The 115,343-nt window shown below is 54.8% G+C and carries 91 protein-coding genes, 5 tRNA genes, 3 rRNA genes and 2 pseudogenes (2 of these 101 only partly in view); 58 read left to right on the forward strand and 43 right to left on the reverse strand.

Going from position 1 to position 115,343, the window contains the following annotated elements:
- From ACP4QI_RS03955 to tilS, 3 genes are all read left to right on the forward strand, one after another.
- Positions 1-1,893, forward strand: partial view of a lysine decarboxylase LdcC gene (locus tag ACP4QI_RS03955; protein WP_156262950.1) — the 3' portion only. It extends 246 nt beyond the left edge of the window; the window shows 1,893 of its 2,139 coding nt (coding positions 247-2,139); its start codon lies off the left edge, out of view; the stop codon is at positions 1,891-1,893.
- A gap of 59 nt (positions 1,894-1,952) precedes the next feature.
- On the forward strand, positions 1,953-2,342 hold the full coding sequence (locus ACP4QI_RS03960) for a VOC family protein (RefSeq protein ID WP_426495579.1): 390 nt from the start codon (positions 1,953-1,955) through the stop codon (positions 2,340-2,342).
- Between the two features lie 62 nt (positions 2,343-2,404).
- Positions 2,405-3,691 (forward strand): tRNA lysidine(34) synthetase TilS, encoded by a 1,287-nt coding sequence (tilS, locus tag ACP4QI_RS03965; protein ID WP_426495580.1) that lies wholly within the window; start codon positions 2,405-2,407, stop codon positions 3,689-3,691.
- A 28-nt stretch (positions 3,692-3,719) separates the two neighbouring features.
- Here the strand turns inward: tilS and rof are convergent, their stop codons facing one another.
- Both rof and ACP4QI_RS03975 read right to left on the reverse strand, forming a co-directional pair.
- Positions 3,720-3,980 carry a Rho-binding antiterminator gene (gene rof, locus ACP4QI_RS03970; protein WP_059308693.1) on the reverse strand — a complete coding sequence of 87 codons (261 nt, stop codon included), beginning with the start codon at positions 3,978-3,980 and terminating at the stop codon, positions 3,720-3,722.
- Positions 3,967-4,167: a YaeP family protein gene (locus tag ACP4QI_RS03975; protein WP_142488310.1), complete on the reverse strand. Its 201-nt coding sequence runs from the start codon at positions 4,165-4,167 to the stop codon at positions 3,967-3,969. The genes rof and ACP4QI_RS03975 overlap by 14 nt, the downstream gene beginning before the upstream one ends.
- Before the next feature lie 198 nt (positions 4,168-4,365).
- On the opposite strand from ACP4QI_RS03975, the gene ACP4QI_RS03980 reads away from it, so the two are divergent.
- From ACP4QI_RS03980 to nlpE, 3 genes are all read left to right on the forward strand, one after another.
- Positions 4,366-4,911, forward strand: a complete 546-nt coding sequence (locus ACP4QI_RS03980) for a YaeQ family protein (RefSeq protein WP_142488311.1) — start codon at positions 4,366-4,368, stop codon at positions 4,909-4,911.
- A complete protein-coding gene (arfB, locus tag ACP4QI_RS03985; protein ID WP_426495581.1) occupies positions 4,908-5,330 on the forward strand; it encodes an alternative ribosome rescue aminoacyl-tRNA hydrolase ArfB in 423 nt (140 codons plus the stop codon). The genes ACP4QI_RS03980 and arfB overlap by 4 nt, the downstream gene beginning before the upstream one ends.
- 85 nt (positions 5,331-5,415) lie before the next feature.
- Positions 5,416-6,063, forward strand: coding sequence for an envelope stress response activation lipoprotein NlpE (gene nlpE, locus ACP4QI_RS03990; RefSeq protein WP_409518835.1), 648 nt, complete (start codon positions 5,416-5,418; stop codon positions 6,061-6,063).
- Positions 6,064-6,103: 40 nt separating this feature from the next.
- Here nlpE and proS read toward each other — a convergent pair whose 3' ends face one another.
- From proS to metN, 6 genes are all read right to left on the reverse strand, one after another.
- Positions 6,104-7,822, reverse strand: a complete 1,719-nt coding sequence (gene proS, locus ACP4QI_RS03995) for a proline--tRNA ligase (RefSeq protein ID WP_142488313.1) — start codon at positions 7,820-7,822, stop codon at positions 6,104-6,106.
- Between the two features lie 111 nt (positions 7,823-7,933).
- Positions 7,934-8,641 carry a tRNA (N6-threonylcarbamoyladenosine(37)-N6)-methyltransferase TrmO gene (tsaA, locus tag ACP4QI_RS04000; protein WP_142488314.1) on the reverse strand — a complete coding sequence of 236 codons (708 nt, stop codon included), beginning with the start codon at positions 8,639-8,641 and terminating at the stop codon, positions 7,934-7,936.
- Positions 8,638-9,042, reverse strand: coding sequence for an Rcs stress response system protein RcsF (rcsF, locus tag ACP4QI_RS04005; RefSeq protein WP_142488315.1), 405 nt, complete (start codon positions 9,040-9,042; stop codon positions 8,638-8,640). The genes tsaA and rcsF overlap by 4 nt, the downstream gene beginning before the upstream one ends.
- Positions 9,043-9,149: 107 nt before the next feature.
- On the reverse strand, positions 9,150-9,965 hold the full coding sequence (gene metQ, locus ACP4QI_RS04010; protein WP_142488316.1) for a methionine ABC transporter substrate-binding lipoprotein MetQ: 816 nt from the start codon (positions 9,963-9,965) through the stop codon (positions 9,150-9,152).
- A gap of 39 nt (positions 9,966-10,004) precedes the next feature.
- Positions 10,005-10,658: a methionine ABC transporter permease MetI gene (locus tag ACP4QI_RS04015; protein WP_142488317.1), complete on the reverse strand. Its 654-nt coding sequence runs from the start codon at positions 10,656-10,658 to the stop codon at positions 10,005-10,007.
- The gene (gene metN, locus ACP4QI_RS04020; protein WP_426495582.1) at positions 10,651-11,682 is read right to left on the reverse strand and encodes a methionine ABC transporter ATP-binding protein MetN; all 1,032 of its coding nucleotides are present in this window, start codon (positions 11,680-11,682) and stop codon (positions 10,651-10,653) included. The genes ACP4QI_RS04015 and metN overlap by 8 nt, the downstream gene beginning before the upstream one ends.
- A gap of 187 nt (positions 11,683-11,869) precedes the next feature.
- Between metN and gmhB the strand changes: the two genes are divergently transcribed.
- From gmhB to dkgB, 8 genes are all read left to right on the forward strand, one after another.
- Positions 11,870-12,436 carry a D-glycero-beta-D-manno-heptose 1,7-bisphosphate 7-phosphatase gene (gmhB, locus tag ACP4QI_RS04025; protein WP_142488319.1) on the forward strand — a complete coding sequence of 189 codons (567 nt, stop codon included), beginning with the start codon at positions 11,870-11,872 and terminating at the stop codon, positions 12,434-12,436.
- Between the two features lie 369 nt (positions 12,437-12,805).
- Positions 12,806-14,347, forward strand: a 16S ribosomal RNA gene (locus ACP4QI_RS04030).
- A gap of 70 nt (positions 14,348-14,417) precedes the next feature.
- Positions 14,418-14,494, forward strand: a tRNA-Ile gene (locus tag ACP4QI_RS04035).
- Between the two features lie 110 nt (positions 14,495-14,604).
- Positions 14,605-14,680 (forward strand) — tRNA-Ala (locus tag ACP4QI_RS04040).
- A 198-nt stretch (positions 14,681-14,878) separates the two neighbouring features.
- A 23S ribosomal RNA gene (locus ACP4QI_RS04045) occupies positions 14,879-17,785 on the forward strand.
- A gap of 73 nt (positions 17,786-17,858) precedes the next feature.
- A 5S ribosomal RNA gene (gene rrf, locus ACP4QI_RS04050) occupies positions 17,859-17,974 on the forward strand.
- Together the 16S, 23S and 5S rRNA genes with 3 tRNA genes alongside form the textbook arrangement of a ribosomal RNA operon.
- Positions 17,975-18,029: 55 nt before the next feature.
- Positions 18,030-18,106 (forward strand) — tRNA-Asp (locus tag ACP4QI_RS04055).
- 163 nt (positions 18,107-18,269) lie between these two features.
- Entirely contained in the window at positions 18,270-19,073 is an 804-nt protein-coding gene (gene dkgB / locus ACP4QI_RS04060) for a 2,5-didehydrogluconate reductase DkgB (RefSeq protein WP_334140973.1), read from the forward strand.
- 32 nt (positions 19,074-19,105) lie between these two features.
- Here dkgB and yafC read toward each other — a convergent pair.
- Positions 19,106-20,010 (reverse strand): annotated as a pseudogene (gene yafC, locus ACP4QI_RS04065) (DNA-binding transcriptional regulator YafC); the annotation flags it as partial.
- Positions 20,011-20,114: 104 nt separating this feature from the next.
- Here yafC and ACP4QI_RS04070 point away from each other — a divergent pair.
- The 3 genes from ACP4QI_RS04070 (at position 20,115) to ACP4QI_RS04080 (ending at position 23,079) form a co-directional block, all read left to right on the forward strand.
- Positions 20,115-21,290, forward strand: a complete 1,176-nt coding sequence (locus ACP4QI_RS04070; protein WP_142488322.1) for an MFS transporter — start codon at positions 20,115-20,117, stop codon at positions 21,288-21,290.
- A gap of 139 nt (positions 21,291-21,429) precedes the next feature.
- Positions 21,430-22,230: an endonuclease/exonuclease/phosphatase family protein gene (locus ACP4QI_RS04075; RefSeq protein WP_032616661.1), complete on the forward strand. Its 801-nt coding sequence runs from the start codon at positions 21,430-21,432 to the stop codon at positions 22,228-22,230.
- Between the two features lie 78 nt (positions 22,231-22,308).
- A complete protein-coding gene (locus ACP4QI_RS04080) occupies positions 22,309-23,079 on the forward strand; it encodes a class I SAM-dependent methyltransferase (protein ID WP_285128529.1) in 771 nt (256 codons plus the stop codon).
- Positions 23,080-23,132: 53 nt separating this feature from the next.
- Here the strand turns inward: ACP4QI_RS04080 and mltD are convergent, their stop codons facing one another.
- Positions 23,133-24,500: a murein transglycosylase D gene (gene mltD, locus ACP4QI_RS04085; protein WP_142488324.1), complete on the reverse strand. Its 1,368-nt coding sequence runs from the start codon at positions 24,498-24,500 to the stop codon at positions 23,133-23,135.
- Positions 24,501-24,571: 71 nt separating this feature from the next.
- On the reverse strand, positions 24,572-25,327 hold the full coding sequence (gloB, locus tag ACP4QI_RS04090) for a hydroxyacylglutathione hydrolase (protein WP_142488325.1): 756 nt from the start codon (positions 25,325-25,327) through the stop codon (positions 24,572-24,574).
- A gap of 32 nt (positions 25,328-25,359) precedes the next feature.
- Between gloB and ACP4QI_RS04095 the strand changes: the two genes are divergently transcribed.
- Positions 25,360-26,076: a class I SAM-dependent methyltransferase gene (locus tag ACP4QI_RS04095; protein WP_142488326.1), complete on the forward strand. Its 717-nt coding sequence runs from the start codon at positions 25,360-25,362 to the stop codon at positions 26,074-26,076.
- Here ACP4QI_RS04095 and rnhA read toward each other — a convergent pair whose 3' ends face one another.
- Entirely contained in the window at positions 26,077-26,544 is a 468-nt protein-coding gene (gene rnhA / locus ACP4QI_RS04100; RefSeq protein ID WP_103793497.1) for a ribonuclease HI, read from the reverse strand. It lies immediately after the preceding gene.
- Positions 26,545-26,689: 145 nt separating this feature from the next.
- Between rnhA and dnaQ the strand changes: the two genes are divergently transcribed.
- The gene (gene dnaQ, locus ACP4QI_RS04105) at positions 26,690-27,433 is read left to right on the forward strand and encodes a DNA polymerase III subunit epsilon (protein ID WP_156262958.1); all 744 of its coding nucleotides are present in this window, start codon (positions 26,690-26,692) and stop codon (positions 27,431-27,433) included.
- 130 nt (positions 27,434-27,563) lie between these two features.
- Positions 27,564-27,640: transfer RNA gene (locus ACP4QI_RS04110), tRNA-Asp, on the forward strand.
- A 101-nt stretch (positions 27,641-27,741) separates the two neighbouring features.
- On the opposite strand, the gene ACP4QI_RS04115 is transcribed toward ACP4QI_RS04110, so the two are convergent.
- Together ACP4QI_RS04115 and fadE are read right to left on the reverse strand one after the other, a co-directional pair.
- On the reverse strand, positions 27,742-28,512 hold the full coding sequence (locus ACP4QI_RS04115; RefSeq protein WP_142488328.1) for an amidohydrolase: 771 nt from the start codon (positions 28,510-28,512) through the stop codon (positions 27,742-27,744).
- A 109-nt stretch (positions 28,513-28,621) separates the two neighbouring features.
- A complete protein-coding gene (gene fadE, locus ACP4QI_RS04120) occupies positions 28,622-31,066 on the reverse strand; it encodes an acyl-CoA dehydrogenase FadE (protein ID WP_426495192.1) in 2,445 nt (814 codons plus the stop codon).
- A gap of 238 nt (positions 31,067-31,304) precedes the next feature.
- Here fadE and lpcA point away from each other — a divergent pair, with 238 nt between their 5' ends.
- Both lpcA and ACP4QI_RS04130 read left to right on the forward strand, forming a co-directional pair.
- Positions 31,305-31,883, forward strand: coding sequence for a D-sedoheptulose 7-phosphate isomerase (gene lpcA, locus ACP4QI_RS04125; RefSeq protein ID WP_059308682.1), 579 nt, complete (start codon positions 31,305-31,307; stop codon positions 31,881-31,883).
- Positions 31,884-31,929: 46 nt separating this feature from the next.
- Positions 31,930-32,697: a class II glutamine amidotransferase gene (locus ACP4QI_RS04130; protein ID WP_285128531.1), complete on the forward strand. Its 768-nt coding sequence runs from the start codon at positions 31,930-31,932 to the stop codon at positions 32,695-32,697.
- On the opposite strand, the gene dpaA is transcribed toward ACP4QI_RS04130, so the two are convergent.
- Entirely contained in the window at positions 32,668-33,408 is a 741-nt protein-coding gene (gene dpaA, locus ACP4QI_RS04135; protein WP_285112715.1) for a peptidoglycan meso-diaminopimelic acid protein amidase, read from the reverse strand. The genes ACP4QI_RS04130 and dpaA overlap by 30 nt on opposite strands.
- A gap of 425 nt (positions 33,409-33,833) precedes the next feature.
- Between dpaA and ACP4QI_RS04140 the strand changes: the two genes are divergently transcribed.
- Genes ACP4QI_RS04140 through nqrM form a run of 7 tightly spaced genes read left to right on the forward strand, consistent with a single transcriptional unit; the run spans position 33,834 to position 39,890 of the window.
- Positions 33,834-35,177, forward strand: coding sequence for a Na(+)-translocating NADH-quinone reductase subunit A (locus ACP4QI_RS04140; RefSeq protein ID WP_426495191.1), 1,344 nt, complete (start codon positions 33,834-33,836; stop codon positions 35,175-35,177).
- A 3-nt stretch (positions 35,178-35,180) separates the two neighbouring features.
- Positions 35,181-36,419: an NADH:ubiquinone reductase (Na(+)-transporting) subunit B gene (locus tag ACP4QI_RS04145; RefSeq protein ID WP_426495190.1), complete on the forward strand. Its 1,239-nt coding sequence runs from the start codon at positions 35,181-35,183 to the stop codon at positions 36,417-36,419.
- Complete coding sequence (locus ACP4QI_RS04150; RefSeq protein ID WP_142488334.1) at positions 36,412-37,206, forward strand: Na(+)-translocating NADH-quinone reductase subunit C; 795 nt, start codon at positions 36,412-36,414, stop codon at positions 37,204-37,206. The genes ACP4QI_RS04145 and ACP4QI_RS04150 overlap by 8 nt, the downstream gene beginning before the upstream one ends.
- Positions 37,199-37,837, forward strand: coding sequence for an NADH:ubiquinone reductase (Na(+)-transporting) subunit D (locus ACP4QI_RS04155; protein ID WP_032616678.1), 639 nt, complete (start codon positions 37,199-37,201; stop codon positions 37,835-37,837). Before ACP4QI_RS04150 ends, ACP4QI_RS04155 begins: the two co-directional genes overlap by 8 nt.
- Positions 37,838-37,843: 6 nt before the next feature.
- Positions 37,844-38,440 (forward strand): NADH:ubiquinone reductase (Na(+)-transporting) subunit E, encoded by a 597-nt coding sequence (nqrE, locus tag ACP4QI_RS04160; RefSeq protein WP_142488335.1) that lies wholly within the window; start codon positions 37,844-37,846, stop codon positions 38,438-38,440.
- A gap of 11 nt (positions 38,441-38,451) precedes the next feature.
- Positions 38,452-39,675, forward strand: a complete 1,224-nt coding sequence (nqrF, locus tag ACP4QI_RS04165) for an NADH:ubiquinone reductase (Na(+)-transporting) subunit F (RefSeq protein ID WP_285112718.1) — start codon at positions 38,452-38,454, stop codon at positions 39,673-39,675.
- Positions 39,675-39,890, forward strand: a complete 216-nt coding sequence (gene nqrM, locus ACP4QI_RS04170) for a (Na+)-NQR maturation NqrM (protein ID WP_185902334.1) — start codon at positions 39,675-39,677, stop codon at positions 39,888-39,890. Before nqrF ends, nqrM begins: the two co-directional genes overlap by 1 nt.
- 31 nt (positions 39,891-39,921) lie before the next feature.
- On the opposite strand, the gene ACP4QI_RS04175 is transcribed toward nqrM, so the two are convergent.
- Positions 39,922-40,767 (reverse strand): glycerophosphodiester phosphodiesterase family protein, encoded by an 846-nt coding sequence (locus ACP4QI_RS04175; protein ID WP_426495189.1) that lies wholly within the window; start codon positions 40,765-40,767, stop codon positions 39,922-39,924.
- A gap of 159 nt (positions 40,768-40,926) precedes the next feature.
- On the opposite strand from ACP4QI_RS04175, the gene dinB reads away from it, so the two are divergent.
- Positions 40,927-41,985 carry a DNA polymerase IV gene (dinB, locus tag ACP4QI_RS04180; protein WP_156265039.1) on the forward strand — a complete coding sequence of 353 codons (1,059 nt, stop codon included), beginning with the start codon at positions 40,927-40,929 and terminating at the stop codon, positions 41,983-41,985.
- A 131-nt stretch (positions 41,986-42,116) separates the two neighbouring features.
- On the opposite strand, the gene pepD is transcribed toward dinB, so the two are convergent.
- Complete coding sequence (gene pepD, locus ACP4QI_RS04185; protein WP_285128538.1) at positions 42,117-43,574, reverse strand: cytosol nonspecific dipeptidase; 1,458 nt, start codon at positions 43,572-43,574, stop codon at positions 42,117-42,119.
- Between the two features lie 260 nt (positions 43,575-43,834).
- Here pepD and gpt point away from each other — a divergent pair, with 260 nt between their 5' ends.
- The 3 genes from gpt to crl all read left to right on the forward strand — a co-directional run bounded on the left by gpt (position 43,835) and on the right by crl (position 46,095).
- Positions 43,835-44,293: a xanthine phosphoribosyltransferase gene (gene gpt / locus ACP4QI_RS04190; RefSeq protein ID WP_106995995.1), complete on the forward strand. Its 459-nt coding sequence runs from the start codon at positions 43,835-43,837 to the stop codon at positions 44,291-44,293.
- A gap of 98 nt (positions 44,294-44,391) precedes the next feature.
- Entirely contained in the window at positions 44,392-45,636 is a 1,245-nt protein-coding gene (frsA, locus tag ACP4QI_RS04195; RefSeq protein ID WP_142488340.1) for an esterase FrsA, read from the forward strand.
- 57 nt (positions 45,637-45,693) lie between these two features.
- Positions 45,694-46,095 carry a sigma factor-binding protein Crl gene (crl, locus tag ACP4QI_RS04200; RefSeq protein ID WP_142488341.1) on the forward strand — a complete coding sequence of 134 codons (402 nt, stop codon included), beginning with the start codon at positions 45,694-45,696 and terminating at the stop codon, positions 46,093-46,095.
- A gap of 68 nt (positions 46,096-46,163) precedes the next feature.
- On the opposite strand, the gene phoE is transcribed toward crl, so the two are convergent.
- On the reverse strand, positions 46,164-47,216 hold the full coding sequence (phoE, locus tag ACP4QI_RS04205) for a phosphoporin PhoE (protein ID WP_156262962.1): 1,053 nt from the start codon (positions 47,214-47,216) through the stop codon (positions 46,164-46,166).
- Between the two features lie 304 nt (positions 47,217-47,520).
- Between phoE and proB the strand changes: the two genes are divergently transcribed.
- Both proB and proA read left to right on the forward strand, forming a co-directional pair.
- Positions 47,521-48,624 carry a glutamate 5-kinase gene (proB, locus tag ACP4QI_RS04210; RefSeq protein WP_032616689.1) on the forward strand — a complete coding sequence of 368 codons (1,104 nt, stop codon included), beginning with the start codon at positions 47,521-47,523 and terminating at the stop codon, positions 48,622-48,624.
- A gap of 10 nt (positions 48,625-48,634) precedes the next feature.
- Positions 48,635-49,888, forward strand: coding sequence for a glutamate-5-semialdehyde dehydrogenase (gene proA, locus ACP4QI_RS04215; protein WP_426495188.1), 1,254 nt, complete (start codon positions 48,635-48,637; stop codon positions 49,886-49,888).
- 30 nt (positions 49,889-49,918) lie between these two features.
- On the opposite strand, the gene ACP4QI_RS04220 is transcribed toward proA, so the two are convergent.
- On the reverse strand, positions 49,919-52,552 hold the full coding sequence (locus ACP4QI_RS04220; RefSeq protein WP_285128542.1) for a bifunctional diguanylate cyclase/phosphodiesterase: 2,634 nt from the start codon (positions 52,550-52,552) through the stop codon (positions 49,919-49,921).
- 317 nt (positions 52,553-52,869) lie between these two features.
- On the opposite strand from ACP4QI_RS04220, the gene ACP4QI_RS04225 reads away from it, so the two are divergent.
- The 11 genes and pseudogenes from ACP4QI_RS04225 (at position 52,870) to avs5 (ending at position 69,945) form a co-directional block, all read left to right on the forward strand.
- Positions 52,870-52,945 (forward strand) — tRNA-Thr (locus tag ACP4QI_RS04225).
- 165 nt (positions 52,946-53,110) lie between these two features.
- The gene (locus ACP4QI_RS04230) at positions 53,111-54,325 is read left to right on the forward strand and encodes a tyrosine-type recombinase/integrase (RefSeq protein ID WP_426495187.1); all 1,215 of its coding nucleotides are present in this window, start codon (positions 53,111-53,113) and stop codon (positions 54,323-54,325) included.
- Positions 54,326-54,455: 130 nt separating this feature from the next.
- A complete protein-coding gene (locus tag ACP4QI_RS04235) occupies positions 54,456-55,382 on the forward strand; it encodes a hypothetical protein (RefSeq protein ID WP_426495186.1) in 927 nt (308 codons plus the stop codon).
- 120 nt (positions 55,383-55,502) lie between these two features.
- Positions 55,503-55,694 (forward strand): annotated as a pseudogene (locus ACP4QI_RS04240) (helix-turn-helix transcriptional regulator); the annotation flags it as partial.
- Between the two features lie 67 nt (positions 55,695-55,761).
- Positions 55,762-58,452 carry a DUF927 domain-containing protein gene (locus ACP4QI_RS04245; RefSeq protein WP_426495185.1) on the forward strand — a complete coding sequence of 897 codons (2,691 nt, stop codon included), beginning with the start codon at positions 55,762-55,764 and terminating at the stop codon, positions 58,450-58,452.
- A 484-nt stretch (positions 58,453-58,936) separates the two neighbouring features.
- Complete coding sequence (locus tag ACP4QI_RS04250; protein WP_426495184.1) at positions 58,937-59,494, forward strand: hypothetical protein; 558 nt, start codon at positions 58,937-58,939, stop codon at positions 59,492-59,494.
- Positions 59,495-60,101: 607 nt separating this feature from the next.
- Entirely contained in the window at positions 60,102-61,022 is a 921-nt protein-coding gene (locus ACP4QI_RS04255; protein WP_426495183.1) for a hypothetical protein, read from the forward strand.
- A 369-nt stretch (positions 61,023-61,391) separates the two neighbouring features.
- The gene (locus ACP4QI_RS04260) at positions 61,392-63,701 is read left to right on the forward strand and encodes a TerB N-terminal domain-containing protein (RefSeq protein WP_426495182.1); all 2,310 of its coding nucleotides are present in this window, start codon (positions 61,392-61,394) and stop codon (positions 63,699-63,701) included.
- A gap of 3 nt (positions 63,702-63,704) precedes the next feature.
- A complete protein-coding gene (locus tag ACP4QI_RS04265; protein WP_426495181.1) occupies positions 63,705-65,021 on the forward strand; it encodes an ATP-binding protein in 1,317 nt (438 codons plus the stop codon).
- Complete coding sequence (locus tag ACP4QI_RS04270; RefSeq protein ID WP_426495180.1) at positions 65,018-67,216, forward strand: DEAD/DEAH box helicase; 2,199 nt, start codon at positions 65,018-65,020, stop codon at positions 67,214-67,216. Before ACP4QI_RS04265 ends, ACP4QI_RS04270 begins: the two co-directional genes overlap by 4 nt.
- A 419-nt stretch (positions 67,217-67,635) precedes the next feature.
- On the forward strand, positions 67,636-69,945 hold the full coding sequence (gene avs5 / locus ACP4QI_RS04275; RefSeq protein ID WP_426495179.1) for an AVAST type 5 anti-phage protein Avs5: 2,310 nt from the start codon (positions 67,636-67,638) through the stop codon (positions 69,943-69,945).
- Positions 69,946-70,626: 681 nt separating this feature from the next.
- On the opposite strand, the gene ACP4QI_RS04280 is transcribed toward avs5, so the two are convergent.
- The gene (locus ACP4QI_RS04280; RefSeq protein WP_426495178.1) at positions 70,627-74,250 is read right to left on the reverse strand and encodes a DEAD/DEAH box helicase; all 3,624 of its coding nucleotides are present in this window, start codon (positions 74,248-74,250) and stop codon (positions 70,627-70,629) included.
- A gap of 431 nt (positions 74,251-74,681) precedes the next feature.
- On the opposite strand from ACP4QI_RS04280, the gene ACP4QI_RS04285 reads away from it, so the two are divergent.
- On the forward strand, positions 74,682-75,311 hold the full coding sequence (locus ACP4QI_RS04285; RefSeq protein ID WP_334752433.1) for a hypothetical protein: 630 nt from the start codon (positions 74,682-74,684) through the stop codon (positions 75,309-75,311).
- A 562-nt stretch (positions 75,312-75,873) separates the two neighbouring features.
- On the opposite strand, the gene ACP4QI_RS04290 is transcribed toward ACP4QI_RS04285, so the two are convergent.
- From ACP4QI_RS04290 to ACP4QI_RS04305, 4 genes are all read right to left on the reverse strand, one after another.
- Positions 75,874-76,848, reverse strand: coding sequence for an alpha/beta hydrolase (locus tag ACP4QI_RS04290; RefSeq protein WP_426495200.1), 975 nt, complete (start codon positions 76,846-76,848; stop codon positions 75,874-75,876).
- Positions 76,849-77,038: 190 nt separating this feature from the next.
- The gene (locus tag ACP4QI_RS04295; protein WP_106992061.1) at positions 77,039-77,515 is read right to left on the reverse strand and encodes a nuclear transport factor 2 family protein; all 477 of its coding nucleotides are present in this window, start codon (positions 77,513-77,515) and stop codon (positions 77,039-77,041) included.
- 480 nt (positions 77,516-77,995) lie between these two features.
- The gene (locus ACP4QI_RS04300; RefSeq protein WP_426495177.1) at positions 77,996-78,562 is read right to left on the reverse strand and encodes a TetR/AcrR family transcriptional regulator; all 567 of its coding nucleotides are present in this window, start codon (positions 78,560-78,562) and stop codon (positions 77,996-77,998) included.
- A 130-nt stretch (positions 78,563-78,692) separates the two neighbouring features.
- Positions 78,693-79,268 carry a CGNR zinc finger domain-containing protein gene (locus tag ACP4QI_RS04305; RefSeq protein ID WP_426495176.1) on the reverse strand — a complete coding sequence of 192 codons (576 nt, stop codon included), beginning with the start codon at positions 79,266-79,268 and terminating at the stop codon, positions 78,693-78,695.
- 92 nt (positions 79,269-79,360) lie between these two features.
- Between ACP4QI_RS04305 and ACP4QI_RS04310 the strand changes: the two genes are divergently transcribed.
- Both ACP4QI_RS04310 and ACP4QI_RS04315 read left to right on the forward strand, forming a co-directional pair.
- Positions 79,361-80,272: an alpha/beta fold hydrolase gene (locus ACP4QI_RS04310; RefSeq protein WP_426495175.1), complete on the forward strand. Its 912-nt coding sequence runs from the start codon at positions 79,361-79,363 to the stop codon at positions 80,270-80,272.
- Between the two features lie 33 nt (positions 80,273-80,305).
- The gene (locus ACP4QI_RS04315; RefSeq protein ID WP_285128570.1) at positions 80,306-80,698 is read left to right on the forward strand and encodes a VOC family protein; all 393 of its coding nucleotides are present in this window, start codon (positions 80,306-80,308) and stop codon (positions 80,696-80,698) included.
- Positions 80,699-80,715: 17 nt separating this feature from the next.
- On the opposite strand, the gene ACP4QI_RS04320 is transcribed toward ACP4QI_RS04315, so the two are convergent.
- The 9 genes from ACP4QI_RS04320 to ACP4QI_RS04360 all read right to left on the reverse strand — a co-directional run bounded on the left by ACP4QI_RS04320 (position 80,716) and on the right by ACP4QI_RS04360 (position 90,624).
- A complete protein-coding gene (locus ACP4QI_RS04320) occupies positions 80,716-81,279 on the reverse strand; it encodes a nucleotidyltransferase family protein (RefSeq protein ID WP_426495174.1) in 564 nt (187 codons plus the stop codon).
- Positions 81,279-82,214: an XdhC family protein gene (locus ACP4QI_RS04325; protein WP_426495173.1), complete on the reverse strand. Its 936-nt coding sequence runs from the start codon at positions 82,212-82,214 to the stop codon at positions 81,279-81,281. The genes ACP4QI_RS04320 and ACP4QI_RS04325 overlap by 1 nt, the downstream gene beginning before the upstream one ends.
- A gap of 9 nt (positions 82,215-82,223) precedes the next feature.
- The gene (gene paoC, locus ACP4QI_RS04330; protein WP_426495172.1) at positions 82,224-84,422 is read right to left on the reverse strand and encodes an aldehyde oxidoreductase molybdenum-binding subunit PaoC; all 2,199 of its coding nucleotides are present in this window, start codon (positions 84,420-84,422) and stop codon (positions 82,224-82,226) included.
- Positions 84,419-85,375, reverse strand: coding sequence for an FAD binding domain-containing protein (locus ACP4QI_RS04335; RefSeq protein ID WP_426495171.1), 957 nt, complete (start codon positions 85,373-85,375; stop codon positions 84,419-84,421). The genes paoC and ACP4QI_RS04335 overlap by 4 nt, the downstream gene beginning before the upstream one ends.
- The gene (gene paoA / locus ACP4QI_RS04340) at positions 85,372-86,046 is read right to left on the reverse strand and encodes an aldehyde dehydrogenase iron-sulfur subunit PaoA (protein WP_426495170.1); all 675 of its coding nucleotides are present in this window, start codon (positions 86,044-86,046) and stop codon (positions 85,372-85,374) included. The genes ACP4QI_RS04335 and paoA overlap by 4 nt, the downstream gene beginning before the upstream one ends.
- Positions 86,047-86,299: 253 nt before the next feature.
- The gene (locus tag ACP4QI_RS04345) at positions 86,300-87,244 is read right to left on the reverse strand and encodes a bifunctional helix-turn-helix transcriptional regulator/GNAT family N-acetyltransferase (RefSeq protein WP_426495169.1); all 945 of its coding nucleotides are present in this window, start codon (positions 87,242-87,244) and stop codon (positions 86,300-86,302) included.
- Positions 87,245-87,304: 60 nt separating this feature from the next.
- Positions 87,305-87,637, reverse strand: coding sequence for a DUF1294 domain-containing protein (locus ACP4QI_RS04350; protein WP_142488365.1), 333 nt, complete (start codon positions 87,635-87,637; stop codon positions 87,305-87,307).
- A gap of 78 nt (positions 87,638-87,715) precedes the next feature.
- Positions 87,716-89,500 (reverse strand): diguanylate cyclase, encoded by a 1,785-nt coding sequence (locus ACP4QI_RS04355; protein ID WP_426495168.1) that lies wholly within the window; start codon positions 89,498-89,500, stop codon positions 87,716-87,718.
- Positions 89,501-89,514: 14 nt separating this feature from the next.
- Positions 89,515-90,624, reverse strand: coding sequence for an AI-2E family transporter (locus ACP4QI_RS04360; RefSeq protein WP_285112788.1), 1,110 nt, complete (start codon positions 90,622-90,624; stop codon positions 89,515-89,517).
- 429 nt (positions 90,625-91,053) lie between these two features.
- Between ACP4QI_RS04360 and mmuP the strand changes: the two genes are divergently transcribed.
- Both mmuP and mmuM read left to right on the forward strand, forming a co-directional pair.
- Positions 91,054-92,451 (forward strand): S-methylmethionine permease, encoded by a 1,398-nt coding sequence (gene mmuP, locus ACP4QI_RS04365; protein WP_285129820.1) that lies wholly within the window; start codon positions 91,054-91,056, stop codon positions 92,449-92,451.
- The gene (gene mmuM / locus ACP4QI_RS04370; protein WP_426495167.1) at positions 92,438-93,370 is read left to right on the forward strand and encodes a homocysteine S-methyltransferase; all 933 of its coding nucleotides are present in this window, start codon (positions 92,438-92,440) and stop codon (positions 93,368-93,370) included. Before mmuP ends, mmuM begins: the two co-directional genes overlap by 14 nt.
- Before the next feature lie 100 nt (positions 93,371-93,470).
- On the opposite strand, the gene ACP4QI_RS04375 is transcribed toward mmuM, so the two are convergent.
- The 7 genes from ACP4QI_RS04375 to ACP4QI_RS04405 all read right to left on the reverse strand — a co-directional run bounded on the left by ACP4QI_RS04375 (position 93,471) and on the right by ACP4QI_RS04405 (position 102,122).
- Positions 93,471-93,923 (reverse strand): hypothetical protein, encoded by a 453-nt coding sequence (locus ACP4QI_RS04375; protein ID WP_445730304.1) that lies wholly within the window; start codon positions 93,921-93,923, stop codon positions 93,471-93,473.
- Between the two features lie 396 nt (positions 93,924-94,319).
- Entirely contained in the window at positions 94,320-95,366 is a 1,047-nt protein-coding gene (gene fbpC / locus ACP4QI_RS04380; protein ID WP_142488373.1) for a ferric ABC transporter ATP-binding protein, read from the reverse strand.
- A gap of 4 nt (positions 95,367-95,370) precedes the next feature.
- Positions 95,371-97,449 carry an ABC transporter permease gene (locus tag ACP4QI_RS04385; protein ID WP_285112795.1) on the reverse strand — a complete coding sequence of 693 codons (2,079 nt, stop codon included), beginning with the start codon at positions 97,447-97,449 and terminating at the stop codon, positions 95,371-95,373.
- Positions 97,450-97,519: 70 nt separating this feature from the next.
- On the reverse strand, positions 97,520-98,551 hold the full coding sequence (locus tag ACP4QI_RS04390) for an ABC transporter substrate-binding protein (protein WP_106992080.1): 1,032 nt from the start codon (positions 98,549-98,551) through the stop codon (positions 97,520-97,522).
- Positions 98,552-98,564: 13 nt separating this feature from the next.
- A complete protein-coding gene (gene uhpC / locus ACP4QI_RS04395) occupies positions 98,565-99,866 on the reverse strand; it encodes an MFS transporter family glucose-6-phosphate receptor UhpC (protein WP_426495166.1) in 1,302 nt (433 codons plus the stop codon).
- An 85-nt stretch (positions 99,867-99,951) separates the two neighbouring features.
- On the reverse strand, positions 99,952-101,493 hold the full coding sequence (locus ACP4QI_RS04400) for an MASE1 domain-containing sensor histidine kinase (protein WP_426495165.1): 1,542 nt from the start codon (positions 101,491-101,493) through the stop codon (positions 99,952-99,954).
- Positions 101,493-102,122 (reverse strand): response regulator transcription factor, encoded by a 630-nt coding sequence (locus ACP4QI_RS04405; protein ID WP_142488377.1) that lies wholly within the window; start codon positions 102,120-102,122, stop codon positions 101,493-101,495. The genes ACP4QI_RS04400 and ACP4QI_RS04405 overlap by 1 nt, the downstream gene beginning before the upstream one ends.
- A 290-nt stretch (positions 102,123-102,412) precedes the next feature.
- Here ACP4QI_RS04405 and tauA point away from each other — a divergent pair, with 290 nt between their 5' ends.
- From tauA to tauD, 4 genes are read left to right on the forward strand one after another with little or no spacing between them, the layout of a single operon-like run.
- Entirely contained in the window at positions 102,413-103,375 is a 963-nt protein-coding gene (gene tauA, locus ACP4QI_RS04410; protein WP_426495164.1) for a taurine ABC transporter substrate-binding protein, read from the forward strand.
- Positions 103,376-103,384: 9 nt separating this feature from the next.
- On the forward strand, positions 103,385-104,152 hold the full coding sequence (gene tauB / locus ACP4QI_RS04415) for a taurine ABC transporter ATP-binding subunit (protein WP_142488379.1): 768 nt from the start codon (positions 103,385-103,387) through the stop codon (positions 104,150-104,152).
- On the forward strand, positions 104,149-104,976 hold the full coding sequence (tauC, locus tag ACP4QI_RS04420; protein WP_426495163.1) for a taurine ABC transporter permease TauC: 828 nt from the start codon (positions 104,149-104,151) through the stop codon (positions 104,974-104,976). Before tauB ends, tauC begins: the two co-directional genes overlap by 4 nt.
- Positions 104,973-105,824, forward strand: a complete 852-nt coding sequence (gene tauD, locus ACP4QI_RS04425) for a taurine dioxygenase (protein WP_142488381.1) — start codon at positions 104,973-104,975, stop codon at positions 105,822-105,824. Before tauC ends, tauD begins: the two co-directional genes overlap by 4 nt.
- A gap of 411 nt (positions 105,825-106,235) precedes the next feature.
- Here the strand turns inward: tauD and ACP4QI_RS04430 are convergent, their stop codons facing one another.
- Positions 106,236-107,924 (reverse strand): lysophospholipid acyltransferase family protein, encoded by a 1,689-nt coding sequence (locus ACP4QI_RS04430; RefSeq protein ID WP_426495162.1) that lies wholly within the window; start codon positions 107,922-107,924, stop codon positions 106,236-106,238.
- Positions 107,925-108,042: 118 nt separating this feature from the next.
- Entirely contained in the window at positions 108,043-109,017 is a 975-nt protein-coding gene (gene hemB / locus ACP4QI_RS04435; RefSeq protein WP_106992090.1) for a porphobilinogen synthase, read from the reverse strand.
- 529 nt (positions 109,018-109,546) lie between these two features.
- Here hemB and ACP4QI_RS04440 point away from each other — a divergent pair.
- Together ACP4QI_RS04440 and ACP4QI_RS04445 are read left to right on the forward strand one after the other, a co-directional pair.
- Positions 109,547-112,321 carry an autotransporter outer membrane beta-barrel domain-containing protein gene (locus ACP4QI_RS04440; RefSeq protein ID WP_426495161.1) on the forward strand — a complete coding sequence of 925 codons (2,775 nt, stop codon included), beginning with the start codon at positions 109,547-109,549 and terminating at the stop codon, positions 112,319-112,321.
- A 67-nt stretch (positions 112,322-112,388) separates the two neighbouring features.
- Positions 112,389-113,015, forward strand: a complete 627-nt coding sequence (locus tag ACP4QI_RS04445; RefSeq protein ID WP_142488384.1) for a helix-turn-helix domain-containing protein — start codon at positions 112,389-112,391, stop codon at positions 113,013-113,015.
- Here the strand turns inward: ACP4QI_RS04445 and ampH are convergent.
- Positions 113,012-114,181, reverse strand: coding sequence for a D-alanyl-D-alanine-carboxypeptidase/endopeptidase AmpH (ampH, locus tag ACP4QI_RS04450; protein WP_156263059.1), 1,170 nt, complete (start codon positions 114,179-114,181; stop codon positions 113,012-113,014). The two genes, ACP4QI_RS04445 and ampH, sit on opposite strands and share 4 nt — an antisense overlap.
- Positions 114,182-114,467: 286 nt before the next feature.
- Between ampH and sbmA the strand changes: the two genes are divergently transcribed.
- Positions 114,468-115,343, forward strand: partial view of a peptide antibiotic transporter SbmA gene (sbmA, locus tag ACP4QI_RS04455; RefSeq protein WP_142488386.1) — the 5' portion only. 345 nt of this gene lie beyond the right edge of the window; 876 of the gene's 1,221 nt are visible here — the first part of the coding sequence; the start codon lies at positions 114,468-114,470; its stop codon lies off the right edge, out of view.

Below are 115,343 nucleotides of genomic sequence, written 5' to 3' on the forward strand. Positions count from 1 at the left end.
ATCAACACTCACTCCACGATGGACGTCAGCGCCCACGATCTGCGGATGGCGTTGTGGTTCTTTGAGTATTCGCTGGGTGTGGCTGAGGATATTGCCACCCGCATTCAGCAATATACCGGTGAGTACCTCGATACCATTACCCCGCCGTTTACCCGGGCGCTCTTCACCTATGTGAAAGAGGGAAAATATACCTTCTGTACCCCAGGCCATATGGCGGGTACGGCGTACCAGAAAAGCCCGGTGGGCTGTCTGTTCTATGATTTCTTTGGCGGGAATACGTTGAAGGCGGATGTGTCGATCTCGGTGACGGAGCTGGGTTCTCTGCTGGATCATACCGGCCCGCATCTTGAAGCCGAAGAGTACATCGCCCGCACCTTTGGCGCCGAGCAGAGCTATATGGTGACCAACGGTACCTCGACCTCGAACAAGATTGTCGGCATGTACGCCGCGCCGGACGGCAGTACTCTGCTGATTGACCGTAACTGCCACAAATCTCTGGCGCATCTGCTGATGATGAGCGACGTGGTGCCGATCTGGCTGTCGCCCACCCGTAACGCGCTGGGCATTCTGGGCGGGATCCCGCGCCGGGAATTTACCCACGCGGCGATTGAGAACAAAGTGGCAACCGTGCCGGGGGCAAGCTGGCCGGTGCACGCGGTGATCACCAACTCCACCTACGACGGTCTGCTGTACAATACTAACTGGGTGAAACAGACCCTGGATGTGCCTTCGATCCATTTTGATTCGGCGTGGGTCCCCTATACCAACTTCCACCCGATCTATGCCGGGAAAAGCGGGATGAGCGGCGAGCGGGTGCCGGGAAAAGTGTTCTTCGAAACCCAGTCGACGCACAAAATGCTGGCAGCATTCTCCCAGGCCTCGCTGATTCACATTAAAGGCGAATACGACGAAGATACCTTCAACGAAGCCTTTATGATGCACACCACCACCTCGCCGAGTTATCCGCTGGTAGCCTCGATTGAAACCGCGGCGGCGATGCTGCGCGGCAATCCCGGCAAGCGTCTGATCAACCGTTCCGTTGAGCGTGCTCTGCATTTTCGCAAAGAGGTCCAGCGCCTTAAAGACGAAGCCGACAGCTGGTTCTTCGATATCTGGCAGCCGGACGATATCGACGAAGCCGAATGCTGGCCGGTGGCGCCAGGAGAGAGCTGGCACGGCTTTCGCGATGCCGATGCGGATCATATGTTCCTCGATCCGGTCAAAGTCACCATACTCACACCGGGCATGGACGAGCAGGGGGTAATGAGCGAGGAGGGGATCCCGGCCGCGCTGGTGGCGAAGTTCCTTGATGAGCGCGGCGTGGTGGTCGAAAAAACCGGACCCTATAACCTGCTGTTTCTCTTCAGTATCGGGATCGATAAAACCCGGGCGATGGGATTGCTGCGCGGCCTGATGGAGTTCAAGCGCGCCTACGATCTGAATCTGCGGGTCAAGAACATGCTGCCGGATCTCTACGCCGAGGATCCTGACTTTTACCGCAACATGCGCATTCAGGATCTGGCCCAGGGGATCCATAAGCTGATCCGCCAGCACGATCTGCCGCGTCTGATGCTGCAGGCCTTTGACGTTCTGCCAGAAATGAAGCTTACTCCGCATCACGCCTGGCAGCGCCAGGTGAAAGGGGAGGTGGAAACCGTCGATCTGGAGGATCTGGTCGGGCGGATCTCGGCCAACATGATCCTGCCTTATCCGCCGGGGGTGCCGCTGCTGATGCCAGGGGAGATGATCACCGAGAAGAGCAGGGCGGTGCTCGATTTCCTGCTCATGCTCTGCTCAATTGGTCGTCATTATCCCGGGTTCGAAACGGACATCCACGGTGCCAAACGAGATGAAAACGGCATCTACAGGGTACGGGTCTTAAAAGCGCAGTGACCCCTTGCACGGCACGGGGGTTCGGTTATAACGTTCAGGCACATTAAAAAGGAGAGACTATGCTGGGCTTAAAGCAGGTTCACCATATTGCAATTATTGCCACCGACTACGCTATCAGTAAGGCGTTTTACTGCGATACGCTGGGATTTACCCTGCAGAGTGAGTTTTACCGCGAAGAGCGCGACTCCTGGAAGGGAGATCTGGCACTGAACGGCCAGTACGTCATTGAGCTGTTTTCATTCCCTTTCCCGCCGGCGCGTCCGTCCCGACCAGAAGCCTGCGGTTTACGCCACCTCGCCTTTAGCGTGGATGATATTGACCTGGCCGTGCAGCACCTCGAATCGCATGACGTAAAGTGTGAAGCCATTCGTATCGACCCTTTCACCGGGAAACGCTTCACATTCTTCAACGATCCTGATGGCCTGCCGCTGGAACTGTACCAGCAGTAACACTTGCCTCCATAAGAATTGCCCGGTAACGTGCCGGGCATCCTCCTGCATAAATAACGACGATGACCACAGCCGATCTTCAGCAAGCCCTCCACCCGTACCGCCGTCTGCTGGTGGGATTTAGCGGTGGCCTGGATTCCACGGTTTTGCTGCATCAGTTGATGCGCTGGCGTGAAAAGGATCCCGGTCTCGAACTGCGCGCTATCCATATTCATCATGGCCTGAGTCCGCACGCAGACAGCTGGGTCGCGCACTGCGAAAGCCTCTGTCGCGCGTGGGGTATCCCGCTTGTCGTGGTGCGGGTGACGCTGGCGGATGAGGGACTGGGGCTGGAAGCGCAGGCGCGTAAAGCGCGTTATACCGCCTTTCGCGAGGCGCTTCTGCCGGGTGAAGCGCTGGTCACGGCGCAACACCTTGACGATCAGTGTGAAACCTTTCTGCTGGCGCTTAAGCGCGGCAGCGGCCCGGCAGGGCTGTCGGCCATGCCCGCGCGGGCGCGTTTTGCCGATACCGAACAGATTCGTCCCTTGCTCGGCGAGACGCGCGAATCGCTGCTTGGCGAGGCGCAGCGTTGGGGTCTTCGCTGGATAGAGGATGAAAGCAACCAGGACGACAGCTATGACCGCAATTTTTTGCGCCTGCGCGTAGTTCCCCTGCTGGCACAACGCTGGCCGCATTTTGCGCAAGCCACCGCGCGCAGCGCCACGCTGTGCGCGGAGCAGGAGCAGCTGCTTGATGAGCTGCTGGCTGACGAGCTGTCGTCCCTGGTTTCCGACGAGGGGGCATTGGCTATCGCACCGCTGGAGGCGATGAGCGCGGTACGTCGGGCGGCGCTGCTGCGAAGATGGCTGGCGGCGCACGGAGCGTTAATGCCGTCCCGCGCCATGCTCACCCGGCTCTGGGACGAAGTGGCGCTGGCCCGGGAGGATGCGGCACCGCAACTGCGTTCCGGGGAGGGAGAGATCAGACGCTTTAAGGGGCAGCTGTGGTGGGTGAAAAGCCACGCGCCGCTGGCCGATCGGGTGATCGACTGGCCCTCGCTGGATCAACCCCTACAGCTGCCGGAAGGCCTGGGTGCTCTGCACATTGAGGCGGGCGGTAATCTACGTCTGCCGCAGCCCGGCGAGCCGGTGACGGTACGCTTCCGCGCCAGCGGAACGCTGCACATCGTCGGGCGAAACGGTGGACGTAAGATTAAAAAAATCTGGCAGGAACTTAATGTTGCCCCCTGGCGGCGGGATGCCACTCCGCTGCTGTTCTACGGCGAAACGCTGGTAGCGGCTGCGGGCGTGTTTGTGACGCGGGAAGGGGCGGCGGAGACGGGCGTACAGCTGGAGTGGAAAGCGTAACGGACAGCGGGCTGCCCGTTACAGAGGATCAGGACTCGCTCACCACGACGGTGCCGATTTCGGGATGACTGAAGCTGGCAATTTTATCGAGACGGAGTTCACGCGTTGCGCCGCCGTCCTCGACCACCAGGTACTCCACGTTTTTACGGGATACCAGATCGTTCGCTTTAGCCTTCAGGACTTCGCCATCTTTTAACGCCAGCGTCAGGACCAGATGATGCTGGCAGGCGAGTTCGAGGTTGTCATAGTCATCGCAATTGATGGGTTGATAAGTTTCATTCATTGACATAATCGCTCACCAGTAAATTCGCAGCAGCATATGCTGCTTTTTCTCTGACCGATTCTGAAAGCGTGTCATCCGACGCCATTTCATTCAGAACTTTCAATACACAGCCCAACGCATCAGGGATGTACCCCAGATCGCCGCTGGCAATTTCCGCATACCGTTTGCGAATTAACTCACAATAATTATTCACATCCCCTCCTGCCAGCGCACTGACTTTACTGTGAGATACAATTAAGCCTACGAGCATAAACCCGGTTTAGCAAGGTGACTATACCATACTCATTTAAGCAATATCAGCAGGTTGATGTCGTAGACATTCGCGAGCCTGTAACAGCCTTTTGGCGGAGATTTCGCTACAATGCGCACCTGATTCGAAAGGAGTTCTCTCATGGCGCTTAAAGCGACAATTTACAAAGCCGCGGTCAATGTGGCGGATTTAGACCGCAATCAGTTTCTGGATGCGACCCTGACGCTGGCGCGTCATCCATCAGAAACGCAGGAGCGCATGATGCTGCGCCTGCTGGCATGGATTAAGTATGCCAACGAGCGACTGCAGTTTACCCGCGGATTAAGCGCGGAAGACGAGCCGGAAGCCTGGCTGCTCAACGATCATCTGGGCATCGATCTGTGGATTGAGCTTGGCCTGCCGGATGAGCGCCGCATTAAGAAAGCCTGTACCCAGTCTGCGGAGGTGGCGCTCTTTACCTATAACAGCCGTGCCGCGGAGATTTGGTGGCAGCAGAATAAGAACAAGTGCTCGCAATTCAATAACCTGTCCGTCTGGTACCTGAATGATGAACAGCTTGCTGCGCTGAGCGCATTTGCCGGACGAACCATGATCCTGCAGGCAACGATTCAGGATGGCGCCATCTGGTTATCGGATGCTGAGAATAATCTGGAAATTCATCCTGAAGCCTGGCAGTCCCGCTCATGATTGTCCTGTCCCGAACTGTCACCCTTCCTGATAATGAAGTTGAGATCACCGCGATCCGCGCACAGGGTGCGGGCGGCCAGCATGTGAATAAAACCTCAACGGCCATTCATCTGCGCTTTGACATTCGGGCATCCAGCCTGCCAGAGTACTATAAAGAACGCCTGCTCGCCGCCAGCCATCATCTGATCACCAGCGAAGGGGTGATTATCATCAAGGCCCAGGAGTACCGCAGTCAGGAGATGAACCGGGAGGCGGCGCTGGCCCGGCTGGTGGCGCTGATCCAGGAGTTAACCGTAGTACAAAAAAGCCGTCGGGCCACCCGCCCGACCCGCGCCTCGAAAGAGCGTCGTCTGGCTTCGAAAGCACAGAAATCATCCGTTAAAGCGCTGCGCGGCAAAGTGCGACGCCCTCAGGATTAACGGGCGACAGTCGGAATACGATAAGGAATAGAGAGTGAAAACAGCGATATTTTCAGTGGTGGCAGCAAGCACGCTGTTCGTCCTGATGGGGTGCCATAACCGCGCAGAGATGCAGGCGCTGGAACCGACCCAGGCAGAGGCGTTAAAACCGATGCAGCAGAGCTGGCGTGGCGTCTTGCCCTGTGCCGATTGCGAAGGTATCGAAACCTCGCTGTTTCTGGAAAAAGATGGCTCCTGGGTGATGAACCAACACTACCAGGGGGCGAAGGCACCTTCCTCCTTTGCCAGCTACGGCACCTGGGCTCGCACCGCCGATAAGCTGGTGCTAACGGATACGGCGGGCGAAAAGCGCTATTTCCGTGCCAAAGGCGAAGGGCTGGAGATGCTCGACATGCAGGGCAATCCCATAGAATCACAGTTTAATTACACCCTGGCGCCGGTAACCGCCGCGCTGCCGGCGACGCCAATGGCGATGCGCGGCATGTATTTCTATATGGCTGATGCAGCGATCTTCACCGACTGTGCCACCGGCAAAAAGGTGAGCGTGGCGAATAACGCCCAACTGGAGCGGGATTACGCGGCGGCGCGCGGGAGTGATACCAAACCGGTACTGCTCACGGTCGACGGGCACTTTACGCTGGAAGCCAATCCGGACAGCGGCGAGAGAGTCAAAACGCTGGTGCCGGACCGGGATGCCAGGTTTGAAGCCGGTAAGAATTGCGACAGCAAATAGCTGAAATAAAAAACCCCGCCGGAGCGGGGTTTTTTGTGGCTTATGCCTTGATGGCTTTCACCAGGTAATCAAGCACGTCACCGGTTTTTATCATCTGCTTCTCGCCGTTACGACGATACTTGTACTCGATCTCGTCGTTATCAAGGTTACGATCGCCAATGACCACGGTATGAGGAATACCGATCAGTTCCATATCGGCAAACATCACGCCCGGACGCTCTTTACGATCGTCCATCAGCACTTCGATACCCTGGGCACGCAGTTCGCTGTACAGTTTCTCGGCCAGTTCCTGCACGCGGTAGGATTTGTGCATGTTCATTGGCAGGATCGCCACCTGGAACGGCGCAATGTTGTCCGGCCAGACAATACCGCGTTCGTCGTAGTTTTGCTCGATAGCAGCAGCAACCACACGAGTGACCCCAATACCGTAGCAGCCCATGGTCAGAACCTGGTTACGACCATCTTCGCCCTGAACGGCAGCATTCATTGCGCGGGAGTATTTATCACCCAGCTGGAAGATGTGACCCACTTCGATACCCCGTTTGATCATCAGGGTGCCCTTGCCGTCCGGGCTCGGATCGCCTGCGACCACGTTACGAATGTCAGCCACTTCAGGGGTCGCCACATCGCGATCCCAGTTGATGCCAAAGAAGTGTTTACCGTCAACGTTAGCACCGGCAGAGAAATCGCTCATCGCTGCGACCGTGCGGTCAACAACAACAGGGATTGGCATATTGACCGGGCCCAGAGAACCCGGACCAGCATTCACGACGGCACGGATTTCTGCTTCCGTTGCGAACGTTAATGGGCTTGCAACCTGCGGCAGCTTCTCTGCTTTCACTTCATTCAGCTCGTGATCGCCACGCACCAGCAGGGCAACCAGCGGGTATGCGCTGCCTTCGGTAGATTTTACCAGCAGGGTTTTTACCGTTTTTTCAATTGGCAGATTGAACTGCTCAACCAGTTCGGCGATAGTTTTCGCGTTTGGTGTATCAACCAGTTTCATCTCTTCGGTTGCAGCAGCACGCGGCGTTTTTGGCGCCAGGGCTTCTGCAAACTCAATGTTAGCAGCGTAATCAGAGGAGTCAGAGAAGATCACATCGTCTTCACCGCTCTGCGCCAGTACCTGGAACTCGTGGGATGCGCTACCGCCGATGGAGCCGGTATCAGCCTGAACAGCACGGAAATCCAGCCCCATGCGGGAAAAGATTTTGCTGTACGCTTCATACATCTTGTCATAGGTCTCTTGCAAAGACTCCTGAGAAGTATGGAAAGAGTAAGCATCTTTCATCAGGAATTCACGGGAACGCATGACGCCAAAGCGTGGGCGCACTTCGTCACGGAACTTGGTCTGGATCTGGAAGAAGTTCAGCGGCAGCTGCTTGTAAGAGCTCAGCTCATTACGGATCAGATCGGTAATGACTTCTTCATGCGTTGGACCCAGAACAAACGGACGATCGCCACGATCGGCAATACGCAGCAGTTCCGGACCATACTGCTCCCAGCGTCCACTCTCCTGCCACAGCTCAGAGGGCTGAACTACCGGCATTAACACCTCGATAGCACCGGCGTTATTCATCTCTTCACGCACGATATTTTCGACTTTTTTCAGGACGCGCACGCCGGTCGGCAACCAGGTATACAACCCGGAGGCCAGCTTGCGGATCATCCCGGCGCGCAGCATCAGCTGGTGGCTGATAACTTCGGCGTCGGCAGGTGTCTCCTTCAGGGTGGAGAGCAGATATTGGCTAGTACGCATGTTGTTACGGTTCCATTTCGACGATTGGAACAGGCTGACCGGCAGCCTGACACAAAAAAAGTGGTTTAGTTTACCAGTGTGGCAATGATGCCAAAAGAGAAGAGAATAAAATTACTGCGGCTCGAGGGCAAACACTTCAAAGCCCGCCGCCGTGACGCGCCAGCGAACGTTAAAATCCAGCAGCAGAACGGCATACGTTTTCCCGGCTTCTTCCTCTTTTCGGTAGGCCGGACGGGGATCCTGGGCCAGCACCTCGACGATAAAATCCCGCAGGCGAGGGTAGCGTTTTTCCAGCTGGACTAACCGGGGGGCCAACTCATCGGTAAAGTAAACGGGCATACCCGCCATAGGGGCCTGCTGGGCATAGCTGGCGCGTGCATCCGGCACCGCTTCGGCAAAGGGCAGGTAGGGTTTGATATCCACCACCGGCGTGCCGTCGACCAGATCCAGACTGCCAAGCTCGAGGATCACCTGATCTTTCTGACAGCGAATGCCTTTCAGCTCGACGAGCGACATCCCGACAGGATTCGGGCGGAAGGTAGAGCGCGTGGCAAATACCCCCATTCTTGCATTACCGCCGAGACGAGGCGGGCGAACGGTCGGCCGCCAGCCGCCTGCCATGGTCTGATGGAAGATAAACAGTACCCACAGGTGGCTAAAGGCTTCCAGTCCGCGCACGGCATCTGCCTGATTATACGGAGCGATCAAGTGAAGCTCACCGCCACCGCTTTTTACCAGCCCTGGCTGGCGGGGTACGGCAAACTTCTCTTTATAAGGAGAGCGGATAACGCCTATCTGCTCGAACTGGAATGCACTCATTTTGCCGAGACGTTAAGGGCAGAACCTACGCAGACGGCCTGGCGGTAGCAGCCTGGCGTGCCGCTGGTCACTTCACAGCTGTGTAGCAGAACCGCATTGGCTTTCATTTTAGAGGCATTCACCTGCATGCGTTTACGCGCAGTCGGGATATTCGGAGGAGAGTCCTGATTGCTGGCCTGGCAAGATTCGCCGGAGACCTCACCCAGATCGCGGAACGGTTTACCCACTAAGGCTTCAGCGCTGGTATAGATTTTGACTGGCGCAGGGCGTGGCGCTTTTGGCTTTTCAGGCTCCACTTTAGGCGGGGTTGCTGTGCTTTTAACAGGTTCAACAGGAGATCTGCTTAGCATAGAACAGCCGCTCAGCATCAGTGCTAAAAGACAGATCGGTAAAGCACGCATAATATTTCCTCTATGAATAATCAAATCGTCAGATATTGAATCAGTTGCCTGCATAAATGACAAGACGGGCTTACGCCCGTCATGAATGATATTACACAGAGGTCAGATTACCAGCCTTTAACTGCTCCGCCGTTAAAGACTTTGTTAGCTTCCTGGTAAACTTCGTCAGACTGGTAAGCCTGTACGAATTTCTTCACGTTCTCCGCGTCTTTGTTATCTTCGCGGGTCACGATCAGGTTAACGTATGGGGAATCTTTGTCTTCAACGAAGATGCCGTCTTTGGCCGGAGTCAGGTTGATCTGGCTGGCGTAAGTGGTGTTGATAACCGCCAGAGCGATCTGCGCATCATCCAGAGAACGCGGCAGCTGCGGTGCTTCCAGCTCAACAATTTTCAGGTTTTTTGGGTTCTCAGTAACGTCCAGAACGGTTGGCAGCAGGCCTACACCGTCTTTCAGTTTAATCAGGCCCACTTTCTGCAACAGCAGCAGGGAACGGCCAAGGTTCGTTGGGTCGTTCGGTACCGCAACCTGAGAACCGTCCTGCAGCTCTTCTAAAGATTTGATCTTTTTAGAGTAGCCCGCGATTGGGTATACGAAGGTATTGCCTGCCGCAACCAGCTTGTAGCCGCGATCCTTGATCTGCTGATCCAGATATGGTTTGTGCTGGAAGGCGTTAGCATCGATATCGCCTTTGCTCAGCGCTTCGTTCGGCAGAACGTAATCGTTGAAGGTCACCAGCTCGACGTCGAGGCCATACTTCTCTTTCGCCACTTTGGCTGCCGTCTCGGCAACCTGCTGTTCCGCACCGACGATAACGCCCACTTTGATGTGGTTTGGATCTTTTTCATCCTGGCCGCAGCCTACCAGTGCCAGAGAGCCGATCAGCGCGCCTACCGCAGCAAAGGTCTTCAATTTAAACGCCATGTTCTTATCCTTAACTCGTCGAGTTTGTGTTGTGTAACGTTATTTGTGCGTAACAGCCCGGACGATGCGATCGCCAGAGAATTGAATGAGATAAACCAGCACAACCAGCAGAACCAGCACGGTATTCATGACGGTGGCATTGTAGCCAATGTAGCCGTACTGATAACCGATCTGACCCAGACCGCCTGCACCGACAGCACCGCCCATCGCAGAGTAACCCACCAGGGTGATCAGCGTGATGGTTGCCGCATTGACCAGGCCCGGAAGGGCTTCTGGCAGCAAGATCTTACGTACGATCTGCATTGGCGTCGCACCCATGGCGCGTGAGGCTTCAATCAGACCCGACGGGATCTCCAGCAGCGCGTTCTCAACCATACGGGCAATAAAGGGCGCGGCCCCTACGGTAAGAGGAACAATCGCCGCCTGCAGGCCGATGGACGTTCCCACAATAACGCGGGTAAATGGAATCATCCACACCAGCAGAATAATGAAGGGAATCGAACGGAAGATGTTCACCAGCGCAGAGAGCGTGCGATACAGCTTTGCGTTCTCAATAATTTGACCCGGGCGGGTGACATACAGCAGTACGCCTACCGGCAGACCAATAACAAAACCGAAAAAGCCGGATACGAAAGTCATCGCCAGCGTTTCCCATACGCCGCGCGCCAGCAACCACATCATTGGCTCAGACATAACCCAGTACCTCTACTTTTACATGATGCTCTTGCAGCCAGGCGATAGCCGCCTGGGTATCCTGTTGCGTGCCGTGCATTTCGGTCAGCATGATGCCGAACTTCACACCACCTGCGTAATCCATCTGCGCACTAATAATGTTGTTGTTGACGTTGAAACGACGGGCGGTTTCGGACAGCAGCGGGGCATCCACTGACTTGCCCGTAAACTCCATTCGCAGCATCGGAACGCTGTTGGCTTCAGGCTGAGCTTTTAAACGTGCCAGATAGTCTTCCGGAATGTCCAGATGCAGGGTGGCCTGAATAAACTGCTGCGCCAGAGGGGTTTTCGGATGGGAGAACACTTCGCTGACGGTGTCTTGCTCAATCAGCTCACCCTGGCTGATCACCGCCACGCAATCGCAGATGCGTTTAACCACGTCCATCTCGTGCGTAATAAGGAGGATGGTCAGTCCCAGGCGACGATTGATGTCTTTTAACAGTTCCAGAATCGAGCGAGTGGTTGCAGGATCCAGGGCGCTGGTGGCTTCGTCACAGAGCAACACTTTTGGGTTGCTGGCCAGCGCTCGTGCAATGGCGACACGCTGTTTTTGTCCACCGGATAAGTTTGCAGGGTAGATATCATGCTTATCGCTCAGGCCGACCAGATCCAGCAGCTCGGTGACGCGACGTTTGATTTCTTCTTTAGGCGTATTGTCCAGTTCCAGCGGCAGGGCGACGTTGCCAAACACGGTGCGCGAGGAGAGCAGGTTGAAGTGCTGGAAGATCATGCCAATCTGGCGGCGAGCTTTGGTTAAATCCGCTTCGGAAAGGATCGTCAGCTCCTGACCATCAACCTGAACCTGACCTTCGGTCGGACGCTCGAGCAAGTTAACGCAACGGATGAGCGTACTTTTACCTGCACCTGAGGCGCCAATGACGCCATAAATCTGTCCAGCCGGAACATGCAGGCTAACGTTGTTCAAGGCCTGAATGGTACGGTTCCCTTGCTGGAACACTTTGGTGATATTCGAAAGTTTAATCATTAGATTATTTTTATCGTATGTAAGTTAGCCGTGGCATTTTCTGCTGCCTTGTACGGGCGATGACCGTCAACAAAACGGATGTTAAGGCATCCAGACGTCTAAATCAATCCAACTCTGCGCGATGAGCACTTTATTGCGCGGTGATTCATGAGATACTAGCCGGACATCCCTTTTCAGGAGCAAACCGGTGGCAAAATCAGTACCCGCAATTTTTCTCGATCGTGATGGCACGATTAATGTCGATCATGGCTACGTGCATGAGATAGACGAATTCGAATTCATCGATGGCGTAATAGAAGCCATGCGTGAATTAAAAGAGATGGGTTTTGCGCTGGTGGTGGTGACTAACCAGTCAGGTATCGCGCGCGGTAAATTCACCGAAGCTCAGTTTGAGACATTAACCGAATGGATGGACTGGTCGCTGGCCGATCGTGGCGTTGACCTGGACGGTATCTATTATTGTCCTCACCATCCGCAGGGAACCGTAGAAGAGTATCGTCAGACCTGTGATTGCCGTAAACCGCATCCGGGCATGTTCATCTCGGCACAAGAGTTTCTTCATATAGATATGAGCGCTTCATATATGGTGGGCGACAAACTTGAAGATATGCAGGCAGCTGCCGCGGCAGGTGTGGGACATAAAATTCTGGTGCGTACCGGTAAACCCGTCACCCCAGAAGCAGAAAATGCAGCGGATTGGGTGATTAATAGCCTGGCTGCGCTGCCGGAAACCATCAAAAAGCAGCAAAAATAGGCATTCTGGCGAAAAGGTGAGCGGTTGAAATAAAATTGTCGTTTTCCGCTTGTCACTGCCAGAGAACTCCCTATAATGCGCCTCCATCGACACGGCGGATGTGAATCACTTCACACAAACAGCCGGGTCGGTTGAAGAGAAAGGCGAAAAATAAACGCTTGACTCTGAAAGAGGAAAGCGTAATATACGCCACCTCGCAACGGTGAGCGAAAGCCGCGTTGCACTGCTCTTTAACAATTTATCAGACAATCTGTGTGGGCACTCAAAGTGACATGGATTCTTAACGTCGCAAGACGATAAATGAATACCAAAGTCTCTGAGTGAACATACGTAATTCATTACGAAGTTTAATTCACGAGCATCAAACTTAAATTGAAGAGTTTGATCATGGCTCAGATTGAACGCTGGCGGCAGGCCTAACACATGCAAGTCGAGCGGTAGCACGGGGGAGCTTGCTCCCTGGGTGACGAGCGGCGGACGGGTGAGTAATGTCTGGGAAACTGCCTGATGGAGGGGGATAACTACTGGAAACGGTAGCTAATACCGCATAACGTCGCAAGACCAAAGAGGGGGACCTTCGGGCCTCTTGCCATCAGATGTGCCCAGATGGGATTAGCTAGTAGGTGGGGTAACGGCTCACCTAGGCGACGATCCCTAGCTGGTCTGAGAGGATGACCAGCCACACTGGAACTGAGACACGGTCCAGACTCCTACGGGAGGCAGCAGTGGGGAATATTGCACAATGGGCGCAAGCCTGATGCAGCCATGCCGCGTGTATGAAGAAGGCCTTCGGGTTGTAAAGTACTTTCAGCGAGGAGGAAGGCATTGTGGTTAATAACCACAGTGATTGACGTTACTCGCAGAAGAAGCACCGGCTAACTCCGTGCCAGCAGCCGCGGTAATACGGAGGGTGCAAGCGTTAATCGGAATTACTGGGCGTAAAGCGCACGCAGGCGGTCTGTCAAGTCGGATGTGAAATCCCCGGGCTCAACCTGGGAACTGCATTCGAAACTGGCAGGCTAGAGTCTTGTAGAGGGGGGTAGAATTCCAGGTGTAGCGGTGAAATGCGTAGAGATCTGGAGGAATACCGGTGGCGAAGGCGGCCCCCTGGACAAAGACTGACGCTCAGGTGCGAAAGCGTGGGGAGCAAACAGGATTAGATACCCTGGTAGTCCACGCCGTAAACGATGTCGACTTGGAGGTTGTTCCCTTGAGGAGTGGCTTCCGGAGCTAACGCGTTAAGTCGACCGCCTGGGGAGTACGGCCGCAAGGTTAAAACTCAAATGAATTGACGGGGGCCCGCACAAGCGGTGGAGCATGTGGTTTAATTCGATGCAACGCGAAGAACCTTACCTACTCTTGACATCCAGAGAACTTAGCAGAGATGCTTTGGTGCCTTCGGGAACTCTGAGACAGGTGCTGCATGGCTGTCGTCAGCTCGTGTTGTGAAATGTTGGGTTAAGTCCCGCAACGAGCGCAACCCTTATCCTTTGTTGCCAGCGGTCCGGCCGGGAACTCAAAGGAGACTGCCAGTGATAAACTGGAGGAAGGTGGGGATGACGTCAAGTCATCATGGCCCTTACGAGTAGGGCTACACACGTGCTACAATGGCGCATACAAAGAGAAGCGACCTCGCGAGAGCAAGCGGACCTCATAAAGTGCGTCGTAGTCCGGATTGGAGTCTGCAACTCGACTCCATGAAGTCGGAATCGCTAGTAATCGTAGATCAGAATGCTACGGTGAATACGTTCCCGGGCCTTGTACACACCGCCCGTCACACCATGGGAGTGGGTTGCAAAAGAAGTAGGTAGCTTAACCTTCGGGAGGGCGCTTACCACTTTGTGATTCATGACTGGGGTGAAGTCGTAACAAGGTAACCGTAGGGGAACCTGCGGTTGGATCACCTCCTTACCTTAAAGAACCTGCCTTTGCAGTGCTCACACAGATTGTCTGATGAAAAAACAGCAGTAAAAATCTCTGCAGGCTTGTAGCTCAGGTGGTTAGAGCGCACCCCTGATAAGGGTGAGGTCGGTGGTTCAAGTCCACTCAGGCCTACCAAATTCTTCCTGATACTGCGTTGCAGAATAACTCACATACTTAAGTATGCTTCGTTATTCCACGTCTTGTCTCAGAAAGAATTAGCGGTACAGAGATTAGCATTTTGCGATGGGGTTATAGCTCAGCTGGGAGAGCGCCTGCCTTGCACGCAGGAGGTCTGCGGTTCGATCCCGCATAGCTCCACCATCCTTTACTGCGACAACAAGAAAACTTCAGAGTGTACCTGAGAAGGTGCGCTGCGAAGTTTTGCTCTTTAAAAATCTGGATCAAGCTGAAAATTGAAACGACATGCCCTGTCTGTTCTCCGTAATAAGAGCAGATAAGCGGTGTGTCAGAGTCTCTCAAATTTTCGCAATCATGAAGTGAAACATCTTCGGGTTGTGAGGTTAAGCGACCAAGCGTACACGGTGGATGCCTAGGCAGTCAGAGGCGATGAAGGACGTGCTAATCTGCGATAAGCGTCGGTAAGGTGATATGAACCGTTATAACCGACGATTTCCGAATGGGGAAACCCAGTGTGACTCGTCACACTATCGTTAAGTGAATACATAGCTTAACGAAGCGAACCAGGGGAACTGAAACATCTAAGTACCCTGAGGAAAAGAAATCAACCGAGATTCCCCCAGTAGCGGCGAGCGAACGGGGAGCAGCCCGGAGTCCGAATCAGCATGTGTGTCAGTGGAAGCGTCTGGAAAGTCGCAGGGTACAGGGTGATACTCCCGTACACGAAGATACACTTGCTGTGAACTCGAAGAGTAGGGCGGGACACGTGGTATCCTGTCTGAATATGGGGGGACCATCCTCCAAGGCTAAATACTCCTGACTGACCGATAGTGAACCAGTACCGTGAGGGAAAGGCGAAAAGAACCCCGGCGAGGGGAGTGAAAAAGAACCTGAAACCGTGTACGTACAAGCAGTGGGAGCACCCTTTGGGGTGTGACTGCGTACCTTTTGTATAATGGGTCAGCGACTTATATTCTGTAGCAAGGTTAACCGTATAGGGGAGCCGAAGGGAAACCGAGTCTTAACTGGGCGTTAAGTTGCAGGGTATAGACCCGAAACCCGGTGATCTAGCCATGGGCAGGTTGAAGGTTGGGTAACACTAACTGGAGGACCGAACCGACTAATGTTGAAAAATTAGCGGATGACCTGTGGCTGGGGGTGAAAGGCCAATCAAACCGGGAGATAGCTGGTTCTCCCCGAAAGCTATTTAGGTAGCGCCTCGTGAACTCATCTCCGGGGGTAGAGCACTGTTTCGGCTAGGGGGCCATCCCGGCTTACCAACCCGATGCAAACTGCGAATACCGGAGAATGTTATCACGGGAGACACACGGCGGGTGCTAACGTCCGTCGTGAAGAGGGAAACAACCCAGACCGCCAGCTAAGGTCCCAAAGTCATGGTTAAGTGGGAAACGATGTGGGAAGGCACAGACAGCCAGGATGTTGGCTTAGAAGCAGCCATCATTTAAAGAAAGCGTAATAGCTCACTGGTCGAGTCGGCCTGCGCGGAAGATGTAACGGGGCTAAACCATGCACCGAAGCTGCGGCAGCGACACTATGTGTTGTTGGGTAGGGGAGCGTTCTGTAAGCCGTCGAAGGTGTGCTGTGAGGCATGCTGGAGGTATCAGAAGTGCGAATGCTGACATAAGTAACGATAAAGCGGGTGAAAAACCCGCTCGCCGGAAGACCAAGGGTTCCTGTCCAACGTTAATCGGGGCAGGGTGAGTCGACCCCTAAGGCGAGGCCGAAAGGCGTAGTCGATGGGAAACAGGTTAATATTCCTGTACTCGGTGTTACTGCGAAGGGGGGACGGAGAAGGCTATGTTGGCCGGGCGACGGTTGTCCCGGTTTAAGCATGTAGGCGGAGGTTCCAGGTAAATCCGGAGCCTTGTTAACGCTGAGGTGTGATGACGAGGCACTACGGTGCTGAAGCAACAAATGCCCTGCTTCCAGGAAAAGCCTCTAAGCATCAGGTAACATCAAATCGTACCCCAAACCGACACAGGTGGTCAGGTAGAGAATACCAAGGCGCTTGAGAGAACTCGGGTGAAGGAACTAGGCAAAATGGTGCCGTAACTTCGGGAGAAGGCACGCTGATGTGTAGGTGAAGCCCCTGCGGGTGGAGCTGAAATCAGTCGAAGATACCAGCTGGCTGCAACTGTTTATTAAAAACACAGCACTGTGCAAACACGAAAGTGGACGTATACGGTGTGACGCCTGCCCGGTGCCGGAAGGTTAATTGATGGGGTTAGCGGCAACGCGAAGCTCTTGATCGAAGCCCCGGTAAACGGCGGCCGTAACTATAACGGTCCTAAGGTAGCGAAATTCCTTGTCGGGTAAGTTCCGACCTGCACGAATGGCGTAATGATGGCCAGGCTGTCTCCACCCGAGACTCAGTGAAATTGAAATCGCTGTGAAGATGCAGTGTACCCGCGGCAAGACGGAAAGACCCCGTGAACCTTTACTATAGCTTGACACTGAACACTGGTCCTTGATGTGTAGGATAGGTGGGAGGCTTTGAAGCGTGGACGCCAGTCTGCGTGGAGCCATCCTTGAAATACCACCCTTTAATGGCTGGTGTTCTAACGTAGACCCGTAATCCGGGTTGCGGACAGTGTCTGGTGGGTAGTTTGACTGGGGCGGTCTCCTCCTAAAGAGTAACGGAGGAGCACGAAGGTTAGCTAATCCTGGTCGGACATCAGGAGGTTAGTGCAATGGCATAAGCTAGCTTGACTGCGAGAGTGACGGCTCGAGCAGGTGCGAAAGCAGGTCATAGTGATCCGGTGGTTCTGTATGGAAGGGCCATCGCTCAACGGATAAAAGGTACTCCGGGGATAACAGGCTGATACCGCCCAAGAGTTCATATCGACGGCGGTGTTTGGCACCTCGATGTCGGCTCATCACATCCTGGGGCTGAAGTAGGTCCCAAGGGTACGGCTGTTCGCCGTTTAAAGTGGTACGCGAGCTGGGTTTAGAACGTCGTGAGACAGTTCGGTCCCTATCTGCCGTGGGCGCTGGAGAATTGAGGGGGGCTGCTCCTAGTACGAGAGGACCGGAGTGGACGCATCACTGGTGTTCGGGTTGTCATGCCAATGGCACTGCCCGGTAGCTAAATGCGGAAGAGATAAGTGCTGAAAGCATCTAAGCACGAAACTTGCCCCGAGATGAGTTCTCCCTGAGCCTTTAAGGCTCCTGAAGGAACGTTGAAGACGACGACGTTGATAGGTCGGGTGTGTAAGCGCAGCGATGCGTTGAGCTAACCGATACTAATGAACCGTGAGGCTTAACCTTACAACGCCGAAGCTGTTTCGGCGAAGAGACAGACACTCAACTTTCAGCTTTGATACAGATTTAACAGAATTTGCCTGGCGGCTGTAGCGCGGTGGTCCCACCTGACCCCATGCCGAACTCAGAAGTGAAACGCCGTAGCGCCGATGGTAGTGTGGGGCCTCCCCATGCGAGAGTAGGGAACTGCCAGGCATCAAATTACGTAGTGAACCGGGGCATTAAACCGGTGGTTACAGAAGTATTCGGTGGAGCGGTAGTTCAGTCGGTTAGAATACCTGCCTGTCACGCAGGGGGTCGCGGGTTCGAGTCCCGTCCGTTCCGCCACCTATTGAAAGCCCTGAGCTAACGCTCAGGGCTTTTTTCTTATCTGTCGTCTGATTATTGCTTTAAACGCAAAAATCCTCTGCTTAATACACTCTTTTTTCACACATCTCCGGCAGAGATAATCCTCTTTATTAACAAACATGATGAAGAAAAGAGGAATTCAATGACTATCCCTGCATTTGGTCTGGGCACTTTCCGCCTGAAAGACGACGTTGTTATCGCATCCGTTAAAACTGCTCTTGAACTCGGCTATCGCACGGTTGATACCGCGCAGATCTACGATAACGAAGCTGCGGTCGGCCAGGCTATCGAAGAGAGCGGCGTACCGCGCGACGAACTTTTTCTCACCACCAAGATCTGGATTGAAAATCTCAGCAAAGAGAAGTTGATCCCAAGCCTGAAAGAGAGCCTGAAAAAACTGCGCACCGATTATGTCGATCTGACCCTCATCCACTGGCCATCACCGAACGATGCCGTGTCAGTTGAAGAGTTTATGCAGGCACTGTTGGAAGCCAAAGCCCAGGGACTGACGCGTGAAATTGGTATTTCTAACTTCACTATCCCGTTGATGGAAAAGGCGATTGCGGCTGTGGGCGCAGAAAATATCGCGACCAACCAGATCGAACTTTCTCCTTATCTGCAGAACCGTCAGGTAGTGGAATGGGCGCAGCAGCACGGCATCCATATCACCTCTTATATGACGCTGGCTTATGGTAAAGCGCTGAAAGACGAAACCATTCTGCGCATTGCTGCCAAACATAATGCCACCGCTGCGCAGGTTATCCTGGCGTGGGCAATGGGGGAGGGTTATGCGGTGATCCCTTCTTCAACCAAACGTGAGAATCTGGCAAGCAACCTGCGGGCCAAGGATCTGACGCTGGATCAGGACGATAAAAAAGCGATCGCCGCACTGGATTGCAACGATCGCCTGGTGAGCCCGGAAGGCCTGGCGCCGAAGTGGGATTGATTTAACCCTCCCTCTGTATCCTCACGAAACCCTCTTACAGCTCCTTCGGGAGCTGTTTTACATGCTCGCTCAGAAAGTCGATAAATGCCCGTATCCGGGTGCTCACTGCTCTGTCGCTGTAGTAGACCGCACTGAAGGGCATCTCTACCGGCAGACGTTTATCGGCCATCAGCTCGACTAACTCCCCCCGTGCAATCTCTTTATCAATCATATAATCCGAAAGACAAGCAATCCCGTTCCCTTCAAGGCATAACTGCTTGAGCGTCTCGCCGCTATTGGATGATAAACCGCTGACCACTTCATGAAGCTGGCCATCGTGGCAGGCGAGGGGCCAGGTGTTAAGGGATACCGGCTCCGTAAAGCCCAGGCACAGATGCTGCTTTAGCTCATCAATCGTCTCAGGCTTGCCGAAACGGGCAATATAGGCCGGAGAGGCAATGATTTTACGATAGCTGGTGAACAACGGGCGTGCCCGTAGGCTTGAATCGGTCAGCGTCCCGGCGCGGATCGCCACATCCACCTTGCGCTCAATCAGATTGATAAAGGTTTCTGACGAGACCAGAGACAACGTCATTTCCGGATAACGTTCGCGGAAAGGTTTAATTAAAGGCATCAGGAAGTGCAGCACCACGGGCGTGGCGGCGTCAATGCGCAGCAGGCCGCGTGGGGTGCTGCGCGTCTCCATAATCTCTGTTTCTGCCGCCGCCATCTCCTGCAGGATAGACTGCACGCGGCGGAAATAGCGTTCGCCTTCCTCAGTCAGGCTGAGCTGCCGGGTAGTCCGGTTCAGCAGGCTGACGCCCAGCTTCATCTCCAGCTTTTTGACCGAACGGCTGACGGCAGAATTGGCCTGACCCAGCTGTTCGGCGGCGCGGCTAAAGCTGCCGCTCTCTACGACGGCGACAAAGATCGCCAGTTCCTCAGAGGTTGCTTTCATTGTTGCTTAATCCGCAAAATTATATTGATACTTTGAGCATTTTTGTTATTTAAACACTGGCGCATACTTCGTGTCATCTTAATCCTGATGAGACGGAGTTTTTTATGCCTCTGGCGCTACTTGCCCTGACGATCAGTGCCTTCGCAATCGGCACAACCGAGTTTGTAATTGTAGGACTGGTTCCTACGATTGCTGACCAACTTACCATCTCCCTGCCTTCTGCAGGTTTGCTGGTCTCTATCTATGCCCTCGGCGTGGCGATCGGCGCGCCTGTGCTGACAGCCCTTACAGGCCGCCTGCCGCGTAAACAGCTGCTGATGGCGTTGATGGTGCTGTTCACCGCCGGCAATATTCTTGCCTGGCAGGCGCCTGATTACACAACCCTGGTGATTGCCCGTCTACTGACCGGCCTTGCCCATGGGGTCTTCTTCTCTATCGGCTCGACCATCGCGACAAGTCTGGTGCCAAAAGAGAAAGCCGCCTCAGCCATTGCCATCATGTTCGGTGGTTTAACCGTGGCGCTGGTTACCGGGGTCCCGCTGGGCACCTTTATCGGCCAGCATTTTGGCTGGCGTGAAACTTTCCTCGCGGTCTCTCTGCTTGGGGTGATCGCCTTGATCAGTAGTCTGGTGCTGATCCCGTCGAACATTCCTGGGCGTGCGGCAGCGACGCTGCGCGATCAGCTGAAGGTGCTGACCCACCCCCGTCTGCTGATGATCTATGCCATTACCGCGCTGGGATATGGCGGCGTGTTTACCGCGTTTACCTTCCTCGCGCCAATGATGCAGGATCTGGCCGGGTTCTCACCGAGTGCGGTCAGCTGGATCCTGCTGGGCTATGGCGTGTCGGTGGCGATCGGCAACATTTGGGGCGGCAAGCTGGCCGATAAGCACGGCGCCGTTCCGGCACTGAAAATTATCTTTGCCGCACTGGTTGTTCTGCTACTGATCTTCCAGTTCACCGCCTCGATGCAGTATGCCGCGCTGGCGACAGTACTGGTGATGGGGATCTTCGCCTTCGGTAACGTACCGGGCCTGCAGGTCTACGTGGTACAGAAAGCCGAGCTGTATACCCCGAACGCCGTGGATGTGGCGTCTGGGTTGAATATTGCTGCTTTCAACGTGGGCATCGCGCTGGGGTCTATTATTGGCGGACAGACTGTGGAGCACTTCGGTCTGGCACAAACGCCGTGGATTGGGGCGGTTATCGTTCTCGCGGCATTTCTGTTGATTGGCCTCAGCGGTCGCCTGGATAAGCCCGCTCGTGTGGTGCTGGGATAAGCCTGGTGTAAGCACTTGCTAACAAAACGAAACAGCGGTTTCTCGGTAATTGCGTTGAAAGTGTGAGCTGAAAACCCTATAACATTAGAACCCGCTCCTGTTTCTGGACGGGTTCTGTCTATAGAGGTCGTTTCACATCGTGCGAAAAAATACCTATGCCATGCGTTATGTTGCCGGACAACCCGCGGAGAGGATCTTACCTCCGGGGTCGTTTGCGAGCATTGGCCAGGCGTTGCCCGCCGGCGCACCTTTAAGCAGCGATGAAAAAATCCGGGTGCTGGTGTGGAATATCTTCAAACAGCAGCGCGCCGAATGGTTATCCGTTCTGCAGAATTTTGGTAAGGATGCCCACCTGGTGCTGTTGCAGGAGGCGCAAACCACCCCTGAGCTGGTCAGGTTTGCGACCACTAACTACCTCGCGGCTGACCAGGTTCCGGCCTTTGTCCTCCCTCAGCATCCGTCGGGAGTGATGACACTCTCTGCCGCGCATCCTGTTTATTGCTGCCCGCTGCGCGAACGTGAACCGCTCCTGCGCCTGGCAAAATCTGCCCTGGTCACCGTCTACCCATTGCCGGACACCCGTCTGCTGATGGTGGTGAATATTCATGCGGTCAATTTCAGCCTCGGCGTTGACGTCTACAGCAAACAGTTACTGCCCATCGGCGATCAGATCGCGCATCACAGCGGTCCGGTCGTCATGGCAGGTGATTTCAATGCCTGGAGCCGCCCGCGGATGAATGCGCTTTATCGCTTTGCGCGTGAGATGTCGCTGCGCGAAGTTCGTTTTACCGATGACCAGCGTCGCAAGGCGTTTGGCCGTCCCCTCGATTTTGTCTTCTATCGTGGTCTGAACGTGCACGAAGCCTCAGTGCTGGTGACGCGTGCCTCCGATCACAATCCGCTACTAGTCGAATTCAGTCCCGGCAAGCCTGAGCGATAGAGGTGTGTCAGGTCTGCCGTGGGGCAGGCCTGCGCGGGTGCTGCCCTTTATTTTTCATCAACCGAAGGACAGCAAAAAATGACAACACAGTCCCATCATGACAACGTAGAAAAACAGTTTGGCTCCCAGGCGAAAGCCTATCTCACCAGCGCGGTTCACGCATCCGGCCGCGATCTGCAGCGTCTGGCTGAACGTCTGGCCGACTTTCCTGATGCCAGCGTGCTGGATTTAGGCTGCGGGGCGGGCCATGCTAGCTTTGTGGCGGCACAGCAGGTTGCGCATGTGACGGCTTACGACTTATCCAGCCAGATGCTGGAGGTGGTCTCTGCGGCCGCCAGTGAGAAGGGACTGGGGAATATCGCCACCCGCCAGGGCTATGCCGAATCATTACCCTTTGCCGATAGCTCCTTTGATATCGTCATCAGCCGCTACTCGGCGCATCACTGGCACGATGTTGGCCAGGCGTTGCGCGAGGTTAAACGGGTGCTGAAGCCGGGCGGTCTGGTGATCATCATGGATATTATGTCGCCGGGCCATCCGGTGCGGGATATCTGGTTGCAGACGGTTGAAGCCCTGCGTGATACCTCGCATGTGCGCAATTATTCCAGCGGCGAGTGGTTATCAATGTTTACGGAAGCCGGGCTGATTACGCGCACGTTGCAGACTGACAGGCTGACGCTGGAGTTCTCCTCGTGGATTGCCCGTATGCGCACGCCTGAGGCGTTAAGCCAGGCGATCAGGCTGTATCAGCAGAGTGCCTCCGCGGAGGTGAAAGCCTACTTTGAGCTGCAGGAAGAGGGCTCATTCACCAGCGATACGCTCTTCGCTGAAGCCCGGAAGGCGGGATAAAACAAAAAAGGCACCGGGGGAATCGGTGCCTTTTTTACTTCTGGTCTCTGAAATCAGGAATCCGGGGTGGCGTTGTTTTTCACAAACAACGTTATCCGATCGCCAGGCTGCAGATTGTCGGTATCGCTATTCCAGCGCATCACATCTTTGATGTTCACGCCGTGACGCTTAGCAATACTCGAGAGCGAATCGCCTTTTTGCACGCGATAGGTAATGCTATCGCTGTTATTGGCGAGACGCTGCGCGCTGTTACCCGCACCAATCGTCAGGTTCTGACCCACTTTCAGAGTAGAGCCGCGCAGCTTGTTCCACTGCTGCAGATCTTTCGTGCTCACGCCAAGACGTGATGCAATACCTGAAAGCGTATCGCCTGTACGTACCTGATAGCTACGGCTGTTAACCGGTGAATTATCCGCGATCAGCGTAGACTGAACCGCAGCAATTTCACCCGCTGCCAAAGATACCCGTAACTGTTCAGCGTGTTTCTGCGGCACCAGAACGTACTTCGGCCCGCTGTTACCAAGCGTGGAGCCCTTCACACCTGCGTTGAAGGCTTTCAGTTTGGTGACCGAGATACCTGCCATATCTGCAACCTGTCGCAATTCAACAGGGTTGTTGATACGCACTCTCGCCAGGGCACGACTCTCGTCCGAGGTTGGAAGCTTCACGCCGTACTGTTGGCTGTTTTTGAATATTTCACTCAAAGCCAGCATTTTTGGTACGTATAATTTGGTTTCCCGTGGCAGTGGAAGCGACCAAAAGTCGGTAGGTTTACCCCGTGCTTTATTCGCTTTCATTGCCTTCAGTACACGACCCTCACCGCTGTTATACGCAGCGACAGTCAGCAGCCAGTCACCGTCGAACATCTTGTTCAGACGTTGCATCATGTCGAGTGCTGCAGTCGTCGAAGCGACCACATCACGACGCGCATCGTAGTTGCGGGTCTGTTTTAAACCATAATTTCGCCCTGTGCTCGGTATGATCTGCCAAAGGCCTGCGGCCTTGGCGCCAGACGTTGCATGTGGGTCAAAAGCGCTCTCCACTATGGGTAGTAGTACCAGTTCCATGGGCATGTTGCGTTTCTTAACTTGCCCTGCTATCCAGTACATATACGGCTCTGCCCGTAAAGTTACATCGTGGAGATAGCTCTTATTGCTTAAATACTTCTGTTTCTGTTCGCGAATCCGGCTGTTTTCCGGAATTCCCATCTTTAGCTCGTCGCCAATAGAGACCCACAAGTCTTGATCCTGTGCGAAAGACGTCCCATCGTCTGCCCATCGCGATTGACTTGTAAACTTCCCTGCTTCCCCTTGACCAGCTGCAGAAAGGCTCTGTGCGTGCTGTTGTACGTTGCCAGTGTTCTGAGACGCCTGGCAACCCACAAGCAGGACAGAGGCGAGTAATATCGCTTTTGCCTTCATGTGTGTGTCAATAGTTGCTTAAAAGACGAGCGATGATAACGACGAATATTTGAAAAGGCAACACGCAATTATCAGAAGTTATCTTTCTTCGCCCTTAACCATGCGAAAAACTCTTCTGGTTGTTGCATATTTGTTTCTTCATTAATTTTGTTAGTTAAATCAATATCATCTGTTCTGAGAAATAAATTAATTTTACGTTCATTTTTCAGAATTCCGGGGAGTGTTTTTTGGTTTTTTGCTCGTAACTCATTCACTTTGCGGTAATAATCCTGAATCGCCACATCCTCTGGCAGAACGTGCATTGCAAACTTCATATTCGCTAAAGTGTATTCGTGCGCGCAGCAAATGAGGGTATCTTCGGGAAGTGCGTTAATTTTCTGGAAGGACTGGTACATCTGGGCTGGCGTGCCTTCGAACAGCCTTCCGCAGCCGCCAGAGAACATTGTATCGCCACAGAAAAGATAAGGAAAACTGAAGAACGAGATATGTCCTAAAGTGTGACCGGGTGTGGCAATTACGGAAAACTCCGACGCGAGAATGAGGATCTTTTCTCCATCTTCGACTACGCGGGTCGCTCCCTTATCTTGTGTCTCAGCGGGGCCATAGACCACAAGATGCGGAAATTTTGCACAGATTGCCGCTACGCCGCCCACATGGTCGTGGTGATGATGCGTCAGCAGGATCGCTTCTGGTTGCCAGTGGTTTTGCTCAATGGCTTTCAGTACCGGCTCTGCCTCGCCAGGATCGACAATAATGCAACGTCCCTCATCATCGGTTAAAACCCAGATGTAATTGTCCTGAAAAGCAGGAATACTGATAAGATTCATATATTACCTCTCATAGCGTGGCGGGTGTTTTGATGAAACCGGCAAGGATACCTCAGATTGTCTCAGCACCTGCACATTGGGCGGAATTGCCCTGGGGTGAATACTATCGCGAAGCGCTTGAGCAGCAGCTTAAGCCCTGGTTTGCGAAAATGTATGGTTTTCACCTGCTTAAGATTGGCAATCTGAGCGCGGAAATCAACTCTGAAAGCTGCGCGATTTCACATCAGGTCAACGTTTCGCTGGGGGGCGAGCCGGTTCAGGTGAAGGCCAATCCGCTGCATCTGCCGTTTGCGGAAAAATCTGTCGATGCCTGCCTGCTGGCGCATGCGCTGCCCTGGTGCGACGATCCGCACCGGTTACTGCGCGAAGCAGACCGGGTGCTGATTGACGATGGCTGGCTGGTGATCAGCGGATTTAACCCGATGAGTCTGATGGGCTTACGCAAGCTGGTGCCGGTGCTGCGCCGTACCCCGCCGTACAACAGCCGGATGTTCACCCTGATGCGCCAGCTGGACTGGCTATCGCTGCTCAACTTTGAGGTGATGCACCATAGCGGTTTTCAGGTCTTACCCTGGACGCGGCAGGGCGGGAAGATGCTCACCACCCATTTCCCGGCGCTGGGCTGTATGCAGCTGATTGTGGCGCGCAAGCGAACCATCCCCCTGACGCTCAATCCCATGAAGCAAAGCAAGGCGAAAACGCGTTTGCGTGCCGCCGTCGGCGCCACGCGACAATACCGTAAGCCCTGATCAAGCTTCTGGTTTATAACCTACGTCTTCATGCTGCGGATTCATGGCGGCAGCACGGGCCAGCTCGTCGCAACGTTCGTTCTCGGGATGTCCGGCGTGGCCTTTCACCCACTCCCACTGGATTTTGTGCTGGCTGAGCGCCGCATCCAGGCGCTGCCAGAGATCGACATTCTTCACCGGTTTTTTGTCTGCTGTTTTCCAGCCCCGTTTTTTCCAGTTATGGATCCACTGGGTGATCCCCTGGCGCACATACTGGCTGTCGGTGCTCAGCACAATATCGCAATGCTCTTTCAGCGCCTCGAGAGCCACAATCGCGGCCATCAACTCCATACGGTTGTTGGTGGTGAGGCGATAGCCTTCATTAAAGGTTTTTTCATGTTCGCGATAACGCAAAATCGCACCGTAGCCCCCCGGGCCCGGGTTGCCGAGGCACGATCCGTCGGTGTAAATCTCTACCTGTTTACGCATCCTGGCAGACATCCTGTAATCAAAACGGTAAGTCTGACATAAATGTTTGCCGTCAGCACTGCAAAATCAAGTCAGTGCGAATTAGCCTTTGAACGCCTGGTCAGGTTGTTTACAATGTCGCCGTTGAACAGAGCAGGTTTTCAGAATGAGTATTGCAGACACACATAACGCCGACAGGATCATCGTCCTCGATACCGAAACCACTGGTATGAACCAGATCGGTGCTCACTATGAAGGGCACAAGATCATCGAGATCGGTGCGGTAGAGGTGATCAACCGCCGTCTTACCGGCAATAACTTCCACGTCTACCTCAAGCCAGACCGGCTGGTGGACCCGGAAGCTTTTGGCGTTCACGGTATCGCAGATGAATTCTTGCTGGATAAACCCACCTTTGCCGATGTCGCCGATGAATTCATCGACTACATCAAAGGCGGCGAGCTGGTCATTCATAACGCCTCGTTTGATATTGGCTTTATGGACTATGAATTCAGCAAGCTCAACCGCGGCCTGCCGAAAACCGACACCTTCTGTAAAGTCACCGACAGTCTGGCGATGGCGAGGAGGATGTTCCCCGGCAAGCGTAACAGCCTCGATGCGTTGTGCTCGCGCTATGAAATAGATAACAGCAAACGAACGCTGCACGGGGCGTTGCTCGATGCCCAGATCCTGGCCGATGTCTATCTGATCATGACGGGTGGCCAGACAGCCCTGGCCTTCAACGCCGATAACGACTCGCAGCAGCAGTCCGGGGAGAGCGAAATCCAGCGCGTTATTCGTCAGTCCAGCGCGTTGCGCGTCATTCTCGCCAGCGATGAAGAGTTACTGGCACATGAATCGCGCCTGGATCTGGTGCAGAAGAAGGGCGGGAGCTGCCTCTGGCGCGGTTAAACGCGGCGGAAATGCTGGTAAAATGACCGTTTGGATCGTTTTTGCAGCAAACGATTCAAAAGCAGAGAAAAAGCATTGACGGGATCGGAGGCAAAACGTAATATCTGCCTCGTTCCCAAGGGAACACAGCGGAGCGGTAGTTCAGTCGGTTAGAATACCTGCCTGTCACGCAGGGGGTCGCGGGTTCGAGTCCCGTCCGTTCCGCCACTATTCAGAAGGCCTGAATCAGCAATGATTCAGGCCTTTCTCATTTTGTCGCGCTGCTGATTTGTTCGGGCAGGCAAGCTCTGCTGCCGCCCGGCAGATGTTTAGTTAATGCTAAACGGATCCGCATCCTGCCACGCAGGAAACTTCTCCCGATACTCTCTCAGTGCCGTCAGCGACAGCTCGGCGTCAATACGCGTCGCATGGTGCGGCTCTGCGGTGGCGATGATTTCGCCCTGCGGGTTAATCACCCGGCTGTCGCCACGATAGTGATGACCATTGCCGTCGGTACCGACCCGGTTGCAGCCTGCCACATAGGCCTGGTTCTCAATCGCCCGTGCCGTCAGCAGCGCCTGCCAGTGGAGCGAGCGTGGGGCAGGCCAGTTAGCGACATACAGCGCCAGGTCATAATCGTTACGGTTACGCGACCACACCGGGAAGCGCAGGTCGTAACAGACTAACGGCAGAATGCGCCAGCCGCGCCACTCAAACACCAGCCGCTCGTTACCCGCTTCATAGTGCTGATGCTCATCCGCCATGCGGAACAGGTGGCGCTTATCATAGAAATGCACCTTGCCCTCGGGCTCAACCAGCAGAAAACGGTTAACCGGCCCGCGTTCGGTCTGTAGCGCGGCGCTGCCGGCGATTAACGCCTGGGTTTGCTGGGCTCTGGCCTGCATCCAGGCGACCACATCCTCCTGCGGCAGGGACTGCTTTGCCGCTTCCATGGCAAACCCGGTGGTAAACATTTCCGGCAGGATAATGATATCGCGCCCGGCGATCCCCTCAAGCTGACGATCAAAATGGCGCAGGTTGGCGGGGCCATCCATCCACACCAGCGGTTGTTGCAAAAGCGTAATCTTCAAACCAGGCACAGTAAGACTCCTCGAAGAACCACATTTTGACACTGTAGCACGACAATCAGAGAAACGGGTGGCAATAAAAAACCCCGCACCAGGCGGGGTTTTTTAGCCCTGAAACGGGTTATGCGGCTTCAGGTTTACGTACGATCTCTGTCAGCTTTACCGGCTGCGTCGCCAGCTCTTGCGGGTCGAAATCATCGACGTTGATACTGCGCAGACGGCTCTCTTCGGCTTTGATCAGCAGAGCGGCTTCATCCTTGCCGATGATACCGCCAGCCAGGGCCTGTTTCGCCAGCTCATCCAGGCGGGTGAACGGCAGGTTTTTGTCCAGCTGTTTGCAGATCTTCTGATGAATCGGATCGGCCGCCATCACATCCAGCAGCGCCTCTTCCAGCAGACCGACCGGGTTATGCTCGGTTGGGGCCAGATACTGACCGCGACCGATACGGGAGCGGGTTGCACTCGGTACCTGCAGGATCTTCGCCACTTTATGATCCAGCTTATCGGACGGCGCCAGATAGTGACGACCGGTCGGGAAGATGACCACGCGCAGGGCGCCTGCGACAAAGCGGTTCGGGAAGTTCACCAGCAGATCGTCGATGGCCTGTTCAGCCTGATACAGCGCATCCTGCACGCCCCAGTGCACCAGCGGCAGATCCGCTTCATGACGGCCTTCATCGTCGTAGCGTTTCAGTACCGCCGAGGCGAGGAAGATCTGGCTCAGCACATCACCCAGACGCGCAGAGATACGTTCCCGGCGCTTCAGGCTACCGCCCAGCACCGCCATCGATACGTCGGAGAGCAGCGCAAGGTTAGCACTCAGACGGTTCAAGTGCTGGTAGTAACGACGGGTCGCGTCGCCGGTTGGCGTGGCGCTGGTCAGCCCGCGGGTCAGGCCCAGCCAGAAGCTGCGCACTTTGTTGCTGCCGACGTGCCCGATGTGTTTAAACAGCAGCTTATCGAAGGCATCCACGTCGTTGTTCTGCGCGGCCGCCATCTCCTCCAGTACGTATGGATGACAGCGGATCGCGCCCTGACCGAAGATCATCATGCTGCGGGTCAGAATGTTGGCCCCTTCCACGGTGATGGCAATAGGTGCGCCCTGATAGCCGCGCGCCAGGAAGTTGCCTTCGCCGAGCATAATGCCTTTCCCGCCGGCGATATCCATCGCGTCGATGATTGACTGCTGCGCGCGGTGGGTACAGTGGTACTTCACGATAGCGGACAGCACGGCCGGTTTTTCACCCAGCATAATGCCGTAGGTAATTAAGGAAGCGGCGGCATCCATCACGTAGGCGTTGCCTGCGATACGCGCCAGCGGCTCTTCAATCCCTTCCATCTTGCCGATAGAGATTTTGAACTGACGGCGGATATGGGCGTAAGCACCAATCCCCATCGCCACGGATTTCAGACCACCGGTAGAGTTTGACGGCAGGGTGATGCCGCGGCCAACGGACAGACATTCCACCAGCATACGCCAGCCCTGACCGGCCATTTTCGGGCCGCCGATGATGTAATCAATCGGGACAAAGATATCCTGACCGCGGGTCGGGCCGTTCTGGAACGGTACGTTCAGCGGGAAGTGACGACGACCAATTTCCACACCTGGGGTAGAGGTAGGGATCAGCGCACAGGTAATACCCAGATCCTCTTCACCGCCTAACAGCTTGTTCGGATCGGAGAGTTTAAAGGCCAGGCCCAGTACGGTAGCGATTGGCGCCAGCGTAATGTAGCGTTTGTTCCAGGTCAGGCGCATGCCCAGCACCTGCTCACCCTGCCACTCGCCCATGCAGACCACGCCGGTATCCGGAATGGCACCCGCATCAGAACCCGCTTCCGGGCTGGTCAGTGCGAAGCACGGAATTTCCAGACCGCGTGCCAGACGCGGCAGGTAGTGATCTTTTTGCTCTTCAGTACCGTAATGTTGCAGCAGTTCACCCGGGCCTAAGGAGTTAGGCACGCCGACGGTGATCGCCAGGATCCCGGAGACACCGGACAGTTTTTGCAGTACGCGAGCCTGAGCATATGCAGAGAACTCGAGGCCGCCGTACTCTTTCTTGATGATCATCGCGAAGAAGCGATGCTCTTTTAAAAATGCCCACAGTTCAGGGGGCAGATCGGCCATCTCATGGGTGATCTGGAAATCATTCGCCATCCGGCAGGCTTCTTCCACCGGACCATCGATAAACGCCTGCTCTTCCGCAGTGAGGCGCGGCTGCGGATAGTTATGCAGCTTTTTCCAGTCTGGTCTGCCCTGGAACAGGTCGCCTTCCCACCAGGTGGTACCGGCATCAATCGCCTCTTTTTCGGTGCGCGACATCGGTGGCATGACCTTACGGAAGCCACGGAATACCGGAGCCGAAATCAGCGATTTACGCATGGAGCGGACGTTGAATGGCACCAGAATAATCGCCAGCGGGACCAGCACCCAGGTGGTCCAGATGCCGGTGACGCCAAGCGCCGCGGTCCAGGCCAGTAAGATAAAGCTGCTCAGTAGTAAGCTGACCCGGTGATAGAACAACACCCCGAGCAGAACAACGGATAAGAGAATACTTAAAATCATCATAAAGAAATGCTCCCTGTCTTGTAGGAGGTCTGACCACTTGTGATGATATGGTTGTAGTGGATGTTATTTCTTTTAGCAATGCATTCACAAAATAATTACAACCTGGTTCACATTGTTCATGTTTTACGCGGCACAAAAAAGCAAAACGCCCGTCGATTCATGCGGCTTTAGCTTCTCGCTTTTACCGCTATCCGGTAAACTTGCTCTGTTATTTCATCAATACTGAAGGATTATCCTCATGTACCAGGATCTTATTCGTAACGAACTGAACGAAGCGGCGGAAACGCTGGCTAACTTTCTGAAAGATGAAGCCAATATCCACGCTATTCAGCGCGCGGCGGTCCTGCTGGCCGACAGCTTCAAAGAGGGCGGTAAAGTGCTCTCCTGCGGCAATGGCGGTTCACATTGTGATGCCATGCACTTTGCCGAAGAGCTGACCGGTCGTTATCGTGAAAACCGTCCGGGCTATCCGGCGATCGCTATCTCTGACGTCAGCCACATCTCCTGCGTGGGTAATGACTTTGGTTACGATCACATCTTCTCCCGCTATGTCGAAGCGGTGGGTCGTGAAGGAGATGTTCTGCTGGGGATTTCCACCTCCGGCAACTCCGGCAACGTGATCAAAGCGATTGAAGCGGCACGTGAGAAGGGGATGAAAGTGATCACCCTGACCGGCAAAGACGGCGGCAAAATGGCGGGTACGGCGGATATCGAAATTCGCGTGCCTCACTTCGGTTACGCTGACCGTATTCAGGAAATTCATATCAAAGTCATTCACATCCTGATCCAGCTGATCGAAAAAGAGATGGTTAAATAAGACTTCGCTGGGGGGTTAGCGCCCCCCGCTGTTGTGGAGGTGATGTATGTGCGAACTGCTCGGGATGAGCGCCAATGTGCCGACCGATATCTGCTTTAGTTTCACCGGGCTGGTGCAGCGCGGTGGAGGAACCGGGCCGCATAAAGACGGCTGGGGCATCACCTTCTATGAAGGGAAAGGCTGTCGCACGTTCAAGGATCCACAACCCAGCTTCAACTCCCCGATTGCCAGACTGGTGCAGGATTATCCGATTAAATCCTGCTCGGTAGTGGCCCATATTCGCCAGGCCAACCGTGGTGAAGTGGCGCTGGAAAATACCCATCCGTTTACCCGCGAGCTGTGGGGACGCAACTGGACCTATGCCCATAACGGCCAGCTGAGCGGCTATAAATCGCTGGAGACCGGCAACTTCCGGCCGGTGGGGGAAACCGACAGTGAAAAAGCCTTCTGCTGGCTGCTGCATAAGCTGACCGAGCGCTACCCACGCACCCCCAGCAATATGACCGCGGTGTTTAAATACATTGCCTCGCTGGCGTCTGAGTTACGTGAGAAGGGGGTGTTTAACATGCTGTTGTCTGACGGGCGCTACGTGATGGCGTTCTGCTCTACCAATCTGTTCTGGATCACCCGGCGGGCACCGTTTGGCGTGGCAAAGCTTCTGGATCAGGATGTGGAAATTGACTTTCAGACAGAGACCACACCGAACGATGTGGTCACTGTGATTGCGACGCAGCCGCTGACGGGCAACGAAACCTGGCAAAAGATTATGCCAGGCGAGTGGATCTTATTTTGTCTCGGGGAGCGTGTAGTTTGACGCCAGCTGTGGCTGGACAACTTCGTGGCTCAGCGGCTTGCTGACCACGTAACGTCCATCCACCACCGAAACGGTCGGCGGCTTACGCGTCTGCTGGAAGTAGTCGTAACCCGGTTTCAGCTGCTTCCAGAAATCCGCATAATAGGACGTTCTGTGACGCTGCATATTGGCGTCGGTCATGCGGAACGGATAGATGCTTACCTGCACGGCAGACTGGCCAAACACCAGCGCACCGGTCACAAACTGGAAGATCTCGTCAATGCCGCTGTCGGTCATGGCATAGCAGCCTACAGAAACACAGGCTCCGTGGATCATCAGATACTTACCATCATAACCATGCGCACGGTCATAGGCATTCGGGAAGCCGATGTTGATCGCTTTATAGAAGCGGCTGTCGGGTTTTAGCTGGTTACGCTGAACGCTGTAGAACCCCTCCGGGCTTTTAAAGTCGCCCTGACGCTGTTTCGGGCCGAGGCCGCCGGAGTAGTTACAGATTTTATAGCTGTCGAGCAGCTGATACGTCTCACCCATCTTCACGAACAGGTCTAACGTGCGCTCTTCCTTAAAGATCTGGATATAGACCGGAGAGCCCATCAACTGCTGCTTGTATTCTTTGCTCACTGGCGTCGTGGAGCTGTTGCTGCTGAGCAGCCCGGCAAACGAAACGCACGGAATAAGAAGCATCGCAATGAACAATGCGATTTTACGCATACTACATGTTCCTTGATAAAACATAACCAACTTGCCAGGACGGCAAAAGAGACCCGAAATCAGATTTATCTGTACCAGGGGTGCTCACATTAGCACCACTGCATTTTTTCGCAAGCATCCGCACGTCGGTTTACAAAATAGTTTTCCCTTATAACCTGGATTGGTCACGCTGGCATTGAGAACTTTGCGTAATCGGTCGCATTTTAACACCTGCCGCTGCGTTATCGCTGCCGCCCAATCGGTGAAAATGGTACACTGCGCCCGTCTTATGACCGAAGGGTAAGAAAGGACGCTTTTTCAGGATCATCCGCGATCCTGCTGGTCACGCAGGCGAGCTCTCGCCACCTTTCTTTATCCTGTGCAACGACTTCTGACTCGTCCGGCTCCCTGGCCGGAACGGTTATTCATGGATAACAACTAACACTATGATTAGAATCAGAAAAGGACTTGATTTGCCGATTTCCGGCATCCCCGTACAGCAGATTTTGCCCTGTGCGACACCCCGCCATGTGGCGATCCTTGGGGACGACTACATCGGTATGCGTCCCACCATGCTGGTGCAGGAAGGCGACAGCGTCATTAAGGGCCAGGCGCTATTCGAGGATAAAAAAAATCCCGGCGTTCTGTTTACCGCACCCGCCAGCGGGACGATCGCGGCTATCCATCGCGGCGAGCGTCGGGTGCTGCAATCGGTGGTGATCCGGCTGGAAGGCGATAGGCAGCGCGAGTTTGCCCGCCACGATATCGCCGATCTGCCCACACTCTCCCGCCAGGCTGTGCAGGCGCAACTGCTTGAATCTGGCCTGTGGACGGCGCTGCGTACCCGTCCTTTCAGCAAAACCCCGGTGCCCGATACCGTGCCGGCCGCCATTTTCGTCACCGCCATGGACACCAACCCGCTCAGCGCCGACCCGCAGCCGATTATTCTGGCGCAGCGTCAGGCGTTTGATGCCGGGCTGACGATCCTCACGCGCCTGACGGAGGGCAAAGTGCATGTCTGCCAGGCGGGTGGCGGCAAGCTGGGCGGGCACCCGCAGGGGAAAGTGACGTTCAATGCCTTCACCGGGCCGCACCCGGCTGGGTTGCCAGGGACGCACATCCATTTCCTGGAGGCCGTCAGCCTGACCAAACAGGTCTGGCATCTGAACTACCAGGACGCGATCGCCATCGGCAAATTGTTCACCACCGGCGAGCTGTGCACCGAGCGGGTTATTGCCCTCGGGGGGCCGCAGATGCGTAACCCGCGTCTGGTACGCACCTGCCTGGGCGCAGACATTAATGACCTGCTGGTGGACGAAACCCTGGACGGCGAAAACCGTCACATTTCGGGTTCTGTGCTGAGCGGCAGGCATGCCACAGGCGCGCAGGCCTGGCTCGGACGTTTTCATTTACAGGTGAGCGTAGTGAAGGAGGGGCGTGAGAAAGAGCTCTTCGGCTGGGTAATGCCCGGCAGAGAGAAGTTCTCCGTCACCCGCACCACGCTGGGCCACTTCCTGCGCAACAAGCTGTTTAACTTCTCCACCGATACCAACGGCGGCGAGCGGGCGATGGTGCCCATCGGCAACTACGAGCGCGTAATGCCGCTCGACATCCTGCCGACCCTGCTGCTGCGCGATCTGCTGGCGGGCGATACCGACGGCGCTCAGGCGCTGGGCTGCCTTGAGCTGGATGAAGAAGATCTGGCGCTGTGCACCTATGTTTGCCCCGGTAAATATGAATACGGACCCGTATTGCGCGAGGTGTTAACCCGCATTGAGCAGGAAGGATAACTGATGGGCCTGAAACATCTCATTGAAAAGCTGGAGCCGCACTTTACCCACGGCGGCAAGCTGGAAAAGTACTACCCGCTGTTTGAAGCGACCGCGACGCTCCTCTATACGCCAGGCCAGGTCACTAAAGGGGCCGCGCACGTGCGCGACGCCATCGACCTCAAGCGCATGATGATCCTGGTCTGGTTCGCGGTGTTCCCGGCGATGTTCTGGGGCATGTACAACGTCGGTCTGCAAACCATCCCGGCTCTGACGCATCTTTATGATGCCCAGCAGCTACCGCAGATTATCGCGGGCGACTGGCACTACCGGGTGGCGCAGATGCTGGGCGTCAGCTTTACGCCGGATGCCGGGTGGATCAGCATGATGACGCTGGGAGCGGTCTACTTCCTGCCCATCTATCTGACGGTCTTTCTGGTCGGCGGCTTCTGGGAAGTGCTGTTCGCGATTATCCGCAAGCACGAGATCAACGAAGGCTTCTTTGTCACCTCTATTCTGTTTGCCCTGATTGTGCCGCCAACCTTGCCGCTGTGGCAGGCGGCGATGGGCATCAGCTTTGGCGTGGTGATGGCGAAGGAGATCTTCGGCGGTACCGGCCGCAACTTCCTTAACCCGGCCCTCGCCGGACGCGCGTTCCTGTTCTTTGCCTACCCGGCGCAAATCTCCGGCGATCTGGTCTGGACGGCGGCGGACGGTTTTTCCGGTGCGACGCCACTGTCACAGTGGGCCGCCCACGGCGGTGAGGCGCTGGTCAACAACGCCACCGGCCAGCCGGTGAGCTGGTTCGATGCCTTTATCGGCACCATTCCGGGCTCGATAGGGGAAGTCTCCACGCTGATGATCCTGATTGGCGGCGCCATCATTCTGTTTGGCCGCGTCGCCTCCTGGCGCATCGTGGCTGGCGTCATGCTCGGCATGATCCTCACCGCGACGCTGTTTAACCTGATCGGCTCAGCGACCAACTCGATGTTCGCCATGCCGTGGTACTGGCATCTGGTACTGGGCGGTTTCGCCTTCGGCATGATGTTTATGGCCACCGACCCGGTGTCGGCCTCCTTTACCGACAAAGGCAAATGGTGGTACGGGGCGCTGATCGGCGTGATGTGCGTGCTGATCCGCGTCGTGAACCCGGCCTACCCGGAAGGGATGATGCTGGCGATCCTGTTCGCCAACCTGTTTGCGCCGCTGTTCGATTACCTGGTGGTGCGTGCCAACATCAAACGGAGGAAGGCGCGTGGCTGAGATGAAAAATAATGACAGCATCGGCAAGACGCTGATGGTGGTCATCGTGCTGTGTCTGGTCTGCTCCATCGTGGTGGCGGGCTCTGCGGTAGGGCTTAAGTCCCGCCAGCAGGAGCAACGCGCCCTCGACAAGCAGCGTAACATTCTGGCGGTGGCGGGGCTGATGCAGGGCGAAATGAGTGCCGATGATGTGGCGCAGATCTTCGCTGAACGTATTACGCCGCGTCTGGTGGATCTCAATACCGGCGAGCTGCTGGAGAGCGATCCGTCGGGCTATAACCAGGCGCAGGCGCTGAAAGATCCGCAGCGCAGCACCGAACTGGAAGCCAGCCAGGATCCGGCGGGCATTAAACGCCGCAGCAATACAGCAGAGATCTACCTGGTGCGCGATGAGCAACAACGCGTCCAGGAGCTGGTGCTGCCGGTGTACGGCAACGGATTGTGGTCGATGATGTATGCCTTCGTCGCCCTCAACACCGATGGCCGCACGGTCAAAGGCATCACCTATTACGACCAGGGCGAAACCCCGGGGCTGGGTGGCGAAGTAGAGAATCCGGCCTGGCGGGCGCAGTTTGTCGGCAAAAAAGTGCTGGACGATAACGGCCAGCCGGCGCTGAAGGTGATGAAAGGAGCCGCGCGTCCGGGTGACGAGTACGCCGTCGATGGCCTTTCCGGGGCCACACTGACCTCAAACGGCGTTCAGCACAGCTTTGATTTCTGGATGGGTGAGCTGGGTTTTGGACCCTTTCTTAAAAAGGTACGTGAAGGAGAGCTGAACAATGGCTGATGCGGGCGAACTGAAAGAAGTTAAACGGGTTCTTATCGGGCCGCTCATCGCCAATAACCCGATTACCCTGCAGGTGCTGGGCGTCTGTTCGGCGCTGGCGGTCACCACCAAGCTGGAAACCGCCGTGGTGATGACTCTGGCTGTCACCCTGGTGACGGCGTTTTCCAGCATGTTCATCTCGATGATCCGCCACCACATCCCCAACAGCGTGCGTATCATCGTGCAGATGGCGATCATCGCCTCGCTGGTGATCGTGGTGGATCAGCTGCTGCGGGCCTTTGCCTACGAAACCTCAAAACAGCTGTCGGTGTTTGTCGGCCTGATCATCACCAACTGCATCGTGATGGGGCGCGCAGAAGCCTATGCCATGAAGATGCCGCCGCTGGCGAGCTTTATGGACGGTATTGGCAACGGTCTCGGCTACGGCGTGATCCTGCTGACGGTCGGTTTTCTGCGTGAGCTTATCGGCAGCGGCAAGCTGTTTGGCATCACCGTGCTCGATACCGTGCAAAACGGCGGCTGGTATCTGCCGAACGGCCTGTTCCTGCTGGCCCCCAGCGCGTTCTTCATTATCGGTTTGCTGATCTGGGCGGTGAGAACCTGGCGCCCCGAGCAACAGGAAAAGGAGTAACCGACAATGGCTCATTACCTGAGTTTGTTTGTGCGGGCGGTGTTTGTCGAAAACATGGCGCTCGCGTTTTTCCTCGGCATGTGCACCTTCCTTGCGGTTTCCAAAAAGGTGTCGACCGCCTTCGGTCTGGGTGTTGCCGTTACGGTGGTGCTGGGGCTGTCGGTGCCCATCAACAACCTGGTCTTTAACCTGGTGCTGCGCGACGGCGCGCTGGTGGATGGCGTTGATCTGAGTTTCCTCAACTTCATCACCTTTATCGGCGTGATTGCGGCGCTGGTGCAGATCCTCGAGATGATCCTCGATAAATACTTCCCGTCACTCTACACGGCGCTGGGCATCTTCCTGCCGCTGATCGCCGTCAACTGCGCCATCTTCGGCGGCGTGTCGTTCATGGTCCAGCGTGATTACAACTTTAGCGAGTCGGTAGTGTACGGCTTCGGCTCCGGTATTGGCTGGATGCTGGCTATCGTGACGATGGCGGGCCTGCGCGAAAAAATGAAGTATGCCAACGTGCCGGCCGGGTTGCGCGGCTTAGGGATCACCTTTATCACCACCGGTCTGATGGCGCTGGGCTTTATGTCCTTCTCCGGTGTGCAGCTGTAAGGGCTAAATGTATGGAAATTATACTTGGCGTAGTGATGTTCACGCTGATCGTGCTGGTGCTCTCGGGGCTGATCCTGGTGGCGCGCTCAAAGCTGGTGAACTCCGGCGATGTGATCATTGAGATTAACGACGAGGCGGATAAGCAGATCCGTACCCCTGCGGGTGACAAGCTGCTGAACACCCTCTCGGGCAATGGCATTTTTATCTCTTCTGCCTGCGGCGGCGGTGGCTCGTGCGGGCAATGCCGGGTCACGGTCAAAGAGGGCGGGGGCGATATCCTGCCGACCGAACTGTCGCACATCAGCAAGCGTGAGGCGAAAGAGGGTTGTCGTCTGGCCTGCCAGGTGGCGGTGCGTCAGAACATGAAGATTGAGCTGCCGGAGGAGATCTTCGGCGTGAAAAAGTGGCAGTGCGAAGTTATCTCCAACGATAACAAAGCCACCTTCATTAAAGAGCTGAAGCTGCGGGTTCCCGATGGCGAAGACGTGCCGTTCCGCGCGGGCGGCTACATTCAGATCGAATGCCCGGAGCACACTGTCGCCTACAAAGACTTTGACGTGCCGGAGGAGTACCGCGGCGACTGGGACAAATTCAACCTGTTCCGCTTTGTCTCTGAAGTCAAAGAGCCAACGCTGCGCGCCTACTCTATGGCCAACTACCCGGACGAGAAAGGCATTATCATGCTCAACGTGCGTATCGCCACGCCGCCGCCAGGCGTACCGGATGCACCGCCGGGGATCATGTCGTCGTATATCTGGTCGCTGAAGGCGGGTGATAAGGTGACGATCTCCGGTCCGTTTGGGGAGTTCTTTGCCAAAGAGACCGACGCCGAAATGGTCTTTATCGGTGGGGGAGCCGGGATGGCGCCGATGCGTTCGCACATTTTCGATCAGCTTAAGCGTCTGGGTAGTAAACGTAAGATCAGCTTCTGGTACGGCGCCCGTTCAATGCGGGAGATGTTCTATCAGGAGGAGTTTGAACAGCTGGCGCGGGACAACCCGAACTTCAGCTTCCACATTGCGCTCTCCGATCCGCAGCCGGAAGACAACTGGACCGGCTATACCGGGTTCATCCATAACGTGCTGTATGAAAACTATCTCAAACACCACGCCGCGCCGGAAGACTGCGAGTTCTACATGTGCGGGCCGCCAATGATGAACGCCGCCGTCATCAAAATGCTGCAGGATCTCGGCGTGGAAGATGAGAATATCATGCTGGATGATTTTGGAGGCTGATGATGGTGACCTTTGTGCTGACCTTTGCGATCTTTGTGCTGGTGATATTTGGCATGTCGCTCGGCTGGCTGATTAAGCGCAAAAGCATTCAGGGCAGCTGCGGCGGCATCTCCTCGCTGGGGATGGAGAAGGTCTGCGACTGCCCCGAGCCGTGCGACGCGCGTAAAAAGCGCATGCAACGCGAAGCACAGCGCCAGCAAAACAGGATCCTCTGAACGAAACAGGCCGCAGCAGCGGCCTGTTTTTTTACTTCATCCACGCTCTGGCCTGGGTGGGTGAATCCACCATCACGCCGTCAGCCCCCAAATCTTGTGCTTTCTGGTAATCCTCCGCGGAGTTAACGCCAAGCAGGATCACATGGGCATTCCCCTGGGAGCGGAAGCAGTCCATCGCCTCCTTATCCCACGTCAGGGTCGCCGGGGAGATGCCCTCGCCCAGCGTAAATTTCTCCACCACTTCCACTTTGCGATTCAGCTCCAGCCCGTACCAGTAAGCATCCATTTTCTTTGCCGGCGGCAGGCAAACGTGGTTCAGGGAGATATTCGCCAGCCGGGTGCGCGTTTCACTCCGGGTGACAAAGCGCGGCACCTCTGCAGGCAGGGCATCAAGATAGCGATCCTCCGTTGAATAGACGCGAACACGCGTCAGGCTGTTGGTCTCTTTCAACACGCCAAGCAGCTGTTTGCCCATCTCAGCCGGATAGGCGTCGGGGGACTTAATATCGATATAGAACTGAACGTCAGGCCAGCGTTCCAGCACCGCTTTCAGGGTCGGAATTGTAGTTCCGGCGACCTTTTCTTTCCATTTTGCACCGGCATCAAATGTCGCCAGTTCGGCCTGGGTGTACTGAGAGATTTTTCCCTTTGCCGCGGTTAACGCGCTGAGATCGCTGGGACGATACAGAACGGGAACGCCGTCACGGCTGAGCTGCACGGTGACCCAGATTGCCTGAGCGCGGTTTTCCAGCGCCAGCTTGATGGCCGGAAGGGTATTCTCCGGCGCGTCGGCGGTTCCTCCGCGGTGAGCAATCATTTGTGGGCTAGCCCATGCGGAGGACGACAGCAGAAGTGAGGCGATAATCATCTTTTTCATCAATAATTTTCCATTTTAAATCATTTAATTCAACGGCTTGTGATGGTTTGGTGGCTTATTCTTGTACCACGCTTTAATGACAGCCATGAGACGGTAAATCTGCTGACGCATTTTTTGCACTTTGTTATACTGTGCATAATTACAGGTGTGGTGACGATGATGCGCAAGATAATCCATGTTGATATGGACTGTTTTTTTGCTGCGGTAGAGATGCGCGACAACCCGGCGCTGCGGGATATCCCCATTGCCATTGGCGGCAGTCGTGTACAACGCGGGGTGATCAGCACCGCGAACTACCCGGCACGCAAGTTTGGCGTGCGCAGCGCCATGCCGACCGCGATGGCGTTAAAACTCTGCCCGCACCTGACCTTATTACCCGGACGTTTCGAGGCCTATAAAGAAGCGTCCCACCATATTCGCGAAATCTTCTCCCGCTATACCTCCCTGATTGAGCCTCTGTCGCTGGACGAAGCCTATCTGGACGTCACCGACAGCCTGCACTGCCACGGCTCCGCCACGCTGATGGCCCAGGAGATCCGCCAGACGATTTTCGATGAACTGCAGCTCACCGCCTCGGCGGGCGTTGCGCCGGTTAAATTTCTCGCCAAAATCGCCTCGGATCTCAATAAGCCCAACGGTCAGTATGTGATTACCCCTGATGAGGTGCCGGCATTTATCAAAACGCTGCCGCTGGGTAAGATCCCTGGCGTAGGGAAAGTCTCTGCGGCAAAGCTGGAGAGCATGGGGCTGCGCACCTGCGGGGATGTACAGAACAGCGATCTGGGGATGCTGCTAAAGCGCTTTGGTAAGTTTGGCCGGGTGTTGTGGGAGCGGAGTCAGGGCATTGATGAGCGCAACGTTAACAGCGAGCGGCTGCGTAAATCGGTGGGAGTGGAACGTACCCTGGCGGAGGATATCCATGACTGGGCAGATTGCGAAGCCATTATCGTCGGGCAGCTTTATCCCGAGCTGGAGCGGCGGCTGGCTAAGGTCAAACCGGATCTGCTGATTGCCCGCCAGGGGGTAAAACTCAAGTTCAACGACTTTCAGCAAACCACCCAGGAGCACGTCTGGCCGCGGCTGAACAAAGACGATTTGATTGCGACAGCAAAGAAAGCCTGGGAAGAGCGTCGGGCAGGGCGGGGGGTACGGCTGGTGGGATTACACGTCACGCTGCTGGATCCGCAGCTGGAGCGGCAGCTGGTGTTGGGGCTGTAAAAAAGCCCGGTGGCGCTTACGCTTACCGGGCCTACACTCTACTGCCCGGTGGCGCTTACGCTTACCGGGCCTACAACGGGCGCGTAACCCGTAGGCCCGGCAAACGCAGTGCCGCCGGGCAACATGGCTGATTACTTCGCCGGAATCGCTTTCAGCAGTTCCGTCAGCAGGGTCCAGTAATGGCCCACGCTTTCGATATGCACCTGCTCATCCGGAGAGTGAGGACCGGTAATGGTTGGCCCGATGGAAACCATGTCCATATCCGGGTACGGTTTCTTGAACAGACCGCACTCCAGACCCGCGTGGATCACCTGAATGTTCGGCGTGCTGTTGAACAGACGCTGATAGGTTTCACGCACCAGCGCCATCACCGGTGAACTCGCATCTGGCTGCCAGCCCGGATAGCTGCCCTTGGCAACGGTCTTCGCGCCAGACAGGGTGCCCAGAGATTCCAGCATGCTCACCACGTAATCTTTACCGCTGTCGATCAGGGAGCGGATCAGGCAGATGATCTCTGCGCTGTCGTCAGCCATGGTCACCACGCCGACGTTCAGGGAGGTTTCCACCACGCCTTTCGCTACGTCTGAGTTGCGGATAACGCCGTTCGGGGTCGCATTCAGCAGCTGAACAAAGCGGTCGCGGGACTGTTCAGTCAGCGCAGCTTTATCAGTGGTAACCGCTTCCAGCACCACGGTCAGGTTCTTCTCTTTCGCTTCCAGTTCGTTTTTCAGGATATCCAGGTAAACGGTGGAGAGCTTTTTCAGCACATCGGCTTTGTCTGCGGCCACGGCCACGGTAGCGAAGGCTTCACGCGGGATCGCGTTACGCAGCGTACCGCCATTGAAATCCACCAGACGCAGATCCAGCTCGGCAGCGTGACCGGCGAGGAAACGGGCCAGCAGCTTGTTGGCATTGCCTAACCCTAAATGAATGTCACCGCCGGAGTGGCCGCCTTTCAGCCCTTTCAGCGTCAGCTTGAAGGTCTGGAAGCCTGCCGGGATCGCTTCACGGGTCAGCGGCAGCGTGGAGATAAAGTCGATACCGCCCGCGCAACCCATATAGATTTCGCCTTCCTCTTCGGAATCGGTATTGATCAGGATATCCGCCTGCAGCCAGTTCGGTTGCAGACCAAAGGCGCCATCCATACCGGCTTCTTCGGTCATGGTCAGCAGCACTTCCAGCGGACCATGCTCAACGCGATCGTCTGCCAGCACCGCCAGCGCAGAGGCCATACCGATGCCGTTATCTGCACCCAGCGTGGTGCCACGGGCTTTGATCCACTCGCCGTCGATGTACGGCTGAATCGGATCTTTGGTGAAGTCGTGAACGGTATCGTTGTTCTTCTGTGGAACCATGTCCAGGTGCGCCTGCAGCACAACCGGTTTACGGTTTTCCATCCCGGCGGTGGCAGGTTTACGGATCAGAATGTTGCCAACCTGGTCGCGCTCGGCGTGCAGCCCTTTTTCCTTCGCCCAGCCCATGATGTGTTCGGCAAGCTGTTCTTCGTGATAAGACGGGTGAGGAATGGAGCAGATTTTGGCAAAAATATCCCACAGCGGTTGTGGCGATAACTGAGACAGTTCAGACACAGTAAGTCTCCTTGTCGATGGCCGGCAGACAATGTTGCAGGTCACGGGGTTAGCAGGTTTAGAGTTACCACAAGTCAGACTTGCGAGGTGGGTTTGAGAATACCACTTTCTCTGGCGGCTGGTAGGGGTAAGCAAGTAAAAACTCCGGGCGGAACCGCTTAGCACTGGTTTTTAGTGCTTCAGATCTCTATAATCTCGCGCAACCATTTTCCCCCTCGAACACTTTTTAAGCCGTATATAAACAGGCTGGGACAATTCACATGAGCGAAAAATACATCGTCACCTGGGACATGTTGCAGATTCATGCACGTAAACTGGCTGCGCGCCTGATGCCATCTGAACAGTGGAAAGGCATCATCGCTGTTAGCCGCGGTGGCCTGGTACCGGGGGCATTGCTGGCACGTGAGCTGGGTATTCGCCATGTCGATACCGTGTGCATCTCCAGCTACGACCACGACAACCAGCGTGAGCTGAAAGTGCTGAAACGTGCCGAAGGCGATGGTGAAGGCTTCATCGTGATTGACGATCTGGTTGATACCGGCGGTACGGCGGTTGCCATCCGTGAAATGTATCCAAAAGCGCATTTCGTGACTATCTTCGCTAAGCCGGCTGGTCAGCCGCTGGTTGACGATTATGTAATTGATATCCCGCAGGATACCTGGATCGAACAGCCATGGGATATGGGCGTAGTATTCGTCCCACCTATTTCAGGCCGCTAATCCATACATTTTTAACGCCCGGTGATGCCGGGCGTTATTTTTTCGCCTTTGTCGCGTTACAATGATGCCCTCTGACGTATCTTAAGAGGCAGCGCGCAATGTCCCAGGCGAATCTCAGCGAAATTCTCTTCAAGCCCAAATTCAAACATCCGGAAACTTCGACGCTGGTTCGTCGCTTTAACAGTGGCGTACAACCGTCAGTGCAATCGGCGCTGGATGGCAAAAACATCCCGCACTGGTACCGCATGGTTAACCGTCTGATGTGGATCTGGCGCGGCATCGATCCCCGTGAAATTCTGGATGTGCAGGCGCGTATCGTGATGAGCCAGGCCGAACGTACCGACGAGGATCTGTACGACACGGTGGTGGGCTATCGCGGCGGCAACTGGATCTACGAATGGGCAAAACAGGCGATGATCTGGCAGCAAAAGGCGAGCCAGGAAGACGATCCCCTGTTGAGCGGCAAGCACTGGTTGCATGCCTGTAATCTCTACAGCATCGCGGCTTACCCGCACCTGAAAGGCGACGAACTGGCGGAACAGGCGCAGGCCCTGGCAAACCGTGCCTACCAGGAAGCAGCCCAGCATCTGCCGGGCCAGATGCGCGAACTCACCTTTACCGTTCCCGGCGGCCCTGCGGTGACCGGCTTCCTGCATCTGCCGGCGGGCGATGGCCCCTTCCCGACGGTGATGATGTGCGGTGGCCTCGACTCGCTGCAAACTGATTACTACAGCCTGTATGAGCGTTACTTAGCCCCGAAAGGGCTGGCGATGCTTACCCTCGACATGCCGTCGATTGGCTTCTCGTCCAAATGGAAGCTGACCCAGGATTCCAGCCTGCTCCACCAGCACGCCCTGAAAGCGCTGGAACAGAATCCGTGGGTGGATCACACCCGGGTGGCGGCGTTTGGCTTCCGCTTTGGCGCTAACGTCGCCGTGCGTCTGGCCTATCTGGAATCTTCACGCCTGAAAGCGGTGGCCTGTCTCGGACCGGTGGTGCATGCGCTGTTAAGCGAGCCTGCGCGCCAGGGCAGCGTGCCGGAAATGTACCTCGACGTGCTGGCCAGTAGCCTCGGCATGCATGATGCGTCCGACGAGGCGCTGCGCGTGGAACTCAATCGCTACTCGCTGAAAACCCAGGGATTGCTGGGCCGCCGGTGTCCGACGCCGATGCTCTCTGGTTTCTGGAAAAACGATCCCTTCAGCCCGGAGGAGGAGTCCCGCTTAATCACCTCGTCATCTGTTGATGGCAAGCTGCTGGAGGTGCCATTCACCCCGGTGTATCAGAATTTTGACAAGGCATTGCAGCAGATTACGCGTTGGATCCATCAGAGATTGTGTTAAGAGATTGCTAATTTCTTAAGGTTTGGTACAACAGTGGCTTCATAAAAGGAGATCGCAATGACGTTACCGAGTGGACATCCGAAAAGTAGAATGATCAAGAAGTTTATGGCTCTTGGCCCCTACATCCGCGAAGAGCAGTGCGAAGAGAATCGCTTTTTTTTCGACTGCCTGGCCGTGTGCGTTAACGTAAAGCCAGCGCCGGAAAAGCGCGAATTCTGGGGATGGTGGATGGAAATGGAAGCCGAAGCGTCACGCTTCACCTATAACTACCAGTTTGGCCTGTTCAATAAAGAGGGCCACTGGCAGGCGATGGCGATTAAAGATCCTGAAGTGGTTCAGCGCCTGGAGCATACCCTGCGTGAATTCCACGAGAAAGCCCGCACGCTGCTGGCGACGTTCGATCTGAAACTCGAGCCTGCTGATGATTTCACCAACGAGCCGGTGAAGCTGACTGCTTAACGTCCGACGCGAAAACAGACAATAAAAAAACCCGGCCATACAGCGCCGGGTTTTTTTATTTCGCTAAATCAGAACTGGTAGGTCATACCCAGGGCAACGATATCATCGCTGCTCACGCCCAGTTTATTATCGTCATCAATCTGGTTGATTTTATAATCAACAAACGCGGACATATTTTTGTTGAAATAATAGGTCGCGCCGACGTCAATATATTTCACCAGATCTTCATCGCCGATGCCTTCAATATCCTTGCCTTTAGACTGGACATAACCCAGGGACGGGCGCAGACCAAAATCAAACTGATATTGCGCAACCGCTTCGAAGTTCTGTGCTTTATTGGCGAAGCCACCGGAGATTGGCGTCATATTACGCGTTTCGGTATACATGGTCGCCAGGTAAATGTTGTTTGCGTCATATTTCAGACCGGTGCCCCAGGCTTCAGCTTTTTCACCTTCGCCACGTGCCAGCAGGTTCTGGGCATTGGTGCGGTCAGAGTTGGTGTAAGCGCCGCTGATGGCGAAATCGCTGCCGCCGAAATCATAGGTCAGAGCGGTACCGAAACCGTCGCCGTTTTGTTTCTTCGCTTCGCGTCCTTCGTTTTTACCCTGATATTGCAGGGTCAGGTCCAGACCGTCGATGGCGCCGAAGAAGTCGGTATTACGGTAGGTTGCCAGGCCGCTGGCGCGTTTGGTCATGAAGTTGTCGGTCTGCGCGGAAGAGTCACCGCCGAATTCCGGGAACATGTCGGTCCAGGCTTCAACGTCGTACAGGGCACCGAGGTTACGACCGTAGTCGAATGAACCGAAGTCCTTCAGCTTAATACCGGCAAAGGCCAGACGGGTTTTCTGAGAAGAGTCGCTTTCGGTTTTATTGCCGGAAAATTCAGCTTCCCAGCGGCCATAGCCGGTCAGCTGTTCATTGATTTGAGTTTCGCCTTTAAAGCCGAAACGCACGTAAGTCTGGTCACCATCTTTGGCATCATCATCGCTGAGATAATGCATGGCTTTCACTTTACCGTACACGTCCAGTTTATTGCCGTTTTTATTAAATACTTCGGCTGCCTGTACAGATGAAGTTGCTACAACGCCCATGACCACTAATGCCAGAGTACTCTTTTTCATTTTCAATCCTGGTTTCTTATAAACGCGCTAATATTCGCTGAACAGTAAGCTCATGCTTTTGTTCCGTGAAAAAACAGGAAGGGTTTTAACTTTCTGAAATGAACGTTTTATGACAATTCCGGAATAAGTTTAAAAAAGGGTATTTTTTTATTTCAGTAATAAAAGTGTCAAAGTTTGCCGCTACGCTTCCTGATCCCGCGCAACAAAGTCGTAGCCTGTGTGTTAAGGCGGTTGGCAACGGGCCCCAGTCCTGATAAAAAGTCTGATTGATATCATTTCCCTTATTGTTAAACGGCAGAGAATCATGAGTGACAGCCAGACGCTGGTGGTAAAACTCGGTACCAGTGTGTTAACAGGCGGATCGCGCCGCCTTAATCGCGCCCACATTGTCGAACTGGTGCGCCAGTGCGCACAGCTGCATGCCGCAGGGCACCGTATTGTGATTGTGACCTCCGGGGCGATTGCCGCCGGACGTGAGCACCTGGGTTACCCCGAACTCCCCGCCACTATTGCCTCCAAGCAGCTGCTGGCGGCCGTGGGTCAGAGCCGCCTGATTCAGCTCTGGGAACAACTGTTCTCTATCTATGGCATACACGTCGGGCAGATGCTGCTGACCCGTGCCGATATGGAAGACCGCGAGCGTTTCCTGAACGCCCGCGATACCCTGCGCGCGTTGCTGGATAACAACATCGTTCCGGTCATTAACGAAAACGATGCGGTCGCTACCGCAGAAATCAAAGTAGGTGACAACGATAACCTCTCGGCGCTGGCGGCGATCCTGGCGGGCGCAGATAAGCTGCTGCTGCTTACCGATCAACAGGGGCTGTTCACCGCTGACCCGCGCACCAACCCGCAGGCTGAGCTGATCACCGACGTGAAAGGCATCGACGATGCGCTGCGCGCCATTGCCGGCGACAGCGTGTCGGGCCTCGGCACTGGCGGCATGGGCACCAAACTGCAGGCCGCCGACGTGGCGTGCCGGGCGGGTATCGACACCATCATCGCCGCCGGCAGCCGTCCGGGCGTAATTGGCGATGTGATGGAAGGCATTTCTGTTGGAACCCGTTTCCACGCCGAAGCCACGCCGCTGGAAAACCGCAAACGCTGGATTTTCGGCGCGCCGCCTGCAGGGGAGATCACCGTGGATGAAGGTGCCACTGCCGCGATTCTGGAACGAGGCAGCTCATTGCTTCCAAAAGGAATTAAAAACGTGACAGGCAACTTCTCCCGTGGTGAAGTGATCCGTATCTGTAATCTGGAAGGGCGCGACATTGCCCACGGCGTCTGCCGCTACAACAGCGACGCGCTGCGCCGTATTGCAGGCCACCATTCACAGCAGATCGATGCCATTCTTGGCTATGAGTATGGCCCGGTTGCTGTCCATCGCGACGATATGATCACCCGTTAAGGAGCAGGACATGCTGGAACAAATGGGCGCCGCTGCCAAAGCCGCCTCGTACAAACTGGCGCTCCTTTCCAGCCGCGAGAAAAACCGCGTGCTGGAAAAAATCGCAGAGTTTCTGGAAGCCCAGTCACACGAGATCCTGCTCGCCAATGAGCAGGATTTATTAGAAGCCCGCCGCAACGGTCTGAGCGAGGCGATGCTCGATCGCCTGGCTTTAAACCCCGCGCGCCTGAAAAGCATTGCCGACGACGTGCGTCAGGTATGCAGCCTGGCCGATCCGGTCGGGCAGGTGATTGACGGCGGACTGCTGGACAGCGGCCTGCGGATTGAACGTCGCCGCGTGCCGCTAGGCGTGATCGGTGTGATCTACGAAGCGCGCCCGAACGTGACCCTTGATGTCGCCTCCCTGTGCCTGAAAACCGGCAACGCCGCTATCCTGCGCGGCGGGAAAGAGACCTGGCGCACCAACGCCGCAACGGTAAAAGTGATCCAGCAGGCGCTGGAAGAGTGCGGCCTGCCCGCCGGTGCGGTGCAGGCGATTGAAAGCCCGGATCGTGCCCTGGTCAACGAGATGCTGCGGATGGACAAATACATCGACATGCTGATCCCGCGCGGCGGGGCAGGGCTGCACAAGCTGTGTCGCGAGCAGTCGACGATCCCGGTGATCACCGGCGGTATTGGGGTGTGCCATATCTTTGTCGATGACACGGCCGAGTTTGAACCGGCCCTGAAGATCATCGTCAACGCCAAAACCCAGCGCCCGAGCACCTGTAACACGGTGGAGACGCTGCTGGTGCATCAGAATATCGCCGATCGCTTCCTGCCAGCCTTAAGCCAGCAGATGGCGCAAAGCGGCGTCACCCTGCACGCCGATATCAATGCGCTGACCCCGCTGCAAGCGGGCCCGGCGAAGGTTGAGGAAGTGAAAGCAGAGCAGTACGACGACGAGTTCCTGTCGCTGGATCTGAACGTGAAGTTGGTTGCCGATCTGGACGATGCCATCGCCCATATTCGCGCCCACGGCACCCAGCACTCGGATGCGATCCTCACCCGCACCATGAGCAACGCCAACCGTTTTGTGAACGAAGTGGACTCTTCTGCCGTTTACGTAAACGCCTCCACCCGCTTTACCGACGGCGGCCAGTTTGGCCTCGGGGCTGAAGTCGCGGTCAGCACCCAGAAGCTGCACGCGCGCGGCCCGATGGGGCTGGAAGCGCTGACCACCTACAAGTGGGTCGGCTTCGGTGACGATACCATTCGGGCGTAATCTCCAGGCGGGCGGCCTCTGCTGCCCGCGCTATCCTTGTGAATTCTGCTCAATCCTTTCCTGTGCCGCCGAGTCCAGCACGGCGATCTGTTCCTGCAATGCCGCCAGGCTGAGCGGCCTGCTGATTAAATAGCCCTGGGTTTCATCGCACTTCATCATCATCAGCTTCTGCAGCTGCCCTTCGGTTTCCACCCCTTCTGCCGTAATACTCAGCGAGAAGGCCTTGCCCAGGCCGATAATATTTTCGACGATGGTGTTGGCGCTGTCGCTTTCCGGCATACCGTCGATAAAGGATTTATCCAGCTTGATGCCATCGAACGGGAAATTGCGCAGATAGCTCAGGGAGGAGTAGCCGGTCCCGAAATCGTCCATCAGCAGCTTCACGCCAAGTTTCTTCAGCGCCAGCATGATTTCGAGGCTGTTTTCCGGGTTCCACAGGGTAGCGTTTTCGGTAATTTCAATCTCCAGCCGGGCCGGATCTAACTGCGACTGCTGCAGCGCATCCCGGATGCGGTCCACCACCTGCCAGGACTGGAACTCGACGGCAGAGATATTTACCGAAACAGAGAGGCCGTGCAGAGACTGCTGCGCGTCCCGACAGGCGGTCTTCAGCACCCAGTCGCTGAGAGGAATAATCAGCCCGGTCTCTTCGGCGAGAGAAATAAACTGATCCGGCATGATCAGGCCAAGTTCAGGGTGATCCCAGCGGATTAACGCCTCTACGGCGATGATCCGTGAGGAGTCATGGCCGTAGCGCGGCTGGTAGACCAGACGGAACTGCTCTTTCTTAATGCCGTCGCGCAGGCTCTGTTCCATCTCCCGGCGCTGCACCATCTGCTCGGCCATTTCAGGCGTATAGAACACCCATCTGTTGCGGCCAGTGCTTTTGGCTTTGTACAACGCGATGTCCGAGAAGCGCAGGAGTTCACCCGCGTCGACGGCGTCATGCGGCGCGATAGCGATCCCGATGCTGGCACCGATCACGATCTCATTCCCGTTGATCAGGAAGGGGCGCGTCAGTTCGGCAATAATGCGTTCGCACAGGGTATCAATGTACCGCCGGTCATGAATGTCCGAGATAATCAGAATAAATTCGTCCCCGCCCTGGCGCGCCACCAGATCGTAATCGCGGATGCAGTGCCGTAGCCTGGCTGAGACCTCATGCAGGACGGTATCCCCGGCGCTATGGCCGAACAGATCGTTGACCGGTTTAAACTTATCGAGATCGAGGCTGAGCATCGCCAGCGGATGCGCCTGCGTGGGCTGCGCCCGCAGCTTGCCCTCGAGAAATTCGCGCATTCGCACCCGGTTGGGCAGCCCGGTGAGCTCGTCGTGGCGGGAGAGATACTCCACGCGCGCCTGCGCCTCGACCTCCAGGGTGACATCCGTGGCGGTGCCACGGTAGCCGGTTATCCCCTCCGGCGTGACGACGGGTTTGATCGCAATATGGCAGTAGCGCTGGTGGCCCATCACGGAGAGATAGCGACAGTGCAGCAGACGACGATGGCCCGTCTGGCCGGGCTGGGTGATCCACTCCGCCAGCGACTGGTTGTCTGCGGCCATGAACTCGCTGAGCGGGCGACCGATCCAGGCCGATATGCTGTGCCCGGTAATGCCGGGAAAACGCTCGGAAAGCCAGGTAAAACGTAGCTCTGCGTCAGTCTCCCAGATCCAGTCCGTGGTGGCCTCAGCTACGTCACGAAAACGGCGTTCGCTGGCGGTGAGGGCAAGGCGGTTCTGTGCCAGCAGAAAGGTGTTTTCATCATACATCCGCGCCTTTTTGAGCGCGTTGCGTCCCAGCATTACGCCGGGAATAGCGGTACAGAGCGCCAGCAGGATCAGCAGCGGCAGGATGTAGCGCAGCAGCTCGCGTCCCGGATCTTCGCTTTTCCACTCAAAAGTGATTTGCTGGCCATCAATGGGGAGCGTTGCGACTCCGCGTCGCCCTGCCAGCTTCGTCGCCCCCTTGTGCTGCACGCGGGTCTGGGTGATACCGTACTCTTCACCCAGCGCGATGAGCTTACGGTCATCCAGCACGTCAACAAAGACCAGCACCGAGGCCGGGCCGGGGACAACAGGGATCCTGGCGTCATCACCCGTGGTGATGCGCGCTGCGGCCACCAGCGCCGGATGGCCGTTCCTCATTACCACCGTACTGGACAGTGGGATAGCGTCCGGCTTGTTTATTTTCTGAATCAGCTCGGGTAAGGGGTCGTCTCCCAGCCAGGATTGCAGAGAGTCTTTCACCAGCTTGCCATCAACCACGCTGTAACGGGTCTGCCCGTTACCGTCCAGCACGAACAGCCCTTCATACTCAAAATCGCGCCACAGCGTGGCCCCCATGTTCTGACGGGTATAGGCCCAGTCGGTATCCACCCTCGGATGAAGATGCTGGTAGGCTTCGCCCCACCAGGCGTAGTCTTTGATATGGGTGGTGAGCGTATCAACCCGGTTATGGATCGCCTTTTCCAGCAGCATGGCGCTGTGCTTGTCGCTGTCCTGATTGATGTTTCGCACGATCGTCAGCAGCGCGATGATGGCGATGATAAACAGCACTGACAGCAGGGAAAACATCAGCACCAGGGCGCGTTTGATTAAGGTCGCTGTCCTTTTCGGCTCGAGGTCCGGGCCGGATATGTCATCGGTGACAAAAAATTTATGCATTATTTACCCACTCTCTCAGGCATTTCTGTGTTCCGATCTAATTAATATCGACCTGTTCTGGCGGGGCTTGATTTCAAAAAGATAAATTTGAAGATAGCCGATCCTGGAAGGAAGAGGGGAGATGGCGTAACTGGCGCGAGCAAATTGCCGCAAAATGTGACGAGTATGCGTTATGGAAGCGCGAAAGACGGGGTGTAATCCCTTTGTTATGTATGGTTTTTGCGCGTGTTGGTGTAAAAAACAACGACTAAAAGGTGAGGGGTTGACGAGGTGGGCGCTTTTTCTTACCCTTTTACACCGTAGTCTCTCTCCTGAAAGCCGATATAGCTCAGTTGGTAGAGCAGCGCATTCGTAATGCGAAGGTCGTAGGTTCGACTCCTATTATCGGCACCATTCAAGCATCTCTCAAAGTCTACTCAAGTTCACTAAAACCCCTTATAATCTGCATCTTCCAGCTCTCGCTTGTATTCTGACGTCTACTGACACACCCCAAAATCTACATGCATATGGGGGTACATTCGGGGGTATGTGCTGTTCGGTCTTATGGAGATACCCCCAGTGAAACTTAACGCCCGCCAGGTTGATACCGCAAAGCCAAAAGATAAACCTTACAAACTCTCAGATGGCGGGGGACTTTACCTTTTGGTCAACCCTAATGGAAAACGCTATTGGCGACTTAAGTACCGTGTTGCCGGTAAGGAGAAGTTGCTTGCTTTTGGGGTTTATCCCGACGTGACCTTGGCTGAAGCTCGTAGTAAACGTGAAGAGGCTAAAAGGGGCATTGCTGGTGGGATTGACCCCAATGTAGCGAAGAGAGAAGAGAAACTAGCACGAGAGGCTAGTGTCCGAAACACCTTTCAGGAAATCGCTTGTGAATGGCATGCCAGCAAGCTTTATAAATGGTCTGAAGGATATGCTTCGGACATTATGGAAGCTTTCAACAAAGACGTGTTCCCTTACATCGGCAAAAAGCCTATTGCGGACATCAAACCACTCGAATTACTGAATGTGCTTCGCCGCATGGAAAGCAGGGGAGCAACAGAGAAGGCAAAAAAGGTCAGACAGCGCTGTGGCGAGGTCTTCCGCTATGCGATCGTTACTGGTCGAGCCGAATACAATCCAGCCCCTGATCTTACCAGTGCAATGCAAGGACACGAGTCCAACCATTATCCTTTCCTGAACATTTCCGAGCTTCCTGCATTTTTCGAGTCTCTTTCCCAGTACTCGGGCAGTATTTTAATCGTTTTGGCCGCGCGCTTGTTGATTCTCACTGGCGTAAGAACGGGGGAACTACGAGGTGCTACATGGCAAGAAATCGACACAGAATCTGCGGTGTGGATCATCCCGGCAGAACGTATGAAGATGCGCCGCCCACATATTGTGCCTTTATCCAGACAGGCACTAGCCATCATTGAGCGCATCCGCCAAATGACAGGGCGTTATCCTCTGATTTTTCCGGGTCGTAATGACCCACGAAAGACCATGAGTGAAGCTAGTATCAATCAGGTATTTAAGCGTATTGGCTATACCGGTCGTGTTACTGGCCACGGCTTCAGACATACCTTGAGTACCATCCTCCACGAGCAGGGATACAACACCGCCTGGATTGAAACACAGCTTGCACACGTCGATAAAAACTCGATTCGTGGTACCTACAATCACGCTCAGTATCTGGAAGGTCGCAGGGAGATGTTGCAGTGGTATGCGGATTACATAGACAGCCTTGAGAAGAATGGAAATCTCGTCCATGGCAGGTTCGGAAAGTCAGCTTAGCTGCTCGGATAAGTGTTTTAACTAAAAAAGAGTAGACTGCAGTAGACGTATAAAACACAGGGCTATGCCACAGTAATGCATTTGCGGGTTGGCATAGCTCCCTATCAAAGATGGCGTAGCTGGCGTAACCATGTCTGAACAACACACTCTTCCCTTAGATTTTTCTATTCCTACTTACCCAATTACGGCATTGAACGAGATTGCAAACCATGCCCGACGGATATTGTCGCGTAAAAAAAGAACAAATTCTCAGGTCATTCACGTTCAAAATTTGATCATGGATTTGATTGATGTTTACTGGCAGGAAGAGCGGGAAAAGGAGATCCAACGGCTTGAAACTGAAGTCCGCCAAAATATAGCGTACTTTCGCTGGGAAGGTGATGAGCTGTATCCATTCGCCTATGTACATAATCGTTATGGTGATTTTCTCGAGTTTGTCGGCGACGATAACGATCTTGATATATACGACCTTGATAATGTTGAGGTGCTCAACGAAATCATTGAATGGTTCGTGGATAACGAATCTTCTGAAGGGTTTATTGATGCAGAGCCAGCTGAATACTTCTCCGCAATGGCTCTTTTGCTTATCGCCGACGCGGTCTACCCCAACCCTTTTCAGGATGACAATCCTGATACAACTATCACTCTTAGTGATATGTCATTCATCGTTCAACCTGCGATGAACGCAATGAAAGCAATGGGTTATTCCCGCCAGGCTGAAGCTGTGACGGCACAGCAACAAAAGCTTGAGGCATTTGAGGAAAAACGAGCTGCGCTTGAGCATCAACTTATCTTGGCAGATAACGATTTGTCGGCCCTTAAGAATGAAAAGAAGGTTTCTTCAAAGAAAGCTACAGATGCGAAGCATGCCAGAAACCGTAAGGCCTCTCAGCTAGTTTGCGATGATTGGCTCAAAAATAGGGCAAACTTCAAAAGTGCTATGAAGGCTGCAGAACACTATCAGCTTTGGCTTGAAGAACAGGGGTATCACAACTCTCTCATAACTGTCAGGAACTGGATTTTATTGCACGCGAAGCACCATCAGATTAAATGGTGAAACAACGTAAACCGTACCTCTGCGACGCAGAGTGTACATTCTGCGCTGCAGCGTGGTGGATCACAGCATTTTAATTGTTTGAAATGACTCCAGATAATTCAACATCAACTGGAGTCAATCATGTCCCATTCCTTTATCCGCTTACCCGAAGTACAACGTCGCACCGGCTACAGCAAGGCCTGGATCTATCGCCTGATGAGCCAGCAGCGTTTTCCTTCTGCCGTGAAGATCGGTACTCGCGCTATCGCCTTTGTTGAGAGCGAAATCGATGACTGGATCGATCAACGCATCGAAGAGTCCCGCAACGGTATCTATTCCCCGGGAATCAAATCACACGCTGTGAACGCATCCCTCAACTGTGGAAATGTAGGGGTGAAAAATGCGTAGTATCGATAACATCCGGGAGGTGGTTCAGGCAGCTTCGGGGCAATGGCCGTTCGTGTTGCAAAGCCTTGGCATTAAAGTGCCAGGTTCTCCAAGTAAACATTCGGCCTGTCCGGTCTGTGGTGGTACAGACCGTTTTCGATTTGACGATCAAGGCTGTGGCGCACATATCTGTAATCAATGCGGGGCGGGTGACGGGCTCGATTTAGTCCAAAAGGCATACCAGGTTAGCGCGACAGAGGCTGCGAATCAGGTCGCTTCTGTGCTGAATCATGCCAATAGCTCTCGCGCGGACGGAATAGCTTATTACCGGCAAAAGGGACATCAGGAAGCTGAAATCCGTCGCCAGCGTTTTACGTCGAAATACCAGGTAATGGTTACGAAAGCCCTGCCAGGGCAAAGCCAGTACCTGGCCGCGAAGGGGCTGAATGATGGGCGTTTTCTGGTGCTCCCCGATGGTACGCTGCTGCTTCCTCTGGTGAATGAGACTGAAAGCGTAGTGGCCGCTCAGTCCATCACAATAAGCGGCGAAAAAAAGCTTCTTCCAGGGTCAGCCAAAAGGGGGGCATGGTACGCCCTGAGTACCGCTGATGTGGGGAGTGACATCGTCGTTTGCGAGGGGCTTGCAACGGGGTTATCTGTCCAACTCATGCAGCCAGATTCCATGGTCGTAGTGGGTCTGGATGCCGGAAATTTGACACCTGTAGCGCAGGCTATGCGTCGCAAGTACCCGAACAGTCGAATCATCATCGCAGCTGATAACGACTGGCAGGGCGAGGAGCAGCCTAATGTCGGGTTAGCCGCTGCGGAAAAAGCCGCTGCAGCTGTAGAGGGGTGGATAGCTCTCCCGCCAGTGGATTACAAAGCTGACTGGAATGACTACCACCAGCGGTTTGGGCTTGATAAAGCTTCTGCAGATTTTGACGGCTCAGTTGTTCAATATCAGCCGAAAGCAATGTTACCGGCTCTCAAGCACAACGGTGAGTCGGAAGTCTGTACCACTGAAAACGATCCACTTAAAGCTCGCGTTGAGTCTCGTCGGGATGGCATTTTCTGGGTGGTACCCAAGGTGGGTAAAGACAGCGGCGAAATCACTCTACAGGAAAGTTGGTTATCTTCACCGATGGAAGTTGTTGGAATAGGTACTGATGGAAACGAGCTGTACCTGATTATCCGCTGGACTGCTTTTGGCTCGGATTTGCCTACCATTAAAGCGATCCCTTTAGCTGACATTGGCGAAAAGGAAGGATGGAGAGTGCTGAAAAAAGGTGGCGTTAACATTACCGCAAAAAGTGGTTTGCGTGCGACGCTTGCTGACTGGCTCCAGCGCAATTATCCAGAAACACTTTGGCTTATATCCCATGCCACTGGGTGGCAACATGGTGCCTATATCATGGCGGACGGAGAGATTATCGGCTCTCCCGAAACTCCGGTTTTATTTAGCGGACGGAGCTCCGCAGCCTCTGGATATACCTGCAAAGGGACGCCTGAGAGTTGGCGTAGAGATGTCGCACATCTGGCAGAGGGAAATTATTGCATGATGACAGCCATCGGCGCTGCCCTTGCCGCCCCACTTCTTGGTCTGTGTGGGGCGGATGGATTTGGACTTCATTTCTATGCACAGTCCAGTGCAGGCAAGACCACCACGGCGAATATGGCCAGCAGTTTGTATGGCTGCCCTGATCTTCTGCGGCTTACGTGGTATGGGACCTCGCTGGGTCTGGCCAATGAAGCCTCTGCGCATAATGATGGCCTGATGTCACTGGATGAAGTTGGCCAAGGAGCTGACCCGGTTAGTGTGTCTCAAAGTGCCTACGCGCTGTTCAACGGCGTGGGTAAACTGCAGGGCGCTAAAGAAGGTGGGAACCGTGACCTTAAGCGCTGGAGAACAGTTGCCATTAGCACTGGGGAGATGGATCTTGAAACCTTCATTTCGGCGGCGGGGCATAAGACGAAAGCTGGCCAACTTGTACGATTGCTCAATATCCCGTTGAGTAAGACCAATTGCTTCCATGAATATGATAATGGGAAGCAACACGCCGACGCACTGAAAAGTGGCTATCAAAACAGCTATGGGGCAGCTGGTCGAGAGTGGATCAAATGGTTAGTTGACCACCAGCAGGAGGCGATTGATGTTGTTCGCGAATGTGAACTGCGCTGGCGTAACCAAATCCCTGCTGAACATGGCGAGCAAGTACACCGAGTGGGTTCCAGGTTTGCGATCCTTGAAGCGGCTCTGCTGCTTAGTCGAACGCTTACGGGCTGGAGTGAAAAGGCATGTATTGAGGCAGTTCGACACTGTTATGACGCATGGCTGGATGCTTTTGGTTCTGGAAATAAAGAACGAGAGCAAATTATCGAGCAGGTGGAAGCATTCCTGAATACTTATGGACTTAGCCGATTTGCGCCAATACCGTTCGACCCTGCCGCGTTGCCAATCAGGGAATTAGCGGGCTACAGGCAAAGGGGAAATCATGAGGACGACTCACTGACTTTTTATGTCTTTCCTGAAACATTCAAAAACGAGATGGCGAAGGGATTCAATTACAAGCAAGTTTGTGAGGTGTTGATTGAAGCCGGGATGCTGATCCTTCCGACAATCGACAGGGGATATATGAAGAAATCCCCTCGTGTTAATGGCAGACAAGCGCGTGTCTTTGAAATCAGGTTTCGGCCGGAGAAGTAAGATTATCTACGTGAGACTCTGACATCGAGGGTTGTGGTTCAGTTGGTTCGTCGGTATCACTTTCTGATGCCTATGCCCCACGGGCATTTACGTCGAAAAACTGAACCACACGGAACCAACTATGGCGTGATTGAACCAACTTTCCAGAAGGTGATGAACCACAGGGACCTGATGTTGAACCACAGACCCAGCTCTAATGTGGTTCAACAAATGCCAGTAATAGCAATGTCTTCAAGGTTTAATCCAACTGACCCAACTGAACCACAACTTCTACGTTGATATTTACTGGACTAAATACAACGGTTTTTTTCCTCTTGTTTTATTTTTACATTATAAGTGATGTCACAGGTTAAATGATTAAAATATGTGGCATCATTTTTTCCATATATGGAACGGAACCATTTTAAAATATATAAAATCCCCTGGAGTGTAAGGTTTTTAGCCTGTATAGATAAAAAGGGATAACAGGAAAAAAGAGCCTTGCATGAAATTAAATGAACTTAGAAAAAGAGCGCTGGTGGATGAAACCACAGAATTTTTTGAAAGAGGCGTGTATGAAATTCAAATCCCTAGAATGGATACCGCAGCCTGGCGACAATGGTATATGCGTACAGATGGTAGCCAGTTTGCATTGGTCAATCTTGGTGAAGAACCGCAAATTGTCTGCCGGTTCGATATGAGGCAAGTTGACACATTTATTCCAAGATTACCCACAGCATTGAAAATTCATGCCTGGCAGGATGACCAGTCCGAACGTAAGTGCCCACGTGGAACTCAAACGGCCTTTATGGAGTGGGTATTGCGGACGGAATGCATCGCTATCAATTACCGTGACGATCTTGAGTACTGGGAATGCATGGCCAGGCGGTTGAAAAGGCGATTTGGTGTGGTACTCATTTTGTTTGATCGCGAAGAAAAACCTTATCTTCGGGAGGTCAGCAGCGAAACAGAGCTGCGACTGTCACTGGAGCTTTTCCCTTACGCCTGTACGGGCATTCTGGGGAGAATGGATCAGGTTGAGGAAGCACTGGCCAGAGCCTGAGGGAGGCTATCTTGATTAGGAAATATGAAGATTATGCTCTGGAAGGATACGAAGTCCCGGTTGGATATCGGTTATTGAAGCGCACAGATACTCATCGAAATGTAGTGTATCTGGATGCTCCGTCTGGTGAGCATTGTACTGCATATCTATTAGCCTGGTGTACCCTAAACCAGATCAGATACGTTTGCGGGTCTGGCGGTCGTATGATTTTCAGCATCAGAAGGCGATAGGTGAATTACCACAGGCATTTGTAGCCCACCAGCTAAAAACCTACGATGTTCAGCTCATGCCAGTTAATAATGCGTTCTGGCGTAAATTGGGAGCCTGGGCGCTTGAGGAGTGTTATCAGATTACCGCTGAGCATGACCGGATATTGAGCCACGAAAAGTTGGTGAAGGAATTCTATGGTCTTAAGCGGCTAATGCTCATTCACAAACAGCCAGATGAAACAGAGTTTGACCGATTATTCTGGCAGTATCGGAAGATCTTCCGACGTCTGACTAATCCTTTAATCATGAAAAGACATTCCCTCAATTAAGAGTGGGCGAGTTGTAACAGCATCATTCGATGCTGCATTTTTGCAGCATATTAAAAAGATCAATTATTTATGATGAAAATAACTACAGCAGCTTTTTGCGGGCTTTTGCACGTCAGGCAACAATATTTTGATGAAATACGAAAGAGAGAAGGTGACTTTCCCGTTCCGGTAATGGAAATCCAGGATGGGGAGCTTTGGGATGAAATGCAGTGCCAGCTGTTTTCCGATGCGATGGTAAGCCGGTTACAGAGTTCTCGCTTTCAGCGTTATTGTCGAGCGTGTGAGCTGTCGGTAAAAATTTTCATGCATTATTCCCAAATGTACAGCAGTGAAAAGATACTCTTCGCAGGGTGTGCTGACGTTACGGATTACGAAAAATGGCTATCGCTCCACAACACTCATGCGAAGCAGATGTCTGACTCAATTGATGCTATGGCCAGCGATGTGAAATCGCTCGGGAAGGCTCTTCAGAGGCTGAGAAGTGAACAGGGGTTGCTGGCAGGCCCAGAAGAATCCGTTGCAAAGCGAACGAAAACACTCGTTGCGTTAGCCACAGTAGAAAAAGAATTTGCAGGTAAGGTTAAGAAGCTATCGCAGCGGTACGCCAACTATGATTTTTATCTACAAGGTAATGGGCATTTAGGCTGGATGTTCCCTGCTAGCGCTGGGACAGAATCGATGGAGATATTTGTTCAGGCAAATAGGCTCCAATCTGGTCTTAAACAGTCTCAAGTCTCTCGCATCATGAAATCAGCCAGAGATTTCAGATCGAGGGCGGCAAGCTTCAAGGCTACCGCTGTCGCTATTGCAGGGGATGCCCTCATTGCCGAATCAGCCTACCGAGAATTTATGCAGAGAAATCCGACGCTGCTAACCAATCAGAGACAAAAGGAACAAGAGGAAATCCGCGCTCAAGAAGTTGAACGCCACCAGCGTAGGAATTTTATACAGAAACTTGCTGTGTGGTTTGTTCGTGTGACTGGAGCATGAAATGCATTCTGCACGGTTTGCCGTCGGTGAGCTCATTTCCCGTTAGTAGAGTCAGTTCTGACAGCAAATAGATAAAGATAATTGCCGCCGGTTCTGCATCCATGTAACAGCTACCCGTATGTTTATGCAGAACCAATTCAACTTCATTCTGATACGAATGACCCACAAGCATTCGCATGCCTTCAAAATTTCTGCTTGAGAAGCATGCTTAATCAATAATTATTTTCCTTTAAATCAATAAATTAATTTTGATTGCATTTTGGTTTGAACCCTTGCGATTTAGACGTATTATTTTGAGATTAATCCACTTGCCCAACCTTCATTGCTGCTTATAAGTGGGCGTGAAGAATGATTTTAAGGTTGTATATCATGGAGTTATTGAAGTTTTTGGCGGCGATTTTAGTCATTTACTTGTTGTTTTTTAGAAAGAAAAAACGTAAATCTCCAAAGTCTTATGCTTCAAGCCCCGTGAAAGCACCGCCAAAAGAATGGCTCGCTGACATCAAGAAAAAAGAGGCGGTTGTGCGAAACGATGATAGTGAAGACGATAACCTTGCAACTTTTACATTGAGCGGTGGCCGGGGTGTTGAACTTCGGGTGACAACCAATCATTACCGGAACACCTCAAAGTCAGCAGGTGCACTAGCTCGATGGGTACTTCCGGGTGAGATGATAACTGTAGCTGGTTTAGCAATTAGCGGTGGCCACATTTACGTGGGGCAACGTATGAAGTCCTCCGGTCAGGAATCAGGCGGCTATTATGACGATGGAAGTGAGGCATCATTAATTGATGACACATGTAAGATAAAACCTACTTCTTATCTTTACGAGGACAGCTCATTAGGATACTGGCCCAGTTTTTCCTCTCTTTCCCCAGAAGCACGCGGTGCGTATGTCAGTTGGCTTGCCAGCGATAGGTCTGATCCATCGTGTCCTATCGGCTATGTTTTTATCTACCTCTACGGCCTGGAAAGAAAAGCGCTCGTAGATTCAATTGACCCAAAATTCCCTGATGCTGAGTTCCGTAATCTATTCAATGAAGTCGCTCGGTTAAGATCGGTATTCAGTGAGAACCGCTCCTTCCGTGGATATTCGACCCAATTACTCGAAGCCATGTCTATTCTTCGCCCGAACATGGGTTTAGCCACTGAGCTCGATAGCAATTCAGGTTTCAGCAACAGCATGCAATTTAAGCTGGCTCTGGCAAAAACTGTACATGAAGGAGTTCCTGTATCAGCTGAACTGGCGTTGAACTGGGTAGTAAACCACACCGAGTATTCGCTGCGTACCCCGGCTCGCCGCTGTGCTAAAGAGTTTGCTGCGCTTTTCAAACGGCGTTACACCCTCAAATATGGTGAAGGGATGGTCGTTAAGGCGAATAAAACGCGCCTAAGGTTAGATTACACACCAGCAAGTCCTAGTTTGCGAGGTGTTCGACTTCCTGTTCCCGACCTGCCTGATCCAAGTGCGTTGAAGAGCCCTGTCCAGAAAATTATGGCTCTTGCCGACATATGTACGGATGAACTTGATGCTTATAGTCGCTACCTTGGTAGGAAAGGTACGTCAGTCAATGATACGGCTGCAATTATGTTGCTCCCTTCAGAGATCGTTAATGAAAGCGCAGAAAAAATATTAAGCTCATTCAAACGCTGGGCTGATGAGGCGATCCTCGTCAAGGAGGGGTTAGTCTCAGTTGCTGACTTTTGGGCACATATGAATGCCAGTTGCCCCAATAAGATCAATAAAAAAGAGGCCGATTTGATGCAGGCCTTTGCTCTGAAGATGGGTTACGGTCTGGCACCTGACCCGTATTATCACCATGTGAAGGCGGATGTTGATGGGACGCTTGTTCTATTCCCTGCCGCCGAAGATGGACGCTTCTCACCTTCTCCTGAATTTATCTCAGCCGTAATGACGCTCAGATTAGGGGCGATGGTCGCCTTGATTGACGATTCTCTTGATCAAGCTGAACAGAAAGTGCTTGAGAATGCCATCAACAACAATCCTGGCTTCACCGATGATGAAAAACGTTCTCTACATGCGTATTTAACGTGGCAACTTCATACCCCAGCCAATATGACAGGAATGAAAAGCAGGATTGAGTTGATGGGGGCCGCGGAAAAAGCTGCTGTGGGTAAGGTTATCGTTAGTGTTGCCTGTTCGGATGGTACGATAGCGCCTGCCGAAATCAAACAGCTTGAGAAGATTTATTCAAGTTTGGGGCTGGATCCCTCATATGTCTCGAGCAATATCCATCAGCATTCCGCAGCTGAACATGATCTCGTCTCGTCTGTACCAACTGTTCAGACAGCAGCTGGGTTCACACTGGATGCTAATGTACTTGCCCGCCACGAATCTGCCACGGATGATGTTCGTAAATTGCTGAACACAATTTTCACCGAAGAAGAACCGGAAGAGCCAGAAAGTGCTCCAGCCTCATCAACGGAGGCGGGGGGGCTTGACTCCGCACATAGCCAGCTTTATCGCAGTTTGCTGGAGAAAGAACAGTGGTCCCGAAAAGAGGCGACAGAATTGTGCGGAAATTTGAATTTGATGCTCGGCGGTGCGCTTGAGGTGATCAATGACTGGTCCTATGCGGTGGTTGATGCTCCAGTACTGGACGATGCCGATGATGATATCTGGGTTGACCTGGAAATTGCCAAAGAATTAGAGGGATAGTGAATGTCTGTAACACGTATAAGAGTGAAAGAACGTGACGCTATTATTCAGTCACTTAAGTCAGGTGTAACGCCAAGGATAGGCATCCAGCATATCCAGGTTGGCCGCGTGAATGAGATCACCGCTCTCCACCAAGATATTGAGAGGATTGCTGACGGTGGTGCAAGCTTCAGACTTATCATCGGTGAATATGGTTCTGGTAAAACGTTCTTTCTGAGTGTTGTGCGCTCTATTGCGCTAGAGAAGAAGCTGGTGTCAGTCAGTGCAGACCTTTCTCCTGACAGGCGCATTCACTCATCGGGAGGTCAGGCTCGTAATCTCTATTCTGAGCTTATGAAAAACATGTCCACCAGAAACAAGCCGGATGGTAATGCGTTACTTAGCGTTGTTGAAAGATTCGTTACGGAGGCAAGAAAGGAAGCGGATACGGACGGCTCCGAGGTTTCATCAGTTATTCATAAACGCCTGACAGCTCTGTCAGATATGGTGGGTGGATATGACTTTGCGAAGGTCATTGATGCATTCTGGCGCGGGCATGAGCAGGATAACGAAACGCTAAAATCCAATGCTATTCGCTGGTTGCGGGGAGAGTACACCACCAAAACTGATGCCCGTAACGATCTCGACGTTCGGACTATTATCTCAGACGCTTCATTCTATGATTCTTTGAAGCTGATGAGCCTTTTTGTCCGACAGGCAGGCTATGCCGGTCTTTTGGTCAGCCTCGACGAAATGGTGAACCTCTTTAAGCTGAATAATACGCAAGCAAGAACAGCGAACTACGAACAGATTTTGCGGATCCTGAATGACTGCCTGCAAGGCTCAGCCGAGAACATTGGTTTTATCCTCGGGGGTACGCCAGAGTTTCTTTTCGATCCGCGTAAAGGTCTTTACAGCTATGAGGCCCTCCAGTCGCGTCTGGCGGAAAACCGGTTCGCGCAAAAAGCAGGGGTGATTGACTACTCATCCCCCACTTTGCATCTTGCCAGCCTCACCCCTGAGGAACTGTATATTTTGCTGAGAAATCTTCGTCATGTTTATGCAGGCGGAGATCCAGAGAATTATCTGGTACCAGATGAGGCACTGACTGGGTTCCTGCATCACTGTAGTAAAACCATTGGAGACGCTTACTTCCGTACCCCCCGTAATACCATAAAAGGCTTCCTGGACATGCTGGCCGTACTCGAACAAAACAGAACGATGAACTGGCAAACATTAATCGAGGGTGTGGCGATTGAAGTGGACAGACCTAGCGATATGGATGACGCCATTGTGGAGGAAAGCGACGACGACGACGGACTGGCGAACTTCAAACTATGAGCAGTGCCTACGATAGCCTCGATCCCCGCGTCCGTAAGTGGGTTTACAAGCAGGGGTGGTCTACATTAAGGCCCTTGCAGGAGAGTTCTATCCCGGCAATTTTAGCCCGTGATCGAGACGTGCTAATCAGTGCAGGTACAGCAGCGGGTAAAACAGAGGCTTTCTTTCTTCCTGCCTGTTCGGCAGTTGCAGATCTAACGAATGGATTTGGCATCGTCTATATCAGTCCGTTGAAGGCATTGATTAACGATCAGTACCGTCGTCTTGAGAGCCTTGGAGATGCATTGGAAATGCCAGTGACTCCCTGGCACGGGGATGTACCACAAAGCAAAAAGAAGAAGGCTCGGACGAACCCTGCTGGCATTTTACTGATTACACCTGAGTCACTTGAGTCTTTGCTCATAAATTCAATGGGCTGGCTCAAACAGGCATTTTCTTCAGTCGCATACATCGTTATTGATGAGTTTCATGCTTTTATTGGCTCAGAGCGTGGTGTACAGCTGCTTTCTCTGCTCAATAGAATTGACCATGTGCTAGGTCGCCAGGTAAATCCAATTCCCCGCGTTGCGTTGAGTGCTACGCTGGGTGAACTGGAGAAAGTGCCTGAAATGTTGCGCCCGGACAAACGACTCCCCTGCGTAACTGTTACAGATAGTAATAGCACGGCCACTCTTCAGGTACAGGTCAAAGGGTACCTGGAGCGAGTGATCCAAAAAGAGGAAGAACTTCAGAGTTCAGCTGAACATGACGTTTGCTCTGACATTTTCAGGCTTTGCCGTGGCGATTCTCATTTGGTCTTTGCAAACAGCCGAAAGCGCACTGAAAGCATTGCGGCAACGCTGAGCGACATGTGTGAGGAACAAATTGTTCCGAATGAATTTTTCCCCCACCATGGTTCCCTTGCCAAGGAATTACGTGAGGCGCTTGAATCTCGTCTTCAGAAAGGAAATTTGCCCACTACAGCTGTTTGTACAATGACGCTTGAGTTGGGAATTGATATCGGTAAGGTTAAGTCGGTTATCCAAGTTACGCCTCCGCATTCTGTTTCCAGTTTGCGCCAGCGTATGGGGCGTTCTGGGCGACGCGATTCCCCATCAATACTCAGAATGCTAATTACAGAAAATGAGCTTACTGTGAGTAGCAGTATCGTTGATCACCTACGACTCCAGTTGGTGCAGTCGATGGCAATGATCAGGTTGATGATCTCTAAACAATGGTTTGAGCCTGCCGATTCCCGGCAGATGCATTACTCCACGCTGCTACACCAGATTCTTGCAATTACCGCACAATGGGGTGGAGTTCGTGCCGACCAGCTCTGGACACAACTATGCCAGACAGGGCCATTCAGAAATGTAGATTTAAACGATTTCAAAAGCCTGCTTAAACATATGGGAGCATGTGGCCTACTCACTCAACTTGCTAGCGGCGAAATGGTTGTTGGGGCAGAGGGGGAGAAACTGACTAACCATTACACTTTTTATGCTGTGTTCAATACTCCAGAAGAGTTCCGCATTGTCACCGGAAACAGAACCCTTGGAACAGTGCCTGTGGACTCCCCACTGCTACCAGACCAACACATCATCTTCGGTGGGCGGCGCTGGAAAGTGACAGAGATTGAGACAGAGAAAAAAGTTATCTATGTAGAGGCAACCAAAGGCGGTCAGCCACCACAATTTAGTGGGGGAGGTATGTCTGTTCATGATGCCGTTCGTCAGGAAATGCTCGCTATCTATAGGGAAGGTGATTACCGCATAGCAATAGGCGGCAAGAAAGTAGATTATGCCGATGCTGCCGCCAGAAACCTATTTGCGGAAGGCTGTAGTAACTTTCAGCGTTATAACCTGCAAAATGAGTATTTTATTACGAGTGGGCAACACTGTTATGTAATTCCCTGGATGGGGGATAAAGTTGTGAATACGATTACAGCCTTGCTCATACGGTATGGCTTTAAAGCCAATTCATTAGCAGGTGTTATAGAGATTGATGATGCAAGTGTAGCAACGGTTCAACAGGCGCTTAAAAAAATGCTGTTGTCAGGCTTACCATCTGCATTTGATCTTGCCGAAGATGTTCCAGAAAAGTTCTTGGATAAATACGACGAGTATTTACCAGAATCCCTTCTTGCGAAGGGATTTGGGCAAAAAGCGTATGACATTGAAGGTACTTGTATTTGGTTGAACCAGCATCTTAAGTAAACTAGCTAAGCGATAAGGGCGATCTGCTCTCCCGTTGATCGAGGCCGATTGATGTTAGCAATGTTCACTCTTGACTCGAATCTGCCAGAAATCGAGGTCACAAGGTCTGCTTTGAGTGAGGAGCGCAAATGGATAAAGCCCTTATGAGTTCTTGTTCAATGACCTTACTTTTGAGAGTCACTGGGTTAGATCATGTTTCATGTTTGCAATAAAATATATATTTCAACTTAGGTTTATAACTTAAGTGTTAGTTTCTGATCTAAACCAGATTATTAATCTCTCCTAGAGTGAAATGAGTTAAGCCAAGAGTTGATAAAATGAACAGGTTTTTTTACAATATCCGAATGTTCGCTAGCGAACAGGTATCTAAAATAAATTTTCTGAGCTAAATTTACAATTCAAATTGTACCGAGGATAAAATGCAAGTACAACATCATTCTGAACCAAACTTGAAGCATGAGATTGTGGCTTTATTTAAGGCTTCTCAATTGATACCTTTTTTTGGCAGTGGATTTACTAGAGATATTAGAGCAAAAAATGGTAAAGTTCCTGATGCTATTAAACTTACGGAGTTGATTAGGAATATAGCGGCAGAAAAAGAAGGGTTAACACAAACAGAAATAGATGAAATTCTAAGAATCAGCCAGCTTAAAAAAGCGTTTGGACTTCTAAGTATGGAGGAATATATACCCAAACGAAAATCGAAGGCATTATTAGGTAACATTTTTTCAGAGTGTAAACTCTCTGATCACGAAAAGACAAAAATAATAAATTTAGATTGGCCTCACATTTTCACGTTTAATATTGATGATGCTATAGAGAACGTTAATAGAAAATACAAAATCCTGCATCCAAATCGAGCAGTTCAGAGAGAATATATATCCGCTAATAAATGTCTATTCAAAATTCATGGCGATATTACTGAATATATTAAATACGAAGATCAAAATCTGATATTTACTTGGCGTGAATATGCACACAGTATAGAAGAAAATAAATCCATGCTATCCTTTTTATCTGAGGAGGCCAAAAACTCAGCTTTCCTTTTCATAGGTTGCAGTCTTGATGGCGAGCTTGATTTAATGCATTTATCAAGAAGTACACCATTTAAGAAATCAATTTATTTGAAGAAAGGATATTTAAATTTAGAAGAAAAAATAGCTCTTTCGGAGTACGGCATCGAAAAAGTAATTACCTTTGACACTTACGATCAGATATATCAATGGTTAAATAACATACTTCAGAATGTTGAGCGAAAATCCCCCACAAGAAGTTTCGAACTCGATGATTCCAAGTTAATGAAAGAAGAAGCTATAAATTTATTTGCTAATGGAGGCCCTGTAACTAAAATAGTGGGTAACAAAAGAATTCTTCGAAATTCTATAACTTTTTCTCAGCGAGATGTCTGTGATGATGCAATTAAAGCACTACGGGATCATGACTATATCCTAATTACAGGTCGACGTTTCAGCGGAAAATCTGTACTTTTATTTCAAATCATTGAGGCAAAAAAAGAATATAATGCCTCTTATTACTCTTCGACTGATACATTCGATCCTTCCATTAAAAATTCATTGATAAAATTCGAGAATCATATATTCGTTTTCGACTCTAATTTCTTTAATGCACAAAGCATTGATGAGATTTTAACCATAAGGGTGCATCCTAGTAACAAAATTGTTTTATGCTCGAGTTTTGGTGATGCAGAGTTATATAGATTCAAGTTAAAGGACAGAAAGATATTACATACCGAAATTCAGATAAAAAATAACTTGATTAATGAAGAAGGTAACTATCTCAACGATAAGCTTTCTTTTGAGGGACTACCACTTTATAAATCTTCAGAGACGTTGTTGAATTTTGCTTATCGATACTATAGCGAGTATAAAAATAGACTAAGTGGTTCTAATTTATTTAATAAGCAATTTGATGAAGATTCTATATTTGTTTTGATTTTAATTGCAGCTTTTAATAAAGCCACATATGGTCATATCATCAGTCACAATAAATACTTTGATATTCAGAGTTTTATTTCGCAAAATGATAGATTATTTGAATTGGAGTCAACTAACACAGAACCAAGTGGAGTTATAATCTGCAATTCACCATCCTGGCTTTTAAGAGTTATCAGTGATTATATTGATAAAAACCCTGCATCTTATAAAACAGTATCTGAGTTAATAATATCTCTTGCGTCAAAAGGATTTCTTGCAGCATCAAGGAATCTTATAAGCTTTGATAAACTAAATGAACTTGGGAATGGAAAGAATGTCCATAAATTTATTAGGGATATATATAAGGAGATTGCACATACCTATCGTGAAGATATGCACTACTGGTTACAAAGGGCTAAGTCAGAATTAATATCGGCACACACAATTGATGACCTCATCGAAGGAATGAGTTATGCAAGCAAAGTAAGACTTGATAGTGCCGAGCTTAAAAATCAAACTTATTACAGTGCCACATTAGTATTAGCGCAGTTGTCTGCAAGGGCTCTATCTATAAATAATGATAAAATATATGCGCTGAGCTTCTTTGAAAGTAGCCTAGAATCCATCCGAAATTATAATAATAACTCAAGGCACATAAACAAAATGATGGATAAAAATGATGGTGGCTTTAGATATGCAATACAATATCTTAAGAATAATCCATTAATAGAACTCCTTCCTCGTAAAGAAGAAGTCAATGAATTAATTAACTTCTATGAGAGCCGTAAGAAATAATCATCCTTAAATTAATAAATGGCAAGTGACTCACTCCCTTGTCATTTATTAAACTCTTAAAAAATTATCCCACAAAGTATTAAACTGAGCTAATGAGATTGTGTTTTGGCTATGTCATTGTTTTATTTCCAAAATACTTTCGCTTAAGTATTGACAGGCAGTGGTCAGTTGTTTTGGCTTGTGACCAAGCCTTTTAATAATAGAACTTTAAAACAATCAATCTGATTTTTTGAAATTTATCTCAATGTTAAATTCTTCCTCTTTTGGCACTAAGCGGGCTAAAGCGGACATATTTGACGGGATAAGGGCATAGATGAATTCTCCATACCCTTGAACGATTACTTCCCAGTTGACTTGCTCGGTTTCAGTCCCGGGGTATTGCCGGGTGTATCCTTATTATCACGTCTGCGTTGATCGGGTTTTCCTGTTGATTTTGCAATTGGTTTTGGACCAGGTTTAAGCCCCATAATCGTGTTCCTTAGCCTTGTCAGAGGTTATTCCTCAGTGTGGGTATAAGGGGAGCGGTAAGAATTATCAAGCTTGGATGGGCGATGGAGAGTGACTACTAGACTATTATGTGAGCAATGTCAGCTTTTGACACATAGGGGCCAGCCCATTACTGAAGTAAGCCAAAAATGAGTCGCGATGCGTCCTCAACAGTGAGGGCCACCTTGGAGATTGTCAGCCTGATTGCGCCAATTGCCGATGCAGGACCTGCAGACTAGTTCCCGCCCCTGCCCATGCAGCAACCGAGCCGACCACATACAGGTTTTGCTTGGCGCGTGAGACGGCTACATTGATTATGTTTGGCGGGCTTGCCGCCCACTGACGCGCCCTTTGCTGACTCGCTTTCGGCGCACCCAGCAACAGGATTACCGTGTCTGCCTCTCGGCCCTGGAACGTGTGGATCGTGCCAACACGATCACGGCACCACTCATCCAACTTTACGCCGAACGCCCGCAGCAGATCAGTTTCACTGTCGAGACGCCGACGCATGTTCTGCTCTACGATCTTGAATGGTGTAATGATAAATACGTCCGGATTTGTAATGCCCGATGCTGCCAGCTCTTTGAGCATTCGTACAACCGCTTCGCCCTCGTCGGGGCACCACTTCGTCTCAGCATCGCCATTGATATCCACCCAGTGAGATCTCCCCAAAGCCGAGCCTATAGATCCAGGTTTTTTAGGCCCGACAGCATGGACCATCTGCCCGGCATAGGCGATGGAGTTAGAAACATCGAACATTGGGTTCTGGCAACGCCTGTGAACGAGCAATGGCAGTCCGACTTCTCGATCACCTACATCCATGACGAAGGTGGATTTGAAGCGCGATGCCTGATCAGCAAGGGTCTGCGTAGATGCGGCGGGGGCAGACCAGTCGATCTGGTCAATGTTGAAGAACTTGCAGATTTCGGCGTTCAGCTTTTCGGGTAGCGATACCACAGGCGGGATTTGCAACGGGTCGCCCACCACGATGGAGCGTTTTGCCCGCATGATTGCTCCAACTGCCGCTTGAGGGACGGCCTGGCCCGCTTCATCAATCAGAAGCCAGCCAATACTTTCTGGTGGCAGATCTCCGAACATCGTCCGTACTGAGGCAAACGTTGTGGATACAGTCGGCACCACCATGAAAAGGCTCGACCAAAGATCAGGGAGAAGTTCACGGTGAGCGGAAGACTGGAAGGCACCAGCCACCATGCCCGACATCAATAGCCCAAGATTGTGTTGCAAGCGGCTGGCCGAAGCATCGATGAACGTTTTATGCACAGTCAGGGCAGCGGCGAAAAGATCCTCCCGCAGGTGATGAACCTCATCGGGAAGCCATGGCGCAGTCAGGTGGATAGCCTCGTGCTCGCGCTCGAAGAATCTCTCATCAACGACCCTGTCTCCCATGCGGTTTCGTGCCTCTGCCTCGGTTGCCTTCAATTTCGAGACAGCCTGACATTTGCTGGAAATTTCCTGGTCGAGTTGCTGTAACTGGGACTCAGTATTGCTCCACTCAGTCGTTGCAAGCTCCAGGGCACCGTCTGTCTCCTGCGCCCGTAAGACTGATTGCTGCAAGGTCGCCGAGAGGTTCTGCAGTGTCGATCTCCACGACTTCCAGGCCACAGTAGCGAACAAACGGGAGAAGAAACCTGGACGGCCAGCAAGATGGCTGTCGAGCATGATCTTATCCTGCTCGATCTGAGATTTTGCCTTCTCATGCTCCCGTTTGCAGGATTCAGCAGTCTGGTGTGCCTCTTCGACGGCTTCATTCAGACTCGGACGACGCTGTTCCACACTTTGAAGTTCGGTGGTCGCTCCCTTGAGCGCCTGGATATCCCGTCGCATCTCTTCGATGCTGGCGATTTCGGCGTCTACCGTCTCCTTGAGTTTAAGAAATGCGGTTCGCGCTTTCCGCCAGGCCGCTAAAGCGTCCACTTCGTTGGTGCTGGGCCGCTCATTGACGACCACGCTGGGCATCACGCGCTCGATGATTTCGCCAGTTTGTTCGTCCTTGATCTCACGCAAGACGTTTAAGCCGCGAGCTGCTTTCAGGTAGGTAAGGAAACCGCCGTCCTCATTCCACCAGAAGCCTTGCTGGAACGCGCCTCGGTTGCTGCTCTTGCCGAGTGCTGCGGCAATCAGTCCCCAAGTTTCGATAGGGTCGGAGGGTGTGTCGCCCTCGGCTTCGAAATAGCCAGCGCGTTTGGGATTCGCAATCAGGTCGCTAATGGACCGGAAGTAGGCGATCTGTTCATGGCGACCATTGGCTTCCTTGAGAGGAAGCTCTTTACTGACGTTTTCGACCGCTTTGTTATTGGAGGAGGCTACGACGATCTCATGGCCCCTCAAGGATGCATGTAACTTGTAGAAGTGCAGGAATGCATTGGAACCGAATGCCAGCTTCTCGCCTGTTGTGGAAAAGGCATCCTGCGGTTTATTGAAGCCGCACATCGCTGTGGCCCGATCAAGAATGCACCCAACGACAATATCTCGCAGAAGAGTGGTTTTTCCAGTACCCGGTGGCCCATTGACACCGATGATACCAGGAGCATCATTCAGCTCAGCACGCGCCGCATTCACGGCAGCCTGTTGAAGCAGTACCAATGGATGGCCGCCTTTCGAAGGCCAACGGGCCTGCGGCATGAGCGAGGGTGCGACGAATGGCTCAACTGCGGAAATGGGCGATAGCACGTCGATTTTCTGTTCAGGCCTGCCAATTCCCATGTAGCGGCGCAAACCGGCTCCGGCTTTGCCCGTCTCGAGCAATTTGGTTGCTTCACCGAGATCTTCAAGATAGAAGGAATTCAGTAACGAAGGTTCAGGCAGCGCCTTGGCCTTGAAATGATGAAACACCTTAATCGCGAATGTGGGTGGCTCAACCAAATGCTCAGGTACACTGAACTGCGATACAAGCCATTTATAAGCGTTATGAACAACATTCAGATCGATCGGTATGGGTTCTCCATCCTCGTTGTGGCGGCGAACTATTCGATCCAGATGCTCGATAATGCGCGGCTCAACATTCGGCCAATTCCCTAAACTTCCAAGCTTCAGATCGAGAGCCGGCTTGAGTGCCCAGGCAAAACTGGAAACGGCAACGCCTTTGTCCTCAAGCACATAGCCTTCTTTGTCGATCAGGATCGAGCCGATGGCCGCTTTCTTACCGTCCGGGCGCGAACGCTCCTCATCCTCGCCAAAAACCTTGACCAGCTCGTCCGTCGCCTTGTCGAGAGCGATGGAGCCGAGGACGACCTCGAAATAAAGCTTATAACTGGGCTTGCTGCGGGCATTTGGTCCCCATGGAACACCTCGCTCCAATAGAGCAACCCTGGAGCGGTCGCCGGTTGCCATATCCTCTGGGCGTTTATAACCTTGAGGCGACAGTGCTTCGAGGGCTGTCCATGCTGCCAGTATTGCTCGCGCATCATTCGCTTTATCTGACGGAGAGAAAGACGGGAGTGGACCTAGATCAATTTGGCCTTTGTCGAATTGCTGTCGCATGGCAGTGTCTGGGATAGCCTTCGGTTGCAGTTGCTCTACAGCTGCAGGTGCACTGTGGGGCACAGCTTGAGAAAATTGTATGGACGCCGAATCGGGATTACATGTTGATGGATTGGAAGTCGACATGGCGACCCCGCTGCGGTCGCTAAGTGCAGTTAGAGATTGCTCGATTTTAGACGTCAGCGTCCGCGCCCTGGCAGTGTTGCGAAAGGTCAGCTCGCTCAACAGCTGTTCAAGTTCACTAACATTGTTGCGGGACTGTTCGAAGATTGCTTCCAGATCGAAGATAGATTTTTGCGCATACTGCCGTGTCTTCATTTATTTCTGCGGCTCCATATCCCTTCAGTTAAGAGATATTATGCTAATTAGCTTGATTTCTAAAACTATTAACGTGCGCTCATGACGTAGATCCAGATCTCGATGGGATGTTTAACTGGCTGCTTACGTGCGAAGACGCACTCTGTGCAAATCGATATAATGCAAGTTCGTTGGTATGACTTGATGGTTGAGAGCCACCCAAAGGCTATTACCCGTGAGCTTGAGGTTCGGTAATAAGTTTTCGACATCTAGATAGATTTTTATTCGCGTGTCTATGAGCACATTGACTTCGTCCCTGCACATTAATTATATGCAGCATATTGCCCAGGCCCCCATACTTTTTGCCCTCTTGTTAGCAAGTAGATTTCCTTATTCCCATTAGCTAAACTGTGCGGCTGGATTCCTCCCAGCGAGCACGCGCAGAGTGAACCATGATCCGCAGAAACAAACCATTTAATACTCTTTCTCGCCGTCGGCGTCGTGCCCGGACACAACACGTCAAGAATCTGATCCACCGCGAGCGTCATCGCTGCGGAGGACTGCATTATGATGATTGCGATTTTGAAAATGCAGAGGCCATTGCTGCGGGTTGGGTGTGGACCTGGAGCGATGTTTTATTCTTGGGTAATTCGTCAGATGTGTACTGGAACGCGGAGATCATTACCATTGACGTAGCGCGTGCGGATATTGTGGAAAATCTGGCGTTTGAAGAAGCTCATGCCATGTTGAGCCAAAACCAGCAGGAAGATGAAGCCCGCATGGATACAACACCAAACTACAATGCGAAAGGAAAGGTGGTTAGCCATACGGTGGTAGAACGTACCCGAGTTTCTTATCCTCAATTCGGTGGATTAAGCTATTTCGACTACATTGATAAACGCTTGGCCGAAGTCATGCGCGACAATCCGCCTGTAGTTACTCCTGGCTATCGCATTCAATCTGGCTATCGTAGCGGCATTGGTTTGCAAATCATCGTGGAAGAGTCTGTGCTTACTCGCGAGATAATCGACAGTGCGATCCGCTCATTTTTGGTTGGGGATATGCCCCTGGTCCCTAAGTAAACAAGATGATGAAGCAAACTCTTTGGATAGCAACCCAGCAATAAACGCTCTAATGCACCCAATGAAATCTATGGCGGCCGCATGAACGTGTGAACATGAATTCGACCCAGTAGTAGCCCCGGATGCCGCAGGAATGATTTCAGATATCAAGGCTGACCTGATACTTTTGAACGCCACTAAAAAAAAGAGCTGTGCGGCATACTGACATCTGGGGGTACTTATGGGGGTATGCTAAAAGATCGAATAAAATAAATTGATTAAAAATCAATTCCTTTGTTCTGGTGGTTTTGTTCCTATTATCGCACCACTCAAGCATCTCTCAACGTCCACTCAAACTCCCCAAAATCCCTGTTAATCTGAATCTATTACTCGTATTCCAGCGTCTACTGATATGCCCGCAATTTACATGCATCTGGGGTAGATGCGGGGGCATATGCTGTTCGGCCTACAAAGATGAACATGAGTTTCAGAGGACATTGAGCGAATCAGGCAACCGGAACAGGAAGGCGGGGGAAATCTGTAGAGAATGACCAGCCGGTAAGCCCCGCTGGTCGCCTGGTCGTTATTTCAAATGTTCTTTCAGCTGATAACCCGCCTGACCAATAGCAGTCCGTACGGCAGGAACGTCGCTCAGCGCGTTCAGCAGACCATAATCATGGATTAACCCGTTGTAACGCGTAACCGTCACGTCTACACCCGCGGCGTCAAGTTTGCGACCAAAAGCTTCACCTTCATCGCGCAGCACATCAAGTTCAGCAGTCTGAATCAGCGTGGGTGGCAGCCCTTGCAACTGTTCTGTTGTTGCTCGCAGCGGAGAGGCAAGAATGTTATTTCTGTCGCTCTCATTGGTGGTGTAGGCATCCCAGAACCACTTCATCATGTTGCGCGTCAGAAAACAGCCGTTTTCATACTGATTATAAGAATCGGTATTAAAATTCGCGTCAGTTACAGGCCAGAGCATGACGTCATAGCGAATTGCAGGCGTTTTATGTTGTTTAGCCTGAAGCGCTACGGCCGCTACCATATTACCGCCGACGCTGTTACCTACCAGCGCCAGGCGTTTGCCGTCAACGCCAATTTCACTACCGTTCTCGGCTACCCAGCGGGTTGCGGCATAAGCCTGATTAATTGCAACAGGGAAATGCGCTTCCGGGGAGGGTGTGTAGTTGACAAAAACGGCCGCCGCTTCGGATGCATTTACCAGATCGCGAACCAGACGCTCATGTGTCGGGAAATCGCCCAGGACCCAGCCGCCGCCGTGGAAGAACATAAATACCGGCAATGTTCCCGTCGCGTTATGAGGCTTCACAATATTCAGTGTTATTTTTTGCCCATTAACCTCAATCGTTTTTTCACTGACGTCGGCCGTAGGCAGCGTTACCCCTTTTTGCGCATCGATCAGCACCTGACGTGCTGCCTCAGTAGACAATTGCTCAATGGGCTTCCCTCCGCTTCCGTTCAGCGCATTCAGGAATTGTTGAACATGACGTTCTGGGCCTGCTGTATCAGCAAAGCTGTTGGCTGAAACAGCAGCCATTGCGACAGACAATAACGCGGATTTGATATTCATAGTGCCACCTGATTAATAATGCATGCCATTATTTTGCGTGCTTTTTACATGAGCGAACCGTCGGGCTTATTACTATCTGATAAGCCCTGGGCATTATTTGAAGTAGACGAGCGCCCGACCAGGACAGTAGCCGGGCTTTACGGATTAAACCGGGGCGTTACAGTCCCAGCTCAGATAACCCTGGATGATCGTCCGGACGACGTCCCAGCGGCCAGTGGTATTTGCGCTCGCTTTCCTTGATAGGCATATCATTAATACACGCGAAACGACGTTGCATCAGACCATCTTCGCCGAATTCCCAGTTCTCGTTGCCGTAAGAACGGAACCAGTTACCTGAATCATCGCGCCACTCGTAGGCATAACGGACTGCAATGCGGTTGCCGCCAAAGGCCCACAATTCTTTAATAAGACGGTACTCAAGTTCCTTTTTCCATTTGCGCTCAAGGAATCCTTTGGCTTCCTCGCGATTATTGGCAAATTCTGCGCGGTTACGCCATTTGGTATCCAGGGAATATGCCAGCGAGACCTTTTCAGCGTCGCGGCTGTTCCAGCCATCTTCAGCAAGCCTTACTTTTTCAATCGCTGATTCAAGCGTAAACGGCGGAAGGGGCGGACGGATTTGTGCATCAGACATGGTAAAGACTCCTGTAAATTTGGATAGACCGGTATGACTTGCTTTTCGGGACTTAGACATAAATCCTCCCCTGTTATTTAACGCCCCTGGTATCCATGATGGTTCTACATTATCCATTAGCGCTGATATTCATTTGCAGAGGGTTCGTTTTGTCTATGAATTGATGGTAGAACGATCGTTCTACCTCGTCAAGATAGTATTTTTGAAAATGATTAAAAAAACGAAAGCGCCGCTATTGAGGCCTGTTTTTTTGTTTAATAACAGTTAGTTATGGTGATTTTGGGTGGCGAGGGAATAAGGTGGCAGAAAAATGAAATGCGATAGAATCGTTACGTTTGGATTAACGATAATAAAATAGTCGATGTGAAGTGATACTATTCCCGAGGGCACTCGGGAATGAAATGAATTACATATATGGCAGGGCCTCCAGTATAACCGGATATTTCAATGAGTATTGCATCCCTGGAATTCAGGCCTCTTTTATGAAACCTGTTTTAGTAACAGCTGAGCAATATCTTTGGCATCATCCGCGGCGCTGTAATCGCCCATAACACGTGACATGGTGATAGCACCTTCAATCAATAACAGCAGCTGCCTGGCCAGGGATGAGGAGTGATCAATATTCAGCTGGCGGGTAAGTTCAAGGGCGTAATCCAGTATTTTTTGTTTATGCAGCCTGGCAATCTGGCGAACGGGATCGGCACTGTCACCCACTTCCCCCGCGGTATTAATAAATGCGCACCCGCGATAGCCCTCTGACTCAAACCATCCTTTGAGCACGGAGAACATATTCAGGATGCGCTCCTTCGGCGTATCCGCTTTGTCGCACTCCGTCCTGAACCATTCCATCCAGCGTACATCCCGGGCGTTCAGCGCGGCTGCCGCCACTTCGTCTTTGTTGGCGAAATAGCGATAAATACTTTTGCGGGCCACACCTGAAGTTTTTACAAGAAGATCCATACCGGTGGCATGAATACCGTTCTGGTAAATCAGTTGTTCAGCGGTCGCGAGAATTTTTTCTCGTGTGTCAGTCGTGTTTTTGTTCATAGGTTAATGGTAGAACGATCGTTCTCCTCGGTCAAGGGTTCGTCAACACTCTTTTTGACCCGATGGGTTAATGAGATGGGTGCGGTCAGCCTGAACGCGTCAACTAACGCAAACCAGGCGACCAGAATCGCTATGAACCCTTTCTGTTTCGGTATGCCGCCACTTTCATGCGATTACCGCACGTCGCCATACTGCACCAGCGGCGGCGATGCGATTTGCTCAAATCATGGAAAAGCAAAATACAGTTATGGGCTTCACACTGCCTCACGTATTCAAACTTGTCGTCAGTGACCAGTTTCACCAGTGCATCAGCAATGGGCCAGAGCAGGCCTGCGGAGCTAAGCGCGTCTGAACAAACATCAACACGGTATCGCTGTGTATTTTCATCCCATTGCAGCGCGATCTCGGGACGTCCTGCCTGCAGCACCTTGTTAATCACCGTCAGGTTAGCCGCAACGGATTTCATCGCGGCGTGGACCACTGCTCTGGCGGCATCGCGCAGCTGACGGGCTTCAAACAGTAAGTCATCGGGTGCCTCAGTGCCTTTCGGCACAAGGCCTGCCGTTTCCAGCCAGTCGATAACGCTGAGATTGTCTTCAAAACAATCATGCCGCTCCTCACCTGTCCCATATTCACTGTTAATAAAATCCAGTGCGAGGTTATCGGCCAGGAAGAGAGGCGGAGAAGAGGGTTGCTTGATTTCCATACTTACCTGTAACTCATAAAATCATTTTGACAGGTTACCAAATTTGCGTGTAACCTTCAAATCATCACTTTAACGGTTACAAGGGATTTATCATGACCACTTCCATTACAGATAACGCATCTGCCTCGCCAGCTATGCGGATCCATTACCGCTATAAACAGTCAGGCGATGTTAACGTTTTCTACCGTGAGGCTGGCGATCCGGCATCACCCGTATTGCTGATGCTTCACGGCTTCGCTGGCTCATCATTTATGTTCCGTGACCTTATTCCCCAACTGGCCGATCGTTATCATGTAATCGCACCAGATTTGCCGGCCTTTGGTTTTACCGAGGCGCCAGCGCAAGGTGAATATGCTTATACTTTTGACCAGCTTGCTAAGACCATTGGTCAGTTTGCCGAAGCGCTCAATCTCAATAGCTATGCTCTGATGGTCCACGACTACGGTGCACCTGTCGGATGGCGACTGGCGTTAGCCCATCCACAGCGCGTGACAGCCATTATTTCCCAGAATGGCAATGCCTACGAAGAGGGGCTGGGAGAGGCCTGGGCGCCGATACAGAAATACTGGCGTGAACCCACTGCTGAAAACCGAAGTGCGCTGAGCGAATTTCCGACGCTGGCTTCAATCAAATGGCAGTATCTGGAAGGCGTTGCCGATCGGAGTCTGGTTTCACCTGATGGCTATTCGCTTGAAGGGATGCAGGTATTACGGCCGGGTAATGCGGAGATACAGCTGGACCTGTTACTGGATTACGCCTCTAACGTGAAAATGTACCCGCTGTTTCAGCACTATTTTCGCCAGTATCAGCCACCGTTATTAGCCGTATGGGGAAAAAACGATCCGTTTTTCATGGCGGCGGGAGCAGAAGCCTGGAAACGTGATTTGCCAAAAGCTGAAATACACTTTTATGACACCGGCCATTTCGCGCTTGAAACGCATGCTAAGGAGATAGGTGCTGACGTGCTTAATTTTCTCGACCGGCATGTCCGCCAGTCAAATTAACGCTCATTCCGGTTAGAGCAGGAGATCAAGATAATGTCGGTGACGCATGGTGTGCAACATATTGGCTTAGCGGTATCTAAACTTGAAGAAACCGCTGAATTCTTTACTAAAATATTGGGCTGGGAGGAAGTGAAACGACGCGAAGATTATCCCGCCATCTTCGTGAGGGATAATGCGCTGACGATAACGCTCTGGAAAACACAAACCGATGAGCCCGTTAAATTCGATCGTAAAACGAATATAGGGCTCCATCACTTAGCTTTACGGGTCGAAAATAAGGGGGAACTGTTCCAGCTTCTTGATGTATTAAAGGCAAATCAGATTGAAGTTGAATTTGAGCCAACCTTTATCAGAGAGGGGCCGTCAATGCATATGATGTGTTACGAACCCAGCGGGATAAGAATTGAATTTTATTACCCTGGATAAGGGTAATTAAAACAGTCTCAGTCTGGAACACTGGAAATTACGTATCGTATTTCCTGCGCTGTCCGCAAATCTGCTAGCGTATCAATATCATACGTAATTCCAATATCAGATAGCCAGACATCCCCCACATCCCCCCGCCGTCGCGCATCCATCACTATCTCCTTTGCCCCCACATCGCCCTTTAGCGCCAGCAACGCCTCGCCGTATTCCCGCCGAAACCCCACCGGGTGCCCGGCCTGTTGCTGATAGTAAGGCACCACAACCCCTTTCTCCCTAAGCCCTTCAGCAACCCTCAGCAAAGAGGCAGGCTGAATCAGCGGCAGGTCCGCAGGCAGAATCAACCACCCCGACGCCTCAGAAGTCGCTTGCACCCCCAATGAGATCGACTCGCCCATGCCACCCGTACCGCCCTCGGGCCTGACGAGATGCCAGGGCAGGTGTGCGGCTTCCACCGCCTGAATCACATGCGCCAGCACGGTTTGACCGCCCAACAGCGCATCCAGCTTATGGCTTTCGCCTCCCGAGGAGAGAAAGCGTTCGCCGCGTCCGGCGGCGAGAATAATCACGACCGGCGAGGGCATTAACGGTCGTCCTGGCGCAGGCGCGCGGCAGCCACGTCTGCCAGAACGGACAGGGCGAGGGTGCGCGCATCCCGGGCTTTCGGGAAGATGCCGATCGGGGCCTTAATGCGATCTATCTCTTCCTCCCGCCAGCCCAGCTCGCTGAGCTTTTGCCGCCGATGCATATGGGTTCGCTGGCTGCCCAGGGCGCCGATGTAAAACGGATTAGCGTCGCGGGCGGCCTGCAGGACGGGCAACTCCCGGTGAAGATCGTGCCACAGCAGGATCACCGCCGTGTCGGCATCAATGTGCGAAGCATGATTCCCGGAGCAGGGGTCGAAGTGACAAATGTCATACCCTGCCGTCGCCGCGAGTTCCGCCGTCGCCTGCGCTTCGATAGACCCGCCGTGGATCAGCACCCGCACGCAAGGGTGGAAACCAATTTCGATATTCTGGTTATGCCAGCCGGTGAGGGTTGGCGCGGGCAGGCAGGTGAGCGTCCGGGTCTGCGGGCTGTAGCGCAACCCGGTGGGCTGGCGCTGCTCGAGGCAGTTCAGCACCGCCAGCAGCGGCTGCGCGGAACGCAGCTTATGAATGGACAGCGTGATCCCACCCCCACAGGGGAGGACAATATCGAAATACGGCGAGCCCTGACCATAACGCACCTCGCGATCCTGGCCGGTCGCGATGACCTCCAGCGCCTCAAAGGCCGCCGCCGCTTCGACGCAGCCCCCGGAGACAAAGCCACAGTACTGGCCGTCCTCGCGCACCACCATCTGCGCCCCCAGGGATCGCGCCGCGCCGCCGCGTATCTCGGTTAGCATCACCAGCGCCGCCTCTTTACCGGACATCAGGGACTCTACTGCGAAGCGCAATATCTCCCGGCTGTCGTCGGTGAGAAACGCCCGTTCCGGCGTCCGGCGCAGATCGTCCGCCAGATTAAAAAGTTGGGGCATTGTTCCTCCTTAAACCGCATCCGGCAGGTCGGCGATCAGCTTATCCAGGGTGATGGGATAGTCCCGGACTCGCACCCCCGTCGCGTTATACACCGCATTGGCAATGGCCGCGCCCACGCCGCACAGGCCCAGCTCGCCCACACCTTTGGCCTTCATCGGGGAGGAGATAGGGTCGGTGTCATCCAGGAAAATCACCTTCTGCTCGGGAATATCGGCATGGACCGGGACTTCATACCCCGCCATGTCATGGTTGACGAAATAGCCCAGGCGGGTATCGACCGCCAGCTCTTCCATCAGCGCCGCGCCCAGCCCCATGGTCATCGCGCCTATCACCTGGCTGCGGGCGGTTTTCGGGTTCAGGATGCGTCCGGCCGCGCACACCGCGAGCATGCGACGCACCCGCACCTCTCCGGTCGCACTGTCCACGCCCACCTCGATGAAATGTCCGGCAAAGGTCGACTGCTGATACTGCTTATCCAGATCGCCGAATTCGATACCGTCTTCGGCGGTCAGCGTGCCGTTGGCGGCGGCCTCGGCAATATCCGCGCTGCGGGTATCACTCGTTATCTTGCCGTCGCTGAACTCCGCCTGGTCTGGATCGAAACCCAGCTTTGTGGCAATGGCTTCGCGTAGCTTGACGCAGGCGGCGTAGACCCCCGAGGTGGAGGTGTTCGCGCCCCACTGGCCGCCGGAACCGGCAGAGACCGGGAAGCTGGAATCACCGAGGTGAACCGTCACCTTCTCCAGCGGCACGCCCAGCATCTCCGCCGCCGTCTGGGCGATGATGGTATAGCTCCCGGTGCCGATATCGGTCATGTCGGTTTCTACCGTCAGGTTTCCGGCGGCGTCCAGATGCACCCGGGCGGCGGATTTATCTAACAGGTTATTACGAAAACCGGCCGCCATGCCGATGCCCACCAGCCAGCGCCCGTCGCGAACCTGCCCGGGCGTCGCGTTGCGCTGTTTCCAGCCGAACTCCTCGGCACCGGTACGCAGGCACTCGATAAGCTGACGACGTGAAAAAGGCCGGCTGGGATCGGCCGGATCGACCTGAGTGTCATTGAGGATGCGGAATTCAACCGGATCGACGCCCGCTTTTTCCGCCATTTCGTCGATGGCGATCTCCAGCGCCATCATACCCGGCGCTTCGCCGGGCGCGCGCATGGCGTTGCCTTCAGGCAGATCCAGCTTTGCCAGCCGCAGGCCGGTATGGCGATTCGCGCCAGCGTAGAGCAGCTCGGTCTGCTGAACCGCGGTCTCCGGCGTGCCGCCGGGAAGATTACCGGACCAGCTGTCGTGCGCGATGGCGGTAATTTTCCCGGCGCTGTCAGTCCCGATACGGATATGTTGAATGGTGGCCGGACGGTGGGTGGTGTTATTGGGGATCGTCGGTCGCGACAGCATTACTTTAACCGGGCGCTTGATGGCCCGGGCAGCCAGCGCGGCCAGCAGGGCATCGCTTCGCAGGAACAGCTTGCCGCCAAAGCCGCCGCCGATATAGGGGGAGATAACACGCACATTCTCCTGCGGGATCTTCAGGGTCTCCGCCAGGTCGGTGCGGCACCAGGCCACCATCTGGTTGGAGGTCCAGAGGGTCACATTATCGCCCTCCCAGGCGGCCATCGAGGCGTGCGGCTCCATCGCCATATGGCTCTGATCGGGGGTGGTGTAGGTGGCATCCAGCTTCACCGCGGCGGCGGAAAAGGCGGATCCAAAATCCCCGGTGTTTTTATCGGGCGTATCCTCGGGAGGCTGTTTGACGGCGGGTTTTTCATCTGCCAGCGAGTAAGATCCCTTTTCACGCCGGTAGCTCACCTGCACCAGCGACGCCGCCGCCCGGGCCTGCTCAAAGGTCTCTGCCACCACCAGCGCAACGGCCTGATGGTAGTGCTCTATCTTCGGCCCGCCCAGCAGCGTGGCTGCGTTTCTCTCGCCTTTGCCGAGCTCGCCCGCGTTACTGGCGGTGATTACCGTTAACACGCCTGGCGCATTTTTCGCAGCCTGGGTGTCGATAGTCGTTATCTCGCCTTTGGCGATCGCGGAGCCGACGACATAGCCATAGGCCGCGTTGGGCGCCTTATCATGCCACTCGTAGGCGTAGTGCGCCGTGCCGGTGGTTTTTAATGAACCGTCAATACGATCCCGGGGCTGGCCGACCACCTTCAGCTGATCGATCGGGTTTTCACCTGCTGGTTTATCGAATTTCATACCACAGCCCTCGCTTCGGTCAGCACGGAGGCAAGCGTTCGCTTCGCCAGGGTTAATTTGAACGCGTTTTCAGTCGTCGGGTGAGCGTCGGCAAACAGCGCGTCATAGACGGCCTGTGCGCCCTGGGGGATCTGCGCATCGGCGTGCTCGACCCGCCAGGGTTTATGGGCCACGCCGCCCAGCGCCACGCGTCCGCTGCCGTCCGGCTGGACAATCGCCGCGACCGAAACCAGCGCAAAGGCGTAGGAGGCGCGATCGCGGACTTTACGGTAGATGTGCTGCCCGCCTACGGGCGGCGGCAGGGTGACGGCGGTGATCAGCTCCCCTGGCGTCAGGACGGTTTCAATGTGGGGCGTTTTCCCGGGGGCGCGATAAAAGTCGGCCAGCGGGATGTTGCGGGCCTTGCCGTCGGCGGAAATGGTTTCCACTACCGCATCCAGCAGCCGCATCGCGACAGGCATGTCGCCGGGATGGGTGGCAATACAGGCCTCGCTGCCGCCCACGACCGCATGCTGGCGGCTAAAGCCCTCAAGCGCCGCGCAGCCGCTGCCGGGAAGGCGTTTATTGCAGGGCTGGTTGGTGTCGTAAAAATAGGGGCAGCGCGTACGTTGCAGGAGATTACCTGCCGTGGTGGCCTGGTTGCGTAACTGGCCGGAGGCCCCGGCAAGCAGCGCCCGGGAAAGGACGGCATAGTCACGGCGCACGCGTTCATCGGCGGCCAGATCGGTGTTACGCACCAGGGCACCAATGCGCAGACCGCCCTCGTCGGTGGCGACAATCTGGTCCAGACCGAGCCCGTTCACGTCGATCAGATGGGTAGGGGTTTCGATCTCCAGCTTCATCAGATCGAGCAGATTGGTGCCCCCGGCGATAAATTTTGCGCCGCTTTTATCACGGGCGCTGGCAGCGGCCTCGGCCGGTGTTTTTACCTTCTCGTATGTAAAGGCCTTCATGATTTGAGCTCCCCCGCGGCGTCTTCGATGGCGTCCAGAATGTTGGCGTACGCGCCGCAGCGACAGATGTTGCCGCTCATGCGTTCGCGAATTTCATCCGCATTCATTTGTGGAGGGGAGACCAGATCGAGCGTGACGTGGCTGGGAATACCCGCCTCGATCTCTTTCAGTACCGCGACAGAAGAGCAGATCTGCCCTGATGTGCAGTACCCGCACTGGAAACCATCATGTTTGATAAATGCCGCCTGCATGGGATGCAGATTGTCAGGCGTGCCCAGCCCTTCGATGGTGGTGATGTCGGCATCCTGATGCATGACAGCCAGCGTCAGACAGGCGTTAATCCGGCGGCCATCCACCAGGACGGTACAGGCCCCGCACTGTCCGTGGTCGCAGCCTTTTTTGGTGCCGGTCAGCTGCAAATTCTCGCGCAGCGCATCCAGCAGGGTGGTGCGTGTATCGACATCAAGTTGCTGACTTTTGCCGTTCACGCGCAGCGTCAGGGGCAGGATCTCCGGCGGGGGCGTGACGGCGGGCTCGCCCTCGGCCAGTGCACCACAAGGATACACCGCTGCGGTCGCTGCCGCAGCGGCACTTGCTTTGATAAGATCCCGTCGGGAGAGGCTGAAATCGTGTTTCTGTCCGTCTTCAGGATATTCGCCTTGGTTGCTCATGCCAGGCCTCCGGTATTTAAAGGGGGATAAAAAGAAAGAGGGCGCGACTGTGTCGTCTGTTTTTTAAACGTTAAGCATAGACGGCGATGCGGGCGGGATTATTCTTAAATCGTGAATGTGGTTATGAGGGGAGTTGATAAATGTGTGGAGGTTTTAATACGTGAGAATTTACCCGGCCCCGGCAAGCACGGGTCTGTTGCGCTACATAACGGTGATGGCAGGCATGAAATAATGCCTGCCATCTTTTATCAACTCATCTGCGCGTAAACTGCTGCTCGGTGATAGAGCTACCCCACTGATCGCCTTGCCACTCTTTCGCTAATTCAAAGCCGAATGACTCATACAAGCGCCGTGCCGCCGCCAGCTTATTGAAGGTCCACAGCTGAACCGCAGAAAACGCCCTCTCATCGCAAAATTTCATCGCTTCGGCAATCAGCTTTCGGCCCACGCCGCCGCTGCGACAGCCATCGTCAAGGATGAACCAGCGCAGATGCGCCTCGTTGTTTCCCAGATCTTCGCCATCAATAGCGACAGATCCGACGATGCGCCCGTTGAGCATTGCCAGCCAGATCTGATTGTCCGGTCTATCCAGACGCCCTGAAAATTCCGCCAGGCCCGCGGCGACTTTACTCTCAAAGAAGCTGCCGAAATTGTGTTCGCGTGCATAAAAGCTGCCGTGCATTTCCGTTATGCGGCCAATCATGCCCGGGTGATAGCCAGAGACAATTTCGATGGCGCTTCTGGTGTTCAGGTCGGCATCATCGCGGCAGGCTTTCAGGGCGCTGGCATAGACGCCAAGACCCTCGGAAACGATGCGCTGCTGGCTGGCGTCCATTTTTTGCAGGGCTGAAATGACGCGTTCATTGCCGTAGGCATTAATCTTCCGCACCGTTTCTTTGCCCTGTGCGCTAAGGCTCAGCTGCTTGAACCGTGCATCTTCCGTGGAGGGAGTTTCTTCCAGCTCGCCGGCCTTAATCAGTTTGGCGAGCATCCGGCTGACGCTGGATTTCTCAAGCCCCAGAACCTGCACTATCTGGGCTGCCGTCATTGAGCCCCGGCTCTCCATTTCCAGCAGGGTATGCACGACAGAAGGGGAGTAGTCCGTTGCCGCCAGCGTCTGGTTCATAAACCCGAGTTCCCGCACCATCAGGCGCGACGAGATACGGATGTCTTCAACAATCGATGATTCAGCCATCATTAACCTTAATCTGTAAAATATAGTTGTACTATACAACCATGTTTCACAAGTGGCTGTCAATTAAGGCCAGAATCGCCACGCTGCCAGCAGCACCGCGACGTTAAGTATCACGCTGAGCATAAACCGGGTCTTAAACGGCTGTTTCTGGGTTTTATGGCGAAACAGCTGCTGGCCGAGTATCGCCCCCGGCCAGCCACCTACCACGCCAAATATCAGCAACGTGGCTTCAGGCACCCGGCGCCAGGCCTTACGGGCCGCCATTTTATCCGCGCCATAGATAACGAACGTCAGCACGCTGGCAAGTACAAACCAAATTGGCAAAGGGTGTGGCAGCGATGCACTGCCCGCAGCGGCGAGGGCCAGAAGAAAGTAACAGAGGTAATTAAGATTCATAGGACAGCAATGGCATGAACGAAAACAGGGAGGGCAATGATACGCGATTCTACGGGGAGAAGAATCGCGTCATACCGATCACCCCGCCTCCAGCCCCCCGAAGCTGACAATCCTTGAACGCCCCAGCTCCTTCGCCCGGTACAGCGCCACGTCGGCGGCGCGCAGCAGGGCGTCGCTCTGGGCGTGCTGCGGATAGCTGGCGATACCAATCGACACATCCACCGTGCCAATCTCCGCCAGCTCATAGCGCAGCGCCAGGCCGTGCACGTTGGTATGAATTTCGGAAGCGCAGGCAAAGGCCGCGGCCTCGTCCGCCCCAGGAAGCAGGACCAGAAACTCCTCCCCGCCATAGCGAAACGCCATCCCCTTGTTGCTCACCGCCCGCTGCACCACCGTCGCCACGCTTTTAATCACCAGATCGCCGGCATCGTGACCAAACTTGTCGTTAATGGCTTTGAAGTGGTCGATATCGATCATCAGACAGCTTACCGGCTGCCCGGTATGCTGCGCCTGGCTCATCTGGGTGCGCAGGGCATCGTCCAGATGATGACGATTACGCAGATTGGTCAGCGGATCGAATAACGCTTTCTCCAGCAGGGCATCACGCAGGCGCTGGTTGGCCAGCGCCAGGCCGAGGGCCTCAGCCATCAGTTCCAGATAGGCGCGGGACGGAGCCATTGCCGGGGTGACGTTCTGGAACGAGAGCAGGCCGATGGTCTCGCCCTGGGCAATCAGCGGTACGCAGAGTGAATGACTGGCGCAGGCGTCGGGCAGGTGATAGCAGGTAATATCCGGCTCGCCTGTCACCGGCGGATGACTCTGTCCGCGGCGCACCGCCCAGCACTGGTCCGGGTGGAAGGGTTCGGACTCACCCTGCGGGTCGAGCCATTCGGCGGCGCAGTGCATCTGCCACGGATCCCGTTCGAGAAGCCAGAGCCGTCCGGGAATGCCCGGGGCAATGCCGGGCGCAAACAGCCGCGCCACGTTCAGGACATCTTCGACGGACTCGCAGCCCTGCAGGCGCTGAGTCATGCGCGCCAGCAGCTCGCGGATCGCCCAGTCGGCATCACGCTCCTGTTCCAGCCGCTGTCGCACAAGGCCGTTTTCGCGAAAGATACGGATCGCCTGTGCCATATCGCCAATCTCATCGATCTGGCGGTAGTCCGGGGCTTCCACCGCATAATCCTGCGAGGCCAGCCGGTTGACCACATCGCTCAGGCGCACCACCGGGCGCAGCACCCGGCGTTTAAGGATAAAACCGAGCACAAACAAAAACATCAGCGCGGTCAGGCCGACCATCACCTCCGAGAGCGTCCGCAGCCCGCGGGATTTTACCGTGGCATCGTCAATCGCCGCGTCGGTACGCCTGTCCAGCATCTGACGAAAATGGTCGAGCTGATTCTGGACCTGCTCCAGCTCGTTCTCATAACGCTCGCCATACATCAGCGCGATGGCCTGGGGTTGCTCCCCGCGCCCCACGCTGGCCATAGCGCTCTGCTGCTCATCCTGCAGTGCATCGGCCACCTGCAAACCTTCGTGCAGCAGCGCCAGCTCATCCTCACTGGCCCCCACGTCTTTCAGCTTCTGCAGACGATGCTCAATCCCGACCATAGATGCCGCTTTCTGGCGGTACTGGTCCGCTACCGCAGGATCCTGTTTGATGACGTACAGCCGCGCCAGGTCGGAGAGCGCCCAGGCGTCGGTCTCCACCTCTTCGGTGAGCCGATCGAATATATAGCGCTGTTCAACGGCCTGCCGCTCAACGTTTTCGGCGCTGGAGGCCATCAACATGGCCACCCCGGAAGCGAGGGTCAGGCAGACCGTGGCGCCGTATGCCCAGTTAGTGATGGTGGCGATACGCACGGCTTATTCCTTTTTCATAAATCAGGGGAATTTTTCCCTTCTTCGATAATCGCGTCGTCAATCTCTTCGGCATTACCGGCATGATCGCGACCCGAGAGCAGGTTCCAGCAGGCGATAAACAGCGCGGCGATGAGCGGACCAATCACAAAGCCGTTGATACCGTAAATCTCCATCCCACCGAGGGTGGTGATGAGGATGAGGTAGTCGGGCATTTTGGTGTCTTTCCCCACCAGCAGCGGACGCAGGAGGTTATCCACCAGGCCCACTACCAGCACAAAGAACCCGACGATAAACAGGCCCTGCCACAGCTGATGGGTAGCGAAGAGGAAAATGGCCGCCGGTACCCAGACGATGGCCGAGCCGACCGCCGGGATCAGCGACAGGAACGCGATTAACGCACCCCACAGGATGCTGCCGTTAATACCGACGAACCAGAAGGCGAGCCCGCCCAGCACCCCCTGGACAATGGCCACCACGGCTGTGCCCTTCACCGTCGCTCGGGCGACCCCGGCGAACTTGGCAAACAGGTGGTGTTTGGCGAAATTCGACAGCGGCAGGCTGTCGAGGATCTGGCGCACCAGCCAGGGGCCATCTTTCAGCAGGAAAAACAGCAGATAGACCATCACGCCAAAGCTGATGGCGAAGCCAAAGGTGCCTTTACCGATCAGGAACGCACTTCCGGCGAGGTATTGCCCGCCTCTTAATGCCGCGTCAGAGAGCTTCTGCTGGATCTGCGAGGCGGTATCCAGGTCATGCTCGATCATCAGCGCGCGCAGCCAGCCGGGCAGGTGAGAGAACAGGCTCGCGAACACCCCGGAAAACTGGGTATCGTTCTGCTGCAGGCGCGTGTAAACGATATTGAGTTCAAAGGCTAACGAGGAAAAGATCACCATCAAGGGAATAAAGACGATCAGGCAGATAAGCAGCACGCTTACCAGCGACGCCAGCCCGTTGCGATCCCCCATCCGGATACGCAGCGTGTTTTTAACCGGGTAGAAAATCACTGCCAGGATCGCGGCCCACAGGATCGCCGAGAAGTAGGGCGACAGGACATCAAAAAACGCCCAGGTAACAAGCAGGAGTATGAGAATGAAAAACCCTTTGGTCAGTCCGTTAAATCGCATTAGCTCATCCTTTATTAATGAAACACTACGACTATAGAGTGTTTTGCGTAATTTAACATATTGCGGGCTGCTGTGCGGCTTGTTGCCCGGCGGCGCTGCGCTTGCACGGGCCTACAGTACGTAGGCCGGGTAAGGCATCGCCGCCACCCGGCAACAGGCCGCACCGCCCGCCAGTTTAGCGCCTAAAAAACAGATACCACTTTCGCCTGACCGACGGGATGACCGGCGCGGTGCATGCTGTAAGTACCGGCTTGCAGGAGGTGTCCTATGGCATGGCGACCCTATCTTTACGTGATTTACACGGTGCGGCCCCGGCTGAGCGCCCGCCGCGCGCGTCTTCGTCTGGTGCATGGCTAGCAATTTGTTAACAATCGCGGTATAAGAACACCTTCTTTGGATGTTTAGATGTCCATACGTATAGAAGGTGATATGCAAACACAACAAAACGGGCAGCTACAGCGCACCATGAAGACCCGCCATCTGATCATGCTCTCCCTCGGCGGCGTGATTGGTACCGGGCTGTTTTTTAATACGGGATACATTATTTCCACCACCGGGGCGGCGGGGACGCTGCTGGCCTATCTGATTGGCGCGCTGGTGGTATGGCTGGTGATGCAGTGCCTCGGCGAACTCTCCGTGGCGATGCCGGAGACCGGCGCCTTTCACGTCTATGCCGCGCGCTATCTCGGCCCGGCGACCGGCTACACAGTGGCGTGGCTCTACTGGCTCACCTGGACGGTGGCGCTGGGATCGAGCTTTACCGCCGCCGGATTCTGCATGCAGTACTGGTTCCCACAGGTGCCGGTCTGGGTCTGGTGTGTGGTCTTCTGCGCGGTGATTTTCGCCCTCAACGTTATCTCGACCCGCTTCTTTGCTGAAGGCGAGTTCTGGTTCTCGCTGGTGAAAGTCATCACCATCATCGCCTTTATTATCCTCGGCGGGGCGGCGATCTTTGGCTTTATCCCGATGCAGGATGGTTCTCCCGCGCCGGGGCTGAGCAACATCACCGCTGAAGGCTGGTTCCCGCACGGCGGGCTGCCGATCCTGATGACCATGGTGGCGGTTAACTTTGCCTTCTCCGGCACCGAGCTGATCGGCATTGCGGCGGGTGAAACCGAAAATCCGCACAAGGTGATCCCTGTCGCCATCCGCACCACCATTGCCCGTCTGATCATCTTCTTTATCGGCACCGTCTTCGTGCTGGCGGCGCTGATCCCGATGCAGCAGGCCGGGGTGGAAAAAAGTCCGTTCGTGCTGGTGTTTGAGAAGGTCGGCATTCCGTATGCCGCGGATATCGTTAACTTCGTGATCCTGACGGCGATCCTCTCGGCGGCCAACTCCGGGCTGTATGCTTCCGGGCGCATGCTGTGGTCGCTGTCGAACGAGAAAACCCTGCCGCGCTGCTTTGCCCGGGTGAACAAAAACGGCGTGCCGCTGACGGCGCTGTCGGTGTCGATGCTCGGCGGCGTGCTGGCGCTCTTCTCCAGCGTGGTGGCCCCGGACACGGTGTTTGTCGCCCTGTCGGCCATCTCGGGCTTTGCGGTGGTGGCGGTGTGGATCAGCATCTGCGCCTCGCACTTTGTCTTCCGCCGCCGTCATTTGCAGGCCGGTAAACCGCTCGGCGACTTACACTACCGCGCACCCTGGTATCCGCTGGTGCCGGTGCTGGGCTTTATTCTGTGCCTGGTGGCCTGCGTCGGTCTGGCCTTTGACCCGAGCCAGCGCATTGCGCTTTACTGTGGGCTGCCGTTTGTGGCGCTGTGCTATGGCGCGTACTACCTTACTCAAAATCTGAAATCCCAGGAGCCTGAACATGTCGCAGAATAATCCGCTTACCGCCCTCCTTGAGACCCAGCCGTTTGTGGTGCTGGACGGGGCGATGGCAACGGAACTGGAAGCGCGCGGCTGTAACCTGGCCGACAGCCTGTGGTCGGCCAAAGTGTTAATGGAAAACCCGGAGCTGATCCGCGACGTGCATCTCGACTACTTCCGCGCCGGAGCGCAGGTGGCGATCACCGCCAGCTATCAGGCCACCCCGGACGGCTTTGCCGCCCGCGGGCTGGACGAGGCGCAGTCCCGGGCGCTGATCGGTAAAAGCGTCGAGCTGGCCCGCAAGGCGCGGGAGGCGTATCTGGCAGAAAATCCGCAGGCCGGCGCGCTGCTGGTCGCGGGCTCGGTCGGGCCTTATGGGGCTTATCTGGCCGACGGGTCGGAATACCGCGGCGACTACGTGCGTAGTGCTGAAGTGTTTCAGGCGTTTCACCGCCCGCGGGTGGAAGCGCTGCTGGATGCCGGAGCCGACCTGCTGGCCTGCGAAACCCTGCCGTCGTTTGCTGAGATGAAGGCGCTGGCGGAGCTGCTGACGGCATACCCGCGCGCCCGGGCGTGGTTCTCGTTCACCCTGCGCGACAGCGAGCACCTGAGCGACGGCACCCCGTTGCGCGAGGTGGTGTCGGTGCTGGCGAACTATCCACAGATTGTTGCCCTGGGCATTAACTGTATCGCGCTGGAGAACACCACTGCCGCGCTGCAACATCTGCAGAGCCTGACCGCGCTGCCGCTGGTGGTCTACCCGAACTCGGGCGAGCATTACGATGCGGTGAGCAAAACCTGGCATCACCACGGCGAAGCCTGCGAAACGCTGGCGGGGTATCTGCCGCAGTGGTTAGCGGCAGGCGCGAAGCTGATCGGCGGGTGCTGCCGCACAACGCCGAAGGATATTGCAGATCTGAACGCACAGCGCTGAGTTTTTGCCGGGTGGCGGCTGCGCCTTACCCGGCCTACGAAAGGCTCGAACCGTAGGCCCGGCAAGCGCAGCGCCGCCGGGCATCAGACCGCACCTCTGCTTACGCCAGCAGTTCAATCACCCCTTCATCTGTTCTGAGCCAGCGCGGCATCTTAAGCGTATCGGCGTAGAAGCTGACCAGTTCTCCCAGCAGATCCTGGATGACTCTTTCCGCGTCCGGAGTGAGTGAGCCACCGATTAGCTGCTGGGTCAGTACCTGGCAATAGCGCCCCAGTTGATCGGCTTCGGGCTCAAACACAGGAAGACGGGTCGGGAAATCGTCTACCGTCAGGCTTTCTTTTAACGCCTCCGGAACCGGCTCGAGCAGCGTGGGTTGCAGCAGCGACAGACAGGCCGCAAGTCGTCCGTAAAGGGCGAATTTTTCTGCGGGAACATCGCACTCCAGCAGCGCATCCATAAAGCGCTCGCAGTTGTCCGCCAGCTCAGTAAAGGCGGTGCTGTGATTGAAGGGCAGGGTTAATAACGCATGAGCGTGGGTTAGGGTCGTCGCCATAAAGGCATCCTCCGATGAATGATTTAATGAACCACCACCAGAGAGGTCAATCTCATGGGTGGCGGTCTGAGCGGAGTTGACCTTACCGGCTTCATCGGATACCGGCGCACCTTGCGATGCCCCCGCTCAGCCCACCATTGAGGTGTAGCAAAGCGTACAACGCATCATTATACGTCGCCGATGAAGAAAGCAGAAGGTCAATCCCGACGCCTGATTTTGCAGGCGTGGGAAAACGATACTGTGATATCCCTGTTGCAACAAGGGGCATTCCCGGAAGCGGCCTCGCAAAACAAGAAATTAAGGTGGGGTGGTTATGCCGGGTGGCGGCTGCGCCTTACCCGGCCTACATTTTGGGGTTTTGTAGGCCCGTGCAAGCGCAGCGCCGCCGGGCATCTATCAGGCCACCTCTGCTAACACAAACATCCCGTACGGGTGGATCTCCAGGTAATACGTCTCCCCGACGTCAGGCTGTAGCCGCGTGGCGTTGACCTGCAACAAAATCTCCTGCCCGTGCCACTCCACAATCACCTCGTACTGCGGCCCCATATAGGCCACGTGGCGGATCACGCAGCGCTGGCTCTCTTCGCCGTGCTGGCTCAGGGTGATCGCCTCCGGGCGCACGCCGACGGTGCCCGTCCCTTGCGCGGCAAAGTGCAGCGGGCGCGGCAGGCGGTAGCCGTGGATCGCCACGGACTCGTGGCTGAAGCTGGCCGGGAACAGGTTGGCATCGCCCATAAAGCTCGCCATAAAGCGCGACGCCGGCTGGCGATAGAGATCCTGTGGCGAGCCAATCTGCATGATATTGCCCTTGTTCATCACCAGCACGGTGTCCGAGACCGCAAAGGCCTCGCTCTGATCGTGGGTCACGTACAGCGAGGTGATGTTGAACTGCTTTTGCAGCTCGCGGATCTTGTCGCGCATGCTGCGGCGCAGGTTGGCGTCGAGGTTACTCAGCGGCTCATCAAACAGCAGCACTTTCGGTTTGAGGATCAGCGCCCGGGCCAGAGCCACGCGTTGCTGCTGGCCGCCGGAGATCTGATCCACATAGCGATCGTCAAAGCCCTCCAGATCCACCATCGCCAGCGCCTCTTTCACGCGGGTTTTGATCTCGGCGCGCGATACGCCGAGCATCTTCAGGCCGTAGCCGACGTTCTCGCCAAGCGACATGTGCGGGAAGAGGGCGTAGGACTGGAATACCATGCAGATATCACGCTGCTGAATGGAGCTGTGGGTCACGTCCTCGCCGTCGATAAAGATCTGCCCGTCGGTGGGTTTCTCCAGCCCGGCCACCAGACGCAGCACCGTGGTTTTACCGCAGCCCGACGGGCCGAGGAGGGTCACCATCTGCCCCTGCGGGATCGCCAGGTTGATGTTTTCAATCACCGTATTCGCGCCAAAGCGCTTGGTCACGTTACGCAGTTCAACGAAATGTTTCTGAGTCATAGTGTTACGCCTGGTTTTTGGCTTTGGAGCGGGAGATACGTGCCTCACCGATCAGCCAGTCAAAGAGGAAAATGATCGCCAGCATGACCACAATCAGGATCGAGCCGTAGGCGATCGCCACGCCGTATTCGCCGTCTTCCACGCGGTTCAGAATGTAGGCCGTAGCCACGCGGGTATCCGGCGTGACGAGGAACACAATGGCGCTGACGGTAGTAATGGCCCGCACAAAGCTGTAGATCAGCGCCGACAGGATGGCCGGGCGCAGCAGCGGCAGAAGGATGTGCGTAATGGTGCGCAGCGACCCGGCACGCAGGCTCAGCGAGGCCTCATCCAGCGACTTGTCGATCTGGCCTAAGCCCGCAATCCCGGCGCGAATGCCCACCGGCACGTTACGCATCACCATTGAGATAATGACGATGGCAGCGGTGCCGGTGAGGTACACCGGGGCGCTGTTAAAGGCGAGGATGTAGGAGACGCCCGCCACGGTACCCGGTACGGCGAAGCACAGCATGGTGGTGAACTCGATGGTCTTTTTGCCTTTAAACTGCTGGCGCACCACGATCCAGGCGATCAGCAACCCGAAGGCGGCGGTGATCGGCGCGGCGATCCCGGCGTACAGCAGGGTATCGAGCAGTGAAGGCCACGCACCGTCGCTCATCCCCTGGCCGAACAGCTTGATAAAGTTATCCAGCGTCAGGGTGTAATCCACCCCCCAGTTGACGGTAAAGCTGCCGTAGAAAATGCTGCCGTAGAGCAGGGCGTTAAAAGCGATCCACACCGCCAGCAGGGCCACCACGCTCCACACCAGCGTCACCGGCAGCGGCTGCACGTCGCCGCGGTACGATTTACCGGACACGGTGACGTAAGAGCGCTTGCCGATCCACATGTACTGAATGCAGAACACCAGCAGCGAGAACAGCAGCAGGAACGCGCCGAGGGTACTGGCCGCCTGATAATCCAGCTGGGAGCCGGTGATGTAGAAGTAGATCTGCGTCGCCAGTACGTCGAAGTTACCCCCCAGCACCAGCGGGTTACTGAAGTCGGCCAGCGACTGCACAATCACAATCAAAAAGGCGTTCGCCAGCGCCGGTTTCAGCAGCGGGACAAAGACGCCGTTAAAGGTCTGCCAGCGGCTGGCGCGCAGGGTGTATGACGCCTCTTCCAGCGACGGGTGGATGGTTTTGATCGCCCCGTCGAGGATCATAAAGGCCATCGGCGTGAAGGCCAGCACCTGCGCCAGCCAGATCCCGGTGAAGCCGTACAGCCAGTTGGTGTTAGTCAGGCCAAACCAGTCGACCATCAGTTCGGTGACGTAGCCGGAGCGCCCCATCATCAGCGTCACGCCCAGACCCACCACAAACGGCGGAGTGACGATCGGCAGGATCGAGAAGATGCGGCCAATGATGGCGCTGCGTTTCGCGATGCGGGTGGTGTAGATCGCCAGCACCAGGCCGAAGAAGGTGCAGCCGATCCCTACCGCTATGGAGAGCAGGATCGAGTTAACGATCACCTGAATGATGTGCGACTGCGACAGCACGTTCATAAACGCCAGCGGGGCGAACTCGCCCGCGTCGTTGGTGAACATCGGAATAAAGATGGCGATGCTCGGCCAGACGATAAAGATGCCGATCAGCGCGACGATGGCGATCAGCGAGCCAATCACAAAGCGGTCGCCGCCCAGCCACTCCAGGCGGGTCAGGGCCAGGGTCATGATCGCCCCCAGCGCCACAAACAGCACGATGGTGGCGTAGCCTAAACCACGCCCTTCAATCGTGGCGCTGATGACGATAAACGCCATACACAGCAGCGCCCAGCCGGCGTCGAGGTAGTGGCGGCTGCGCTGTTCGCGCTTCGCCTCGCTAAACGGGCGTACCAACAGCAGCGTGGGGAGCAGATACCACAGCCAGCTGATATTGAAGTGCGACCAGCTGTAGGCATCGAGGATCTCGTCGCTTGTGGATTCCAGCAGGCCATAATCCAGGCTCCAGCTTGGCAGCAGGACAAAGGCCAGCCAGCCAACGAAAACCCAAAGGAAGACCGCATCCCGTTTTTTCACGGGATGAAGAGCGAGTGTCTGTGACATAGGTATTCCGGTGTTGTAGGCCGGGTAAGGCGTTTACGCCGCCACCCGGCAAATGTTCGCAGGAGTGGGCTTATTTACCCATCTTCACGTCGCTGACCCACTTGTTGATCAGCGCTTTGCGCACGTCCGTTGAGCCGTACTTGTCCATGTCGTAGCTGATCAGCTTCAGGTCATCCAGCTTCAGCGAGTTCGGGGAGGTCTCTGCGGTGGTGTTGGTCAGGATCTGATAGGACTTGCCCTGCTTCCACGCCAGCTCCTGGGCCTCTTTCGACAGCACCCAGTCCACGAACAGCTTCGCGTTCTCTTCGTTACGCGCGCCCTTCAGGATGCTGACCCCGCCGATTTCATACCCGGTGCCTTCGCACGGAGAGATCAGCTCCAGCGGGGCGCCTTGCTCTTTTTCCAGCGAGTAGTCGTGCAGGAAGCCGATGCCGATGGCGGTTTCACCGCGCGCGGCGTTACGCGCCGGGGCAATACCGGATTTGGTGTACTGAGACACGTTGCCGTTGAGCTGCTTCAGGTAGTCGAAGGCCTGATCTTCCCCCCACAGCTGGACGAAGGTCGCCAGCGCGGTGTAGGCGGTGCCGGAGCTTTGCGGATCGGCAATCTGGATCTCGCCTTTATATTCCGGTTTGGTCAGATCTTTCCAGCACTGCGGCACCGGCAGGTTCTTCTCTTTCAGGCGCTGGGTGTTGACGCCAAAGCCCAGAATACCCACGTAGACCGCCGAAGAAAGGTTGCCTTTCACCTTTGCCGGATCGCGGAATTTCTCCATGATCTGCTCGAGGTTGGCGGATTTGTACGGCTGCAGCAGCCCCATCTCGCCGGCCTGGGATTGCGGATCCAGGGTGCCGCCGTACCAGACGTCGGCCTGCGGGTTTTTCTTCTCGGCATCCACCTTCGCGAGCGTGCTGCCGGAGCCGTTGCGGATAAACGAGGTTTTGACGTCGTACTTATCGCCAAACGCTTTGGTTTCGGCTTCGCACATTTCGTTGGTCGCGCTGCAGTAGACCACCAGACGGCCTTTGGCCTGTGCGGCACCGGTTAAGGTGGCCAGCGCGATCCCGGAAGCAATGAGGGTAGAGAGAAGCGTTGTTTTCATTATTCAGCCCTTGTTATGACGTTATGTGACTGCGAGAAGCGGTGATGCCCGCCATTAGCAGGGGCATCAGGAGTAAACCCATCAGCACCGCGGCAATCGAGAGCAAACTGAACATCCCCGACCAGCCGTAGCGTTCAATAACCTGTGACAGCGGCCATCCGGCCAGCGCCGCCCCCAGATAGGCAAACACGCCGAGAAAACCGGTAATTGAGCCCGCCGCCTGCTTGTGCCCGCACTCCACGGCGGCAAGGCCGATGAGCATCTGCGGACCAAAGACAAAAAATCCCACCGTAAAAAAGCACATCGCCAGCAGGGCGTAGTGGTGAACCGGGGCCAGCCACAGGGCGGCGACCGATACCATCAGCCCCAGCGTAAACAGCAAAATCATCGGCGCCCGCTGGCCGCTGAACAGCAGATCCGACCCCCATCCGGCAAACAGCGCCCCGAGCAGGCCGCCGACCTCAAACAGCATCACCGTGGCGTTGGCGCTCAGCAGGTTGACCCCGTGGCTCTCCGCCAGCCAGATGTTGCCCCAGTCGTTGAGGGCGATGCGGATCAGATAGACCAGCACATAGGACGCCCCGAGCAGCCAGATCATCGGGTTTTGCAGCATGGTGGTGCGTAACATCTGCCACAGCCCCATCGGCGGGCTCTGTTGTTCCTGGCGCAGCTCCAGCGGATCGTTGCGCCACTCCCCGACCGTCGGGAGACCCTCTTCCTGCGGTGTGCCCCGCAGTTGTGTGGTCAGCCACAGGCCGAGCACGATACTGATGATCCCCGGTGTCAGCATCGCTGCCTGCCAGCCCCAACGATGGGCGGCGAAGGCACAGATCAGCGGAATAATGGCTCCACCGATGTTGATAGAGGTGTTCCAGCATCCCCACCAGAAGCCGCGCTCGTTGCGCGAATACCAGTGGGTAAGCAATCTGGCGCAGGGCGGCCATCCCCATCCCTGAAAGAAGCCGTTCAGCGTCCAGATAAACAGCAGCAGGGGCAGGGAGTCGCCGAAGGCGAACAGCACGTTCAACACCCCGGTCGCCATCAGGCCGATGCCCATAAACGCCCGCTGCCCCTTACTGTCGTGCCACAGTCCGGCGGCAAATTTCGACAGTCCGTAGCTGAGGTAAAAGAGCGACCCGATCAGGCCGATATCGCTTTTGCTCAGCCCCAGATCCATCTGCAATGCCGGCAGGACGTAGTTAAGACTTTTGCGCGTCAGGTAGAACGCGGCGTAGCCAATGACCATGCAGATCAGCAGTCGCGGGCGCAGCCGGCGGTAGCGTTGAGTAACCTGTTCAGCTGACAGTGCGGGCATGGCGTTCTCCGTTTGCAATGACTGTATGAAAGTGCGACGAAAAAGGGATGAGAGAAAGTCTGGCGTGGCTAAGACTTTTTCCTGGTTAGCGGTGTGTTTGTTGCAAAACTGTGGGTAGGTTAACAATTACGCGCGTGCCGCCCTGCGACTCGAGGGTTAACTCTCCGCCCAGGGCATGCACGCGCTCGCGCATCCCCTGAATACCAAAACCGGGGATCTGCTGCGGGCTGATGCCGCTGCCGTTATCCCGCACCTCCAGGCGCAGCTGGCTACCGTGCTCGCAGAGCAGGACGCTGACCTCGCTGGCATCGGCGTGTTTGCTGACGTTATTCAGCAGCTCCTGCAGCAGGCGATAGAGGGTAAAGATCAGGGTTTCACTCTGCGGCGGGGCGGTGAGCCGGTAATCAAACCGACACTCGATCCCGCGCTCGGCAAAGGCGAACTCGTTCACCAGGTGGTGCAGAGCCTCGTTTAAGGAGAGTTCATCCAGCACCGGGGGGCGCAGCTGACGCAGCAGCTGGCGGGTGGAGTGATGGATGCGCCGCGCCAGCTCGTTGATCTGCCCGGCGGCTTCTAACGCCTGCGGGGTATCGCCCGCCCGCTTCACCAGCTGGGACTGGATCTGAATGGCGGTGATGTTCTGCCCGATTTCATCATGCAGCTCCCGGGCCAGGTGCTTGCGGGTATCTTCTTCGGTGTGGATCAGCTTTTCCGCCAGCGCGCGGCGGGCCTGAAGTTCAGCCTCCAGCCGACGGCGGTAGTGATCGAGGTTCATCGCCAGATGCTGCTGGCGGCTGATGGCGATCCCCAGCCCAATCCCCAGCAGCGACTGGGTGGCGAGGAAGATCTCCAGCTCCAGCAGGTCACTGAACCCCACCCCGACCTGACGGGCGATGGTGATCATCATGCTGCCCAGCAGCCCGGAGAGCACGCCGCCCTGCCAGCCGAACTTCCACGCCATCACCACGTTGGGCAGGAACACCACGATCAGCAGCAGCCGCTCCAGGGCCGGGGTGAGCACCATCTGGGTGCCGATGCCGATGATAAAAAACAGGCTGCACCAGATGATCAGCGAGGTGCGCAGGGGCGGGTTACTGGTATCGAGCCCCAGCAGGTGATAGCGGTGCTGCTGGCGTAAAAACTCAAATACCAGATAGACGAACGGGGTCAGCAGCACCCCGCCGGTAAAGGAGGCCAGCGCCAGCAGGGTGGTCGGGCTGTCGAGAAACGGCGCCAGGATCAGGGTCTGGAGCAGGGCGTTAAGGGTCACCGCGGCGATCAGCAGCGACAGGCGCTGCCAGTAAAGAGGAAAGCGGTGCCAGTAGCGTTGCGCCAGCCACGCGCAGACGGTGCCTACCAGCGGCACGACCAGCATCAGGTAATGGGTCAAAAGCTGTTCGCCGTGCAGCCAGAGCATGGCGGCCAGCGGGGGGAGGATCAACGCCGGCCAGAAGCGGCGCGAGAGCACGATCAGCAGCGCCAGATAGACGCCCTGGGGCAAAAACAGCGCCGCCTGCTGTCCGTTGCGGGTGAGGTAAAAACTGAGCGTCCACAGCATCAGCCAGCCGGTGCCCCAGGCCAGCATAATAAACAGCGAGAGGATGATGTGCCGCAGGGAGCGCCGCATCAGTGGCCGGTCAGCAGCTGGTGGTCGAGGGCAAAATGCACCAGTTCGATGGTGCTGTTGCACTGCAGTTTGCCCAGCACGTTGGCGCGATGCACGTGGACGGTTTTATGGCTAAGCTCGAGCCTGAAGGCGATCTCCTTCACGCTTTCCCCCTGAACCAGCAGCTCGAAGACCTCTTTCTCGCGCGGGGTTAACACCGCCAGCGCCTGGGACACCGGTTCGCCGCCACGCAGGGCTTTAACCGCATCGGCACAGAGATAATGGCCGCCCATCCCGACGGAACGCACGGCCTGCACCAGCTCCTCCGGGCCGCAGCGTTTGGTGAGATAGCCGCTGGCCCCGGCGTCCAGAGCGCTCTGCACAAAGGCAGGCGTATCGTAGATGCTGAGGATTATCGCGCGAAACCCCGGGCGCTGCTGGCGCAGGCGTTTGAGCAGGCTCAGGCCGTTTTCATCGGGCATGGCGACGTCGAGCACCGCCACGTCGACGGCATCGCGGGTGAGCGCGGGCCAGGCCTCGGCGGCGCTGCTGTACTGGCCTTCGACCACCAGATCGTCTTCCAGATTTAACAGCTGGGCAAACCCGGAACGCACCACCACGTGATCGTCCACTAGCACCACTTTGATCATCTCAGATACCTTTGCGGAATAGTGTCTCTATGATGCCTGTCCGCGCCGGGCTGGCAATTGTGCGGCTGCGGTTATGTAACCCATGTAACAAAAATGCAATAAATGCCGGGTGGCGATTTTGTAGGCCCGGCAAGCGCAGCGCCGCCGGGCAATGCTGACCGCACAAAATTCACTATCTATTGCCGCTTTTTTTCTAAAAACGATTCGGCATTAACGATGCTTTTTAATTCCTTTATCAAAATTCCGCTGCCGGAAATACTGCCTCCATAACAACCAGGGGAGCAGACATTATGGCAATTTCATCGCGTTTTACCTTATTTGGCGCACTGGCGCTGTGGGCCGTTCAGGCGCAGGCGGTGGACGTCACCATCGCGTATCAAACTTCCGCTGAGCCGGCCAAAGTGGCGCAGGCGGATAACACCTTCGAGAAAGCGAGCGGTGCCAAAGTCGACTGGCGCAAGTTCGACAGCGGCGCCAGTATCGTGCGGGCCCTGGCCTCCGGCGACGTGCAGATTGGCAACCTCGGCTCCAGCCCGCTGGCGGTAGCCGCCAGTCAGCAGGTGCCGATCGAAGTCTTCCTGCTGGCCTCGCAGCTCGGTAATTCCGAAGCGCTGGTGGTGAAGAAAAACATCACTAAGCCCGAAGATCTGATCGGCAAACGCATCGCGGTGCCGTTTATCTCTACCACTCACTACAGTCTGCTCGCGGCCCTGAAACACTGGAACATCAAGCCGGGGCAGGTGGAAATTATCAACCTGCAACCCCCGGCAATTATCGCCGCCTGGCAGCGGGGCGATATTGACGGGGCCTATGTCTGGTCGCCTGCGGTAAACGAACTGGAGAAAGACGGCAGCGTGCTGACCGACTCCGCCCAGGTGGGCCAGTGGGGCTCGCCAACCCTTGACGTCTGGGTGGTGCGCAAAGACTTTGCCGGGAAGCACCCGGAGATCGTGAAAGCCTTCGCGAAAAGCGCCATCGACGCCCAGCAGCCCTACATTGCCAACCCGGATGAGTGGCTGAAGCAGCCAGCCAACCTCGAGAAACTTGCCCGCCTGAGCGGCGTGCCGGAGGCCGACGTGCCGGGACTGGTGAAGGGCAATACCTACCTGACGCCTGCCCAGCAGTTGCAGCAGCTGGCGGGACCGGTGAATAAAGCGATTGTGGATACCGCAGGTTTCCTGAAAGAGCAGGGCAAAGTACCCGCGGTGGCGGCTGACTACAGCCAGTACGTGACCGACCGCTTTGTGAAGTAAGGGGGCCGTATGCTGAATATTACAAATCTGCACGCCGATTACGCTGGCAAGCCTGCGCTGGAGGATATCAACCTGACGCTGGATAGCGGCGAGCTGCTGGTGGTGCTCGGCCCGTCCGGCTGCGGGAAGACCACGCTGCTGAATCTGATCGCCGGGTTTGTACCCTGGCAGCACGGCACCATCCAACTGGCAGGTAAAAAGGTGGAGGGTCCCGGCGCCGAGCGCGGCGTGGTCTTCCAGAACGAAGGGCTGCTGCCGTGGCGTAACGTACAGGAGAACGTCGCCTTTGGGCTGCAGCTGGCGGGCACCTCGCGGGAAGAACGACTGACCATCGCCCGGGAGATGCTGAAAAAAGTGGGACTGGAGGGGGCGGAGAAGCGCTATATCTGGCAGCTCTCCGGCGGCCAGCGTCAGCGCGTCGGCATCGCCCGGGCGCTGGCCGCCAATCCGCAGCTGTTGCTGCTGGATGAGCCGTTCGGGGCGCTGGATGCCTTTACCCGCGAGCAGATGCAAACCCTGCTGCTGCGTCTGTGGCATGAGACCGGCAAGCAGGTACTGCTCATCACCCATGACATCGAAGAAGCGGTGTTTATGGCGACCGAACTGGTGCTGCTGTCGCCGGGGCCGGGCCGGGTGCTGGAGCGCCTGCCGCTCAACTTTGCCCACCGCTTTGTCGCAGGCGAGCCGGTGCGCAGCATCAAGTCCGACCCCGATTTTATTGCCCAGCGCGAATACGTGCTGAGCCGCGTGTTTGAACAGCGGGAGGCCTTCTCATGAGCATTGTGGTGAATGACAAAACGGCGCGTAAACGCCTGACCCTGTGCTGGCCCTTCTCCCGCCAGTTGACGCTCAGCGTCAGCACCCTGCTGGTGCTGTTGGCCGTGTGGTGGGCCGTGGCGGCGCAGCAGTGGGTCAGCCCGCTGTTCCTGCCGCCGCCGGGCCAGGTGCTGGTGAAACTGTTCACTATCGCCGGTCCGCAAGGATTTATGGATGCCACCCTATGGCAGCATCTGGCGGCCAGCCTGGGACGCATTCTGGTGGCCTTGCTGGCGGCGGTGATCCTCGGTATCCCGGTGGGTATTGCGATGGGCTTAAGCCCGACGGTGCGCGGGATCCTCGATCCGCTGATTGAGCTTTATCGTCCGGTGCCGCCGCTGGCGTATCTGCCGCTGATGGTGATCTGGTTTGGCATCGGCGAGACCTCGAAGATCCTGCTGATCTACCTGGCGATTTTCGCCCCGGTGGCGATGTCGGCGGTGGCGGGAGTCAAAAGTGCACAGCAGGTGCGGATCCGCGCCGCGCAGTCGCTGGGTGCCAGCCGGGCGCAGGTGCTGTGGTTTGTGATTTTACCCGGCGCGCTGCCGGAGATCCTGACCGGGTTGCGTATCGGGCTCGGGGTAGGCTGGTCGACGCTGGTGGCAGCAGAACTGATCGCCGCCACGCGCGGGTTAGGCTTTATGGTCCAGTCGGCGGGGGAGTTCCTGGCGACGGACGTGGTACTGGCAGGGATCGCGGTGATCGCCGTGATCGCCTTCGGATTAGAACTGGGGCTGCGCGCGTTACAGCGCCGCCTGACGCCCTGGCATGGAGAGAGACAATGAGTGAACGTCTGACCATTACCCCGCTGGGGCCGTACATTGGCGCACAGATTTCCGGCCTGGATGTGACCCGGCCGTTAAGCGATAACCAGTTTGAGCAGCTCTATCATGCGGTGCTGCGCCATCAGGTGGTGTTCCTGCGCGAGCAGGCGATCACCCCGCAGCAGCAGCGCGCTCTGGCGCTCCGTTTTGGCGATCTGCATATTCACCCGGTCTATCCGCACGCCGAGGGGGTGGAGGAGATCATCGTCCTGGATACCCACAACGATAACCCGCCGGACAATGACAACTGGCACACCGATGTCACCTTTATTGAGACCCCGCCCGCCGGGGCGATCCTCGCGGCCAAACAGCTCCCGGAGAGCGGGGGAGATACCCTGTGGGCCAGCGGGATTGCGGCCTTTGAGGCCTTATCCGCGCCGTTCCGCCAGCTGCTGAGCGGCCTGCGGGCGGAGCATGATTTCAAAAAATCCTTCCAGGAGTACAAGTACCGTAAAACGGAAGAGGAGCATCAGCGCTGGCAGGAGGCGGTCGCCAAACACCCGCCGCTGCTGCACCCGGTGGTGCGTACCCATCCGGTCAGCGGCAAGCAGGCGCTGTTCGTCAACGAAGGGTTCACCACGCGGATTGTAGATCTGAGCGAGAAAGAGAGCGAGGCGCTGCTCACGTTCCTGTTTGCCCATATCACGAAGCCGGAGTTCCAGGTGCGCTGGCGCTGGCAGGAGAACGATCTGGCGATCTGGGATAACCGGGTGACGCAGCATTACGCCAATGCCGATTACCTGCCGCAGCGGCGGATTATGCAGCGGGCGACGATATTGGGGGATAAACCTTTCTTCCGTGCGGGCTGATTGCCGGGTGGCGGCTACGCCTTACCCGGCCTACAACACCCGCTCCCGTAGGCCCGGTAAGCGTAGCGCCACCGGGCGTGACAAATGTGCACCGTGATTCCCGTAGACCCGGTAAGCGTAGCGCCACCGGGCGTGACAAATGTGCGCCGTGATTCCCGTAGGCCCGGTAAGGCGTAGCGCCACCGGGCGTGACAAATGCGCACCGTGATTCCCGTAGGCCCGGTAAGCGTAGCGCCACCGGGCGTGACAAATGTGCGCCGTGATTCCCGTAGGCCCGGTAAGCGTAGCGCCACCGGGCGTGACAAATGCGCACCATGATTCCCGTAGGCCCGGTAAGCGTAGCGCCACCGGGCGTGACAAATGCGCACCATGATTCCCGTAGGCCCGGTAAGGCGTAGCCGCCACAGGGCGTTACAGATGCGCTTCGATATAACGCTGATAGCGGTTGGCTTTCAGATAACAGAGATCCACCAGCACCAGTCCGTCCACGCAGTTGTTGAACGCCGGATCGCTGCCAAAATCGATAAACTGCACGCCGCCGGGCTCGCACAGCTCGGAGTACTGCTTGTACAGCGGCGGGATGCCGCATCCCAGATTGCCGAGCAATGATTTCAGCCGGGTCAGATCCTCCACGTAATCCTCGCCGCTAAACTGCGCCAGCACCTCGGGTAGCGAGGCGGGATAAGGGCGTCGCGAGGCGGCCAGCGGATGGCTAGCCGGGAACCACAGCCGATAGAAGGCCACCAGCAGATCCCGCGCCGCGGGCGGTAACCCACCGGAGATCGACACCGGGCCGAACAGGTAGCGGTAGTGCGGATAGCGCGCCAGATAAGCGCCAATCCCGGACCACAGGTAGTCCAGCCCGCGCCGTCCCCAGTAGCGCGGCTGAATAAAGCTGCGCCCCAGTTCAATCCCATGCTCAAGGATGTCCTGCATTTTGTCATCGTAGTGGAACAGGCTGTAGCTGTAGAGCGCCTCCGGCTCCCGCATCGCCGTCGGGATAAAACGGTATGCGCCGACGATCTCCAGATCCTCGTTATCCCACAAAATCAGGTGCAGATAGTCATCGTCGTAGCTGTCGGTGTCCCGGCGCTTGCCGCTGCCTTCTCCTACCGCGCGAAAGGCGATCTCCCGAAGCCGCCCCAGCTCACGCAGGATCGGGACATCTTCCTGGCCGTTGCGCTGCCACAGGTAAATGGTTTTGCCATCGGCGGTGGTGCCCAGACACTCCGCCTGCGCCAGCTCGCGCTTCAGGGTGGCCCGGTCTTCCGCACGGGCTATGGCGGACTCGGTTTTGAACACCCCCGGTAGCCCTTTGCCGAGACGCAGCACGTGCTGGCGGCACCGTTCGGCCATCTCCCGCGGGGAGAGCGTGGGGCTGAACCAGTGGCTCCAGCCGATCTGCTGACCGATTTTCACCGGCAGGCGGCTGTGGCGGCGGCGAAACATCTGCTGCATCAGCAGCAGCATCGACAGGTTCGGGGAGAGCAGGGTGCTGGCATAGAACAGCAGGCTGTTGCGGGCCTGGATACTCACCGGCAGCAGCGGCGCGCGGAATTTTCCCGCCAGCTTGATAAAGCTTGGGTGCCACTTTTTATCGCGGATCCCGGTGCGCGTCGGGCGGGAAACTTCCCCCGCCGGGAAGAAGATCAGCACCCCGGCGTTTTGCAGGTGCTGCTCCATCAGGGTGAATGACGATTTCGCCGTCCGTCCGCCCATGTTGTCCACCGGAATAAACAGCGAGCTCAGCGGCTCCAGATGCGTCAGCATGCGGTTGGTGACAACTTTGACATCGCGGCGCACCCGGGAGACGGCATACAGCAGCGCCAGTCCATCCAGCGTACCTGTAGGGTGGTTAGCCATAACAATGAGCGGGCCGTGAGCGGGGATTTGTTCGAGGTCGTGAGCCGGAAGGGTACAGAGGATATCGAGATGGTCCAGAACCTGTTCCACCATATCCAGCCCTTTCAGGTGGCGATGGTCGGCGGCAAACTGTCGGAACTCCTCTTCGTGGAATAACTTCTTTAACAGCCTTTTTTGCCAGGGTGCAGGCCTCGCCTGCGGCCAAAGGTCATCGAGAACGCTGTCGAGACTAAACATGGTGGCACCTCCTGCTGTACTGCTCAGACAGTAGAAGCGCCAGATGTCGGTTGTATTGCAGTGTGGTGAAGGTTTGTCACAGGCCGGGTAAGGCGAAGCCGCCACCCGGCACTGCCGATTAACGCAGAATTTTCTTCTCGGCCAGATCCAGCGCGAAGTAGCTGAAGATCAGATCCGCGCCCGCGCGTTTGATCGCCCCCAGGCTTTCGAGGATCACTTTCTCTTCATCGATCGCCCCCGCCTGCGCGGCGAATTTGATCATCGCGTACTCACCGCTCACCTGATAGGCGCCCAGCGGCAGATCGGTGCGTTCGCGGATATCGCGCAGGATGTCGAGGTAGGCACCTGCCGGTTTCACCATCAGGCAGTCGGCGCCCTGGGCTTCGTCGAGCAGCGATTCGCGGATCGCTTCGCGGCGGTTCAGCGGGTTCATCTGGTAGGTTTTGCGATCGCCTTTCAGCGCGGTGCCTGCCGCTTCACGGAACGGACCGTAGAAGGAGGAGGCGAACTTGGTGGAGTAGGACATGATCGCGGTATCGGTGAAGCCCGCGGCGTCCAGCGCCTGGCGAATGGCCTGCACCTGGCCGTCCATAGCGGCAGACGGGGCGATAAAGTCAGCGCCTGCGGCGGCGGCCACGACGGCCTGTTTGCCCAGGTTGAGCAGGGTCGCGTCGTTATCCACGCCATGATCGCACAGCACGCCGCAGTGGCCGTGGGAGGTGTATTCGCAGAAGCAGGTGTCGGACATGACGATCATCTCTGGCACCGTCTCTTTGGCGATGCGCGACATGCGCGCCACCAGACCGTCCTCTTTCCAGGCATCGCTGCCGGTGGCGTCGGTATGATGGGAGATGCCGAAGGTCATGATCGACCGGATGCCAGCGTTGGCGATACGCTCAATTTCGCGTGCCAGGTGTTTCTCCGGAATACGCATGACGCCCGGCATGGCCTCGATGGCTTTGTAGTCATCAATCTCTTCTTCAACAAAAATCGGCAACACCAGATCGTTTAAGGTCAGTGTTGTCTCTTCAAAAAGCGCGCGCAGAGCCGGGGATTTGCGCAGACGACGGGGACGAGCAATTAAATCGTTCATGATATGCCTGACGAGTGTGAATCAAAGAGGGACAGTGTACCCGAAATGGCCGTCGGCTGTTTTACTAAAGTTGTCGTTTAGCCCGCAGAATGTGGGGCGGGATGGCCAGCCGTTATTTCCTGCTTTTTCAATTTATCGCCCGAAATAAGTTTACGCTCTCTCTACGCAGGATAAAGTTGGTTCAAAAAATATATCCTGCCCAGGTAATATCCTAACCAGGTCACATTCTTTTTTACGGTTGTCAGCGTTACGTATTTATTTTATGTCTCATTTGCTTTTATGTTATAACTTACAATGATCTTTCACCTTTTATAAATTTCCTTTCGAATAAATATAACAAATTGAAATATATGGTTATTTTTAATATTTTTTATATTTTAAAAAGTATTTTTATTATTCTGTCTGTTTTCGGACTTAATTGTCGGATTCATTGAACCATTTTGTTTTAAGGCTGCATAATTCTCCTCGCAATATATTTGCACTGTATTTACGGACAAACTTGCTTACGTCCCTGAGGAGGGATGACCCAATGCAAACATGGAAAAAGAAACTTGTTGTATCTCAACTTGCATTAGCCTGCACGCTGGCTATCGCTTCTCAGGCCAATGCAAAAGATATTTCTGGTAGCACTTACAACACCTTTGGTTATGATAATACCGCGACGTCGGCCTGGTTTAATGGATATTCCGACTGGAATGACTCCAGCGCAACGCACGACAGCGATATCTATCCTGTCATCAACAAATCCACCGTAAACGGCGTTATCTCAACGTATTACCTGGATGATGGCGTGGGCGGTCGTGCAAATTCACTGAACATCTCTGACAGCACGATCAACGGGATGATCACCTCTGAGTGTATGACCACCGAATGTGCGGGCGGTCTGAATGCCGACGGCACTACCCATCAGCAGTACGATCGTTTTGCGCTGACGGTGGACAATACCACCATCAACGACACCTATGAGCATTACGCTTACGATGTGGTGAACGGCTCTACAACCACCACTCAATACTGGGATACTCACGCGCTGGGCAACGCCATTACCCTTGACGTGGAGTCTGACATCGTTATCCAGAACAACTCCCGCATCGCCGGTATCACCCTGACTCAGGGCTATCACCAGCTGGACAACACACCGTACGATGCTGACACCGGCATTGAAGACAACAGCCACGTCTTCACCAACACCCTCCAGGTGAAAGATTCCGTTGTGACCTCTGGCGCTTATAGCGATCTGGGCACCAGCGGCTTCTATGGTCAGTCGGCAAAACCAAGCGATTACGGCGAAAATAACGCTACGGCGTCGGACGATGCGGCGCTGATCGTGTCGGCCAGCCGCGCGGATAACGCCATGCGCACCACGGCAAACTTCGATCACTCCACCCTGACCGGCGATGTGCTGTTCACCAGCACCTTCGACAACAACTTCTATCCGAATGGCGATCCGGCTACCGATACCACTGCTGACGGCGTTTATAACCCGACCACCAACGGCTGGGACGGTACCGACAAGCTGGATCTGACCCTCACCAACGGCAGCAAGTGGGTCGGTGCCGCCGTCTCCAGCGTCGAGGCGATCGGGCCTTCTCAGATGTATGGTCTGGGCTACAGCAGCGTCGACTGGCGTACCCTGGCAGCAAACAGCATCTGGCCTGAATCGACCTTCAACAGCAACGGTCATCTGGTGGGCAATCAGGTTTATCAGAGCGGTCTGTTCAACGTCACCCTGGATAACGGTTCCGAATGGGATACCCGTAAGCAATCCAACATTGATGCCCTGACCGTTAACAACCGTTCGCAGGTCAATGTCGAAAGCTCCGGCCTGCTGGCTGACAGCATCACCCTGACCAACGCGTCGACCATGAACATCGGCGATTCCGGTGAAGTGGCAACCGACAGCTTGTACCTCGACAGTTCAAGTCTCGCCACCCTGACTCAGGAGACGGCAGAGCTGTATGCCAACACCATCACCGTGGATAACCGTGCAGAGCTGGCGCTGGGTCTGGGCCAGGTCGACACCCATAAACTGGTGCTGACCGACGGCGGCGTGCTGAACGTTGCCAGTCGCGACTACGTGTTCAATTCCGATCTGAACAACGCCCGCTACGTCACCAACGATATCCACCAGGCAGAGTACGATTACGGGACAATCGCCCTCAACTCGGATGGTCACCTGGCGGTGAACGGTGAAGTGTCCGGTAACTATAAAGTCCGTCTGGATAACGCGACCGGTGCCGGCTCCGTTGCCGACTACAAAAACAAAGAGATCGTCCGCATTTACGATAACAATGCGGATACGCAGGCCAGCTTCACCGCGGCCAACAAAGCGGATCTCGGGGCTTATACTTACCAGGCTCAGCAGCAGGGCGACACCGTGGTGCTGCATCAGGAGCGCCTGACCGATTACGCCAACATGGCGCTGAGCATTCCGTCTGCCAACACCAACATCTGGCATCTGCAACAGGATGCCCTGGCTAACCGTCTGACCAACAGCCGTCACGGCCTGGCCGACAAGGGTGGCGCATGGGTGAACGTCTTCGGCGGCAATTTCGACGGCGATAACGGCACTATTCACTACGATCAGGACGTCAGCGGCATCATGGTGGGTCTTGATACCCATATTGATGGCAACAACGCCGACTGGATCTTCGGTGCGGCAGCGGGCTTTGCCAAAGGCGATATGAACGATCGCAGCGGCCAGGTGGATCAGGACAGCCAGACCGCGATGCTGTACTCCGCCGCGCGCTTTGCTAACGATGTCTTCATCGACAGCTCCCTGAGCTACTCGCGCTTCAATAACGATCTCTCTGCCAACATGAGCAATGGCGAGTACGTCGATGGCAACACCACCACCGACGCCTGGGGCTTCGGGCTGAAGCTGGGCTACGACTGGAAACCGAACGATGCCGGTTACCTCACCCCGTATGCCGCCATCTCCGGCCTGTTCCAGTCTGGCGACGATTATCGTCTGAGCAACGATCTGCGCGTGGGCAGCCAGTCCTACGACAGCATGCGTTATGAAGCCGGTTTCGACGCGGGCTACACCTTCGGTTACGGCGACGATCAGGCGCTGACGCCGTTCTTCAAACTGGCGTACGTCTACGACGATGCCGGTGAAGATGCCAAAGTTAACGGCGACAACATCGATAACGGTGTGAAAGGTTCCGCGGTGCGTGTGGGACTGGGTACGCAGTTTAGCTTCACCAAAAACTTCAGTGCTTACACTGATGCCACTTACCTCGGTGGTGGTGATGTTGATCAAAACTGGGGCGCCAACCTCGGTGTGAAATACACCTGGTAACACGCCTGATGCGGGGAGGCGTGCCTCCCCGCTTTTTAGCGTCAGTTAAGGATGACTCGAGACCTGCATGAACCGGTATGCAAAACCCCTTTCTGAATTCTCCCGGCTCGAAAAGTGCCTCTCTGCGCACAGCACGCCGTTCAAACTGTCTGCCCAGCTTCCGGTGTTTGGCGAGCGCAACGAAGAAAATCACTGCGCGGTGGTGCTGCAGTCTGGATCGCTCAGCATTCACCGCCAGCAGGATGATTTACTGGTCGAGATTGTCGCCGCGCCCTACATCTTCGGGATTAACGCCGGCATGATGGGCTGTAGCACAGAGTACCTGCTGATATCACAATCGCCCTGTTCCGGGTTCTATCTCCCCGCCGCCAGCGCCCGCCATCTGATCCAGCAGGCCGGTTTATGGTCTGATGCGTTCTGCTGGCTCTCCTGGCACCACCGGGTGATGGAGATCCGCGATAAGCAGCTGGTGGGCAATAACTCGTACAGCCAGATCCGCGCCACGCTGCTGGATATGGCCCAGTGGGATGAAGCGTTACGTATGCGGGTGGGGGTGATGAGCTACATTCAGCGCCGCACGCGTATTTCGCGTTCGGTGGTGGCAGAGGTGCTGGCGGCGTTACGGCAGGGGAACTACATCACGATGGAGCGGGGCAAACTGGTTAGCGTCAACCGTTTGCCCGCTGAATATTAGTCCAGGGAAGCGGTGATCGCCTGCGGCTTGTTCTCGCTCAGCTCCACCACCAGCTGGTTGACGCCGTCGCTCATATTGACGAAACGCGTAAGCGGCGAGCGCGTCACCACCACAAATACCCCAACGTTAGACTGCGGGATCATCGCCATATAGGTGATGAATCCGCCGCCGCCGCCGGTTTTCTGGATAATGCCCGGACGACCGTTTTTCGGCGCCAGATAGACCCAGCCGAGGCCCAGCGCGTCCGCGCGGCCTGGCACATCCATGCCAATCACTCGCGTTAACTGGCTGCGCTGATAGATCAGCGTCTGCATTCTGTCGGCCTGATTGCTGCGCGCGTAGAAATCAGAGGAGAGGAACTGCTGCATCCAGCGCATCATGTCGCCCGGGGTGGAGTAAACCCCGCCGCTGCCCACTGCCGCCAGAGTGTTGTTACACGGGCTGGCCCCTTTTTCCGCCACCATCAGGCGCTTGCACTGATCGGGGGAGGGGGTAAAGGTGGTGTCTTTCATTCCCAGCGGACGGGCGATTTGCTCGTCGAACAGCTGAGCGTAGGGTTTGCCCGCCGCGTTGCCCAGCGCATCGGCCAGCAGATCAAAGGCCAGGTTTGAGTAGGCGGCCTGCGAACCCGGTGATGATTTCAGGGTCGCCGTCGATAACCAGTTCCAGCGTTGATCCCGGGTCGGCCAGACAAATACCGGACGATGGGCGGCACCGCCGGGCTGTTCGCGCGGCAGGGCGCTGGTGTGGGTGGCAAGGTTGACGAGCGTAATGGGCGCGCCCTGATATGTCGGCACCCGGGCCCCCGGCGGGGCGTATTTGCTTAACGGATCGTTTAGCTTCACCACGCCCTGATCGAGCAGCTTCACCAGCATCTCACTGGTCATCAGTTTGGTCAGGGAGGCAATGCGTACCACCGAATCCAGCTGCGGGTGAACATTATTACCCGGACGTGTTTCGCCAAAGCTGCGGAATACGCGCTGGTTACCGTCAATCGCCACCAGGGCCATCCCCGTTGCGCCGCTGCCGTAAAAAATAAGATTCGCATAGCGATCGACCACATCGGAGGCGAAGGCCGGATCGGCAATCGGCTGGGCAGGGGCAGCCTGCACGCAGGTGAGGCTGGCCGCATACAGCGCGGCGGAGAGTAACAGACTACGTTTCAACGAAAGCATCCATGAAGTGAATGAGAAAAGTATGCGTATTTATACTACTAAACGGCGTATTGCAAAGGCCTGAACAGCATAACGATAGCGTGAAAAACGTAACCATGGGTAAATACAAACAATTTCGTTATTACCGATCTCATGTTTTGTGACATTGCGCTTATGATACCTGTCAGCTCATTTACTTTTCCGTGCAGGTGGCGGTTGACGGCGAACTAAAACCAGGCCGGCAGGTCTGATAATCCGTCGTCCACAGCAGTAGCGATAACTACAAGAAGGAAGCGTTATGTTTAAGTCGTTTTTCCCCAAACCGGGGCCCTTTTTCCTTTCGGCCTTTATTTGGGCCCTGATCGCTGTCATTTTCTGGCAGGCCGGTGGCGCTGACGGTTTTGCGCGTCTGGTCGGTGCCACAGGCGATGTGCCAATCAGCGCGGCGCGTTTCTGGTCGCCGGGCTATCTGCTCTTTTACGCTTATTACGCCTTTTGCATCGGGGCGTTTGCCCTGTTCTGGTTTATCTACTCGCCGCACCGCTGGCAGTACTGGTCGATTCTCGGTACCTCGCTGATTATCTTTGTCACCTGGTTTCTGGTGGAGGTCGGGGTGGCGGTCAACGCCTGGTATGCGCCGTTCTACGATCTGATCCAGACCGCGCTCAGCGCGCCGCACAAAGTCACTATTAACCAGTTTTATCATGAAGTCGGCGTGTTCCTCGGGATCGCGCTGATCGCCGTTGTTATTGGCGTGATGAATAATTTCTTTGTCAGCCACTACGTGTTCCGCTGGCGCACCGCGATGAACGAATACTATATGGCCCACTGGCAGCAGCTGCGCCATATCGAAGGTGCCGCCCAGCGTGTGCAGGAAGATACCATGCGCTTCGCATCCACCCTTGAAGATATGGGGGTCAGCTTTATCAACGCCATCATGACCCTGATCGCCTTCCTGCCGGTGCTGGTTACGCTGTCTGCCCACGTGCCGGAGCTGCCAATTGTCGGCCATCTGCCGTACGGCCTGGTGATCGCCGCGATTGTCTGGTCGCTGATGGGTACGGGTCTGCTGGCGGCGGTGGGGATCAAACTGCCGGGGCTGGAGTTTAAAAACCAGCGCGTCGAAGCGGCCTACCGTAAAGAGCTGGTCTATGGCGAAGACGACGCCAGCCGC

The sequence above is a fragment of the Leclercia sp. TB492 genome, from assembly GCF_049974505.2.
Lineage (GTDB): Bacteria > Pseudomonadota > Gammaproteobacteria > Enterobacterales > Enterobacteriaceae > Enterobacter > Enterobacter adecarboxylatus_C.

Excerpts from the sequence above, each read along its gene's own strand:
- ACP4QI_RS03960 (WP_426495579.1), top strand. The coding sequence starts at position 1,953 with ATGCTGGGCTTAAAGCAGGTTCACCATATTGCAATTATTGCCACCGAC.
- tilS (WP_426495580.1), top strand. The coding sequence starts at position 2,405 with ATGACCACAGCCGATCTTCAGCAAGCCCTCCACCCGTACCGCCGTCTG.
- rof (WP_059308693.1), bottom strand. The coding sequence starts at position 3,980 with ATGTCAATGAATGAAACTTATCAACCCATCAATTGCGATGACTATGAC.
- ACP4QI_RS03980 (WP_142488311.1), top strand. The coding sequence starts at position 4,366 with ATGGCGCTTAAAGCGACAATTTACAAAGCCGCGGTCAATGTGGCGGAT.
- arfB (WP_426495581.1), top strand. The coding sequence starts at position 4,908 with ATGATTGTCCTGTCCCGAACTGTCACCCTTCCTGATAATGAAGTTGAG.
- nlpE (WP_409518835.1), top strand. The coding sequence starts at position 5,416 with ATGGGGTGCCATAACCGCGCAGAGATGCAGGCGCTGGAACCGACCCAG.
- proS (WP_142488313.1), bottom strand. The coding sequence starts at position 7,822 with ATGCGTACTAGCCAATATCTGCTCTCCACCCTGAAGGAGACACCTGCC.
- tsaA (WP_142488314.1), bottom strand. The coding sequence starts at position 8,641 with ATGAGTGCATTCCAGTTCGAGCAGATAGGCGTTATCCGCTCTCCTTAT.
- rcsF (WP_142488315.1), bottom strand. The coding sequence starts at position 9,042 with ATGCGTGCTTTACCGATCTGTCTTTTAGCACTGATGCTGAGCGGCTGT.
- metQ (WP_142488316.1), bottom strand. The coding sequence starts at position 9,965 with ATGGCGTTTAAATTGAAGACCTTTGCTGCGGTAGGCGCGCTGATCGGC.
- ACP4QI_RS04015 (WP_142488317.1), bottom strand. The coding sequence starts at position 10,658 with ATGTCTGAGCCAATGATGTGGTTGCTGGCGCGCGGCGTATGGGAAACG.
- metN (WP_426495582.1), bottom strand. The coding sequence starts at position 11,682 with ATGATTAAACTTTCGAATATCACCAAAGTGTTCCAGCAAGGGAACCGT.
- dkgB (WP_334140973.1), top strand. The coding sequence starts at position 18,270 with ATGACTATCCCTGCATTTGGTCTGGGCACTTTCCGCCTGAAAGACGAC.
- ACP4QI_RS04070 (WP_142488322.1), top strand. The coding sequence starts at position 20,115 with ATGCCTCTGGCGCTACTTGCCCTGACGATCAGTGCCTTCGCAATCGGC.
- ACP4QI_RS04080 (WP_285128529.1), top strand. The coding sequence starts at position 22,309 with ATGACAACACAGTCCCATCATGACAACGTAGAAAAACAGTTTGGCTCC.
- mltD (WP_142488324.1), bottom strand. The coding sequence starts at position 24,500 with ATGAAGGCAAAAGCGATATTACTCGCCTCTGTCCTGCTTGTGGGTTGC.
- gloB (WP_142488325.1), bottom strand. The coding sequence starts at position 25,327 with ATGAATCTTATCAGTATTCCTGCTTTTCAGGACAATTACATCTGGGTT.
- ACP4QI_RS04095 (WP_142488326.1), top strand. The coding sequence starts at position 25,360 with ATGAAACCGGCAAGGATACCTCAGATTGTCTCAGCACCTGCACATTGG.
- rnhA (WP_103793497.1), bottom strand. The coding sequence starts at position 26,544 with ATGCGTAAACAGGTAGAGATTTACACCGACGGATCGTGCCTCGGCAAC.
- dnaQ (WP_156262958.1), top strand. The coding sequence starts at position 26,690 with ATGAGTATTGCAGACACACATAACGCCGACAGGATCATCGTCCTCGAT.
- fadE (WP_426495192.1), bottom strand. The coding sequence starts at position 31,066 with ATGATGATTTTAAGTATTCTCTTATCCGTTGTTCTGCTCGGGGTGTTG.
- lpcA (WP_059308682.1), top strand. The coding sequence starts at position 31,305 with ATGTACCAGGATCTTATTCGTAACGAACTGAACGAAGCGGCGGAAACG.
- ACP4QI_RS04130 (WP_285128531.1), top strand. The coding sequence starts at position 31,930 with ATGTGCGAACTGCTCGGGATGAGCGCCAATGTGCCGACCGATATCTGC.
- dpaA (WP_285112715.1), bottom strand. The coding sequence starts at position 33,408 with ATGCGTAAAATCGCATTGTTCATTGCGATGCTTCTTATTCCGTGCGTT.
- ACP4QI_RS04140 (WP_426495191.1), top strand. The coding sequence starts at position 33,834 with ATGATTAGAATCAGAAAAGGACTTGATTTGCCGATTTCCGGCATCCCC.
- ACP4QI_RS04145 (WP_426495190.1), top strand. The coding sequence starts at position 35,181 with ATGGGCCTGAAACATCTCATTGAAAAGCTGGAGCCGCACTTTACCCAC.
- ACP4QI_RS04155 (WP_032616678.1), top strand. The coding sequence starts at position 37,199 with ATGGCTGATGCGGGCGAACTGAAAGAAGTTAAACGGGTTCTTATCGGG.
- nqrE (WP_142488335.1), top strand. The coding sequence starts at position 37,844 with ATGGCTCATTACCTGAGTTTGTTTGTGCGGGCGGTGTTTGTCGAAAAC.
- nqrF (WP_285112718.1), top strand. The coding sequence starts at position 38,452 with ATGGAAATTATACTTGGCGTAGTGATGTTCACGCTGATCGTGCTGGTG.
- nqrM (WP_185902334.1), top strand. The coding sequence starts at position 39,675 with ATGATGGTGACCTTTGTGCTGACCTTTGCGATCTTTGTGCTGGTGATA.
- ACP4QI_RS04175 (WP_426495189.1), bottom strand. The coding sequence starts at position 40,767 with ATGAAAAAGATGATTATCGCCTCACTTCTGCTGTCGTCCTCCGCATGG.
- dinB (WP_156265039.1), top strand. The coding sequence starts at position 40,927 with ATGCGCAAGATAATCCATGTTGATATGGACTGTTTTTTTGCTGCGGTA.
- gpt (WP_106995995.1), top strand. The coding sequence starts at position 43,835 with ATGAGCGAAAAATACATCGTCACCTGGGACATGTTGCAGATTCATGCA.
- frsA (WP_142488340.1), top strand. The coding sequence starts at position 44,392 with ATGTCCCAGGCGAATCTCAGCGAAATTCTCTTCAAGCCCAAATTCAAA.
- crl (WP_142488341.1), top strand. The coding sequence starts at position 45,694 with ATGACGTTACCGAGTGGACATCCGAAAAGTAGAATGATCAAGAAGTTT.
- phoE (WP_156262962.1), bottom strand. The coding sequence starts at position 47,216 with ATGAAAAAGAGTACTCTGGCATTAGTGGTCATGGGCGTTGTAGCAACT.
- proB (WP_032616689.1), top strand. The coding sequence starts at position 47,521 with ATGAGTGACAGCCAGACGCTGGTGGTAAAACTCGGTACCAGTGTGTTA.
- proA (WP_426495188.1), top strand. The coding sequence starts at position 48,635 with ATGCTGGAACAAATGGGCGCCGCTGCCAAAGCCGCCTCGTACAAACTG.
- ACP4QI_RS04220 (WP_285128542.1), bottom strand. The coding sequence starts at position 52,552 with ATGCATAAATTTTTTGTCACCGATGACATATCCGGCCCGGACCTCGAG.
- ACP4QI_RS04235 (WP_426495186.1), top strand. The coding sequence starts at position 54,456 with ATGTCTGAACAACACACTCTTCCCTTAGATTTTTCTATTCCTACTTAC.
- ACP4QI_RS04245 (WP_426495185.1), top strand. The coding sequence starts at position 55,762 with ATGCGTAGTATCGATAACATCCGGGAGGTGGTTCAGGCAGCTTCGGGG.
- ACP4QI_RS04250 (WP_426495184.1), top strand. The coding sequence starts at position 58,937 with ATGAAATTAAATGAACTTAGAAAAAGAGCGCTGGTGGATGAAACCACA.
- ACP4QI_RS04255 (WP_426495183.1), top strand. The coding sequence starts at position 60,102 with ATGATGAAAATAACTACAGCAGCTTTTTGCGGGCTTTTGCACGTCAGG.
- ACP4QI_RS04260 (WP_426495182.1), top strand. The coding sequence starts at position 61,392 with ATGGAGTTATTGAAGTTTTTGGCGGCGATTTTAGTCATTTACTTGTTG.
- ACP4QI_RS04265 (WP_426495181.1), top strand. The coding sequence starts at position 63,705 with ATGTCTGTAACACGTATAAGAGTGAAAGAACGTGACGCTATTATTCAG.
- ACP4QI_RS04270 (WP_426495180.1), top strand. The coding sequence starts at position 65,018 with ATGAGCAGTGCCTACGATAGCCTCGATCCCCGCGTCCGTAAGTGGGTT.
- avs5 (WP_426495179.1), top strand. The coding sequence starts at position 67,636 with ATGCAAGTACAACATCATTCTGAACCAAACTTGAAGCATGAGATTGTG.
- ACP4QI_RS04280 (WP_426495178.1), bottom strand. The coding sequence starts at position 74,250 with ATGAAGACACGGCAGTATGCGCAAAAATCTATCTTCGATCTGGAAGCA.
- ACP4QI_RS04285 (WP_334752433.1), top strand. The coding sequence starts at position 74,682 with ATGATCCGCAGAAACAAACCATTTAATACTCTTTCTCGCCGTCGGCGT.
- ACP4QI_RS04290 (WP_426495200.1), bottom strand. The coding sequence starts at position 76,848 with ATGGCTGCTGTTTCAGCCAACAGCTTTGCTGATACAGCAGGCCCAGAA.
- ACP4QI_RS04295 (WP_106992061.1), bottom strand. The coding sequence starts at position 77,515 with ATGTCTGATGCACAAATCCGTCCGCCCCTTCCGCCGTTTACGCTTGAA.
- ACP4QI_RS04300 (WP_426495177.1), bottom strand. The coding sequence starts at position 78,562 with ATGAACAAAAACACGACTGACACACGAGAAAAAATTCTCGCGACCGCT.
- ACP4QI_RS04305 (WP_426495176.1), bottom strand. The coding sequence starts at position 79,268 with ATGGAAATCAAGCAACCCTCTTCTCCGCCTCTCTTCCTGGCCGATAAC.
- ACP4QI_RS04310 (WP_426495175.1), top strand. The coding sequence starts at position 79,361 with ATGACCACTTCCATTACAGATAACGCATCTGCCTCGCCAGCTATGCGG.
- ACP4QI_RS04315 (WP_285128570.1), top strand. The coding sequence starts at position 80,306 with ATGTCGGTGACGCATGGTGTGCAACATATTGGCTTAGCGGTATCTAAA.
- ACP4QI_RS04320 (WP_426495174.1), bottom strand. The coding sequence starts at position 81,279 with ATGCCCTCGCCGGTCGTGATTATTCTCGCCGCCGGACGCGGCGAACGC.
- ACP4QI_RS04325 (WP_426495173.1), bottom strand. The coding sequence starts at position 82,214 with ATGCCCCAACTTTTTAATCTGGCGGACGATCTGCGCCGGACGCCGGAA.
- paoC (WP_426495172.1), bottom strand. The coding sequence starts at position 84,422 with ATGAAATTCGATAAACCAGCAGGTGAAAACCCGATCGATCAGCTGAAG.
- ACP4QI_RS04335 (WP_426495171.1), bottom strand. The coding sequence starts at position 85,375 with ATGAAGGCCTTTACATACGAGAAGGTAAAAACACCGGCCGAGGCCGCT.
- paoA (WP_426495170.1), bottom strand. The coding sequence starts at position 86,046 with ATGAGCAACCAAGGCGAATATCCTGAAGACGGACAGAAACACGATTTC.
- ACP4QI_RS04345 (WP_426495169.1), bottom strand. The coding sequence starts at position 87,244 with ATGATGGCTGAATCATCGATTGTTGAAGACATCCGTATCTCGTCGCGC.
- ACP4QI_RS04350 (WP_142488365.1), bottom strand. The coding sequence starts at position 87,637 with ATGAATCTTAATTACCTCTGTTACTTTCTTCTGGCCCTCGCCGCTGCG.
- ACP4QI_RS04360 (WP_285112788.1), bottom strand. The coding sequence starts at position 90,624 with ATGCGATTTAACGGACTGACCAAAGGGTTTTTCATTCTCATACTCCTG.
- mmuP (WP_285129820.1), top strand. The coding sequence starts at position 91,054 with ATGCAAACACAACAAAACGGGCAGCTACAGCGCACCATGAAGACCCGC.
- mmuM (WP_426495167.1), top strand. The coding sequence starts at position 92,438 with ATGTCGCAGAATAATCCGCTTACCGCCCTCCTTGAGACCCAGCCGTTT.
- ACP4QI_RS04375 (WP_445730304.1), bottom strand. The coding sequence starts at position 93,923 with ATGGCGACGACCCTAACCCACGCTCATGCGTTATTAACCCTGCCCTTC.
- fbpC (WP_142488373.1), bottom strand. The coding sequence starts at position 95,366 with ATGACTCAGAAACATTTCGTTGAACTGCGTAACGTGACCAAGCGCTTT.
- ACP4QI_RS04385 (WP_285112795.1), bottom strand. The coding sequence starts at position 97,449 with ATGTCACAGACACTCGCTCTTCATCCCGTGAAAAAACGGGATGCGGTC.
- ACP4QI_RS04390 (WP_106992080.1), bottom strand. The coding sequence starts at position 98,551 with ATGAAAACAACGCTTCTCTCTACCCTCATTGCTTCCGGGATCGCGCTG.
- uhpC (WP_426495166.1), bottom strand. The coding sequence starts at position 99,866 with ATGCCCGCACTGTCAGCTGAACAGGTTACTCAACGCTACCGCCGGCTG.
- ACP4QI_RS04400 (WP_426495165.1), bottom strand. The coding sequence starts at position 101,493 with ATGCGGCGCTCCCTGCGGCACATCATCCTCTCGCTGTTTATTATGCTG.
- ACP4QI_RS04405 (WP_142488377.1), bottom strand. The coding sequence starts at position 102,122 with ATGATCAAAGTGGTGCTAGTGGACGATCACGTGGTGGTGCGTTCCGGG.
- tauA (WP_426495164.1), top strand. The coding sequence starts at position 102,413 with ATGGCAATTTCATCGCGTTTTACCTTATTTGGCGCACTGGCGCTGTGG.
- tauB (WP_142488379.1), top strand. The coding sequence starts at position 103,385 with ATGCTGAATATTACAAATCTGCACGCCGATTACGCTGGCAAGCCTGCG.
- tauC (WP_426495163.1), top strand. The coding sequence starts at position 104,149 with ATGAGCATTGTGGTGAATGACAAAACGGCGCGTAAACGCCTGACCCTG.
- tauD (WP_142488381.1), top strand. The coding sequence starts at position 104,973 with ATGAGTGAACGTCTGACCATTACCCCGCTGGGGCCGTACATTGGCGCA.
- ACP4QI_RS04430 (WP_426495162.1), bottom strand. The coding sequence starts at position 107,924 with ATGTTTAGTCTCGACAGCGTTCTCGATGACCTTTGGCCGCAGGCGAGG.
- hemB (WP_106992090.1), bottom strand. The coding sequence starts at position 109,017 with ATGAACGATTTAATTGCTCGTCCCCGTCGTCTGCGCAAATCCCCGGCT.
- ACP4QI_RS04440 (WP_426495161.1), top strand. The coding sequence starts at position 109,547 with ATGCAAACATGGAAAAAGAAACTTGTTGTATCTCAACTTGCATTAGCC.
- ACP4QI_RS04445 (WP_142488384.1), top strand. The coding sequence starts at position 112,389 with ATGAACCGGTATGCAAAACCCCTTTCTGAATTCTCCCGGCTCGAAAAG.